The sequence below is a fragment of the Uliginosibacterium sediminicola genome (assembly GCF_039631295.1).
GTDB lineage: Bacteria > Pseudomonadota > Gammaproteobacteria > Burkholderiales > Rhodocyclaceae > Viridibacterium > Viridibacterium sediminicola.
Map to the genome: position 1 here is coordinate 168,816 of NZ_JBDIVE010000004.1, position 110,609 is coordinate 279,424.

At 62.4% G+C, this 110,609-nt stretch carries 111 protein-coding genes and 1 riboswitch (2 of these 112 cut by a window edge); of the genes, 61 read left to right on the plus strand and 50 right to left on the minus strand.

The window, feature by feature from the left end; all coding sequences use genetic code 11:
• The 4 genes from ABDB84_RS09690 to gshA form a co-directional block, all read right to left on the minus strand.
• Window positions 1–36, minus strand: the beginning of a protein-coding gene (locus tag ABDB84_RS09690) for an FAD:protein FMN transferase (protein WP_345919519.1). The gene continues 1,038 nt to the left of window position 1, outside the view; only the first 36 of its 1,074 coding nucleotides appear in the window; it begins with the start codon at window positions 34–36; its stop codon lies off the left edge, out of view.
• Window positions 37–97: 61 nt separating this feature from the next.
• The gene (locus tag ABDB84_RS09695; protein WP_345919520.1) at window positions 98–793 is read right to left on the minus strand and encodes a hypothetical protein; all 696 of its coding nucleotides are present in this window, start codon (window positions 791–793) and stop codon (window positions 98–100) included.
• 166 nt (window positions 794–959) lie between these two features.
• Window positions 960–1,898: a glutathione synthase gene (gene gshB, locus ABDB84_RS09700; RefSeq protein WP_345919521.1), complete on the minus strand. Its 939-nt coding sequence runs from the start codon at window positions 1,896–1,898 to the stop codon at window positions 960–962.
• Window positions 1,895–3,187 carry a glutamate--cysteine ligase gene (gshA, locus tag ABDB84_RS09705; RefSeq protein WP_345919522.1) on the minus strand — a complete coding sequence of 431 codons (1,293 nt, stop codon included), beginning with the start codon at window positions 3,185–3,187 and terminating at the stop codon, window positions 1,895–1,897. Before gshA ends, gshB begins: the two co-directional genes overlap by 4 nt.
• Before the next feature lie 349 nt (window positions 3,188–3,536).
• On the opposite strand from gshA, the gene ribBA reads away from it, so the two are divergent.
• From ribBA to thiL, 4 genes are all read left to right on the plus strand, one after another.
• Window positions 3,537–4,652, plus strand: coding sequence for a bifunctional 3,4-dihydroxy-2-butanone-4-phosphate synthase/GTP cyclohydrolase II (ribBA, locus tag ABDB84_RS09710; RefSeq protein ID WP_345919523.1), 1,116 nt, complete (start codon window positions 3,537–3,539; stop codon window positions 4,650–4,652).
• 23 nt (window positions 4,653–4,675) lie between these two features.
• The gene (ribH, locus tag ABDB84_RS09715) at window positions 4,676–5,146 is read left to right on the plus strand and encodes a 6,7-dimethyl-8-ribityllumazine synthase (protein WP_345919524.1); all 471 of its coding nucleotides are present in this window, start codon (window positions 4,676–4,678) and stop codon (window positions 5,144–5,146) included.
• Window positions 5,143–5,613 (plus strand): transcription antitermination factor NusB, encoded by a 471-nt coding sequence (gene nusB / locus ABDB84_RS09720; RefSeq protein WP_345919525.1) that lies wholly within the window; start codon window positions 5,143–5,145, stop codon window positions 5,611–5,613. Before ribH ends, nusB begins: the two co-directional genes overlap by 4 nt.
• Before the next feature lie 181 nt (window positions 5,614–5,794).
• Window positions 5,795–6,754 (plus strand): thiamine-phosphate kinase, encoded by a 960-nt coding sequence (thiL, locus tag ABDB84_RS09725; protein ID WP_345919526.1) that lies wholly within the window; start codon window positions 5,795–5,797, stop codon window positions 6,752–6,754.
• Here the strand turns inward: thiL and ABDB84_RS09730 are convergent.
• Genes ABDB84_RS09730 through dusA form a run of 3 tightly spaced genes read right to left on the minus strand, consistent with a single transcriptional unit; the run spans window position 6,751 to window position 8,446 of the window.
• Entirely contained in the window at window positions 6,751–7,110 is a 360-nt protein-coding gene (locus tag ABDB84_RS09730) for a helix-turn-helix domain-containing protein (RefSeq protein ID WP_428715083.1), read from the minus strand. The genes thiL and ABDB84_RS09730 overlap by 4 nt on opposite strands.
• A complete protein-coding gene (locus tag ABDB84_RS09735; protein ID WP_345919527.1) occupies window positions 7,110–7,415 on the minus strand; it encodes a type II toxin-antitoxin system HigB family toxin in 306 nt (101 codons plus the stop codon). The genes ABDB84_RS09730 and ABDB84_RS09735 overlap by 1 nt, the downstream gene beginning before the upstream one ends.
• Before the next feature lie 44 nt (window positions 7,416–7,459).
• Window positions 7,460–8,446, minus strand: coding sequence for a tRNA dihydrouridine(20/20a) synthase DusA (gene dusA / locus ABDB84_RS09740; protein WP_345919528.1), 987 nt, complete (start codon window positions 8,444–8,446; stop codon window positions 7,460–7,462).
• Window positions 8,447–8,589: 143 nt separating this feature from the next.
• Between dusA and ABDB84_RS09745 the strand changes: the two genes are divergently transcribed.
• The 7 genes from ABDB84_RS09745 to ABDB84_RS09775 all read left to right on the plus strand — a co-directional run bounded on the left by ABDB84_RS09745 (window position 8,590) and on the right by ABDB84_RS09775 (window position 16,281).
• Window positions 8,590–9,081: a MarR family winged helix-turn-helix transcriptional regulator gene (locus ABDB84_RS09745; protein WP_345919529.1), complete on the plus strand. Its 492-nt coding sequence runs from the start codon at window positions 8,590–8,592 to the stop codon at window positions 9,079–9,081.
• 2 nt (window positions 9,082–9,083) lie between these two features.
• Window positions 9,084–10,538, plus strand: coding sequence for an efflux transporter outer membrane subunit (locus ABDB84_RS09750; protein WP_345919530.1), 1,455 nt, complete (start codon window positions 9,084–9,086; stop codon window positions 10,536–10,538).
• The gene (locus ABDB84_RS09755) at window positions 10,535–11,707 is read left to right on the plus strand and encodes an efflux RND transporter periplasmic adaptor subunit (RefSeq protein WP_345919531.1); all 1,173 of its coding nucleotides are present in this window, start codon (window positions 10,535–10,537) and stop codon (window positions 11,705–11,707) included. Before ABDB84_RS09750 ends, ABDB84_RS09755 begins: the two co-directional genes overlap by 4 nt.
• A gap of 2 nt (window positions 11,708–11,709) precedes the next feature.
• A complete protein-coding gene (locus ABDB84_RS09760) occupies window positions 11,710–13,257 on the plus strand; it encodes a DHA2 family efflux MFS transporter permease subunit (RefSeq protein ID WP_345919532.1) in 1,548 nt (515 codons plus the stop codon).
• A gap of 33 nt (window positions 13,258–13,290) precedes the next feature.
• The gene (locus ABDB84_RS09765) at window positions 13,291–14,058 is read left to right on the plus strand and encodes a zinc metalloprotease (RefSeq protein ID WP_345919533.1); all 768 of its coding nucleotides are present in this window, start codon (window positions 13,291–13,293) and stop codon (window positions 14,056–14,058) included.
• 259 nt (window positions 14,059–14,317) lie between these two features.
• Window positions 14,318–15,370 (plus strand): Holliday junction branch migration DNA helicase RuvB, encoded by a 1,053-nt coding sequence (gene ruvB / locus ABDB84_RS09770; protein ID WP_345919534.1) that lies wholly within the window; start codon window positions 14,318–14,320, stop codon window positions 15,368–15,370.
• Window positions 15,371–15,579: 209 nt separating this feature from the next.
• Window positions 15,580–16,281: an NYN domain-containing protein gene (locus ABDB84_RS09775; RefSeq protein WP_345919535.1), complete on the plus strand. Its 702-nt coding sequence runs from the start codon at window positions 15,580–15,582 to the stop codon at window positions 16,279–16,281.
• Window positions 16,282–16,441: 160 nt separating this feature from the next.
• Here ABDB84_RS09775 and ABDB84_RS09780 read toward each other — a convergent pair whose 3' ends face one another.
• Both ABDB84_RS09780 and ABDB84_RS20080 read right to left on the minus strand, forming a co-directional pair.
• A complete protein-coding gene (locus ABDB84_RS09780; protein WP_345919536.1) occupies window positions 16,442–16,726 on the minus strand; it encodes a hypothetical protein in 285 nt (94 codons plus the stop codon).
• Complete coding sequence (locus tag ABDB84_RS20080) at window positions 16,713–16,928, minus strand: BrnT family toxin (RefSeq protein WP_428715087.1); 216 nt, start codon at window positions 16,926–16,928, stop codon at window positions 16,713–16,715. The genes ABDB84_RS09780 and ABDB84_RS20080 overlap by 14 nt, the downstream gene beginning before the upstream one ends.
• Window positions 16,929–17,174: 246 nt before the next feature.
• Between ABDB84_RS20080 and ABDB84_RS09785 the strand changes: the two genes are divergently transcribed.
• A complete protein-coding gene (locus tag ABDB84_RS09785; RefSeq protein ID WP_345919537.1) occupies window positions 17,175–18,356 on the plus strand; it encodes an MFS transporter in 1,182 nt (393 codons plus the stop codon).
• A gap of 12 nt (window positions 18,357–18,368) precedes the next feature.
• On the opposite strand, the gene ABDB84_RS09790 is transcribed toward ABDB84_RS09785, so the two are convergent.
• Window positions 18,369–19,139, minus strand: coding sequence for a sulfite exporter TauE/SafE family protein (locus ABDB84_RS09790; RefSeq protein WP_345919538.1), 771 nt, complete (start codon window positions 19,137–19,139; stop codon window positions 18,369–18,371).
• A 116-nt stretch (window positions 19,140–19,255) separates the two neighbouring features.
• On the opposite strand from ABDB84_RS09790, the gene ABDB84_RS09795 reads away from it, so the two are divergent.
• Window positions 19,256–20,155 carry a DMT family transporter gene (locus ABDB84_RS09795; protein WP_345919539.1) on the plus strand — a complete coding sequence of 300 codons (900 nt, stop codon included), beginning with the start codon at window positions 19,256–19,258 and terminating at the stop codon, window positions 20,153–20,155.
• A 99-nt stretch (window positions 20,156–20,254) separates the two neighbouring features.
• Window positions 20,255–21,376, plus strand: a complete 1,122-nt coding sequence (locus tag ABDB84_RS09800) for an HD-GYP domain-containing protein (protein ID WP_345919540.1) — start codon at window positions 20,255–20,257, stop codon at window positions 21,374–21,376.
• A gap of 6 nt (window positions 21,377–21,382) precedes the next feature.
• Here ABDB84_RS09800 and ABDB84_RS09805 read toward each other — a convergent pair whose 3' ends face one another.
• On the minus strand, window positions 21,383–22,168 hold the full coding sequence (locus ABDB84_RS09805; RefSeq protein WP_345919541.1) for an exodeoxyribonuclease III: 786 nt from the start codon (window positions 22,166–22,168) through the stop codon (window positions 21,383–21,385).
• A 31-nt stretch (window positions 22,169–22,199) separates the two neighbouring features.
• Here ABDB84_RS09805 and pyrE point away from each other — a divergent pair, with 31 nt between their 5' ends.
• The 3 genes from pyrE (at window position 22,200) to ABDB84_RS09820 (ending at window position 23,984) form a co-directional block, all read left to right on the plus strand.
• A complete protein-coding gene (gene pyrE, locus ABDB84_RS09810) occupies window positions 22,200–22,844 on the plus strand; it encodes an orotate phosphoribosyltransferase (protein ID WP_345919542.1) in 645 nt (214 codons plus the stop codon).
• 10 nt (window positions 22,845–22,854) lie between these two features.
• A complete protein-coding gene (locus ABDB84_RS09815) occupies window positions 22,855–23,478 on the plus strand; it encodes a hypothetical protein (RefSeq protein WP_345919543.1) in 624 nt (207 codons plus the stop codon).
• 299 nt (window positions 23,479–23,777) lie between these two features.
• Window positions 23,778–23,984, plus strand: coding sequence for a hypothetical protein (locus ABDB84_RS09820; protein WP_345919544.1), 207 nt, complete (start codon window positions 23,778–23,780; stop codon window positions 23,982–23,984).
• A gap of 8 nt (window positions 23,985–23,992) precedes the next feature.
• Here ABDB84_RS09820 and ABDB84_RS09825 read toward each other — a convergent pair whose 3' ends face one another.
• On the minus strand, window positions 23,993–25,174 hold the full coding sequence (locus ABDB84_RS09825; protein WP_345919545.1) for a class I SAM-dependent methyltransferase: 1,182 nt from the start codon (window positions 25,172–25,174) through the stop codon (window positions 23,993–23,995).
• 31 nt (window positions 25,175–25,205) lie between these two features.
• Here ABDB84_RS09825 and ABDB84_RS09830 point away from each other — a divergent pair, with 31 nt between their 5' ends.
• Window positions 25,206–25,829: an LON peptidase substrate-binding domain-containing protein gene (locus tag ABDB84_RS09830; RefSeq protein WP_345919546.1), complete on the plus strand. Its 624-nt coding sequence runs from the start codon at window positions 25,206–25,208 to the stop codon at window positions 25,827–25,829.
• Between the two features lie 3 nt (window positions 25,830–25,832).
• Here the strand turns inward: ABDB84_RS09830 and ABDB84_RS09835 are convergent, their stop codons facing one another.
• The 3 genes from ABDB84_RS09835 to ABDB84_RS09845 all read right to left on the minus strand — a co-directional run bounded on the left by ABDB84_RS09835 (window position 25,833) and on the right by ABDB84_RS09845 (window position 26,619).
• Window positions 25,833–26,114, minus strand: a complete 282-nt coding sequence (locus ABDB84_RS09835) for a hypothetical protein (RefSeq protein WP_345919547.1) — start codon at window positions 26,112–26,114, stop codon at window positions 25,833–25,835.
• Between the two features lie 150 nt (window positions 26,115–26,264).
• Window positions 26,265–26,402 carry a hypothetical protein gene (locus ABDB84_RS09840; RefSeq protein ID WP_345919548.1) on the minus strand — a complete coding sequence of 46 codons (138 nt, stop codon included), beginning with the start codon at window positions 26,400–26,402 and terminating at the stop codon, window positions 26,265–26,267.
• Window positions 26,403–26,472: 70 nt separating this feature from the next.
• Window positions 26,473–26,619 (minus strand): hypothetical protein, encoded by a 147-nt coding sequence (locus tag ABDB84_RS09845; protein ID WP_345919549.1) that lies wholly within the window; start codon window positions 26,617–26,619, stop codon window positions 26,473–26,475.
• Window positions 26,620–26,729: 110 nt separating this feature from the next.
• Here ABDB84_RS09845 and ABDB84_RS09850 point away from each other — a divergent pair, with 110 nt between their 5' ends.
• The gene (locus ABDB84_RS09850; protein ID WP_345919550.1) at window positions 26,730–27,641 is read left to right on the plus strand and encodes a LysR substrate-binding domain-containing protein; all 912 of its coding nucleotides are present in this window, start codon (window positions 26,730–26,732) and stop codon (window positions 27,639–27,641) included.
• Here the strand turns inward: ABDB84_RS09850 and ABDB84_RS09855 are convergent.
• The 5 genes from ABDB84_RS09855 to pepN all read right to left on the minus strand — a co-directional run bounded on the left by ABDB84_RS09855 (window position 27,638) and on the right by pepN (window position 33,543).
• On the minus strand, window positions 27,638–28,516 hold the full coding sequence (locus tag ABDB84_RS09855; RefSeq protein WP_345919551.1) for a transglutaminase-like domain-containing protein: 879 nt from the start codon (window positions 28,514–28,516) through the stop codon (window positions 27,638–27,640). The two genes, ABDB84_RS09850 and ABDB84_RS09855, sit on opposite strands and share 4 nt — an antisense overlap.
• Window positions 28,517–28,657: 141 nt before the next feature.
• On the minus strand, window positions 28,658–29,404 hold the full coding sequence (locus ABDB84_RS09860) for an NYN domain-containing protein (RefSeq protein WP_345919552.1): 747 nt from the start codon (window positions 29,402–29,404) through the stop codon (window positions 28,658–28,660).
• A gap of 66 nt (window positions 29,405–29,470) precedes the next feature.
• A complete protein-coding gene (locus ABDB84_RS09865) occupies window positions 29,471–30,061 on the minus strand; it encodes a malonic semialdehyde reductase (RefSeq protein ID WP_345919553.1) in 591 nt (196 codons plus the stop codon).
• 53 nt (window positions 30,062–30,114) lie between these two features.
• A complete protein-coding gene (locus tag ABDB84_RS09870; protein WP_345919554.1) occupies window positions 30,115–30,813 on the minus strand; it encodes a DsbA family protein in 699 nt (232 codons plus the stop codon).
• 66 nt (window positions 30,814–30,879) lie between these two features.
• Complete coding sequence (pepN, locus tag ABDB84_RS09875; RefSeq protein ID WP_345919555.1) at window positions 30,880–33,543, minus strand: aminopeptidase N; 2,664 nt, start codon at window positions 33,541–33,543, stop codon at window positions 30,880–30,882.
• Between the two features lie 130 nt (window positions 33,544–33,673).
• On the opposite strand from pepN, the gene ABDB84_RS09880 reads away from it, so the two are divergent.
• Window positions 33,674–34,078: a hemerythrin domain-containing protein gene (locus ABDB84_RS09880; RefSeq protein WP_345919556.1), complete on the plus strand. Its 405-nt coding sequence runs from the start codon at window positions 33,674–33,676 to the stop codon at window positions 34,076–34,078.
• 37 nt (window positions 34,079–34,115) lie between these two features.
• On the opposite strand, the gene speD is transcribed toward ABDB84_RS09880, so the two are convergent.
• The 4 genes from speD to ABDB84_RS09900 all read right to left on the minus strand — a co-directional run bounded on the left by speD (window position 34,116) and on the right by ABDB84_RS09900 (window position 37,595).
• The gene (speD, locus tag ABDB84_RS09885) at window positions 34,116–34,481 is read right to left on the minus strand and encodes an adenosylmethionine decarboxylase (protein WP_345919557.1); all 366 of its coding nucleotides are present in this window, start codon (window positions 34,479–34,481) and stop codon (window positions 34,116–34,118) included.
• A 160-nt stretch (window positions 34,482–34,641) separates the two neighbouring features.
• Entirely contained in the window at window positions 34,642–36,150 is a 1,509-nt protein-coding gene (locus ABDB84_RS09890) for a DUF4178 domain-containing protein (protein WP_345919558.1), read from the minus strand.
• A 13-nt stretch (window positions 36,151–36,163) separates the two neighbouring features.
• Window positions 36,164–37,162, minus strand: a complete 999-nt coding sequence (locus ABDB84_RS09895) for an SPFH domain-containing protein (RefSeq protein WP_345919559.1) — start codon at window positions 37,160–37,162, stop codon at window positions 36,164–36,166.
• Between the two features lie 40 nt (window positions 37,163–37,202).
• Window positions 37,203–37,595 carry a DUF350 domain-containing protein gene (locus ABDB84_RS09900; RefSeq protein ID WP_345919560.1) on the minus strand — a complete coding sequence of 131 codons (393 nt, stop codon included), beginning with the start codon at window positions 37,593–37,595 and terminating at the stop codon, window positions 37,203–37,205.
• Between the two features lie 143 nt (window positions 37,596–37,738).
• Here ABDB84_RS09900 and ABDB84_RS09905 point away from each other — a divergent pair, with 143 nt between their 5' ends.
• Together ABDB84_RS09905 and ABDB84_RS09910 are read left to right on the plus strand one after the other, a co-directional pair.
• Window positions 37,739–39,253: a polyamine aminopropyltransferase gene (locus ABDB84_RS09905; RefSeq protein WP_345919561.1), complete on the plus strand. Its 1,515-nt coding sequence runs from the start codon at window positions 37,739–37,741 to the stop codon at window positions 39,251–39,253.
• A 3-nt stretch (window positions 39,254–39,256) separates the two neighbouring features.
• Window positions 39,257–40,849: an NAD(P)-binding protein gene (locus ABDB84_RS09910; RefSeq protein ID WP_345919562.1), complete on the plus strand. Its 1,593-nt coding sequence runs from the start codon at window positions 39,257–39,259 to the stop codon at window positions 40,847–40,849.
• A 14-nt stretch (window positions 40,850–40,863) separates the two neighbouring features.
• On the opposite strand, the gene htpX is transcribed toward ABDB84_RS09910, so the two are convergent.
• Complete coding sequence (htpX, locus tag ABDB84_RS09915) at window positions 40,864–41,712, minus strand: zinc metalloprotease HtpX (protein ID WP_345919563.1); 849 nt, start codon at window positions 41,710–41,712, stop codon at window positions 40,864–40,866.
• Between the two features lie 183 nt (window positions 41,713–41,895).
• On the opposite strand from htpX, the gene ABDB84_RS09920 reads away from it, so the two are divergent.
• Together ABDB84_RS09920 and ABDB84_RS09925 are read left to right on the plus strand one after the other, a co-directional pair.
• Entirely contained in the window at window positions 41,896–43,569 is a 1,674-nt protein-coding gene (locus ABDB84_RS09920; protein WP_345919564.1) for a methyl-accepting chemotaxis protein, read from the plus strand.
• 64 nt (window positions 43,570–43,633) lie between these two features.
• Window positions 43,634–44,023: a cupin domain-containing protein gene (locus ABDB84_RS09925; protein ID WP_345919565.1), complete on the plus strand. Its 390-nt coding sequence runs from the start codon at window positions 43,634–43,636 to the stop codon at window positions 44,021–44,023.
• A gap of 24 nt (window positions 44,024–44,047) precedes the next feature.
• On the opposite strand, the gene ABDB84_RS09930 is transcribed toward ABDB84_RS09925, so the two are convergent.
• From ABDB84_RS09930 to ABDB84_RS09945, 4 genes are all read right to left on the minus strand, one after another.
• A complete protein-coding gene (locus ABDB84_RS09930; RefSeq protein ID WP_345919566.1) occupies window positions 44,048–45,304 on the minus strand; it encodes an Hsp70 family protein in 1,257 nt (418 codons plus the stop codon).
• Window positions 45,305–45,375: 71 nt separating this feature from the next.
• On the minus strand, window positions 45,376–46,371 hold the full coding sequence (locus tag ABDB84_RS09935; protein ID WP_345919567.1) for a cytochrome d ubiquinol oxidase subunit II: 996 nt from the start codon (window positions 46,369–46,371) through the stop codon (window positions 45,376–45,378).
• 2 nt (window positions 46,372–46,373) lie between these two features.
• On the minus strand, window positions 46,374–47,726 hold the full coding sequence (locus tag ABDB84_RS09940; RefSeq protein ID WP_345919568.1) for a cytochrome ubiquinol oxidase subunit I: 1,353 nt from the start codon (window positions 47,724–47,726) through the stop codon (window positions 46,374–46,376).
• 124 nt (window positions 47,727–47,850) lie between these two features.
• Window positions 47,851–48,411: a GbsR/MarR family transcriptional regulator gene (locus tag ABDB84_RS09945; protein WP_345919569.1), complete on the minus strand. Its 561-nt coding sequence runs from the start codon at window positions 48,409–48,411 to the stop codon at window positions 47,851–47,853.
• Window positions 48,412–48,604: 193 nt separating this feature from the next.
• Between ABDB84_RS09945 and ABDB84_RS09950 the strand changes: the two genes are divergently transcribed.
• From ABDB84_RS09950 to ABDB84_RS09980, 7 genes are all read left to right on the plus strand, one after another.
• Complete coding sequence (locus ABDB84_RS09950; protein ID WP_345919570.1) at window positions 48,605–49,444, plus strand: MurR/RpiR family transcriptional regulator; 840 nt, start codon at window positions 48,605–48,607, stop codon at window positions 49,442–49,444.
• Between the two features lie 283 nt (window positions 49,445–49,727).
• On the plus strand, window positions 49,728–51,395 hold the full coding sequence (locus ABDB84_RS09955) for an ABC transporter substrate-binding protein (RefSeq protein ID WP_345919571.1): 1,668 nt from the start codon (window positions 49,728–49,730) through the stop codon (window positions 51,393–51,395).
• Window positions 51,396–51,621: 226 nt separating this feature from the next.
• Window positions 51,622–52,563, plus strand: coding sequence for an ABC transporter permease (locus ABDB84_RS09960; RefSeq protein ID WP_345919572.1), 942 nt, complete (start codon window positions 51,622–51,624; stop codon window positions 52,561–52,563).
• Complete coding sequence (locus ABDB84_RS09965) at window positions 52,560–53,411, plus strand: ABC transporter permease (protein WP_345919573.1); 852 nt, start codon at window positions 52,560–52,562, stop codon at window positions 53,409–53,411. Before ABDB84_RS09960 ends, ABDB84_RS09965 begins: the two co-directional genes overlap by 4 nt.
• Window positions 53,408–54,427: an ABC transporter ATP-binding protein gene (locus ABDB84_RS09970; protein ID WP_345919574.1), complete on the plus strand. Its 1,020-nt coding sequence runs from the start codon at window positions 53,408–53,410 to the stop codon at window positions 54,425–54,427. Before ABDB84_RS09965 ends, ABDB84_RS09970 begins: the two co-directional genes overlap by 4 nt.
• Complete coding sequence (locus tag ABDB84_RS09975; protein WP_345919575.1) at window positions 54,424–55,437, plus strand: ABC transporter ATP-binding protein; 1,014 nt, start codon at window positions 54,424–54,426, stop codon at window positions 55,435–55,437. The genes ABDB84_RS09970 and ABDB84_RS09975 overlap by 4 nt, the downstream gene beginning before the upstream one ends.
• Window positions 55,434–56,108 carry an aspartate/glutamate racemase family protein gene (locus ABDB84_RS09980; protein WP_345919576.1) on the plus strand — a complete coding sequence of 225 codons (675 nt, stop codon included), beginning with the start codon at window positions 55,434–55,436 and terminating at the stop codon, window positions 56,106–56,108. The genes ABDB84_RS09975 and ABDB84_RS09980 overlap by 4 nt, the downstream gene beginning before the upstream one ends.
• 6 nt (window positions 56,109–56,114) lie before the next feature.
• Here ABDB84_RS09980 and ABDB84_RS09985 read toward each other — a convergent pair whose 3' ends face one another.
• The 5 genes from ABDB84_RS09985 to ABDB84_RS10005 form a co-directional block, all read right to left on the minus strand.
• Window positions 56,115–56,732 carry an acetate uptake transporter gene (locus ABDB84_RS09985; protein ID WP_345919577.1) on the minus strand — a complete coding sequence of 206 codons (618 nt, stop codon included), beginning with the start codon at window positions 56,730–56,732 and terminating at the stop codon, window positions 56,115–56,117.
• Window positions 56,733–56,872: 140 nt separating this feature from the next.
• Window positions 56,873–58,423 carry a pectate lyase family protein gene (locus tag ABDB84_RS09990; protein WP_345919578.1) on the minus strand — a complete coding sequence of 517 codons (1,551 nt, stop codon included), beginning with the start codon at window positions 58,421–58,423 and terminating at the stop codon, window positions 56,873–56,875.
• Window positions 58,424–58,633: 210 nt separating this feature from the next.
• The gene (locus ABDB84_RS09995; protein ID WP_345919579.1) at window positions 58,634–58,924 is read right to left on the minus strand and encodes a PNPOx family protein; all 291 of its coding nucleotides are present in this window, start codon (window positions 58,922–58,924) and stop codon (window positions 58,634–58,636) included.
• Between the two features lie 23 nt (window positions 58,925–58,947).
• Window positions 58,948–62,094, minus strand: a complete 3,147-nt coding sequence (locus ABDB84_RS10000; protein WP_345919580.1) for an EAL domain-containing protein — start codon at window positions 62,092–62,094, stop codon at window positions 58,948–58,950.
• Window positions 62,095–62,235: 141 nt separating this feature from the next.
• Window positions 62,236–62,814, minus strand: coding sequence for a lipocalin family protein (locus ABDB84_RS10005; protein ID WP_345919581.1), 579 nt, complete (start codon window positions 62,812–62,814; stop codon window positions 62,236–62,238).
• 107 nt (window positions 62,815–62,921) lie between these two features.
• Here ABDB84_RS10005 and ABDB84_RS10010 point away from each other — a divergent pair, with 107 nt between their 5' ends.
• From ABDB84_RS10010 to ABDB84_RS10035, 6 genes are all read left to right on the plus strand, one after another.
• The gene (locus ABDB84_RS10010; RefSeq protein WP_345919582.1) at window positions 62,922–63,347 is read left to right on the plus strand and encodes a MarR family winged helix-turn-helix transcriptional regulator; all 426 of its coding nucleotides are present in this window, start codon (window positions 62,922–62,924) and stop codon (window positions 63,345–63,347) included.
• Window positions 63,348–63,434: 87 nt separating this feature from the next.
• Window positions 63,435–63,830: a tautomerase family protein gene (locus tag ABDB84_RS10015; RefSeq protein ID WP_345919583.1), complete on the plus strand. Its 396-nt coding sequence runs from the start codon at window positions 63,435–63,437 to the stop codon at window positions 63,828–63,830.
• A gap of 260 nt (window positions 63,831–64,090) precedes the next feature.
• The gene (locus tag ABDB84_RS10020) at window positions 64,091–65,629 is read left to right on the plus strand and encodes a glycoside hydrolase family 88/105 protein (RefSeq protein WP_345919584.1); all 1,539 of its coding nucleotides are present in this window, start codon (window positions 64,091–64,093) and stop codon (window positions 65,627–65,629) included.
• A 596-nt stretch (window positions 65,630–66,225) separates the two neighbouring features.
• A complete protein-coding gene (locus tag ABDB84_RS10025; protein WP_345919585.1) occupies window positions 66,226–66,858 on the plus strand; it encodes a methyltransferase family protein in 633 nt (210 codons plus the stop codon).
• Window positions 66,859–66,972: 114 nt separating this feature from the next.
• On the plus strand, window positions 66,973–67,542 hold the full coding sequence (locus tag ABDB84_RS10030; RefSeq protein ID WP_345919586.1) for a hypothetical protein: 570 nt from the start codon (window positions 66,973–66,975) through the stop codon (window positions 67,540–67,542).
• Between the two features lie 5 nt (window positions 67,543–67,547).
• Complete coding sequence (locus ABDB84_RS10035; protein WP_345919587.1) at window positions 67,548–67,949, plus strand: hypothetical protein; 402 nt, start codon at window positions 67,548–67,550, stop codon at window positions 67,947–67,949.
• 443 nt (window positions 67,950–68,392) lie between these two features.
• Here the strand turns inward: ABDB84_RS10035 and ABDB84_RS10040 are convergent, their stop codons facing one another.
• Window positions 68,393–69,424, minus strand: coding sequence for an IS110 family RNA-guided transposase (locus tag ABDB84_RS10040; protein WP_345919588.1), 1,032 nt, complete (start codon window positions 69,422–69,424; stop codon window positions 68,393–68,395).
• Between the two features lie 111 nt (window positions 69,425–69,535).
• Here ABDB84_RS10040 and ABDB84_RS10045 point away from each other — a divergent pair, with 111 nt between their 5' ends.
• The 4 genes from ABDB84_RS10045 to ABDB84_RS10060 all read left to right on the plus strand — a co-directional run bounded on the left by ABDB84_RS10045 (window position 69,536) and on the right by ABDB84_RS10060 (window position 72,557).
• Window positions 69,536–70,531 (plus strand): DUF4365 domain-containing protein, encoded by a 996-nt coding sequence (locus tag ABDB84_RS10045; protein ID WP_345919589.1) that lies wholly within the window; start codon window positions 69,536–69,538, stop codon window positions 70,529–70,531.
• Window positions 70,532–70,785: 254 nt separating this feature from the next.
• On the plus strand, window positions 70,786–71,340 hold the full coding sequence (locus ABDB84_RS10050; RefSeq protein ID WP_345919590.1) for a hypothetical protein: 555 nt from the start codon (window positions 70,786–70,788) through the stop codon (window positions 71,338–71,340).
• A 535-nt stretch (window positions 71,341–71,875) separates the two neighbouring features.
• Window positions 71,876–72,127, plus strand: a complete 252-nt coding sequence (locus ABDB84_RS10055; protein WP_345919591.1) for a type II toxin-antitoxin system prevent-host-death family antitoxin — start codon at window positions 71,876–71,878, stop codon at window positions 72,125–72,127.
• Complete coding sequence (locus ABDB84_RS10060; RefSeq protein ID WP_345919592.1) at window positions 72,117–72,557, plus strand: putative toxin-antitoxin system toxin component, PIN family; 441 nt, start codon at window positions 72,117–72,119, stop codon at window positions 72,555–72,557. The genes ABDB84_RS10055 and ABDB84_RS10060 overlap by 11 nt, the downstream gene beginning before the upstream one ends.
• A 166-nt stretch (window positions 72,558–72,723) precedes the next feature.
• On the opposite strand, the gene thiC is transcribed toward ABDB84_RS10060, so the two are convergent.
• A complete protein-coding gene (thiC, locus tag ABDB84_RS10065) occupies window positions 72,724–74,637 on the minus strand; it encodes a phosphomethylpyrimidine synthase ThiC (protein WP_345919593.1) in 1,914 nt (637 codons plus the stop codon).
• 48 nt (window positions 74,638–74,685) lie between these two features.
• Window positions 74,686–74,785, minus strand: a riboswitch (TPP riboswitch).
• Window positions 74,786–74,968: 183 nt separating this feature from the next.
• On the opposite strand from thiC, the gene ABDB84_RS10070 reads away from it, so the two are divergent.
• Both ABDB84_RS10070 and ABDB84_RS10075 read left to right on the plus strand, forming a co-directional pair.
• On the plus strand, window positions 74,969–75,733 hold the full coding sequence (locus ABDB84_RS10070) for a hypothetical protein (protein WP_345919594.1): 765 nt from the start codon (window positions 74,969–74,971) through the stop codon (window positions 75,731–75,733).
• Window positions 75,734–75,841: 108 nt separating this feature from the next.
• Window positions 75,842–76,510 (plus strand): hypothetical protein, encoded by a 669-nt coding sequence (locus tag ABDB84_RS10075; protein ID WP_345919595.1) that lies wholly within the window; start codon window positions 75,842–75,844, stop codon window positions 76,508–76,510.
• Between the two features lie 6 nt (window positions 76,511–76,516).
• Here the strand turns inward: ABDB84_RS10075 and ABDB84_RS10080 are convergent, their stop codons facing one another.
• From ABDB84_RS10080 to ABDB84_RS10095, 4 genes are all read right to left on the minus strand, one after another.
• Window positions 76,517–77,329, minus strand: coding sequence for a hypothetical protein (locus tag ABDB84_RS10080; RefSeq protein WP_345919596.1), 813 nt, complete (start codon window positions 77,327–77,329; stop codon window positions 76,517–76,519).
• A gap of 103 nt (window positions 77,330–77,432) precedes the next feature.
• Window positions 77,433–79,112 carry a TRAP transporter large permease gene (locus ABDB84_RS10085; protein ID WP_345919597.1) on the minus strand — a complete coding sequence of 560 codons (1,680 nt, stop codon included), beginning with the start codon at window positions 79,110–79,112 and terminating at the stop codon, window positions 77,433–77,435.
• Window positions 79,109–79,711: a TRAP transporter small permease gene (locus tag ABDB84_RS10090; protein ID WP_345919598.1), complete on the minus strand. Its 603-nt coding sequence runs from the start codon at window positions 79,709–79,711 to the stop codon at window positions 79,109–79,111. Before ABDB84_RS10090 ends, ABDB84_RS10085 begins: the two co-directional genes overlap by 4 nt.
• 63 nt (window positions 79,712–79,774) lie before the next feature.
• Window positions 79,775–80,785: a TRAP transporter substrate-binding protein gene (locus tag ABDB84_RS10095; protein WP_345919599.1), complete on the minus strand. Its 1,011-nt coding sequence runs from the start codon at window positions 80,783–80,785 to the stop codon at window positions 79,775–79,777.
• A 123-nt stretch (window positions 80,786–80,908) separates the two neighbouring features.
• Here ABDB84_RS10095 and ABDB84_RS10100 point away from each other — a divergent pair, with 123 nt between their 5' ends.
• The 13 genes from ABDB84_RS10100 to ABDB84_RS10160 all read left to right on the plus strand — a co-directional run bounded on the left by ABDB84_RS10100 (window position 80,909) and on the right by ABDB84_RS10160 (window position 96,523).
• Window positions 80,909–82,861 carry a sensor histidine kinase gene (locus tag ABDB84_RS10100; protein WP_345919600.1) on the plus strand — a complete coding sequence of 651 codons (1,953 nt, stop codon included), beginning with the start codon at window positions 80,909–80,911 and terminating at the stop codon, window positions 82,859–82,861.
• Entirely contained in the window at window positions 82,858–83,454 is a 597-nt protein-coding gene (locus tag ABDB84_RS10105; RefSeq protein ID WP_345919601.1) for a response regulator transcription factor, read from the plus strand. Before ABDB84_RS10100 ends, ABDB84_RS10105 begins: the two co-directional genes overlap by 4 nt.
• Before the next feature lie 84 nt (window positions 83,455–83,538).
• Complete coding sequence (locus tag ABDB84_RS10110; RefSeq protein WP_345919602.1) at window positions 83,539–84,408, plus strand: phosphoribulokinase; 870 nt, start codon at window positions 83,539–83,541, stop codon at window positions 84,406–84,408.
• A gap of 69 nt (window positions 84,409–84,477) precedes the next feature.
• Window positions 84,478–86,304 carry a sensor histidine kinase gene (locus tag ABDB84_RS10115; protein ID WP_345919603.1) on the plus strand — a complete coding sequence of 609 codons (1,827 nt, stop codon included), beginning with the start codon at window positions 84,478–84,480 and terminating at the stop codon, window positions 86,302–86,304.
• Between the two features lie 192 nt (window positions 86,305–86,496).
• Window positions 86,497–88,515, plus strand: coding sequence for a transketolase (gene tkt, locus ABDB84_RS10120; protein ID WP_345919604.1), 2,019 nt, complete (start codon window positions 86,497–86,499; stop codon window positions 88,513–88,515).
• 72 nt (window positions 88,516–88,587) lie between these two features.
• Window positions 88,588–89,586, plus strand: coding sequence for a type I glyceraldehyde-3-phosphate dehydrogenase (gene gap, locus ABDB84_RS10125; protein WP_345919605.1), 999 nt, complete (start codon window positions 88,588–88,590; stop codon window positions 89,584–89,586).
• Window positions 89,587–89,668: 82 nt separating this feature from the next.
• Window positions 89,669–90,853: a phosphoglycerate kinase gene (locus tag ABDB84_RS10130; protein WP_345919606.1), complete on the plus strand. Its 1,185-nt coding sequence runs from the start codon at window positions 89,669–89,671 to the stop codon at window positions 90,851–90,853.
• A gap of 161 nt (window positions 90,854–91,014) precedes the next feature.
• The gene (gene pyk, locus ABDB84_RS10135) at window positions 91,015–92,442 is read left to right on the plus strand and encodes a pyruvate kinase (protein ID WP_345919607.1); all 1,428 of its coding nucleotides are present in this window, start codon (window positions 91,015–91,017) and stop codon (window positions 92,440–92,442) included.
• A 193-nt stretch (window positions 92,443–92,635) separates the two neighbouring features.
• Window positions 92,636–93,700 carry a class II fructose-bisphosphate aldolase gene (gene fba / locus ABDB84_RS10140; protein WP_345919608.1) on the plus strand — a complete coding sequence of 355 codons (1,065 nt, stop codon included), beginning with the start codon at window positions 92,636–92,638 and terminating at the stop codon, window positions 93,698–93,700.
• Between the two features lie 245 nt (window positions 93,701–93,945).
• Window positions 93,946–94,875 carry a GGDEF domain-containing protein gene (locus tag ABDB84_RS10145; protein ID WP_345919609.1) on the plus strand — a complete coding sequence of 310 codons (930 nt, stop codon included), beginning with the start codon at window positions 93,946–93,948 and terminating at the stop codon, window positions 94,873–94,875.
• A 43-nt stretch (window positions 94,876–94,918) separates the two neighbouring features.
• A complete protein-coding gene (locus ABDB84_RS10150; RefSeq protein ID WP_345919610.1) occupies window positions 94,919–95,191 on the plus strand; it encodes an oxidative damage protection protein in 273 nt (90 codons plus the stop codon).
• A gap of 70 nt (window positions 95,192–95,261) precedes the next feature.
• A complete protein-coding gene (locus ABDB84_RS10155) occupies window positions 95,262–96,158 on the plus strand; it encodes a phosphoribosylaminoimidazolesuccinocarboxamide synthase (protein ID WP_345919611.1) in 897 nt (298 codons plus the stop codon).
• A complete protein-coding gene (locus ABDB84_RS10160; protein WP_345919612.1) occupies window positions 96,155–96,523 on the plus strand; it encodes a hypothetical protein in 369 nt (122 codons plus the stop codon). Before ABDB84_RS10155 ends, ABDB84_RS10160 begins: the two co-directional genes overlap by 4 nt.
• 12 nt (window positions 96,524–96,535) lie before the next feature.
• On the opposite strand, the gene ABDB84_RS10165 is transcribed toward ABDB84_RS10160, so the two are convergent.
• Window positions 96,536–97,441, minus strand: coding sequence for an aldose 1-epimerase (locus ABDB84_RS10165; RefSeq protein WP_345919613.1), 906 nt, complete (start codon window positions 97,439–97,441; stop codon window positions 96,536–96,538).
• Window positions 97,442–97,580: 139 nt separating this feature from the next.
• Entirely contained in the window at window positions 97,581–98,483 is a 903-nt protein-coding gene (locus tag ABDB84_RS10170) for a LysR family transcriptional regulator (RefSeq protein ID WP_345919614.1), read from the minus strand.
• 109 nt (window positions 98,484–98,592) lie between these two features.
• Here ABDB84_RS10170 and blaCAR point away from each other — a divergent pair, with 109 nt between their 5' ends.
• Window positions 98,593–99,591 (plus strand): CAR family subclass B3 metallo-beta-lactamase, encoded by a 999-nt coding sequence (gene blaCAR / locus ABDB84_RS10175; RefSeq protein ID WP_345919615.1) that lies wholly within the window; start codon window positions 98,593–98,595, stop codon window positions 99,589–99,591.
• 7 nt (window positions 99,592–99,598) lie between these two features.
• Here blaCAR and ABDB84_RS10180 read toward each other — a convergent pair whose 3' ends face one another.
• The gene (locus ABDB84_RS10180) at window positions 99,599–100,540 is read right to left on the minus strand and encodes a LysR substrate-binding domain-containing protein (RefSeq protein WP_345919616.1); all 942 of its coding nucleotides are present in this window, start codon (window positions 100,538–100,540) and stop codon (window positions 99,599–99,601) included.
• A gap of 135 nt (window positions 100,541–100,675) precedes the next feature.
• Here ABDB84_RS10180 and ABDB84_RS10185 point away from each other — a divergent pair, with 135 nt between their 5' ends.
• Window positions 100,676–101,269: an antibiotic biosynthesis monooxygenase gene (locus ABDB84_RS10185; RefSeq protein WP_345919617.1), complete on the plus strand. Its 594-nt coding sequence runs from the start codon at window positions 100,676–100,678 to the stop codon at window positions 101,267–101,269.
• 45 nt (window positions 101,270–101,314) lie between these two features.
• Here ABDB84_RS10185 and ABDB84_RS10190 read toward each other — a convergent pair whose 3' ends face one another.
• The 3 genes from ABDB84_RS10190 to ABDB84_RS10200 all read right to left on the minus strand — a co-directional run bounded on the left by ABDB84_RS10190 (window position 101,315) and on the right by ABDB84_RS10200 (window position 103,310).
• Window positions 101,315–101,827, minus strand: a complete 513-nt coding sequence (locus ABDB84_RS10190) for a nuclear transport factor 2 family protein (protein ID WP_345919618.1) — start codon at window positions 101,825–101,827, stop codon at window positions 101,315–101,317.
• Window positions 101,828–102,029: 202 nt separating this feature from the next.
• Window positions 102,030–102,476: a GNAT family N-acetyltransferase gene (locus ABDB84_RS10195; RefSeq protein WP_345919619.1), complete on the minus strand. Its 447-nt coding sequence runs from the start codon at window positions 102,474–102,476 to the stop codon at window positions 102,030–102,032.
• A gap of 123 nt (window positions 102,477–102,599) precedes the next feature.
• On the minus strand, window positions 102,600–103,310 hold the full coding sequence (locus tag ABDB84_RS10200) for a hypothetical protein (protein WP_345919620.1): 711 nt from the start codon (window positions 103,308–103,310) through the stop codon (window positions 102,600–102,602).
• A 205-nt stretch (window positions 103,311–103,515) separates the two neighbouring features.
• Here ABDB84_RS10200 and ABDB84_RS10205 point away from each other — a divergent pair, with 205 nt between their 5' ends.
• The gene (locus tag ABDB84_RS10205; RefSeq protein WP_345919621.1) at window positions 103,516–103,908 is read left to right on the plus strand and encodes a NifB/NifX family molybdenum-iron cluster-binding protein; all 393 of its coding nucleotides are present in this window, start codon (window positions 103,516–103,518) and stop codon (window positions 103,906–103,908) included.
• Window positions 103,909–103,927: 19 nt separating this feature from the next.
• Here the strand turns inward: ABDB84_RS10205 and ABDB84_RS10210 are convergent, their stop codons facing one another.
• From ABDB84_RS10210 to ABDB84_RS10220, 3 genes are all read right to left on the minus strand, one after another.
• Window positions 103,928–105,562 carry a Na+/H+ antiporter gene (locus tag ABDB84_RS10210; protein WP_345919622.1) on the minus strand — a complete coding sequence of 545 codons (1,635 nt, stop codon included), beginning with the start codon at window positions 105,560–105,562 and terminating at the stop codon, window positions 103,928–103,930.
• Window positions 105,563–105,655: 93 nt separating this feature from the next.
• The gene (locus ABDB84_RS10215; protein WP_345919623.1) at window positions 105,656–106,312 is read right to left on the minus strand and encodes a HugZ family pyridoxamine 5'-phosphate oxidase; all 657 of its coding nucleotides are present in this window, start codon (window positions 106,310–106,312) and stop codon (window positions 105,656–105,658) included.
• Between the two features lie 275 nt (window positions 106,313–106,587).
• Entirely contained in the window at window positions 106,588–107,451 is an 864-nt protein-coding gene (locus ABDB84_RS10220; RefSeq protein ID WP_345919624.1) for an HDOD domain-containing protein, read from the minus strand.
• Window positions 107,452–107,546: 95 nt separating this feature from the next.
• Here ABDB84_RS10220 and ABDB84_RS10225 point away from each other — a divergent pair, with 95 nt between their 5' ends.
• Together ABDB84_RS10225 and ABDB84_RS10230 are read left to right on the plus strand one after the other, a co-directional pair.
• Window positions 107,547–109,637 (plus strand): M3 family metallopeptidase, encoded by a 2,091-nt coding sequence (locus tag ABDB84_RS10225; RefSeq protein ID WP_345919625.1) that lies wholly within the window; start codon window positions 107,547–107,549, stop codon window positions 109,635–109,637.
• Window positions 109,637–110,092, plus strand: a complete 456-nt coding sequence (locus ABDB84_RS10230; RefSeq protein WP_345919626.1) for a DUF4124 domain-containing protein — start codon at window positions 109,637–109,639, stop codon at window positions 110,090–110,092. Before ABDB84_RS10225 ends, ABDB84_RS10230 begins: the two co-directional genes overlap by 1 nt.
• Window positions 110,093–110,119: 27 nt before the next feature.
• On the opposite strand, the gene ABDB84_RS10235 is transcribed toward ABDB84_RS10230, so the two are convergent.
• A protein-coding gene (locus tag ABDB84_RS10235) for a Gfo/Idh/MocA family protein (protein ID WP_345919627.1) crosses the window boundary here: on the minus strand, window positions 110,120–110,609 show its end. 491 nt of this gene lie beyond the right edge of the window; 490 of the gene's 981 nt are visible here — the last part of the coding sequence; the start codon falls outside the window, past its right edge; it ends in the stop codon at window positions 110,120–110,122.

Genomic DNA, 110,609 nt, shown 5'->3' on the forward strand with positions numbered 1-110,609 from the left:
ACGCAGATGGGTACGAGGGGATGCAGCAGGCAACATGGTGCAATGATAATCCCCGCGCGCAGGCTTGGGGATTGTGGCGATCCGCTAGATGCTGTGCTCAGCGCAGCTGCGGATTGGCGTCGAGCACGCTGTCGCGGAACTGTTGCGCCTGCAAGGTGCTGTCCGCATCGTGTTCGAGAATCGGTTGTACGCTGCTCAGCAGCTGTACCGCGAAATCCCGTTGGTTGACCGTGACGGCAAACAAGATGCGCAAGGGATTGCGCACCACAACGGCGTGCAGGGCATTCTGTTTGTGCAGGTAGCCCAGTTCGAGCAAGAGGCGCGACATCAGCTCGCGGCGCGATGAGCGGGCGACCAATTCATCGCTGACGACAATGATGCCGCCAGCCAGGGTGAAGGCGCTGGTGCCCAGCGCATGGGTGTCGCGGAATGTCAGCTCATAAGGCAGGACTTCGTTGCCGGGCAGGCGCAGCGCGGCGAATTCGGCATTGATGGCGCTTTGTTCATCGACCGTCAGCAGGCTTGGCTGCAAGCCGTTGCCGTCCATGCGCTGCAGGGTCTGCACGGCGGCGGCGTACACCCAGGTGCCCGGAATCCAGCGCGATAGTGTGCTGGTGAAGGTTGGTCCCAGCAGCGAGCCGGCGGCGGTCACCACCAGCGCCAGGCTCAGCAGGCCCAGCAGCAGCCGGTGGCCCTGGCGCTGCAGCCAGCTTGTCGTGGGCGTGAGCTGGCCTTCGGGGCTGGGCAGATGGGGGGCAGCTGCCGGATCGGGCTCGGGTTTGGGGGTCTGCATGGGAAGACTCATGACCAAAACATATCTCCAGTGCGTGCTGTTGTGCACGTCCAATGCCGGAATTATGCGTAGTGGATCACGCTGGCCCCGAAAATTGCCCTTTGGTACAGGCGCCGATTGTTAAGAAGTGTCATGCCGGCGCAGCAAGTCCAGGGGCGGCCTTGTCTCATGATGTGCCAGAAAGTACATCGATGACCTTGCCGGCAATGTCGTAGCCGGTTTGGGTGGCGATCTCGACCATGCAGGTCGGGCTGGTGACATTGATCTCGGTGAGGTGGCCACCGATCATGTCGAGCCCGACGATGAGCAGGCCGCGTGACCACAGCACGGGCGCCAGGTATTCGGCGATCTCGCGCTCGCGTGCTGTCAGCGGCATGGCCACGCCACGTCCGCCGGCGGCGAGGTTACCGCGTGTCTCGCCGGCCATCGGGATGCGCGCCAGGCAGTAGGGCATGACTTCGCCGCCAATCAGCAGCACGCGCTTGTCGCCCTCGGCGATCTGCGGCAGATAGCGCTGCGCCATGATCGTTCGCGTGCCCAGCGCGGTGAGCATCTCGATGATGGCGTTGCGGTTCGGTTCATCGCGGCGGACGCGGAAGATGCCGCTGCCGCCCATGCCGTCAAGCGGCTTGAGGATCACATCGCCGAGTTCGTCGATGAAGGCATTGAGTTCGCCCGCTTCGCGGGCAATCAGCGTGGTCGGCGTGAATTGCGGGAATTCGGCAATCGACACCTTTTCGGAATGGTTGCGGATCGCCGCCGGGTTATTGAAGATGCGCGCGCCGTTGGCGGCGGCACGTTCAAGTAACCAGGTGGCGGCGACGTATTCGGCGTCGAAAGGCGGGTCCTGGCGCATCAGCACGGCGTCGAAGCTGTTCAGCGGCAGCTTCTGCGTGCCCCGCTCGCTGTACCAGGCGTGGTCGTCGCTGTGTACTTCGAGTGCAACAGCCTGTGCGCTGACTTCGCCGTCGCGCGCGCTGAGTGTTTCGCGCTGGATCGTGAACACGCTGTGGCCGCGCGCCTGGGCGGCACGCATCATGGCGATCGAGGAGTCCTTGTAGGCCTTCAGCCCAGCCAGCGGGTCGACGATGAAGGCGATCTTCATGCCAGCACCTCGGTTGCCGGCGCATGGGTTTCGATCTCGACTGCGGCGGCCAGCAAGGCCAGGCGGCCGACCACGCCATAGGCGTAGAAGCGGTTGGGCGGCGCATCCGGCGCCTGACGGCAATCGGGCAGGGTGCAACAGGTTTCGAAGGCCAGCGGTTCGAAGCTCATGCCCGGCGCGTTGAGGTTCTCGTCACGGCCGCGCGCGTTGTTGACGCGGTAGAAGCCGCCGACGACGTAGTGGTCCATCATGTACACCACCGGTTCGGCAACGCCGCCATTGACCGTCTCGAAGGTATGCACGCCTTCCTGAATGATCACTTCGCTGACCTGCAGGCCTTCCTTGCCGACACTCATCTTGTTGCGCTGCTTGCGGTTGAGGCCGGTCACTTCGCTGGCGTCATGCACCGTCATCACGCCCATGCCGTAGGTGCCGGCGTCGGCCTTGACGATCACGAAAGGCTTTTCATCGACGCCGTATTCGGCGTATTTCTGGCGGATGCGCGTGAGCAGGAAGTCGACCTGGCTGGCCAGGCATTCTTCGCCGGTGCGTTCGTGGAAATTGATTTCGCCACAGGTGCCGAAATACGGGTTGAGCAGCCAGGGATCGATGCCGAGCATCTTGGCAAAGCTTTCGGCCACGCCGTCATAGGCGGCAAAGTGCTGCGATTTGCGGCGCGTGGCCCAGCCTGCGTGCAGCGGCGGGATCAGCCATTGGCCTTCAAGACCCTGCAGGATCTCGGGTACGCCGGCTGACAGATCGTTGTTGAGCAGGATCGCGCAGGGGTCGGCGCCTTCGACGCCGAGGCGCTTGCCGCGGCGGATCAGCGGTTCGAGCAGCAGGGTTTCGCCATTGGGCAGCTCGATCGGCGTCGGCGCGGTGACTTCCGGCAGCAGCGAGCCAACGCGCACGCGCAGGCCGGTGTGGCCGAGGATGGTCACCAGGCGCGCCACGTTCTGCAGGTAGAACTGGTTGCGCGTGTGGTTTTCGGGAATCAGCAGGATGCTGCGTGCTTCCGGACAGATGCGCTCGATGGCCACTTGCGCGGCTTGCACGCACAGCGGCATGAAGGCCGGGTTGAGGTTGTTGAAGCCGCCCGGGAAGAGATTGGTGTCGACCGGGGCCAGCTTGTAGCCGCTGTTACGCAGGTCGACCGAGCCGTAAAACGGCGGAACATGGTCTATCCACTGGCTGCGGAACCACTGCTCGATAGCGGTGGATTGGTCGAGAAAGCGGCTCTCCAGCTCCAGCAAGGGGCCGGTGAGCGCTGTCGTCAAATGTGGAACCATCTGCTGTCCTTTCGTTGCCGGCTCCTCAGACTGGAGCGGCGTGGGGCGACTGATCTTACACCTGTGATCTGCTCAACAAGTTTGCGGTAAGCGCTGTTTATGACTACATGAGCAGACCCTGCGGCGGGATTGGCGTAAAATCCGTCCTTCTTTCAAGCATCTGGCCGCCGCCCAGGTTTTCCGGCATTGTCGCCATCGGTGGCGCCCGCGTTCCCGTCAGTTGGCGGGATGACCGCGTGCCGACACTCAAGTGGGTGCGAAAGCCGGCTTTTCAATCGGTAAGGTCACAGCCCGGGCGCCGCACGCGGCAGCTGGGTCGATGCAGGCAGTTCAGACGAGTACAGGAAGCATGAGCACAAACGAAGCAAGCACTCTCTCGCCGATCCGCGACATCATCGAAGACATCCGTGCCGGGCGCATGGTGATCCTCATCGATGACGAAGATCGCGAAAACGAGGGAGACATCGTCGTCGCCGCACAACACGCGACGGCCGAGACCATCAATTTCATGGCACGCCACGCGCGTGGCCTGATCTGTCTGACGCTGACCGAAGAGCGTTGCCGTCAGCTGGGCCTCAATCCCATGGCGCGCGACAACCGCAGCCAGTTCTCGACCGCATTCACCGTTTCCATCGAAGCGGCCGAAGGCGTCACCACCGGCATCTCCGCCGCTGACCGCGCCCGCACGGTCGCCGCCGCAGTCGCCAAGTACGCCAAGCCGGCCGACATCGTGCAGCCGGGCCATGTGTTCCCGATCATGGCCAAGCCGGGCGGAGTGCTGGTGCGCGCCGGCCATACCGAAGCCGGCTGTGATCTCGCCGGTCTGGCCGGGCTGGAGCCCGCCAGCGTGATCTGCGAGATCATGAACGAAGACGGCAGCATGGCGCGCCTGCCCGATCTGCTGGTCTTTGCCAAGGAACACGGCCTGAAGATCGGCGCCATCCGCGACCTGATCCATTACCGCTCGGCGGTCGAGAAGATGGTCGAGCGCGTGGCCGACAAGCCGGTGATGACGGCGCATGGCGAATTCCGCCTGGCCGGCTTCCGCGACCGCACTTCGGGCGAAGTCCATCTGGCCATGTATCTGGGCCAGATCAATCCCGAGACCGAGACCCTGATCCGCGTGCACGAGCCGGTGTCGGAGCTCGACTTCATCGATCCGGCCGGCACCCGCCACACCTACACCGTCGACGATGCGCTGCGGCGCATTGCCCGCTTCGGCCACGGCGCCATCATCCTGCTGCGCCGCCCGCTGAGTTCGGACGAAATGCTCGCTGCACTGGGCGTCGAGGAAAACCTGCCCAAACCCACCAAGTGGGACCCGCGCATCTTCGGCATCGGCGCGCAGATCCTGCGTGATCTGGGTGTCGGCAAGATGCGTGTGCTGGCCACGCCGCGCCGCATGCCCAGCATGTCCGGCTTTGGCCTCGAAGTCACCGGCTTCGAATGCCCTGACACTCCCTGAGGCCCCTTACCGAGGAATCCGCAATGCCCCGTTTTGAACATGTCCCCGAAATCGGCCCCCGCCACGACGGCAAGTCGCTGCGCATCGCCATCGTGCTGGCGCGCTTTTCTGCCGATGTCGGCGAAAACCTGCTCACCGGCTGCGTGACCGAGCTGCTCACCCACGGCGTCGAGCCCGAACATCTGCTGATCGTCACCGTGCCCGGCGCGCTGGAACTGCCGCTGGCGCTGCAAAAGCTGGCGCGCAGCGGTCGCTACGACGCCCTGGTGGCGCTCGGCGCCGTCATTCGCGGTGATACCTATCACTTCGAAGTCGTCTCCAACGAAATGGCTGCCGGCATTACCCGCGTGCAGCTCGATACCAATATCCCCATTGCCAATGGCGTGCTGACCACCGAAGACGATGATCAGGCGCATGCACGCATGCACATCAAGGGCCAGGAATGCGGCCTTGTTGCCATCGAGATGGCGAACCTGTTGAAAGCCCTGCCATGAGTGAAGATGTCGTCAGTGTTGAAGAACCCAAGAAGTCGCCGCGCCGCCTGGCGCGCGAAGTCGCCATGCAAGGCCTCTACCAGTGGCGCATGAGCGGCAACTCGGTTGAGATGATCGAGCATCACCTCGAGCAGGAGTCCGAAGCCTGGGCGCGTGCCGACAAGCCGCTGGCCCTGCTGCTGCTGCGCAGCGCTGCCGCCAAGGCCGACGAGATCGAAGCGCGCTTCCTGCCCTATCTGGATCGTCCGGTCGGTGAAATCTCGCCGATCGAACGCGCCATCCTGCTGCTCGGCACCTACGAGCTGGCCGAGCGCATCGAAACGCCTTACCGCGTGGTCATCAACGAAGCCATCGAGCTGGCCAAATCCTTTGGCGGCACCGACGGCCACCGCTTCGTCAACGGCGTGCTCGACAAGCTCGCACCGCAGCTGCGCGCGGCCGAGGTGGAGGCCAAGAGCCGGCGCTAAGGGGCTGTGCTGACTGAGCCTTTGTAGTGTTGACGCGAAGGACGCAAAGAGACGCGAAGGTTCGCAAAGCTTCAAGTCGTGAGCATCACGTCGATGAATTCCTTTGCGAACCTTCTGTTTTTCCTTTGCGTCCTTCGCGTCAAATGCGAGCCTTGATCTCATCCACCAGCTCTAAAAGATCATGAGCAGCGAATTCGATCTCATCGCCCGCCACTTCACGCGTGCCACGCGCCAAACCGATCTCGGTGTTGGTGACGATGGCGCCCTGCTGCGTCCGCAAGCCGGCATGCAGCTGGTGGTGTCGACCGACATGCTGGTCGCCGGCACGCACTTCCTGGCCGATGCTGATCCACACGCGATTGGCTGGAAGACAGCGGCGGTGAATATCTCCGACATGGCGGCGATGGCCGCCCAGCCGCGCTGGATCACCCTCGCGCTGGCCTTGCCGACGGTGGATGAAGCCTGGTTGGCTGCTTTTGCCGAGGGCTTTGCTGCCTGCTGCGCAGCCTTTGATGTCGACTGGATCGGCGGCGATACGACGCGCGGCCCGCTCAATCTCTGCGCCACCGTGTTCGGCGAAGTGCCGGCTGGCGAAGCCGTGCTGCGCAGTGGCGCGCGGGCGGGCGAGGATCTGTGGATTTCCGGCCGCCCCGGTCTGGCTGCGCTGGGCTTGCAGCAATTGCTGGGGCAGCGCGAACTGGCCGCCGACTGGCGCGTGCCTTGTCTGGCCGCGCTGCATCGCCCGCAACCACGCGTCGCATTGGGCCTCGCCCTGCGCGGCCTGGCCACGGCGATGCTGGATGTCTCTGACGGCCTGCTCGGCGATCTGGGCCACGTCCTCGAACAATCGCACTGCGGCGCCTTGCTCGAAGAAGCGCGCTTGCCGCTGGCCGAGCCCTTTGCCGCCTGCCAGGACGCGGCGGCGGCGCGCAATGCGCTGCTACGCGGCGGTGATGATTACGAATTGCTGTTCAGCGCGCCGGCAGATTTGCGCGCTCAAATCACCGCGCTTTCCGTGCAGCTTGAATTGCCGCTGACACGCATCGGCCAATTGCGCGAGGAATCCGGCATCGAACTGCTGGCCGCCGACGGCACGCGCAGCACGCTCGTGGCGCGCGCCTACGATCACTTCGGCGCTTAAGCGATCAAGGCGCTGGCCGGAATACCCAGCCCGCTGTGCAGGCGACGGATCATGGCCAGGCTCAGGCGGCGTTTGCCGTTGAGGACTTCATAAACACGGTTGCTGCTGCCGATGTAGGGTTTCATGTCGGCGACGCTCAGGCCTTGTTGTTCCATGCGGAAGCGGATAGCCTCGATGGGGTCGGCCGCGCTGATCGGGAAATGCTTGGTTTCGTAGGCTTCCAGCAAGGTCAGCAGAATCTCGAAGCGGTCACCTTCCGGCGTGCCGGGATCGGGTTCCGCGTCAAAGTATGCCGCGACCTCGCGCAGCATGGCCTGGTAATCCTGCTCGCTGCGGATCGGGCGAATCTCCATCATCAATCTCCTGCTTCCACCGTTTCGGCATCAATTGCGTCGTATTGCGCGTGCGTGCCGACGAATTTCACGTAGACCGCCTGGAAGCGGTAAGCCACCGCGACGACCAGCCGGAAATCATTGCCCTTGATGTTGAACACCACGCGGCGATTGTGCAGGAAGCTTGCACTGCGGTAGCGCGCCTTGATGTCTGCCGGCGATTGCCAATCGGCCTGGCGGGCTTCATCCAGCCAAGCTTTGAGTGCCTGTTCGGCGGCCGGATGCTGCAGCCAGAAGTCGCGTAGCGTCTTGAGGGCAACGATTCTCATACCAAGGCACTATAGTCCCGGATTGGGACCCTCGCAAGGCGCGCTTATCCAGCCGAGGCAACCAGCGCCCAGGCTTGATTCAGCAGCTCCGGCCCGGCGTCCTTGAGCGTTGCTGGTTCGGAGAGCATGCGGCGGAAGCTGCGCGCGCCGGGCAGGCCGTTGGCGAGGTTGAGGAAGTGGCGCACCATGCTGCGCATCGGCGTGCCGTATTCGCGCTGCTCGTGTGCGCAGTAGCGCACCAGCTCGGCGATGATCTCCTCGCGCGTCGGCGCCCAGTCGGCGTTGAACAGCGCGGTTTCCCATTCAGTCAGCAGCCAGGGATTGTTGTAGGCCTCGCGGCCGATCATCACGCCATCGACTTCGGCAAGCCGGTCGCGGATCGAGGGCAGATTGGCGATGCCGCCATTGACGATGATTTCCAGCTGCGTGAAGTCGCGCTTGAGTTGCGCCGCGAATTCGTAGCGCAGCGGCGGAATCTCGCGGTTCTCCTTGGGCGACAAGCCCTGTAACCACGCGTTGCGCGCATGCACGATGAAGCTCGTGGCACCGCCCTGCGCCACCGTGCCGACGAAATCGCGCACGAAGTCATAGCTTTCGATGCGGTCGATGCCGATGCGGTGTTTGACCGTCACCGGGATGCTCACCGCCGCGCGCATCGCCGCCACGCAGTCGCGCACCAGCGCCGGCTCGTGCATCAGGCAGGCGCCGAACGCGCCGTTCTGCACGCGTTCCGAGGGACAGCCACAATTGAGGTTGATCTCGTCGTAGCCCCATTCCTCGCCCAGCTTGGCCGCTTGCGCCAGCGCTTCCGGCTCTGATCCGCCCAGCTGCAGCGCCACCGGCTGCTCGGCGGCGTTGAAGCGCAGGTGGCGCGGCACATCGCCATGCAGCAGGGCGCCGGTGGTGACCATCTCGGTGTAGAGCCAGGCGTGCGGGCTGAGCAGGCGGTGGAAATAGCGGCAATGGCGGTCGGTCCAGTCGAGCATGGGCGCGACCGAGAGCGTGCGGGGAGGCAGGTTTGCGGCAGGCATGGCGCGATTCTACCGGCTTGGCCGGCTGCCTCCGCAGCCTGTGTGGAAGTGCGTGAGGATTTCTGACCAGACAATCACTGCCTTGACAGCTAATTTTGCGTCGCTTAAATTGCTGCCCAGGCAGTTATTGCAAGGACAGTGAAATGCAATTCAAACCCGAGCACTTCGTCTTCGAGGACAGTCTTGGTTATCTCATCAGCAAGCTGCGTGGCGTCATGCACATGGCGCTGGATGAGCAGGTGGCGGATCTGGACATCTCCGCTGCGCAGGCCGTCGTGTTGCTGCGCATCTCGCGCAATCCGGATGTGCCGGCGGCGACGCTGTGCCGCTTCGGCGGTTACGACACCGGCGCCATGACGCGCATGCTCGACAAGCTTGAAGACAAAGGTTTGCTGAGTCGTTCGCGCAGCGAGACCGACCGCCGCGTGGTGCATTTGCAGCTCAGCGAAGCCGGGCGCCATTTGTGTGAGCAGCTGCCGGAGCGCTTTTGCAGCGTCGGCAATATGTTGATGAGCGATTTTCAGGATGGCGAGATCGAGCAGCTCAAGCTCATGCTGCGCAAGGCGCTGAACATGGCCGAACAGAATTGGTCGGCCCACGAGGCGACTCAGCACGCGCAGAAAGGCGAGGTCTGAGCATGAGCCAACATCAATTTGCCGGCTGGCGGAGCATGGCGGCTTCAGGCTTGAGCGCGCTCGTGCTGGCGGCCTGTGTTTCACCGGCGGGCATCGCGCCTCAGCTCAAACCCTTGCCAGCGCCGGCCGCTGCGCCGGCGGCACAGAACAGCTTCCCCAGCGAGCGCTGGTGGGCGGTGTTTGGTGACAAGCAGCTCGATGAGCTGGTCGATGCTGCCTTGCGCGACAACCCCAGCCTTGCCGCCGCAGCGATGCGCCTGCAGCGCGCACGCATCCTCATCGATGCGGCCGATGCGGCGTATGGCCCGAGCGTCACGCTCGGCGCCAATCCGACCCAGCAGCGTTTTGCCGAGCATCACCTGATTCCCGCGCCGGTGGCCGGTTCGGTGCGCAGCAATAATCGCCTGGGTCTGGATTTCTCGGGCGAGATCGACTTCTGGGGCAAGCAGCGTGCCGCGCTCGACGGCGCCATCGCGCAGGAAAAGCTTGCTGCGGCCGACCTGCAGGTCGCCCGCCTGAGCATTGCCAGCAGCCTGGTGCGCAGCTGGGTCGAGCTTGATCGCCTGACGCGCCAGCGCAACTTGCTGGCGCAGCAGCTGGCGGTGCGCGAGCAGACCCTCGCCTTGCAGCGTCTGCGTGAGAAGGCGGGCTTTGAGCCCGGCGTCGAGCGCATGCAGAGCGAAGCTGCGATGGCCTCGATGCGCGGCGAGCTGCGCACGCTCGAAGCACGCAGCCTGCTGCAGCGCCATCTGGTCGCAGTCCTTGCGGGACGTGATCCGGCCAGCGGCGAAAAGCTTGCCGCGCCGAGTCTGCAGATCGACAAGGCCGGCTTGCCGGCCAGCCTGTCGGCCGAAGTGCTGGCGCGCCGTCCGGACGTCGCGGTCAGCCGCTGGCGTGTCGAGGCGGCGACCCAGGACGCCGCAGTGACCAAGGCCGGCTTCTACCCCAACGTCAATCTGGTCGGCTTCGTCGGCTTCCAGTCGCTGGGCTTCGACAAGTGGCTGGACTTCGGTTCGCGTACCTATTCCGTGGGGCCGGCGATCAGCTTGCCGATCTTTGACGCCGGCCGCCTGCGCGCCAGCTACGGCATGAAGACCACCGACATCGACGCGGCCGTGGCGCAGTACAACCAGACCCTGCTCGATGCGATGCGTGAAATCGTCGATACCCTGAGCCAGCTCGACAGTGCTGACCGCCAGCAAGTCGAACTGCAGACCGCCTACGACAAGGCGCGTGAAGTGGAGAGCCTGCTCGCCCAGCGCGAGAAAAAAGGCCTCATCAACCATTTGCCGGTGCTCAGCGCCAGCGCCCAGCGCCTGGTGGCCGAGCGCAATCTGGCGGATCTGGCTGCTTTCCGCTTTGACTCCCGCATCCAGCTCATCCGCGCCATTGGCGGCGACGGCGCTGCCGCCCTGCCTGCATTACTGACAGCCGCAAACAAGAAGGACCCCTCATGAGTCAGACTCCCGCCCCCCTCCATAACGACGCCAATCCGGCGCTGGCCAGTCGCCGTCGCGGCATGATCCGCCTGGCCGTCATCTTCATCCTGCTCGGCGGTGTAGCCGCGGCCTGGTGGTATTTCATGCTGCGTGGTCGCGAATCGACTGACGACGCCTATGTGTCGGCCCACATCGTGCAGATCACGCCGCAAGTGGGTGGCACGGTCACCGCAGTGCGCGTCGATGACACGCAGAGCGTGCATGCCGGCGACGTGCTGGTGCAGCTTGATCCGGTCGATGCGCAACTGGCGCTCAACCAGGCCGAGACCGCGCTGGCGCAAGCCGTGCGCCAACTGCGTGGCGTGTATGCCAACCTCAATTCCCTCGGCGAAGCGGTCAAGGTGCGTGAAGCCGAAGTGTCGCGCACGGCTGATTTGCTGCAACGTCGCTCGTCTCTCGCCGGCACCGGCGCGGTGGCGCAGGAAGACATCGACCAGGCGCGTGAAGCCGACAAGAGCGCCCGCGCTGCCTTGCGTGTGGCCCGCGAACAGCTGGCTGCGGCCAGTGTGCAGACCGTCGGCCTGAAGATCGAGGAGCATCCCCTGGTCAAGAGCGCCGCCAGCAAGCTTGAAGAAGCCGCCGTGGCGCTGTCGCGTACCACGCTGCGGGCGCCGCTCGACGGTGTGGTGGCTCGGCGCAGTGTGCAGGTCGGCCAGCGCGTCGCCCCGGGCGCGCCGCTGATGGCGGTGGTGCCGCTGAACGATGTGTGGGTCGATGCCAACTTCAAGGAAGTGCAGCTGCGTAATATGCGCATTGGCCAGCATGTCCGGGTGCGCGCCGACCTCTACGGCAGCGCGGTGGATTACGACGGCAAGATCGAGGGCGTCGCCGCCGGGACCGGCGCGGTGTTCTCGCTGCTGCCGGCGCAGAACGCCACCGGTAACTGGATCAAGGTGGTACAGCGCGTGCCGGTGCGGATCAGTTTCGACGCCGAACAGCTCAAGGCGCATCCGCTGCGCGTCGGCATGTCGGTCGATGCCGAGGTCGATGTGCGCGGCAAGGACGGCACGCCGGTGGCCGACGCCGCCAAGCCCGCCGTAGCACCGCTGGCCAGTGTCGATGAGGCCGCACTGAGCGCCGCCCGCGCCCGTGCCGACAAGATCATCCACGACAATCTGGGCAAGTAAGCATGACTGCACCGCAGCCCCTGCAGCCGCTCGAAGGCAGGACGCGCCTGATCGCGACGGTGGCTTTGTCGTTCGCCACCTTCATGAACGTGCTCGACACCACCATCGCCAATGTGTCGCTGCCGGCGATTGCCGGCGACATGGGCGTGTCGCCGAACCAGGGCACTTGGGTGATCACCTCGTTCGCGGTGGCTAATGCCATCTCGGTGCCGCTGACCGGCTGGCTGACCCAGCGCTTTGGCCAGGTGCGGCTGTTCGTCGCCTCGATCCTGTTGTTCACCCTGGCTTCCTTCCTCTGTGGCCTGTCGACCAGCTTGCCGATGCTGATCGCCTTCCGCGTGCTGCAAGGCTTCGTCGCCGGGCCGATGATTCCGCTCTCGCAGGCGCTGCTGATGTCCAGCTACCCGAAAGAGAAAGTCGGCATCGCGCTCGCTGCCTGGTCGATGACGACCCTGGTGGCGCCGGTGATGGGGCCGATTCTCGGCGGCTGGATCTCCGACAATATGAGCTGGCCGTGGATCTTCTACGTCAACGTGCCGGCCGGCCTGATCGCCGCCTGGGTGGTGTGGGGCATCTTCAAGACGCGCGAGACGGCGACACGCAAGCTGCCCATCGACGCGGTCGGCCTGGTGCTGCTGATCGTCTGGGTCAGCGCGCTGCAGCTCACGCTCGACAAGGGCAAGGAACTCGACTGGTTCAACTCGATGGAGATCGTCGCCCTGGCCGCCACGGCTTTCATGGGCTTCTGCTTCTTCGTCGTGTGGGAGCTCAAGGAGCCGCATCCGGTCGTCGATCTCACCCTGTTCAAGCTGCGCAACTTCACCGTGTCGACCATCGCCATCTCGCTTGGCTATGGCCTGTTCTTCGGCACCGTGGTGCTGATGCCGCTGTGGCTGCAGCAGTACATGGGCTACACCTCGACCTGGGCCGGGCTGGCGACGGCGCCGGTGGGCATCCTCGCCATCGTGCTGTCGCCCATCGTTGGCAAGAACCTGCATAAATTCGATGCGCGCTACATCGCCTCGTTTGCCTTTGTGGTGTTTGCGCTGGCCTCGTGGATGCGCTCGCACTTCACCATCCAGGCAGATTTCTGGAGCTTCTTCGCGCCGCAGTTCGTGCAGGGCGCAGCGATGGCCACCTTCTTCATTCCGCTGGTGTCGATCAGCCTGTCGCAGATGAAGCCCGAGCGCATTCCCTCGGCTTCGGGCGTGTCGAGCTTCGTGCGCATCACCTTTGGCGCAATGGGCGCTTCGGTGTTCACCACGCTGTGGGAAAACCGCGCCAGCCTGCATCATGCACGGCTCGCCGAGAACATCTCGGCCCTGCAGCCGGTGGCCGCCAATACGCTGACGCAGTTGCAGGCCAGCGGCATGAGCGAGCAGCAATCGCTGGGCCTCATCGAGCGTCTGCTCAGCCAGCAAGCCTTCACCCTGGCGGCGGACGAGCTGTTCTGGCTTAGCTGCATGATTTTTCTCGTCCTCACGGCAACTGTCTGGTTCGCCCATCCGGTGCGTGGCGGCAAGATGGCCGCGGGCGGGGGCGACCACTGATATGCTGGGCGCTTCGCGACGAGGCGCCCGGCCATGTGGAAAAAACTGCGTATCACCTTCCTGCTGTTCATTCTCGCCACGGTCGCGTTGAGCACCTGGCGGGCGCAAGGTCATGCGCGTGACTGGCACAACACCTTGCAGATCGCGGTGTTCCCGATCAATGGCGACGGCAGCGCCCGCACCGCCGCGCGCATCGCCAGCCTCAATGCCGAAAGCTTCAAGGACATCGAACGCTTCCTGGCTGAGCAAGCCGCCGAGCACGGCGTCAGCACCCTGATGCCAGTGCACGTGAGCCTGCAGCCGGCACTTGCCAGCCTGCCGCCGCCCGCACCGCAAGCGCGCAGCGGGCTGGATGTCGTGCTGTGGAGCCTCAAGCTGCGCGGGTGGGCCTGGCATCAGCCCGACGGTGTGCCGCATGCCGACATCCGCGCCTTCGTCATCTATTGGGATTCCGACCTCAGCGGTGGCCGCGTGCCCGATTCCCATGGCCTCGCCAAAGGTCAGCTGGCGATCAGCAATGTGCACGTCGCGCAGGAGATGCAGCGCAGCAACAACGTCGTCATCGCCCACGAAATCCTGCACACCATGGGCGCCACCGACAAATACGACTTCGGCAGTCTGCAGCCAAGCTACCCCGATGGCTTCGCCGATCCCGCCTCGAACCCGCGCTACCCGCAAGCACGCTGCGAACTGATGGCCGGCCGCATTCCCGTCTCCGAGTCGGAACTCTCCATGCCGCACTCCCTGCGCGAATGCCTGATCGGCCCGCTGACGGCGCGTGAGATCGGCATGCTTCCATAGACTTGAACATAGGGACTTGCTGCGTGCTATTTCTTCAATTCAAGCGCTGTTTTTTGACGCGAAGGACACCAAGAAAATAAAGAAAGTTTCGCAAAGGTATACGTGTCCAGATCTCGCACAATCAGCCAAGCTCTGAATCTTCGCGGGCCTTTGTGCCCTTTGCGTCCTCTGCGTCAAAAATCAGACGCCGCACTGGAAATGACGCAGCTCATCCGGGCGTCGTTTTGACGCCCCCTGACCGTACTCCTATACTCGCCCGATGATAGAAACCGACAAGCTCCAGCCCGGCCGCCTCGTCTCGCCCGGCGCCGCCACGCCGCAGGAAGACGCCATCGAGCGCGCCCTGCGCCCCAAGCGGCTCGCCGATTACGTCGGCCAGCAGAAGATCCGCGAACAGCTCGAAATCTTCATCAGCGCCACCAAGAATCGCGGCGAAGCGCTCGACCACGTGCTGCTGTTCGGCCCGCCGGGGCTCGGCAAAACCACGCTGGCCAACATCATCGCCGCGGAGCTGGGCGTCAATCTGCGCCAGACTTCCGGCCCGGTGCTCGAACGCGCGGGCGACCTTGCCGCGCTGCTCACCAATCTTGAAGCCAATGACGTGCTGTTCATCGACGAAATCCATCGTCTCTCGCCCGTCGTCGAAGAAATCCTCTACCCCGCGCTCGAAGACTTCCAGATCGACATCATGATCGGCGAAGGCCCGGCGGCGCGCTCGGTCAAGCTCGACCTGCCACCTTTCACGCTGATCGGCGCCACCACGCGTGCCGGCATGCTCACCAACCCGCTGCGCGACCGCTTCGGCATCAACGCCCGCCTGGAGTTTTATACGCCGCAAGAGCTGGCGCTGATCGTCAGCCGCTCGGCGCGCCTGCTCGAAGTCGGCATCGACGACGAAGGCGCCTTCGAAATCGCCCGCCGCTCACGCGGCACGCCGCGTATCGCCAACCGCCTGCTGCGGCGCTGCCGCGACTATGCCGAAGTCAAAGCCGACGGCCGCATCACCAAAACCGTCGCCGACGCCGCGCTGATCATGCTCGACGTCGACCACCTCGGTCTCGACATCATGGACCGCAAGATGCTGCTCGCCATGCTCGAAAAATTCGCCGGCGGCCCGGTCGGCCTCGACAACCTCGCCGCCGCCATCGGCGAAGCGCCCGACACCATCGAAGACGTCCTCGAACCCTACCTTATCCAGCAAGGCTACCTGCAGCGCACCCCGCGCGGTCGCGTGGCGACGCCGGCGATCTGGCGGCATTTTGGCTTGGCGCAACCCCGCGCGGATGGCGCGGGGGATTTGTTTGGGGGGTGAGTATCGCGCTACCTCACTGGTTGGGGGCAATAGGAGTAGATCTACTTCGTAACGCTACTTGTAGCGTATTATTAAATTTACAAATAGTCACCTTGGATAGGAGGTTTGCTATTGACGATCTCATTGATTGCTCTATCATTCAGGCCATCTAGCCCCTAGCAGTACGCCGTTCCCGCCATTCTGAACGAGCCGAACCTTGGGGCTTTATTTTGTCTATAGAGGAAAATATGCCAACGGCAATATTGATTGACGGCGCGTATTTCATCAAAAGATTCCGCGCTCTTGAACCCAATAATGCGCTCAACGCAAGTCGCGTTGCCGAGCAAGCTTGGCGTTGGGGGATGGCGCACTTAAGAGAAGGTAGAGAACGCCGTCACGAGCTGTACCGCATCTTTTTCTACGATTGTCCGCCGCTAGACAAAAAGATGCATAACCCAATAACAAAAAAGCCCGTTGATTTTGGCAAATCTGATGAGGCCAAGTTTAGACTTGAACTACACCAGTGCCTCAGAACTAAACGGAAGGTCGCTCTACGTCTTGGTCATATAGCAAATGATGTGCGCTGGACATTTAAACCCCAGGTTGTTGAAGACTTGCTGAAAGGGCGAAAACTGTTGACGGAAGTTGGTGAAAACGACGTCATCCCGAGCTTTCGCCAGAAGGGCGTTGACATGAGAATTGGAATCGATATCTCAGCACTCGCGTTAAAAAAACAAGTTGATCAAATAGTTCTGATAGCAGGTGATGCAGACTTTGTACCTGCCGCTAAATTAGCTAGACGTGAAGGTGTGGATTTTGTTCTTGATCCCATGTGGCAAGCAATTCCTCCAAGTCTGAACGAGCACATTGATGGCTTACGTTCAACTTGCCCAAATCCATCAGCAAAGGCTGAGAAGCTGGGCAAATCATAAGATCACACGGTTAAGGGACGTAGGGCGCAATAACCGAAGGGCATTGCGCCGAATTGCCGGCTCCATACGCAAACATCCGGTGCAATGCGCTGCGCTGATTGCACCTTACAAAACTACCAAACAACAAAACGCGTGGCCAGCACGCGACAAGAACCCATCATCACGCCGCCTGCCGCGAAACCTCCTCGACGGCTTTGTTGAGCGTTTCTTCGGGTACGCCTTGTTCGCGCAGGATGGCGACGAGCTGTGCCAGCGCTGAGCCTTCGAGCTGTTCGATGTCTTTACGCAAGCCGGCGCCGACGTAGGCGCGCATGAGTGCCTGGTAGCCGGAGAAGCCGCGCAGCGGGGCGATGCGCTTGAGGTCGTCGACCACGTCTTCGGGCATGCGCAGGGTCACCGATGTCATCGGGCGGTCTTTGCCCAGGCGCTTCTTAAGCGTTTCCATTTTCATAGCGTTTCCTCTCCAGGGCTTCTGCCTTGCGTGCCGAGATGATGCGGATGTAATCGTCTTCGACAATCATGGGTACGACGAACAGCACACGGAAGGCGAAGTCCACACCCAGCGCTGCGTCGCGCGTTTCGGCGTTGCGCGAGGCGTCACTGAGGGTGATGAAGGGATCGAGAAAAACCTCGGCGGCGTGCTCGATCGAACGACACGCCGTGTTTGCTTAGATTGCTGGCGGCTTTATCTGCGCCCAACGGAAGTGAAGTCCGCGCAAGACGAAGTCGAGATCCATCTACGCATGATAGGTGACGTATTGATAACGTCAATACGTTTTCATCCACGCGTTCGTGAGGCGAGCTTGTCTGATCCGGCGCAACGCCTTGCGGTTCTTGCGCCCGACTCATCTGTAGCACCGTAAAATACGCGGCTGAAACCTTTCTGGCCTCTCATGCAGTCTTCCCGCCGCGCCGTCGTTCCCTTTGCTCTTGTCTTCTTCTGCCAGTATTGCGCGCTGGGCATGTGGACGGTGCCCTTCAGCAACATTCTCAAAGCCGAGGGCCTGCAGGATCTGATTGGGGTGGCCTTCACGTGTAATGCGCTGGCTAGCTTCATCTCGCCGCTGTTCGTGGGGGCGATGGCGGATCGCCATATCTCGCCGGTCAAGCTGATGCGTCTGCTGTTCTGGCTGTCCGGCCTGTGTCTGGGTTTCACCTTTCTGGCGGTGGCGCAGCACTGGGGGAGCTTCTGGGTGTTGCTCGGCATGCAGCTGTATGCGCTGTGCTACAGCCCCACCAACAGCCTGGTGACGACGGCGGCTTTGCAACAGCTGCGCAATCCCTCGCGCGAGTTTGGCCCGCTGCGGCTGTGGGCGACGCTGGGCTGGATCGTGGCGGGTTGGCTGGTGAGCTGGGTGCTGGCGGGGGATGCGTCGCCGGTTTCGGGCTTTGTGTCGGCGGGCATCCTGATGGCTCTGGGCGTCTTCACTTACTGCTTGCCGCCCAGCGCGGCGGGCGGTGCGGGCGCGGCGTGCAACTGGAAGGAGCGCCTCGGGCTGGATGCGTTGCGCTTGCTGGGGCACCCCAATCACCGCGCGCTGCTGCTGACGGTGACGCTGTTTGGCATTCCGATGGCGGCCTACTATCCCTACACGCCGCTGCACTTGTCGGCGCTGGGCTTTGCGCACCCTTCGGCGACGATGACGCTGGGGCAGGTGAGCGAGGTGATCGCGCTGTTCTTCCTCGCGCGTGTGACGCGGCGTACCCACCTGAAGTCCGTTCTCGCGACGGGCTTGCTGCTGGGCGCCCTGCGCTACGCGCTGTTTGCGCTTGATCACCCGCTGGCGCAGTTGCTGGGTATCTCGCTGCACGGTGCGAGTTTCGCCTTCTACTACGTGACGGCGCAGATCTACCTGGCCGAGCACATCGAGACCGACATGCGCGCGCGGGCGCAGGCGCTGTTTGCCTTGCTGACCGGTGGCTTGGCGAACCTGTGTGGCTATCTGGGGAGCGGTGCGCTGTTCCAGGTGACGCAGGCCGCAGGGGGGCAGAACTGGCTGCTGTTCTGGGGGGTGATCAGCGCGGCAGCGTTCGCGGCGGCCTGCTATTTCATGCTGGCTTTCGAGCGCCGTTAGCGCGCGCTTTCATCACATCCACGCGCGGAACGATTCCCAGGCCAGCTTGGCGAGCAGGGTGATGGCGAGGATCAGGAACAGGCGGCGGATCCAGTGGTTGCCGCCGCGCATGGCCAGGCGCGTGCCAACCAGCGAGCCGAGGATGCCGGCGATGCCCATCGGAATCGCGAAGTGGTAGAAGACCATGCCGGCGGGCACCAGGAAGGCCAGCGCGGCGAGGTTGGTGCCGAAGTTGACCACCTTGGCGCAGGCCGAAGCGCGCAGGAAGTCGAAGTGGAAGCAGCGCACGAAGAGGAACAGCAGGAAGCTGCCGGTGCCCGGGCCGATGAAGCCATCGTAGAAACCGATCGCCAGGCCGAGGGCGAGACCTTTGTAGAGGTCGCCACGGGTGATCTCCTTGTGCGCATCCTGCGTGCCGAACTGTGGGCGGAACCAGGTGTAGACCAGCATCACGGCGAGGATCACGACCACCACCGGCTTCATCCAGCTGGTCGGCACGATGGACATCACGCTGACCCCTGCCAGCGCACCGATGAAGGCGGACGCTGCAGTCAGCAGCACCAGGCGCCAGGGCAGCGCGATCCGCGTGGCGTACTGGTGCACCGAGGTGGCGTGACCGCAGATCGAGGCGAGCTTGTCGGTGCCCATCAACTGCGCCGGGCTGGCTGTGGTGAGGATGGCGTAGAGGCCGGGTACCTGGATCAGGCCACCACCACCGACGGCCGCGTTGATGATGCCGGTGACAAAGGCCAGCGGCAGCAGAATCAGGAATTCGGGGCTCATGAGGCGCGCGCCCTGCGGGCGTGGGTGATGCGGAGGGAAGCGGGAGTTTAACGCAATTGCGCTAAGCTGCCGGCTCGCTCAGGATAGCGCCTCACTTCTGCGGACCCCGATCAGCCATGTCTTTGCGTACACGTCTTGCCCACCCATATGCCTTGCTGACGCTGACAGTGCTGTTCTGGTCGGGCAACTGGGTGGTCGGGCGCGGTTTTCGCGGTGATGTGCCACCGGTAGCGCTGGCTTTCTGGCGCTGGGTGATTGCCTTTGGCTGCGTATTGCCGTTTGCCTGGCCGCATCGCGCACAGTGCCTGCCAGCCTTGCGCGCGCATTGGCCCATTCTGCTTGCGCTCGGCTTGTTCGGCGTGGCGGGCTACAACACGCTGGCCTATGTCGGCCTGCAGTTCACCACGGCCACCAATGGCGTGCTGCTCAATTCCTTCATTCCCATCGTCATCATCGGTTTGTCCTTTGCCTTTTTCGGCAAGCGTCTGGCCTGGCATGAGGTGCTGGGCGTTGCGGTGTCGCTCAGCGGCGTGACGGTGGTGGTGGCGCATGGCGAATTCGCCCGCTTGGCGGCGCTGAGCTTCAATATTGGCGACTTGTGGATCATGGCCTCGGTGCTGGTGTGGGCGCTGTACACCTTGTTATTGCAGTTCCGCCCCGCTGCTTTGCACCCGATGAGCTTGCTGTGGCTGCTGACCGGCGTCGGCATCATCGGTCTGGCGCCGTTCTATGCTTGGGAACTGGCATCAGGACGCATGATTCATGCAACGCCGGCCGCACTGGCCGGTATGGCGTATACGGGCATCTTTCCGGCTTTCCTCGGTTATGTGTTCTGGAATCGTGCGGTGGCGCAGGTCGGCGGTTCGGTGGCGGGGCTGTTCATCCACATCATGCCGGTGGCGACGCCTTTGCTGTCAGCGATTTTTCTCGGCGAGGTACCGCATCTGTACCACTTCGCAGGGATGGCGCTGATCCTCGGTGGCATCCTGGTGGCGACGCGGCGAAGCAAAGCGTGACGGGCTTGGCGTCTGATCTCTTCAAGCTGGTGTAACGTGCGCCGTAGATCTTGAGCGAGTGGCACATCGAAGAAAGGCCACCAACGAGGAGACACGGGGATGGAGAAGGAACTGCATCGACTGCAGGCGGATCAGCTGCATCTGAATGACGCATTACCCTGGGATGTGCTTGATCTCTCTGGCACCTTGCTGCTGAGCAAGGGCAATGTGGTGCGCAGCGAGGCCCAGCTCAATGAATTGCTCGCCCGCGGCATGTTTGTCGATGCGGCTGAGTACCAGGCTTCCCGCCAGAGCAGTGCGCCGCGCGAGAAAGTGTATGACCCGATCTACCTGATGGAGTCGGTGCAGGCGCATCTGGCCTGGTTGCTGGAGGCGCTGCCGCGTGATGGCAGCTTTGCCGGCGATGTGCGCAACCAGGCGCAACAGGTGGCGGTGCTGGCCAAAAAGAGTCCCGATCTGGCGCTGGCCTCGATCCAGCTGATGGAGCATCGCAACTACCCGATTGCCCATAGTTTCCATGTCGCCGTGCTGGTCGAATTGCTCGCTGCGCGTGCCGGCTGGCCGCAGGCAGAGCGCGAAAGGCTGTGTTGTGCGGCGCTGACCATGAATGTCGGCATGCTGCAGTTGCAGCTGAGTCTGCGCAATCAGCGCGAGTCGCCCAACGCCGCGCAGCGCGAGCAGATCCGCAATCATCCGGCTGAATCGGCGCGCATCCTGATGCAGTGTGGCGTCGAAGACCGCGAGTGGTTGCGTGCGGTGCTCGAACACCATGAGACGCTTGACGGCACGGGCTACCCGCGGAAGGTGAAAAACCCCAGCGAGCTGGCCCAGCTGATCCGCGTGTGCGATGTGTTCAGCGCCAAGATCAGCCCGCGCGCTTATCGCAAACCGGTGCTGGCCAGCGAGGCCACGCGCATCCTGTTTGCTCAGCAAGGGCAGGATCCCTCCAGCCCCTGGCCGGGCATGTTGATCAAGGAACTGGGCATCTACCCGCCGGGCACCATCGTCAAGCTGGTCAATGGCGAGGTGGCCGTGGTCTACAAGCGTGGCGCGACGGCCAAGGCGCCGCTGGTCAAGACCCTGATCAACGCCAAGGGCCTGGCCACCATCGATCCGTTCCAGCGCAATTGTGCCGAAGCGGATTTCGCAATTGCCGCCGTGATGCGCCCCGACAAGTCGCTGGTCGGGCTCGATTTCAAGCAGATCTGGTGCAAGCCCTGAGGCGGCTCAGAACGCGTAATCGATGCTCAGCGGTGCGTGGTCGGAGAAGCGCTGCGCCTTGAACACGGCCGCCGCGCGGGCAGTGGCGGCCAGCGCGGGTGTCGCCAGCTGGTAATCCAGACGCCAACCGACATTGTTGGCCCAGGCCTGACCACGGTTTGACCACCAGGTGTAGCTCTCGCCAGTCGTCTCCGGATGCAGGCGGCGATAGACATCCACCCAGCCCAGTTCGTCCTGCACGCGGCTCATCCAGGCGCGCTCTTCGGGCAGGAAGCCGGAATTCTTCTGATTGCTCTTCCAGTTCTTGAGGTCGATTTCCTGGTGCGCGATGTTCCAGTCCGCACACACGATGACCTCGCGACCGCTTGCGTGCAGCGCCGCCAGACGCGGGTAGAACAGGTCCAGGAAGCGGAACTTGGCCTGCTGGCGTTCCTCCGAGCTGGAGCCCGAGGGCACGTACAGCGAGATGATCGATACGTCCTTGCCGGCATGCGAGAAATCGGTCTGGATGTAGCGCCCTTCGGCATCGAACTCCGCATCGCCGATGCCGCGCGAGATCACGCCAGGCTGGCGGCAATACAGCGCAACGCCGCTGTAGCCGCGTTTCTCGGCGCAGAAGAAATGCCCGCTGTAGCCCGCCGGGTGCAGCAGATCCTGGGTCAGATCCGCTTCCTGTGCCTTCACTTCCTGCAGGCACACCACGTCGGCGTCTTGCGCCGGCAACCAGTCGAAGAAACCCTTGCTGGCAGCCGAGCGGATGCCGTTGAGGTTGGCTGTGATGACGCGTAACATCGGGCCGTCCAATAGTTGAGATTGATCAGTCGTGCATTCTAGTCATAGTCAGGAATTTCTGGCCCTCGCGGTCGATAAAGGCGTGCTGCGTTTTGGCGAGTTCAAGATCAAGTCCGGCCGCCTCTCGCCGTACTTCTTCAACACGGCGCTATTTGACGACGGCGCCTCCTTCGGCGCGCTGTGCGGCTACTACGCGCAAGCCATCCGCGCCAGCGGCATCGCCTTCGACACCTTGTTCGGGCCGGCCTACAAAGGCATCCCGCTGTCCGCCGGCACGGCCATCGCGCTTGCTGCGCAAGGTCAGAATCTGCCGTTCTGCTTCAATCGCAAGGAAGCCAAGGATCATGGCGAGGGCGGTGTGATCGTCGGCGCACCGCTCAAGGGCCGTGTGCTGGTGATTGACGATGTGATCTCCGCCGGCACCTCGGTGCGCGAATCCGTCGAGCTGATCAAGGCCGCTGGCGCCGAGCTGGCCGGTGTGGTGATCGCGCTCGACCGCATGGAACGTGGCACCGGCGCGCTCAGCGCGGTGCAGGAAGTGCGCGAATCCTTCGGCGTGCCGGTGATTGCGGTCGCCACGCTGGCCGATCTGATGCAATATCTGCAAGACAGTCCGACGCTGGCCGCGCATCTGCAGTCGGTCCAGCAGTATCGCGATACCTACGGCGTGGCGTGAGGAGCCGGCGATGAAAGCTTTGCTGCGCATAACGTGTCTGGCCACGCTGGCGTTCGGTAGCCAGTGGGTGGCGGCGCAGACGCGCAGCTACTGCTGTGTCGACAGTTCCGGCCACAAGACCTGCGGCGACCCCCTGCCGCAAGTCTGTTACGACCGTGCCTATCGCGAGATGTCGCCTTCCGGGCGCGTGGTGCGTGAGGTCGAGGCGCCGCTGACGCCTGAACAGCGTGTCCGGCGCGATGCCGAACTCAAGGCGCAGCGCGATCGTGCGATTGCCACGGCCGAAGCACAGCGCCGTGATCGCGTGCTGATGGACACCTACAACAGCGTCAGCGAGATCGAGGCGCGACGCAATCGCGACATCGCCCCGCTCGAAACCGAACTCAAGATTGCCAAATCGCGCGAGGCCGATTTGCTGGCCGCGCGTGCCAAGCTCGAAAAGCAGGTGCCGGCCAATGGCGCCGTGCCGCACGATGTGGCAGATCGACTCGCCACCAATACCTCTGAACTGGCTGCCGTGCGCTCCGTGATCGACAGCAAGCAACGCACCCTTGACGCGACACAAGCGCGCTTTGAGCAAGACCGCACGCGCTATCTCGAACTGAGCGAAGCGGCGGCCAAGAAACGCCCCTGAACGCCCAGCCTCGCAGGCAGACTTTCGGGCAAGAACGCCGACCTTCCGGGCAAGCGCCCGTCACGCGCCGCGTGTGCGCTGCATCATGTGCCCATGGCTTGTACGGGACTACCCGTGGGCGCGTGACAGGGTTTGCAATTGTTCATCAATTCACCGTCATTTCCCCTCAACCTTTTCGGTTAATAAACGTTAAAAGGTTTAAGGATTGCGCAGTTTCAGCGGCTCACATGCCGTGCGAATGAGGCAACTCCTGGAGACAGGCACAACAGAGAGTCTGTCCGGTACAACCGGAGTTTGAAATGACGGTGAAGATCATGAACATGATGACGGGTGAACAACTCTCCGACATGGAGCGTTACGGCGAAGAAGTGCTCAACGCCAACTGGTTGCCGCAACAAGTGCTCAGTGTCGGCCTGCAGCTGGTCAGCTCGGCGGTGCGGGCAACACCGCCGGCGCTGCAGGACATTGATGACTTCATGTCACGCCTGTACCGCTCACAAGAGTGAGTGACTTCTCACAGGGCGTGCGTCCGGTCGCCACGCGCGAATCCGCGCAGTGGCGTCGTCAGCCCACGTCCGAGTGCGATCACCTTGAAGATCTCGCCCATGTCGTGGGCGCCGATCAGGCGTTGCAGCGCGCGTGAGGCGCGCAGGTAGTCGGCACTGTCCGTCTCGCCCCGCTGCGCCAGTCGCTCCAGCACCCCGCAATTGACCAGAAAGCTCGCCTGCGTGGTGTAACCCATCACCTCCAGGCCTTGCGCGAACGCCGCTTCGGCCACCGCGGTGAAATCCACAAATGCAGTGATGTCGTTGAGGCCAGGCCAGCGCAGCAGATCGGTGTGCGCGCGGTGGCGGTAATAGCATTGCAGCGTGCCGTGGCTGCGCGAGGGCAGGTAGTACTCGGCGGCCGGGTAGCCGTAATCGATCAGCAGCACCGCGCCCTGTTGCAGACTGCGCGCCCACTCGCCGATCCAGGCTTGCGCCGAGGGGCAGATTTCGCTGCAGTATTCGCCGTCGGTGCTGGCGGGCGGCGCAGGCAATCTGGCTACGTGTGCGCGCAGGTCTTCGTTCAGCGGACGTTCTTGCCAAGCCAGCGCGTCCGCATCGAGCGTCACGCCGCGTTCGTGACAGACACCGTCGCGCCAGACCAGGCAATGCACCGGCATCACATCCAGCACTTCGTTGGCGATGACGCAGCCGGCAAAGCGCTGCGGCAAGGCATCGAGCCAGCGCACGCGCGGCAGGAGATGCGGCACGCGCGCCTTGAGGGTTTCCTGCTGGCGGGCACGCAGCTCGCCGGAGAGTTCGAGGATCGCGTAGCTGTCGGGCAAGTGACCATCGGCTTCCAGCGTGCTGAGGATGTCGGCCGCCAGCATGCCGGTGCCGGCACCGACTTCGATGATCTGCGCGGCCGACTGCGCCATCACCTCAATGATCTGCGTGGCCAGGGCCGCGCCGAACAAGGGCGTGATTTCCGGCGCGGTGATGAAGTCGCCGTCTTCGCCGAACTTGCGCGAGCCGCCGCTGTAATAGCCGAGGCCGGGCGTGTACAGCGCCAGCTCCATGTAGCGTGCGAAGCTGATCCAGCCGCCGGCACGCTTGATCTCGGCATGGATCAGCGCGGTCAGTTGTGCGGAATGCGCCAGCGCGTCGGGCGAGGGGGCTGGCAGGTCGTTGAGCGGGGTCTGTGCGGTCATGGCGTGATTGTACCGTCGGGTACAATGCGGCATGGCTGCTGATCATCCGGACGCGGCATTCGCCCAGGGCGAAAGCGCCGTCCTTCCCATCTTCCCGCTCGGTAATGTCCTGTTGCCGGGCGGGCGCATGAAGCTGCGCATTTTCGAGGCGCGCTACATGGACATGGTTGCGCGCTGCATGCAGGCAATGTTGCCTTTCGGCATCTGCCTGATCGAGCAGGGCCGCGAAGTCGGTGAAGCTGCCACGCCGCACGCCGTCGGCGTCGAAGCGCATATCGTGGATTGGGACATGCAGCAGCAAGGCGTGCTGGGCATCACCGTCCAGGGCGGGCGCCGCTTTCGCATTGCCGCCCATCGCGTGACGCCGGAAAACACCGTGACGGCCGATGTGCACTGGCTGGCCGAGCAGGATCTGGTGGTGCCGACCCAGTACAGCGCCTTGCAGAACTTATTGCGCCTGATCGCGGCGGACAAGGGCAAAGAGGTGATCGTCGCGCCCTACGACTTCGAGCACGCCTGCTGGCTGGCCTACCGTTTCATTGAAGTGCTGCCGATTCCGCCGCTGGCGCGGCTGCGCTTGCTGGAGCTCGATGATGCGCAGATGCGGCTGGATATCCTCCACACCTATCTGCGCGAACACGGCCTGATCAAGTAGCGCTCAGTTGTGCCGGCTGAGCTGGCTGGACAGCGAATTGTCCCAGGTCACCAGGCCCAGTTCGCGCAGGCGGCGCAGATTGTTGATGGTCGCTTCACCCGCCGTTTCCTGCAGCGTGAGCACGGCTTTGCGGCCGTCGATGAGGATCAGCAAGGCGCGCATGCGCGATTCGAGCTTGAGGGCTCGGGTACGAATCTCTTCGCTGCCTGCGGCAGTCTTGAGGGGGATCAGGCTGGGGTCCAAGCTGTGCTTCCACTTCTGCTGATGGCCAATCGCCAGGTTCACACGCTACGCGAGCGTTTCGCTGTGTGGCATCAGGAAGAACCCGCGCCTGTCGGCAGCGCCCGCTGAGGTCCCTCAAGCGGACTCTTGAGGCCGCCCGCCAGCCAAGGCTGGCGCGGCGTTTTGCGCCTCAAATTGCCGAGTGGACTGCACTTAACCGAAGTATTGTTCGTGATGCATGAACAGCAGCAAGGCTGCCAGCGCGTACGGTGCGGCGGTTTCGATCAGGGCGCGCAGCAAGCTGCGTGTCTGCTTGTTGATGATCGTCTGCGGATGATGAATGTGAAACATGATGATTCTCCTTGCGCGGGCGTGTCAGGGCCCGGCCTGTTGTGCCGTGCAGCTGCGAAGGCAGTGCGTGTCAGATGCCGAAAGGTGTGCCCGGGCGTGGCTCGGGATGGGACGCACGGCCGCGCAGATGCGGCGTGGCGGCAAAGGGCTGGGCAAGGAACGGGTCGCAGGAGACCAGGTGCCTTGCGTTGGCCGTGCCGTGAATGGGCTTGGACATGGGGTCACCTGTTGATGAAGTATTGCGTGTTTGAACTATAGACCCGCTTGTGCTCGAATAAGCCTAATTCATTGTTCGGCTGAGTCGAACAATTCAACGCGAGGTGCGCCATGAAGCATTTTGTCGAACTGCAGACTTTTCTCTGCGTAGCCGAGCTGGGTTCCTTTTCGGCGGCGGCGCGGCGCCTGGGCCTGGCGCGTTCGACAGTGAGCATGCATGTGCAGACGCTGGAGGCAGCGCTGGGTATGGCCTTGTTCAACCGCAGCACGCGCCATGTTTCGCTGACCGCCGATGGCGAGCGTTATGCCGAGCGCGCGGCGGTGCTGGTCAGCGGCCTCGATGATCTGAGTGCCGAGTTCTCGCGCCGTGCCGGCCGCGTGGCCGGCCATCTGCACGTGCAGATGACCGAGTCGATTGCCAACACCCTGGTATTGCCGCGGATGGCGGAATTCCTGCGCGATTACCCCGATCTGGCGCTGCGCATTTCACTCTCCGAGCGCGCGCCGGATCTGGCCGCCGAGGGCATCGACGTGGCCTTGCGCCTGTCGGCGGCCAAGGATTCGGCGTATCGCTACCGGCGCTTTGGCCAGGTCAGCTTTGTGATGGCGGCGAGCCCGGCCTATCTGGCGCGTTTTGGCACGCCCAAGCATCCGAATGACTTGCTGCGTCATCGCATGATCGACTTCTTCGATGCCGATGCTGGCAAGCCCATCGATTACGTGCTGGTCAAAGGGCGCGAGAAGATCACCGTGGCGGCCGACGGCGATCTGGCCGTGGACAACGCGCGTGCCGGCCTGAGCTGCGCGCTGGCGGGCGTGGGCATTTACGAGGATTTCGATTTCCTGCTGCGCCCGCATCTGGCCGAGGGCAAGCTGCTGCGCGTGCTGCCGGACTGGTTGCGGCCGGGGCCGGCGGTGGTGGCCCTGTATCCGGGCGGGCGGCAAAGCTCAGCGCCGGTGCGCGCCTTCCTGAAATTCCTTGATGGCGTGCTGGGTCCGGCGCTGCAGAACCGCGGCGTTTAGACCGCGCTGCCGAAGCCGGCGTCGGTCGACAGCGCTTCCGGACGATGGCGCGGCATGTCGAGCCCCTGCGCCGGATCGGCAATGGCTTCGATGTGCAGCACCGGCACGAAGGATTGCAGACCGCCGAAAATGGTGGCGAAGGACACATCAGCAGCATCACGGCCGCTGCCAAAGCGCACGAAGCCCATCGGGATGGCGGTGCCGGAGGGGTCGAACAGATACCAGCGGTGGCTGAGGAAGACTTCGACATAGGCGTGGAAGTCGGTCGGCCCGAGTGCCGGATCGGCGCCGTAGTCGATGCCCGAGGTAAAGCGGGCCGGGATGTTGACGGCGCGGCACATGGCGATCATCAGATGCGCGAAATCGCGGCATACCCCCGCGCCTTGCTGGATGCTGTTGAGCGCCGAGGTGTTGGGGTTCGATACGCCGGATTTGAAAGTCATGCGGCTGCGCACCCAGCGCTGGATCGCCAGCACGCGGCTGTAGCCCTTGGGCAGGGCGCCGAATTCGCGCGCGGCAAAGACATGCAGCGCGTCCGACTCGCAGTAGCGGCTGGGGTACAGGAAGGGCAGCACTTCGGCCGGCAGCTGGGCGATCGGCAGCTCCATCAGCTGATCGGGCTGGTCGACGTAGTGGCGGATGTCCACCGTGGCCTCGTAACGCACGGTCAGCGCGCCGCGTTCGGCCCGCAGGCGCATGAAGCGGTTGCCGGAGACATCGGTGTAATGCGTGCAAGGCACCGGCTGGGTGATGCTCAGACGCTCGTTGAGGATGCGCTGGCAGGGCGTGTGGGCGGCCTGGACATTGAAGATGAAGTCACAGGGCCACTCGCCGATTTGATAGGCGAGTTCGAGTGAGAAGCGTAGCCTGACCATGATGTACCTCGTGAGCGTGCGGTGGAGCACGCTGCAGTCAGGATGAAATGGGGCGGCGGCCCGTGGGGCCGTGCTGACTGTGTGTCGGTGCGGACACCCCACTGTAACAGGCCGCAGCCGCTGCCGCGCGGCGCACGTCAACTATTGCGCAGATTCGCTGCCAGCGGCCTTGCCGCGGCGCTTGTCGCGCAGATAGCTGGTCTTCTCGCGCAGTTCGATGTCGAACAGATCGGTGGCGCGGAACAGGTCGATGAGTTTCTTGTAGCCGTAGTTGCGGGCGTCGAACGAGGCCTGGTTGGCAATGTGCTGGCCGACGCGGCCCAGATGCGCCCAGCCATCGTCGCCCTCGGCCGCTTGCACGGCATTGCGCAGCAGGCTGACCAGGCGCGCATCGCCCTTGAGCGCCTTGGCCGACTTTTTGGTGACCGTGCTGTCGACCTCGGTGCTGACCGCTTCTTCGGTGTCGAGGTAGAGGAACTTCGAGCAGGCATTGACGAAGGCCAGCGGCGACTTGCGCTCGCCGAAGCCGACCACGGTCTTGCCGTCGGCTTGCAGGCGCGTGGCCAGCGGCGTGAAATCGGAATCGGAGGAGACCAGCGCAAACACATCGACCTTGCGGCCGTAGAGGGTGTCCATGGCGTCGATGACCAGGGCGATGTCGGTGGCGTTCTTGCCCTTGGTCAGGTCGAACTGCTGGATCGGCTGGATGGCGTATTCGTGCAGCAGGCGCTCCCAGGAATTGAGGCGCTCGCCCTTCCAGTTGCCGTAGGCACGGCGGATGCCGACCGTGCCCAGCGCCGCCAGCTCGTTGAGGATCACATCAACATGGGTGGCCGGCGCATTGTCGGCGTCGATGAACAGGGCAACGAAACGGTCGGGCGTACTCATGTCCTGCCTCGCTTGGCATCAAAGCAGGCATTGTAGTCGCCCGGCCGTCCGCGGCCCGGTTTGTTTTCAGAGGATCTGGGCAACCTCGTCAAAGCCCAGACGCGGGCCACGCGGATAGTTGCCGGCGACATCGCCGTAACCGATGTTGATCAGGAAGTTGGCGCGGTAGCGGCCGTCGGCAAAGAACTCGGCATTCACCTTGTCGGCATCGAAGCCGCCCATCGGGCCACAGTCCAGACCCAGCATGCGTGCAGCGATGATCAGATACGCGCCTTGCAGGGTACCGTCACGCAGGCCGACCTTGTCGGCGAGAGCCGGATTGGCCTCGTACATCGGGCGTGCATCGTAGGCCGGGAATTGCGTGGCGAGATGCTCGAAGAAGCGGCTATCGGTGGCGACGAGGACGGTCAGCGGCGCGGCCATGGTCTTTTCCAGATTGCCGGCGGCCAGCGCCGGGCGCAGACGCTCGCGCGATTCCTTCGATTGCAGGAACAGGAAACGGCCAGCCTGGCTGTTCATCGAGGTCGGGCCCCATTTGAGCAATTCATGCAGGGCATGGATCGTTTCTGCGCTGACCGGTTTGTCGGTGAAGCGGTTGAAGCTGCGTGCAGTGCGGAATACCAGGTCATAGGCCTGCGCGGGGAGCGGAAAATCCATCAGAAACCTCCGGTCGGATGTGGCCACAGTGCGGCCAAGTGAGTGAAAACGGTTCAATGCGTGGCTGTCGTGCGGATCATCGCGGCGAACTGTACTGCGGAATAGCCGGTGCGGTTGTGATCGATGCGGATCATGCGCCGGCCATGTTCGAGGATGAAGTTCGGCAAGCCTTGAGCACCGCTGGCTTGCAGCATGGCGCGTGCGCGTTTGGCGGCGTTGCCCAGATTGGTCAGCTCGGCATCGAGCGCGGCCTTGAAATGCGTGGGCAGGATGTCCATGCCGCGTGCGAAACGTTCCAGCGGTTCGCGCTGGCAAACGTCCAGTCCGGCCTGGAAGTGGGCGTTCTGGATCGTTTCGAGCATGTCCAGACCACCGCTGACGATGCAGCGCTCGGCGGCCAGCACGGCGGCGGCCGGCAGCGTGGAGTCGAAGACCAGCTGATCGGCATCGCGGACGCGGGCTTTGTAGGCCTCGCCAAAGTCCAGCCCGCTGCTGGTCTGGATGCGCTGATCAGCCAGACTCAGCTGGGCGCGCTGTTCTTTGTCCAGCGCCGTGGGCTGGGCGTAGAGCAGGCCGGGGTGAAAGCGCAGATGCAGTTCATCACCCAGCACGGCGAGGCTCTCGCGCAGCATTGGACCCGCCCCGTAACACCAGCCACAGAGCGGATCGAAGATGTAGTGAAGGCTTGCGTGCATCGCTTCGTACCGGGCCTGATCAGGCACCACTGTAGCGCGTACGGGATGGCGAAACATTTCGGCAATGTAAATAGGTCATTGCTTTAAACGGCATAATCGCGGCCCCGTACGCGGTCGGCGGACTTAGTCGAGCGCCTTGCTGACCACCTCGCTGACATCGCTGGACAAGCCCACATGGGCGCGAATGCGTTCGAGCTGCACGCGGGCCAGCGCCTGGCGCGCTGCATCGAACTTCTTCCAGCGGTCAAACGTGCGCGCGATGCGCGAGGCCACCTGCGGATTCATCGCATCGAGCTCGACGATCACATCGGCCGCCAGCTTGTAACCGCTGCCGTCTGCCGCATGGAAGTGTTTGGGATTGGCGGCGCAGAAGGCGCGCACCAGCGCATAGACCTTGTTCGGATTGCGGATGTCGAAGGCCTCGTGCGCCATCAGCGCGCGGACGTCGGCTGTCGTCGTCGCCAGACGCGAGGTCGATTGCACCTGCAGCCATTTGTCGACCACCAGGGCTTCGTGCTTCCACTTGCTGTAGAAGCTGTCGAGCACGGTGTGGCGCGCCGGGATGTCGAGGTTGGCGATCGCGCTGAGCGCAGCCATGGTGTCGGTCATGTTGGCCGCTTGCTCGTAGTGGCTGAGCACCAGCGCGTTGGCAGCTTCATCGCCAAGCTCGGCCAGATAGCCGAGGCAGGCATTGCGCAGCGCGCGCTTGCCCGACTGCGCACCGTCCGGCGAGTAGGGTGCGTCGATGGCGAGCTGCGCGTAGGCGCTTTCGAACTCGCTGCGCAGCGCGCGCGCCAGATGCTGACGCAGGGCGAGGCGGGCGGCGTGGATCGCATCCGGATCGACCACTGCCATCTGTTCGGCGAGGTAGGTTTCGGACGGCAGCAGCAGCGCTTCCGCGACCAGCGCCGGATCACCAGCGGGCGCGAAGGCCGAGGCAAGCAGGGCGCGGATGGCGTCGACGTAGGGCGCTGGAATCCACTCCCCCTGCGCCTTGTGCTCAACACCCTTGAGCAGGATGCCCGTCGCCAGTCGCTGGCCGGCCTCCCAGCGATTGACGGCGTCGCTGTCATGCGCCATCAGATGTGTGAGCGCGGCGTCGCTGTAGTCGTAATCGAGCACGACCGGCGCCGAGAAGCCACGCAGCAGCGAAGGCACGGGCTCGCTCGCGATGTCTTCAAAGACGAAGGTCTGTGTGTCTTCGCGCAGCGTCAGCACGCGTTGCGTGCCGGCAGCGGAGGTTTCGCCAGACAGCCGCAGCGGCAGTTCCTTGCCGGCGGCATCGAGCAGGCCGATCACCAGTGGCAGGTGATACGGACCGCGCGCTTGCGGCAAGCCATCGGCGGCCATGCGTTCTTCGTAAGGTGTGGCCGGGTAATGTTGTGTCACCGTCAGCGTATAGCGCTTGGCGGCGGCATCGAATGCGCTCTTCACGACGAGGCGCGGCGTGCCGGCCTGGTTGTACCAGCGCTGGAATTGCGTGAGATCCAGACCCGAAGCGTCCTGCATCGCGGCGACGAAATCCTCGCAGGTCACCGCCTGGCCGTCGTGGCGCGCGAAATAGAGATCCATGCCTTGGCGGAAAGCTGCCTTGCCGATCAGGGTGTGGATCATGCGGATCACTTCCGCGCCCTTTTCGTACACCGTGGCGGTGTAGAAGTTGTTGATCTCGGCGTAGCTGGCCGGGCGGATCGGGTGCGCCATCGGGCCCGCATCTTCCGGGAACTGCGCGGCGCGCAAGGTACGCACTTCCTGGATGCGCGTCACGCCAGCCGAGTGCACATCCATGCCGAAGTTCTGGTCGCGGAAGACGGTCAGCCCTTCCTTGAGCGAAAGCTGGAACCAGTCGCGGCAGGTGACGCGGTTGCCGGTCCAGTTGTGGAAGTACTCGTGCGCGACCACGCGGTCGATGTTCTGGTAATCGGTGTCGGTCGCCGTGTCGGGGCGGGCCAGCACGTACTTGGTGTTGAAGATGTTGAGGCCCTTGTTCTCCATGGCGCCCATGTTGAAGTCGCCCACCGCGACGATCATGTAGTGCTCCAGGTCCATCTCCAGCCCGAACACATCCTCGTCCCACTTCATCGATTTCTTCAGCGCAGCCAGCGCGTGATCGCACTGGTCGAGCTTGCCCGGCTCCACATAGACCGCGCATCGCACGCGGCGGCCCGATGTCGTGGTGTAGTAATCCTCGACCACATCCAGCTTGGCGGCGACGCAGGCGAAGAGATAAGCCGGCTTGGCGAAGGGATCTTCCCATTTGGCCCAGTGAAAGCCGTTTGCTTCATCGCCCTGCGCCACCGGATTGCCATTGGCCAGCAGCACCGGAAAGGCCGCCTTGTCGGCATGCAGGGTGCAGCTGAACTTGGCCATCACATCGGGGCGATCCGGGTAGAAGGTGATGCGGCGGAAGCCCTGCGCCTCGCACTGCGTGAAGTAACCGTCTTTCGAGCGGTACAGGCCGGAGAGCTGGGTGTTCTTGTCCGGCTCGATACGCACCACCGATTCGAGCACAAAGGCCTCCGGCAGCGTCGTGATCGACAGCCCGGCGTCGCTCAGCACATAGTCGGCGGGGCTCAGCGCACGGCCGTCGATACTCAGCGCTTCAAGCTGCAGATCTTCGCCATCGAGCCACAGCGCGCTGGCCGTGGCGGCCGGATTGCGGCGCATCGACAGTCGCGCAGTCACCCGCGCGAAGCCGGTGTGGATGGCGATGTCCAGCGCAAGCTGGTCGACCAGATAGGCCGGTACGGTGTAGTCCTTGAGGTAGATGGTCTGGGCGGCGTTCATCAGCGGTGGTCCGGCAAGAGGGAGGGAAACATTCTGCATTGTACGACGCGCAGCATTTGCGCTAGATCAAGCCCGGCTGCATCGGGCGTGCCTTAAATTCAAGCTTGACACTTTGTCGGCTAAAAACATCATGCGCAAACTCCCCCTTCGTTTGAAGCACCTCTCGCAGGAGCATCGCGCCGCGCTGCTCCTCTCCGCCGCCGGCCGCGACGCGATGCCGCAGGACGACTCCGACCTGCCGTCCTTCGTCAAAGGCGTGTGCACGATTTTCCAGCAGGAAATGGAACCTCATTTCCAGGAGGAAGAACGCCACGTGCTGCCGCGCCTGCGCGAACTGGGCCGCGACGACCTCGCCGACCGCACCCTGGCCGAACACAACCAGATGCGCGCCCTGATCACCCAGATGGGCGAGGCACCCACCTCCGCCATGGTGCGCGATTTCTCGACCGTACTCCAAGGCCACGTCGAATTCGAAGAAGGCGTGGTGTGGGACGTGCTGGAAAGCTCGCGCGACCTGGTACTGAACGAAGCCTGAGCACGCGTGTGGTGCCAGCCTGTTGAAGCGGATCAGCTCAGACTGATACGGCAGCGGGCTGTCTTTCAAGCACACGGATGCTGCTGGCTTTGCCGTGCAAGCCCGATTCGATGTGGGATGCAGCCAGCTCCGGCCGCGCGTCGCCGCACATGAAAATGTCGACGGCGGCGTAGGCGTGTTCCGGCCAGGTGTGGATGCTGATGTGCGACTCTTGCAGCAGCAGCATGCCGGTGACGCCCATGTCGGGGCCAAAATGGTGAAAATGCGCGTGAATCACGGTTGCGCCAGCCAGGCTGGCCGCTTCACGCAGCAGCCTTTCTATCCCCGCCACATCTGACAGGTGCCTGCTGTCAGCAAGGTTCAGATCCAGCAGCAGATGCCGCCCGGCGCCGCTTGAGCTCATTTATGCCCGCCTCCGCCAAAGCCACCACTACCGTAGCCTGAGCCGCCCCAGCTGCGATAGCTGCCGGACGAATGACCGGAAGAGCTCTCTGACGCATGGTTGCATGAGGTGACGAGCACGGTGATGAATGCTGCGTAGATGATATAGACCACGCGTCCCATCAGTCCTCATCTCCAGAGAACAGCTCCTTGCCTTTGAGTACCGGGTACCACAAGGCGAACAAGCCGATAAATGGCCACATCAGGCCGTCTTCAGTATTCAGCATGACTTTGGCGTTGAGGATCAGGATCAGGGCGCTGAACGCAATGGCCGCATTGCGGCAGAAGGGGCCGCTGTCCTCGTTGTCCTGAGCTGCGGACGCAGAGGCGATTTCCGGCTGCGCCGCTTTGCCGAACCAGCGCATGACGCTCTGTGTGGGGACGCGTTTGGCCAGGCTCCAGGTCAGCTCCTCGCGATTGCGTTCTGCAGACAGAATCCGTTGGCCGTTTTTGTAGTCGCGTACGGTGACCCGATCCCCTACTTTGACCCGCCAGTTGAAGGCGCCTGCGGCCCAGATGACTTCTGCCGTGTAGTCATAGCGTTTGTTAAAACTCAGGCCGCGATGCTTGAGCGTGTTGGCGCCATTCGGCGACGGCCAGTCGTCGAGGACCTCGACCAGATCCCAGCCTTCCATGCTTTCAACGATCCAGCGCAGACCTGCGTCCGGGTTGTAGAGCAGGTACTCGACCCAGCTTGAGCTCTCGTCCGGGTTGCCAATTTCCTTGCGCTCCAGCAGGCCGATCAGGGTCCATGGCTGTTTATCGATTTGCGCCGTGTCGCCCAATGCGAGCGTCGTGCTGCGTGCCTCAAGCTGATCGTGTTTGGCCAGCACTTCGAACTTGTCGCTATGCGTTGTAGCGTTGCGGTCGGGCGATACTTCGGCGTGGCAGCTCTGGCAGACCAGATGTTGCGCAATGCCTGCACGGTAGCTGATGGACGCGCCGCAATTAGGGCAGTCAAGATTGCCGACGCTGCCCGGCAGCTTGCCTGCGCGCTCGCTGATCTGCTGCGTTGAGCGCAGGTTCTGGCACTTGAGGGTATGCAGCGTGACACGCTTGCCCAGGTAGGCTGTCGGCACTGCGGCATCGGAATAATCGAGCGTGAGAAACAGATGGCCGCTGCGGAAGTCAGCGACACGCGCCTCCCAACCTGTATTGGCGCGAAACGGCAGTTCGCCTTCGCCACCGCTGCAGCGGGCTGTGCGGATATCGGCTGCAATATAGTCCGCACCGTTGAAGAGCAGCTTGTCGCCTGCGGTGATGCTGTTGAAGTCGGGGAGCTTGGCCTCGGCTTTGTCGAGCTTCGTGGTCAGGCTGTACTGGCCGGATGCATCTGCGAGCCAGGCACTGCTGCCATCATCAAGCAAGAGGTGCCATTCATTCCAGTAGCCCTCGGCATAGATCAGTTGCAAACGTCCGACGACGCTGAACTGGAGGCCTTGAAAAACACCGCTGGTACCGATCTGGATCGGTGACCAGTCCTCCAGCACACTGCCCATCTTGCCGATGTCGCGCACCGAGTCCGCATCGCGCAGCAGCGTGCTCTGGCAATAGCTGCACACCGCCAGGACACTGGCGGCCGAACGAAAGCTGACCTGTGCCCCGCAGGAGGGGCAGGCGACCTGGAACATGACGGGCCTGACCTCAGCCGATCAGCTTTTTGAGGATTTCGGCTTTCGCACCCTCGTAATCCGCAGCTGAGATCAGCCCCTTGTCGAGCAGGGACTTGAGCTTTTCCAGGCGGAGTTCAGGCGTTTCGGCGGCAGGCTGTGCCGCTTGCGACAGGGAGTTGCGCATGGCATCGGCCATCACTTGTCCGACGCCTACACCTGCAGCGAGGCCGGCACCGACGCCCGCCAGTCCGCCCTCGTTCTGCGCGGCGAGCGGAATGCTGCTGGCTACCTGATACTGCGTGAACTTGCCCAGATCGCCCATCATGCCCATCGAAATGCGCGTGTCGATGGCCTTCTGCAAGTCTTCGGGCAGGGATACGCTTTCGACGGCGAATGCGTCCAGTGCCAGCCCGTAGCGTTCGAAGACCGGCGCCATGGTTTCGCGTATTTTGTCGGACATCAGCTGCTGGTTGGCCGCCATGTCGAGGAAGGGCACGTCGGCGCCACCGAGCGTGCTCGACAGGCTCGTGACAATGAGATTGCGCAGCTGCTGTTCGAGATCTTCCACCGTGTAGGTGTCACGCGTGCCGCTGATCTCGGTATGCAGCTTTTTCGGGTCGGCCAGCTTGTACGAGTACATGCCGAAGGCGCGCAGGCGCACCATGCCGAAATCCTTGTCGCGGATCGTCAGTGGCTGCGGTGTACCCCACTTGCGGCCCAGCTGCAGGCGCGTGCTGAAGAAGTACACATCGCTCTTGAAGGGCGACTCGAAGAATTTGTCCCAGTTCTGCAGATAGGTCAGTACCGGCAGGGTCTGCGTCGTGAGCTTGTAAGTGCCGGGGCCGAATACATCGGCCAGCTTGCCTTCGTTCACGAACACCGCAAGCTGCGATTCACGCACCACCAGCGTGCCGCCGTTCTGGATTTCCATGCCTTCCATGGGATAGCGCCAGGACAACACGCCATCGCCATCCTCCGTCCACTGGAGGACGTCGATAAACTGCTTCTTGATGAAATCGGTCAGGCCCATTGCGGCTCCTTGCTCCAGAAGTGGAAGGCGTGGGTAAGTGTCAGGACAAACATGCGGCGTTGATGATGCCTACCACGAGGGACGTGAGCCCCATCAGGGCCCCCATGGCGATATTGTTATCGGATAGCTCTTGAACCATGTTTGGTAGCGCGCGCGCCAAGACGGCATAGGCGGCGACCTGGACAAGCATTGCGCAGCTTCCCCAGGTCATGAACATGATGAAGTTGTCGCTGTGCAGGATGCTCGACGCGATGGTGAGCGAGAAGCCCAGCGTTGCGCCTGCCAGCGATAGCGCAGCGGCGACGCAGCCCTGGCGGATCAACGAGATCTCGTCGAACGGCGTGGTGCGTAAATAAACGATCACGAAAACGCCCAGCATCGCGAGCCCCGCGAGCAGGTGGATGCAGTAGTTTCCGATAGCCTGTATTAACATCGCGGCAGTGTCTCCCGAGGCACTACATGTATATGTGGCGTAATTTGCTGCCGAGACTAACAAGTGCTTCAAATGACGGCAAGCATCATCCGACATGCCGCTGCTGTTTAATCAATTATTCATCACGCACAACCCTTTCGGGCATGTTTGCTGACCGCATACTTATCCTCTCCGTGTTTGTGGTCGCCTCGTGTGGGCTGGCTTACGAACTGATTGTGGGTGCTCTATCGAGCTACTTGCTGGGTGACTCCATCCTGCAGTACTCGTCCATCATCGGCTGCTACCTGTTCGCCATGGGGGTGGGTTCGCATGTGTCTAAATACGTGCGTGACGAAGACACGGTCAGCCGCTTCGTCGAAATCGAGCTGCTGGTCGGGCTGATCGGCGGCGTCTCGGCCAGCGTGCTGTTCCTGGTTTTTGCGTGGTTGGCGTCGCCCTTCCGCACCGTGCTGTATGCGTTGGTGTTTCTGATCGGCATGCTGGTGGGCATGGAGATTCCGCTGGTGATGCGCATCTTCAATGAGCGTCGTGCGGAGTTCCGCGAAATGGTCAGTCGCGTGCTGACCTTCGATTATCTCGGCGCGCTTGCGGTGTCCCTGCTGTTTCCGCTGCTGCTTGCGCCCAAACTGGGGCTGGCGCGCACGGCCTTGCTGTTCGGCATTGCCAACGTGCTGGTGGCATTGCTGACAGCGCGCCACTTCCGCGAACACATTCGCTCACCACGCGGCGTCAAGCTGCGCGGCATGGCGGTGCTGGTGTTGCTGCTCGCGGCCTTCGTAGGCGCCGGGCGCATGACAAAGCTCGCCGAGCAGGGTCTGTTCGGCGACAACATTGTGCATGCCGTCACCACGCCTTACCAGCGTCTGGTGATCACGCAGTGGAAAGATGATCTGCGCCTGTATCTCAACGGCAATCTGCAGTTCTCTTCGCTGGATGAACATCGCTATCACGAAGCGCTGATTCACCCTGCCATGCAGAACCTGCCCGCTGCGCATTCCGTACTGGTGCTCGGTGGCGGCGACGGCCTGGCTGTGCGCGAGCTGCTCAAGTACAAACAGCTTGAGCAGATCACCCTTGTTGACCTGGATGCGCAGATGACCACGCTGTTCTCCAGCGCCGCGCGCCTGACCGCGCTCAACCAGCACGCGCTGACGGACACACGCGTCAAAGTCATCAATGCGGATGCTGCGCAATGGCTGGAGAACAGCTACGCACAGTTCGACCTCATCGTTATCGATCTGCCGGACCCCTCAAGCTACGCGCTTGGCAAGCTCTATTCCGTACCCATGTACCGCCTGGTCAGCAAACATCTGGCGGCCAATGGCTACATCGTCGTGCAATCGACTTCGCCCTGGTATGCGCCACATGCCTTCTGGTGCGTTGTGGAAACGCTCAAGGCGGCTGGCTTGCACACTTGGCCTTACCACGCGCATGTACCCTCGTTTGGCGAATGGGGCTATGTGCTGGCCGCGCCGCATGAGCGTTTCGTGATCCCGACTTCCTACAGCATTCCGATGCGCTTTCTGGATGCCGACACCACGCGTGCGATGTTCAGCTTCCCCACCGACATGCAGGTGCCACAGGTCGAAGCCAATCATCTCAACGATCAGGTTCTGGTCCGCTACTTCGAGCAGGACTGGGGCCGCATGCAGCACTGAACGATGCAGCGGCGCGAATTCCTCTCTGCGCTGGCAGCGCTGGCCGGCTCGGGTTTGAGTGGCTGTGACAGGCTGTTTGCGCACAGGCCTCCGGTCACCGTGTTTCGCCCCGGCATGCAGGCCGGCCACAGCATTCGTGATGCACAGGCAATCCCGGAGCCGGGTGAGTCCATCGAGTGCGATGTTGCGATTCTCGGCAGTGGTGCAGCAGGCATCTCTGCGGCCTGGAAACTCGCCCGCGAAGGCTGGAAGAATCTCATTCTCGTCGAAGGTCCGGTTCCCGGCGGCAACACCGCAGGCGAGCGCCTCGGCGGCGTGGCCTGCCCGACTGGCGCACACTACCTGCCGCTGCCGTCGATGGCATCCGTCCACATACGCGAAATGCTGGCCAGCCTTGGCGTGATCCGCAGCCAGCCCTTCAGCGAAAAGCCCGAGTACGACGAAAGCGTCCTCGTGCATCCGCTGCATGAACGCCTGCGCATCGGCACCACCTGGCACGAAGAGCTGCTGTCAGGTGAGTCCGACGATACCGCGCGCTTTCTGAATCTGATCAAGCAGCTGCGCGCGACAAAAGGCGTGGACGGACTGCGCGTATTTGCCGTACCCCTTGCGTGCTCGTCTGCGGACCCGCGCTGGCGCGCGCTCGATGCGCTGGATTTTCGCAGCTGGTTACAGCGTGAGAACTTTCACGACCTTGCACTGCACTGGTATGCCGACTATGTCTGCCGCGACGAGTTCGGCGCGGGTTATGCGCACGTTTCGGCCTGGGCGGGCCTGCATTACTTTGCCAGCCGTGACGGACAAGCCAGCAATGCCGACGCTGGCAGCGTGCTGACCTGGCCGGATGGCTTGCACACGCTCTCGCAGCACCTGCTGCAAGCCGTGCCCTTCGACAACCATGCTACACGTCGCATGGCGGGCAGCGCCGTGCGTGTGCGCGAAGGGGAACGCAAGGCTGAAGTCATCGTGATGCAGGGTGCGCGCAGCATTCGCATCGAAGCCCGCCGGGTGATCTGTGCGATGCCCCTCCACGTCGCTCTGCATGTCGTCGAAGACATGGCCGGGCACGGGTTCCACCGCGAGCATCTGCCCCAGCAGTCGCCCTGGATGGTGGCCAACTTCCTGTTGCGCCGCTTCCCGCAGGAAACTGGCGATGTGCCGCTGGCCTGGGACAATGTGCTGCAGGACAGCCGCGCCCTGGGCTACGTGGTCGCCACGCACCAGCTGATCCGCGTCGCCAAGCCTGAGCATACGGTGTTTACCGCCTACAACGCGCTGGCCGATGAGGCGCCTGAGGCGGCGCGCAAATGGATGCTGACGGCCAGCGATAGCGACTGTCTGCAACGGGCCGCGCAGGATCTCTTGGCGGTGTATGGGCCGGCGCTGTGGCGTGAGGTCGAGCAGGTCAATATTCATCTGCGCGGACACGCGATGAGTGCGCCTGCGCCGGGATTTCTCTCGAACACCGGCTTGCAGGCGCTGCGTTCGGCGAATGGGCGTGTGCGCTTTGCACACGCCGATCTGTCAGGCTATTCCGTGTTTGAAGAAGCAGCCTGGTGGGGCACCCAGCAGGCCATTGCGCTGCTGGGGCACTGAGCGCTTGACGGGCCCTATCTGCCGCGCGCCAGCGCGCGCAGTCGCGCCACGCGTTCCTCGGTCGGCGGGTGGGTGGCGAAGAGGCCGGCCAGGGTGCCGCCGGAGAGCGGGTTCATGATCATCATCTGCGCGGTTTCCGGGTGGGCTTCGGCGGCGGCCAGCGGGATGCCGTGGGCGTAGGCGTGGATTTTCTCCAGCGCGCTGGCCAGTGCGCCGGGGTCGCCGCTGATTTCGGCACCGCCACGGTCGGCTTCGTATTCGCGGGCGCGCGAGATCGCCATCTGGATCAGGCTGGCGGCCAGCGGGGCGAGCAGGGCGACGAGGATGCCGGCGATCGGGTTGGCCGGGCGGCCTTCACTGTCACGACCGCCGAAGAACATGGCGAAATTGGCCAGCGCCGAGATCGCACCGGCCATCGTCGCGGAGATCGTCGAGATCAGGATGTCGCGGTGTTTGACGTGGGCCAGTTCGTGGGCCATGACGCCGCGCAGCTCGCGCTCCGAGAGCAGCTGGATGATGCCGGCGGTGGCTGCCACGGCGGCATGTTCCGGATTGCGGCCGGTGGCGAAGGCATTCGGTTGCACTTCGTTGATCAGGTATACGCGCGGCATTGGCAGCTGGGCGCGGCGGGCGAGATCGGCCACCATGTTGTAGAGGTAGGGCGAGCTGGTGGCGTCGACTTCCTGCGCGTTGTACATGCGCAGCACCATCTTGTCCGAAAACCAGTAGGAAAAGAGGTTCATGCCGCCGCCCAGCAGCAAGGCCAGCAGCATGCCGGATTTGCCACCGAGCATGGCGCCGATGACGCCGAAGAGGGCCATGATGGCCGCCATCAGGATTGAGGTCTTGAGCCAGTTGAACATCTTGATCACCTTTGTGTGAAACACGGGCTGTAGACGCTGCGGAGGGCCGTGGGTTCCCCGCTGTGTCGGGCTGATTCGAACTATTTGTTCTATCAGCTGGAATGCTATGCCATTTAAATCAAGTTTTCGTGGCCGATGCCGTAAGCCGGGCATGAACCGATAACACGATGGTCCCTCCGCGCCATGAAAACACCTCCGTATTTTCGCAAGCAATTCTTGCGTATCGTGCTGGCCTTGCTGATTGGCTTCGTCATTTTCGGTCTGGGTGCGTGGTACACCCTGAGCGAGGTGAAAATCCGCGGCACCTATTACCAGCGCATCATGCAGGCCGAGAATCTGGTTGCGGATGTGCTGCCGCCGCCGCTCTACATCATCGAGACGCATGGCCTGACCATGGAGCTGACGCTCAGCTCGGACCGCAAGAAGAGCGAGGCGCTGCGCAAGCAGCTGGCGCAGCTGGAGGCCGATTATCAGGCGCGGCTGAAGTTCTGGCTGGCGCAGGAGGGCACGCCGGAGCCGATCAAGGCCTTGCTCAAAGGGCCGGTGGATGAAAGCGCGCGGGCTTATTTCAGCCTGATTCACGAGTCGTTTGACAGCGGCATGATGTACTACCTCGATGAGCGCAACGCGCTGCTGGCAAAGTTCCGCGACATTTATGCGCGGCATCGTGCGGCGATCGACAAGCTGGTGGTGCTCGCACGTGAGGATGTCAAGCAGCAAGAGCAGAGTGCGCAGAAAGTGGTCAATCTGGCGAGCATGGCGATGGTGGCTTTGTTCCTGCTCGCCTCGGGGATTGCCTGTATGCTGGTCTTGCGTGTCATGAAGTTGCTGGTCGGCGAGCTGGGGGGCGATCCGCAGTACGCCACCGAGGTGGTCAAGCGCATTGCCAAGGGCGATCTGCAAACCCCGGTCGATATTTCGCCGAACGACCAGCACAGCATGTTGGCGGCCATCTCGGCGATGCAGCAAAGCCTGCGCGATTCCATTCTCAGCGTCTGTAGCGGTGCCATGGAGATCGAGCGCGCCGCCCTCAGCCTGATGGGCGCGGCGGTCAGCGTGTCGGTGTCGGCCGACATGCAGAACCAGAGCAGCGATAATCTTGTCGCGGCGGGCACGTCAATGTTCGAGGGCATCCAGCAGATCCGTCATGCAGCGACCGATACGCATACCCTGGCGACATCGTCGGGCACGCAGTCCGAGGCGACCCAGCAGATGCTCGAATCGACGGTCAGCGATCTGCAGCAGGTCTCCGGCGTGGTCGCGCAGACCGCCAGCCAGGTCAATAGCCTGGTCGAGCGGGCGCAGGACATCGGCCAGTTCGTGCATGTGATCCGCGAAGTGGCCGAGCAGACCAATCTGCTGGCGCTCAATGCGGCTATCGAAGCGGCCCGCGCGGGCGAATCCGGCCGTGGCTTCGCGGTGGTGGCGGACGAAGTGCGCAAGCTCGCGGTGCGCACCGCCCAGGCGACGCAGGACATCGACAAGCTGGTCACCCTGATCCAGCGCGAGACGCGTCATTCCAGCACCCAGATGGCGGACTCCAACGAGCGCCTGGCCGCTGGCGTGGCCAGCGCCGAGGAAGCGGCGCGCATGATGCAGGTGATCCGTGACCAGGCGGTGCAGGTGGTCAGCGCCTTTGGCAATATCTCGGCCCAGCTGGAAATGCAGACCGCTGCCTGCGATGCGATCAGCTCCGAAGCGGCGCAGGTGGCAACACAAAGTGCCGAGGCCCGTCAGGCGGTCGAGAAGGTCAATGCGCGGGTGACCAAACTCTCCGATTTGGCCGGCGTGCTGGGGCGCACGGTCGAGCGTTTTGAAATCACCGGCGACAAGGCCGGCGAAGTCGACCTGTTCTGAGCCAGGTCTCAATGTCGGTGGCCGACATGCTGTAATCTTGCCGCTTTTCCAACGAGGATAGCGCATGAGCACGCCCACCTTCACGCAGGTCATTCTCTACACCGATACCGATGGTCGCGCCCGTTTCCGCGAGGAACAGATCGCGCTGAGCGAGGGTTCGCCGGCTTCGGCCCTGTCGACCCTGCTGCCCGCCAGCGGCGTGCAATTGCGCCAGAGCCCGGTCGGCTTCGTCAGCAAGATGCATTGCACCGGCAAGCCGCAATGGGTATTCATCCTCGGCGGTCAGATGGAGATCCTGCTGGCCGATGGCAGCTCGCGCCTGTTCAAGGCCGGTGAGCATTTCTATTCGGCCGACACCCTGCCCGAAGGCGCGACCTTCGATCCGGAAATCCACGGCCACTGGAGCCGCCAGGTCGGTGACGAGGCGCTGGTGACCCTGTTCGTCAAAGACTGATCTACCCGGCGCGGCGGCCGTGTGTCACGCGCCGTAGCGCTGCCGGGCGACCACCGCGAGGCCGCAGCCGACGCTGCCGTAGAGGTCGCCCTCGACCGCGCGGGTGCCCGGAAAGCGCGCAGCCAAGGCGTGTCGCAGCGCCGGCACGGCCGAGCAGCCGCCGGTGAAGAACAGCGTGTCCAGCGCGTCCGCGGCAATGCCTGCTTGCTGCAAGCAGGCCTCGGCCGCCTGGCCGATGCGTGCGATGTCGGCGCCAATCGCCTGTTCGAAGCGCGTGCGTTCGATGTCGATGATCAGGCCATCTTCCGCTTCGGCCAGATCAAGCGTGGCTGACACGGCAGACGACAGCGCAATCTTTGCGGCTTCCACATCCATCGCCAGGCGGTGACCCAGCTGCTTTTGCACCACCCGCAGCAGGCGTTCGAAGCGGCGCTTGTCGGCCACGTCCGGCGCCACGTCCTGCAGGCTGCGCCAGGCCTTGCGGCTGTAGACCTGATTGATGGTGTGCCAGGTGGCGAGCTGGAAGAAACAGCTGTTGGGAAAGCTGGCGCCGTTCTTGAGCAGGCTGCCCATGCCTAGCTCGGGCATTACGCCGGCCAGCGAGAGCTGCTTGTCGAGATTGGTCCCGCCGATGTGCACGCCGCTGTTGCCGAGCAGGTCGGCGCTGCGGTCGCTGGCGTCGCGTCGCGCCGGTGACAGGCGCACCAGGGAGAAGTCGGAGGTGCCGCCACCGATATCGACGATCAGCACCAGTTCTTCGCGGCTGATCTGTTCTTCGTAGGCGTGGGCGGCGGCGATCGGTTCGAACTGGAAGCTCACCTCGCTAAAGCCGAGGCCGCGCACGATCTCTTCCAGCGTGTCCTGCGCCAGCTGGTCGGCCGCGTCGTCCTCGTCCACAAAGCGCACCGGGCGGCCGACGACCACCGCCTCGAACCGCCGGCCGGCCTGGCGTTCGGCGCGTTGCTTGATTTCGCCGATGAAGCTGCCGATCAGCTGGCGGAACGGCAGGTGGCGGCCGCCGACTTCGGTGCCGGCTTCCATCAGACCGCTGCCGAGCAGGCTCTTGAGCGAGCGCATCAGGCGCCCCTCGTAACCTTCCAGATATTCGCCCAGCGCAGCGCGGCCAAAGGCCAGCGAGTTTTCATCGAGATTGAAGAACACCGCCGAGGGCAGGGTGGTCTTGTCGCCCTCAAGCGCGAGCAGCTGGGCGCGGCCGTCGTGGATGATCGCAGCGGTGGAGTTGGAGGTACCGAAGTCGATACCGCAGGCGGCGATGCTCATGAAGGCGTGGCGAGAGTTTGCGGGGGCTGCGCAGCTTACGGTGCAGCCCTGCGGCGGTCAATCATCGTGCGTCAGCCGTAATGCAGCACCCGTGTTTTGCCATGGAAGATGCGATAGACCACGGCGGTGTAAGCCGCGATGGCGGGCACAGCGATGGCGACGCCGACCAGGATGAAGCGCAGCGATTCGGGCGCGGCGGCCGCTTGCCACAGCGTGATGCGTTGCATGACGACAAAGGGGTAGAGGCTGTAAGCGAGACCGAAGAAGCCGAAGAGGCACACGAAGACGGCCAGCGCAAACGGCAGCCAGCACAAGTCGGCACGCACGCGCTGCGTGCGCAACACCATCGGCAAGGCCAGCAAGGCGCCGCCGGAGGCCAGCGGAATCGGCAGCAAGGCGATGAAGGCGGGCATGCTGAACCAGCGCTCGCGTACCTCTGCGCTGACCCACGGCGTCGCCACCGAAATCAGCAGCATGCCGATGCACATCGGCAGCCACGCCGCCTTGGCCCAGGCAATGGCCCGTTCTTGCAGGGCGCCTTCGGTCTTGATGATCAACCAGCTGGCGCCGAGCAGCACGTAGGCGGCCGGCAAGGCGACGGCGATGAGGGCGCTGAAGGCGAGGAACTCGCCGCCCTCGGCAAAGCCGGTGATGAACTGACCCAGCATCCAGCCTTGCGCCATCGAAGCCAGCGTCGAGCCGGCGAAGAAGGCGCGGTTCCACAGCGGTTTGTGATCGTCATGCGCCTTGACGCGGAAATCGAAAGCCACGCCGCGCAGGATCAGGCCCATCAACATTGCGCAGACCGGCAGATAGAGGGCGGTGAGCACCACCCCCTGCGCCTTGGGAAAGGCAATCAGCAGGATGCCCACGCCCAGCACCAGCCAGGTTTCGTTGGCGTCCCAGAACGGGCCGATGGTGCTGATCATCAGGTCGCGTTCATCCTTGCTGCCGCGCAGTAACAGCATGCCGACGCCCAGGTCATAGCCGTCGAGTACGACGTACACAAACATCGCGATGCCCATCAGGGCCATGAAAATGACGGGCAGGAAATGATCGAAATCCATGCTCAAACTCCTTTTTCGAGGGCGGCATCTGCCGGCAAATCGCTAGCCGGCTGCGCCACGGTTTTTTCGGCCAGATGGCGCAGCACGCCGATATAGGCGATGAGCAGAAAGCTGTAGATCAGCAAGTAGGCCGTCAGCGTGAAGGCGATCTTGCTGGCCGGCACGTTCGAGGCGACTTCGGCGGTGCGCAGCAGTCCGTAGATGATGAAAGGCTGACGACCGATTTCGGTGACGTACCAGCCGGCGAGCGTCGCGACCCAGCCCGAAAAGCCCATGCCGACGAGTACCCACAGAAAGCGGCGCGGCAGCTGCAAGGCATCCTTGCCACGACGCAGCAGCCACACGCCACCCCAACTCACCAGCAGCATGGCCACGCCGGTTGCGACCATGATGCGGAAGCCGAAGAACAGCGGCGCGACCGGCGGATGCGCATCGGGGAATTCGTTGAGGCCGCGTATTTCGGCATCCGGATCATGGCGCAGGACCAGGCTGGCCAGTTTCGGTATGCCGATCTCCCAACGATTGCTCTGCGTCTTGGCGTCCGGCCAGGCGAACAGCAACAGCGGCGCGCCGCGCTCGGTGTGCCAGATGCCTTCGATGGCGGCGATCTTCTGCGGCTCGTGTTCGAGCGTGTTGAGTCCATGCGCATCGCCAGCGATGATCTGCAGCGGAATCAGCACCGCAGCGAGCGTTACGCCCAGACGCAGCACACGCGCCGTGAATAGCTGGGCTTTGCCGCGCAGGATTTGCCAGGCACTGATTGCTGCGAGCAGGAAGGACACGGTGAGGCCCGAGGCGAGCAGCACATGCACCAGGCGGTAAGGCAGGGACGGATTGAAGATCACCGCCAGCCAGGACTGCACATGGAATTCACCATTGATGATGGTGTAACCCGTCGGCGTGTGCATCCACGAGTTGAGGCTCAAGATCCAGAACGCCGACATGCTCGTACCAATCGCCACCAGCAGGCAGGCCATGAAATGTACGCGCTCCGAGACGCGGTTGTGGCCGAACAGCATCACGCCCAGAAAGGTCGCTTCGAGAAAGAAGGCGGTGAGCACTTCGTAACCGAGCAAGGGGCCGGCGATGTTGCCGGCGCGCTCCATGAAGCCGGGCCAGTTGGTGCCGAACTGGAAGCTCATGGTGATGCCCGACACCACGCCCAGCGCAAAGGTCAGCGCGAAGATCTGCGTCCAGAAGCGATACGCCGCCAGCCAGGCTTCATCGCGTTGTCGTAGCCAGCGCCAGCGGAAGAAGCACAGCACCCAGCCGAGCGCGATGCTGATGGTCGGAAAGAGGATGTGGAAACTGATGTTGGCGGCAAACTGTATCCGCGCCAGAAGAAGGGCATCCATGCTGCTGTTACTCCGGGTCCGTCACTTTTCACAGCGCGAGCGGACCACGCACGCTGCGAGGGACGCGCCGCTGGGCTACGTCCTCAAAAGAGCCTTGTTCTTCAATGCGGCCAAGGGACTAGCCTTACTCCGCCGCCTGCTTCGCGCTACCCAGCGAGGTGACTTTGCTGGCAACTTCGAGCAGCTTTTGCACCTTGGAGCCCATGCGCATCAGCTGCGCCAGGGTTTTGGCATCCATGCGCTGCACATCGTCGAACCAGGTGGTGAGCATTTCGATGAGGTCATGCATGTCGCGCATGCGCTCCTGCGCGACGCGGTCCTCTTCGCTGCCGGCTTCTTCCATCAGCGCATTGCGCAGCATCGTCAATGTCGGCTCGATCTCGCGCCGGCGGCGTTCTTCCGCGAGCGTGCGGAACACCTCCCAGGCGTCGGCCGGCGCATCGAAGTACTCGCGCCGGTCACCGGCTTGATGGCGCAAGCGCACCAGACGCCAGGCCTGCAATTCCTTCAGACCCATGCTCACGTTGGAGCGCGAGAACTCCAGTTGCTCGGCGATTTCGTCGGCGTGCAGCGCACGCGAAGACACGTAGATCAGTGCGTAGATCTGTCCCACCGTGCGATTGATGCCCCAACGGCTGCCCATTTCACCGAAGTGGGCGACGAAACTGCGGACGAGTGGCGACATGGAAACTCCGGCTACATTTGATCTAGATCAAATCTTAGCAGAACTTTCAGTAATTACTGAAAATTCATGACGGCAACTTGATGTGCACGATTCCGTGGCGTGGCGTGCAAGGCCCTTGGCCCGGCTGTTGTAGCATCCGAACACGCCCTAGGGCGTTGCCGCAGGATCATCTGCCGCCAACTGGAGCTTTTTCATGAGTAGTGCTGCGCCGTCTTTTCTGGCCCGTGTGCGTGACAGCCTGCAGGCGCTGCATCCGGCTGAGCGCAAGCTGGCGGATTTCATGCTCGACTTTCCCGGCGAGCTGGCCAGCTATTCCGCCTCGGAGCTGGCGCGGCTGGCTGAGGTATCGAATGCGACGGTGACACGCCTGATCAAGCGTCTGGGCTACCAGAACTATGACGAGGCGCGGCGGCTGGTACGCGAAGAGAAACAAACCGGCTCGCCCTTGTTTCTCGCCGATCGGGCATCGGGCATTGAGAAATTGTTCGAGGCACACGCCGAGCAGGGGCAGGACAATCTGCGCCGCACGTTTGCCCGCCTCAGCGAACAGCAGGTGGCGGCGATCGCCGACGCCTTGCTCAGTGCGCGCAAGGTGTGGGTAACAGGTTTTCGCAGCAGTCACGCGATTGCCACGTATTTCCGCTGGCAGATCTTCCAGGTCAAGGAGGATATCCACGTCGTGCCCAATGCCGGCGATACGCTCGGTGAGTATCTGGCCAGCATCGCGCCGCAAGACCTGGTGGTCATTTTCGGACTGCGCCGCCGCCCGCTGCGTCTTGACGACATCGTGACGCAGGCCGTTGCCAGCGGCGCGCCCGTGCTCTACGTCACTGACGAACTGGTGGCTACACGCGGAGATGTGCGCTGGCATATCCGCTGCGCCTGCGCTGCACCGGGGCCGCTCGACAATCATGTATCAGTCATCGCCTTGTGCCACTTGTTGGCCAACCGCGTGATGGAGACTTCGGGCGCCTCCGGGCGCGACCGCCTGACCGCCATCGAGGCCGAGCACGACGCATTTGGCGAGATGTAAGCGCGCACCACGATGAAGTGCGCTGAGCCCGCATTCGGGGCGTGACAGTTCGTGCGCTGTACGCACCACACGAGCGCGGCAGACCAGGGCGTGACGATTGGCTGATCATGGCGCGGCGCGTGGGAACGAAAGGGGCCTTGGATACGCGTTGCCAAGGCGCTCGGTGTGTGGCGTATGTGAAAATATATTTTCATGAAAGTTTTGGCATGAAAACAGCTTATCTCTTGCTGTGCCGGGGATTCCCGGTTGTGCCTTGGTTCCGAGAACTGTCATGAGGATTGCCATGAATTTCACATCGTTCATCACCGGAAGCGCCCAGCGCTCCCGTTTTATTGCGCGCGGTACGAGTCGCCTGATGCGTGGCCTCACCCTGGCCGGCGTGCTCGGCTGTACGCTGGGATTGGCCAGCAGCCCGGCCATGGCGGCGGGCACTCTGCGCATCGCCATGACCTCTTCGGACATTCCCTTGCCGAATGGCCAGACCGACCAGGGCAGCGAGGGCATGCGTTTCATGGGCTACACCGTGTTCGAAGCGCTGATCGGCTTCGATCTGTCGTCCTCGACCAAGCCGGTGACCCTGATCCCGGCGCTGGCTACGGAATGGGCGGTGGACCCCAAGGACAAGCTGCGCTGGGTCTTCAAGCTGCGGCCGGGCGTCAAGTTTCACGACGGCTCCGCTTTCAATGCACAGGCGGTGGTGTGGAACTTCGAGAAGATCCTCAACGACAAGTCCGAGCAATACGATCCCAAGCAGGCTGCGCAGGGCCGTGGCCGCATTCCTACCGTCAAGAGCGTCAAGGCACTCGATGACTTGACCGTCGAAGTCACCACCACGGAAGTCGATGCGCTGCTGCCCTACAAGATGGTGTGGATCGTGATGTCCAGCCCGGCGCAGTGGAATGCCGTCGGCAAGAGCTGGGACGCCTTCCTCGCCAAGGCCTCGGGCACCGGGCCGTGGAAGCTGCAGACCTACACGCCGCGTGAGCGCGCCGTGCTGGTCAAGAACGCTGGCTACTGGGACGCCAAGCGCGTGCCCAAGCTCGACTCAATGGTGCTGCTGCCGGTGCCCGATGCTTCAGCACGCGTTGCTGCGCTGCGCTCAGGTCAGGTCGACTGGATCGAAACACCGCCGCCGGATGGCATCGAAAGCCTCAAGGCCGCTGGCTTCAACATCGTCAGCAACGTTTATCCGCATGTCTGGCCGTGGCACTTCTCGCGTGTCGAGGGCTCGCCCTGGAATGACATCCGTATCCGCAAGGCCGCCAATCTCGCTGTGGATCGCGAAGGCATGAAAGCGCTGCTGGGCGGCATGATGGTGCCCGCCAAGGGCATGGTGCCGCCGACCAGCGCCTGGTTCGGCAAGCCGACTTTCGACGTGAAGTACGACCCCGCAGCGGCCAAGGCGCTGATGGCACAGGCCGGTTACTCGAAAGAGAAGCCGCTGAAGATCAAGGCCATCATCTCGCCCAACGGCGGCGGTCAGATGCAGCCGATGCTGATGAACGAGCTGATCCAGCAGAACCTTGCCGAAGTGGGCATCCAGGTTGAATTCGATGTGCGTGACTGGAACGCATTGCTCGCCAACTGGCGTGCCGGCGCCAAGGACGCCAGCAGCAAGGGCGCCACGGTGACCAACAGCTCCTACTTCAGCCAGGACCCCTTCACGGCGCTGATCCGTCACGTCGATAGCGCGCTGATGCCGCCCAAGGGCACCAACTGGGGCTATTACAGCGATCCGGAGATGGACAAGCTGTTCGACCAGATCCGCACCGAGTTCAATCCGGAAGCGCAGAACGCCCTCGTCCGCAAGGCGCACGAGAAGTTCGTCAATGACGCACTGTTCCTCTTCGTGGCGCATGACGTGGCACCGCGTGCGATGACGAAGAAGGTCAAGGGCTTTGTGGCGCCTCACAATTGGTATGTGGATTTCTCTCCGATCTCTATGGAGTAATGCGCGATAAAACGGGCTGCGCACGCGCCCAGCGTTGTTGGCTCGCTCGCCGTGCTGAGCACTGCTCTGCGCGAGCCGCCTAGCTGGACGCGCGCGCGCTCCGCTTTCTCACGCATTACGCGCTTGTCGTTGTTCGAAATTGAAAACCAAGCAATTCGTCATTCCGACCCTTGTCGAGATGAAGGCTGTGTTGTCGTGTTAGCGGTTTCGAAAAACCGGATCCACCATGTTCACCTACTTCCTCAAACGCCTCGCCTTCGCCCTGCCCATCGCGCTGGCGGTCAGTGCGCTGTGCTTCTCGCTGGTCTATCTCGCGCCCGGCGATCCGCTGTCGGCCGTGCTGCCGTCCGATGCTTCGCAGGAGATGATCGAGAAGGTCAAAGCCAGCTACGGGCTCGACAAGCCCATCGTCGTGCAATACGCAATCTGGCTGGGTCACGCACTGCAGGGCGATCTGGGTCAGTCGATCAGCACCGGCCGCGCGGTGGCGTCCGAAATCGGCGCTGCCATCGGCAACTCGCTGATGCTGGCGCTGCTGGCGTCATCCATCGGTTTCACGCTGGGCGCGGCGCTGGGTGTGCTTGCCGGTTATACCCACGGCTCAAAGCTTGACCGCCTGCTCTCCGCCATCGCTATCTCGGGCGTGTCGATTCCGCATTACTGGTTGGGCATCGTGCTGGTCGCCATCTTCTCGGTGAAGCTCAACATGCTGCCCGCCATGGGCGCCGGCTCCAGCGAGCTGTGGAACTGGGAACGCCTGAGCTACATGATCCTGCCCGCCATCACGCTGGCAGCGATCCCGACCGGCATCGTCATGCGCTCGGTGCGCGCGCTGGTCGCCGACACCCTTAATCGCGAATTCGTCACCGGCCTCGTCGCCAAGGGCATGGGCCGCCGCGCCGTGTTCCGCCACCTCGTCAAGAACATCGCGCCGACCGCGCTGGCCGTCATCGGCGTGCAGCTCGGTTACCTGATGGCTGGCTCGATTCTCGTCGAGACGGTCTTCTCGTGGCCCGGTACGGGCCTCTTGCTCAACAACGCCATCCAGCAGCGCGACATTCCGCTGCTGCAGGGAACCATCCTCGTGCTCGCCATGTTCTTCGTCGGGCTCAATCTGCTGGTCGACATGCTGCAGCCTCTGTTCGACCCGAGGATCAGCCGCTCATGAACGCCGCCACCACACAGGGCTACTGGTCGCGCGTGCTGCGCAAGCTCGCGCGCGACCCGCTGGCCATGATCTGCCTCGCCATCCTCGTGCTGATCCTGCTCGGTGCCCTCTTCGCGCCCTGGCTGGCGCCGGGTGATCCTGCAGTCGGCAGCGTCATCAAGCGCCTCAAGCCGGTCGGTACCGAAGGCCATCTGCTGGGCACCGACGAGCTGGGCCGCGACATGCTCACACGCCTGCTCTACGGTGGCCGCACCACCCTGCTGATGGGCACGGTGCCGGTCGGCCTCGCGCTCCTCATCGGCGGTTCGCTGGGCATGCTGGCGGGCTTTGCCGGTGGGCGCATCAATGCGCTGATCATGCGCTGCACCGACGTGCTGTTCGCTTTCCCCTCGGTGCTGCTGGCCGTAGCGATTGCCGGTGCGCTGGGTGCGGGCCTCGCCAACACCTTGCTGGCGCTGACCATCGTGCTGGTGCCGCCGATTTTGCGCGTCGCCGAGAGCGCCACCACGCAAGTGCGCTCGCTGGACTTCATCGAAGCCGCGCGCGCCAGCGGCGCGGATGACTTCACCATCCTGCGCGTGCATGTTCTGAGCAACGTGATCGGCCCGGTGCTGGTGTATGCCACCAGCCTGCTGTCGGTGTCGATCATCATGGCCGCCGGCCTCTCCTTCATCGGCCTCGGCGCCAAACCGCCCACACCCGAGTGGGGCCTGATGCTCAACACCCTGCGCAACGCGATCTACTCGCAGCCGCTGCTGGCAGCCCTGCCCGGCGTGCTGATCTTTGCCGTCTCGCTGTGCTTCAACCTGCTGGCCGATGGCCTGCGCAGCGCCATGGAGGTCAAATGAGCTCAATCAATGTTGTAGAGGTCAGCGGCCTGCGCAAGCAGTTCAAGACGCGCCAGAGGAGCTGGGGCGAGAAGCCGCGCGTGGTACATGCGGTGTCCGACATCTCCTTCGAACTCGCAGCCGGGCAGACGCTGGGTATCGTCGGCGAATCCGGTTGCGGCAAGTCCACGCTGGCGCGCCTGCTGATGGGCCTGATCCCCGCCGATGGCGGCACGGTACGCATCGCCGGCGTCGAGCTGCAGCAGGACGCTGCCCAGCTCAAGGCCCTGCGCCGCAAGATGCAGATGGTCTTCCAGGATTCCTACGCCTCGCTGAACCCGCGCATGAGCATTGAAGACGCGATCATGTTCGGCCCGCTGGTGCACGGCACCCCGCGCGCCGAAGCACGCGAGCGCGCCCACCAGCTGCTGTCGCGCGTCGGCCTCGACCCGGCACGCTTCGCCGCGCGCTATCCGCACGAGGTATCCGGCGGCCAGCGGCAGCGCGTCAACATCGCCCGCGCGCTGGCGCTGTCGCCCGAGGTGGTGCTGTTCGACGAGTCGGTGTCGGCGCTCGACAAGTCGGTCGAGATCCAGGTGCTCAACCTGCTGCGCGACCTCAAGGAAGAATTCGGCCTCAGCTACCTGTTCATCTCGCACGACCTCAATGTCGTGCAGTACATCAGTGACGTGGTGTTGGTCATGTATCTGGGCAAGATCGTCGAGATAGGCCCGGCGCAATCGCTCTACGAAAACCCGGCACATCCCTACACGCGCGCCTTGCTTGCCTCCATGCCCAGCATGGACCCCGAACAGCGCACGCTCTCCGCACCGATCACCGGCGACCCGCCCAGCCCCATCGACCCGCCATCAGGTTGCCGCTTCCGCACGCGCTGCCCGTATGCGCAGGCTGTCTGTGGCGAGGCCGAGCCGCAGCTGAGCATGCCGTTGCCGGCGAATCTTCACGGCAGTCCTCACCTTGCGGCCTGCCACATGCTGGTGCCGCAGTCCGGTCACAGCGAAAGCCCTGCAGCATGAGCAGCGCCGTCAATCCGCAGAACACCACGCTCGCCTCGGTGCGCGATCTCTCCGTGCGCTTTCGCAGCGCACAGGGCACGGTCAGCGCCGTTAATGGCGTGAGCTTCGACATCGCGCCCGGCGAAGTGCTGGGCCTGATCGGCGAATCCGGCAGCGGCAAAAGCGTCACCTTGCGCGCGCTGATGAAGCTGCTGCCCGAAGACCGCACGACGATCGACGGCAGCATCATCGTCGGCGGGCGCAACATCATGGCGCTGTCGCGCAGCCTGCTCAGCGACTATCGCGGTGGCACCACGGCGATGATCTTCCAGGACCCTTCGCTGGCGCTCGATCCGGTCTACACCATCGGCCAGCAGATCGAAGAAGCCATCCGCCGCCATACCAAAGCTTCACGCAGCGAGGCCCGCGCACAGGCGCAGGAATACCTCGAACTGGTGAAGATCCCCTCGGCCGCCGAGCGCCTGAAAAGCTACCCGCACGAGATGTCCGGCGGCATGCGCCAGCGCGCGATGATCGCGCTGGCCCTGTCGTGCAAGCCGAAGCTGATCCTCGCCGACGAACCGACCACCGCACTCGACGCCACGGTGCAGATCCAGGTCTTGCTGCTATTGAGAGAGCTGCAGCAGAAGATGGGCACCAGTGCGATCTTCGTGACCCACGATCTGGGCGTTGCCGCCGAAATCTGCGACCGCATCGCCGTCATGTACGCCGGCCGCATCGTCGAGATCGGCTCGGCCCGCGAAGTGCTGCGCGCGCCGCAACACCCCTATACGCAGGCGCTGATGGCCTCGACCATCCACGGCTCGATGCGCGGCCAGCGCATCACCGGCATCGCCGGCGCGCCGCCTGATCTGGCTCACTTGCCTGCCGGTTGCGCCTTCCGCGAGCGCTGCACGCGCGCCGCTGCGGGCTGCGAACAATCAGTGCCGGTACTGCAGCCACACGCGGCGCAGGCCGTGGCCTGTTTCCATCCCGGTGCGGCGCCTGTCAGTGCAGTGGCATCACTATGAGCATCAAACGCATCGCACTGCTCAATCCCAACACCAATGACGACACCACGCAGATGATGCTGGGCATCGCGCAGCAGGCCTTGCTGCCCGCCAGCCGCGTTCTCATTGAAGGGCGTACCGCGCCGCGTGGACAAAGCCTGATCGTCAATGAGCCGGCGCTGGCTGAAGCGGCGCAGGTGGTGCAAGAGTATGGGCCGCAGGTGGCGGCGGAAGGTTTTGACGCGCTGATTGTCGCGGCTTTTGGCGATCCGGGCCTGACGGCCTTGCGCGAGCAACTCGCGATTCCCGTCACCGGCATCGCAGAGGCGGGCATTGCCGAGGCGGCTGCGGGCGGGCGCCGCTATTCGATTGTGAGCACAACGCCAGAGCTGCGTAACAGTCTGCAGTATCTGGCCGGTCGTTATGGCCATGCGGACAGTCTGGTCTCGATCCGCATCACGCGCGGAGAGGTGCAGCGCGTGATGCAAGATCCGTTGCGCATGGCCGAGGCCTTGCTCGACAGCTGTCGTGACGCCATCGAGCTCGACGGCGCTGAGGCCATCGTGATCGGCGGTGGTCCGCTCGCCAGTGCGGCGCGCGCCATCGCCGCCTTGCTCGGTGTGCCGGTCATCGAGCCGGTTGTTGCGGCCGTGCGCCTGAGTTTACAGCGCTGTACCGCAACAACGGCCTGAAGCCGCTCAGGCTGCTTTGGCGAACACTGGTGCGAGCTTGCGCGAGGCCAGTTCGCCGAGCGGCAGCACCGTGCGGCCATAGACCTCGTTGAGCACCTGAGCCGCGGCGGCGTAGATTGCCGAAGCGCCGCAGAAGATGCCTTCCCAGCCGGCGACGAGCTTGATGCCTTCGTTGCCGGTGGCATCGCCAATGGCCAGCAGCGCGAAGAGGACCACCAGCGAACCGAAGACGATCTGGGTGACGCGGTTCAGACGCAGGCTGCCGATGAACAGCACGAAGGTCAGCAGGCCCCACAGCGTGAGGTAAGCGGCCATGCCGGCACCCGAGGTGGCTGCGGCCAGACCGGTCTTGGGCAGCATCACGATGGCGACCAGGGACAGCCAGAAGAAACCGTAAGACGTGAAGGCGACGGTGCCGAAGGTATTGCCCTTCTTCCATTCCATCAGGCCGGCGCAGACCTGGCAGATGCCACCGTAGAAAATGCCCATGGCGAGAATCATCGCGCCCAGCTCGATGATGCCGGCGTTGTGCAGGTTCAGCAGAACCGTGGTCATGCCGAAGCCGAGCAGGCCCAGCGGGGCGGGGTTGGCGGTGTGATCGTGGCCCTTGGCGTGATCGCTCATCAGTGAAACTCCTGTGCATCAGCCGACATCCGGCAGGCCGCCAGAGTGCATGAAGGGTGCGCCCGCACATTTCATGCAGGTCAAGGATGGCGCAATAAAAAACGGCGCCCGCAGGCGCCGTTTTGTCTGGATCAAACCGCTCAGTTCTGGAACGAGCACTTGTTCGGCGCGCCGCCCGGGTCGGAACCGAAGGCTGCGACGGTGCAAGCGATGCTCTTGCCCACGCCGACGTTCTTGGTCACCCACTTGCCCTTGCGACCGAAGGCAACCCAACCCGTGCCACGTGTCGGGGTGCAGGTTGCACCTTCATCCGAGCACTTGCTGAAGTTGTTGGGGTAGTCACCCGTACCGGAGAGCACCGGAGCGCCCGTGCTGGACGACGAGGAGCTTGCGGCCGAAGAGCTGGCCTTGCTCGACGAGCTGCTCGATGCGGCTGCGCTGCTCGAAGACTTGGACGAAGACGAGCTGCTGGCAGCGGTCGACGAGCTGGACTTCGAAGAAGACGAAGACGAGGACGACGAGGTTGCCGTGCCGCAGGCGGCGGCCGTCAGTTGCGCGCCGTTCTTGCCCACACCGGCGTACTGCGCCAGCTTGTCCTTCACGCACTGTGCCGACACCGGTTCGTAGGTGTAGGTCAGGGTCTTCGGGAAGGCTGCGGTGGTGGTCCAGGTGTCGGCATTGACGCCGCCGCTGCCTGCATCGGTCCAGGTGATGCCGTAGGTGGCGTTATCGGCCGAGCTGGTCAGGTTGTTGTTGCGCAGATCCCACTTGCCGCAATTGGCGGTGTCATAACGACAGGTGACCGGGCTGATCGAGTTCTGGAACCAGTTGCGTTCGATCAGCGAATAACCGCCGGTGCGCACGTTGATGCCCGATTCAGTGATCTTGTCGTAGAAGTTGTTGTAGATGTGCGTCCAGCCACCGCGTTGCAGCGGCAGGCGGCCATTCACGTTGTAGTAGATATTGTGGTGGAAGGTGATCTCGCGGCCACCGGCGATGTCCGAGCTTGACGAACCATCCAGACCGACCTTCTTGCTGTCATGGATGTAGTTGTAGGACACGGTGATGTTGTGCGAATCCTTCTTGATGTCGATGGCCGACTCGAAGGTTAGGTCGCCGTCGGGCGAGCCGTTGCACTCGTTGTTCACCGCAAACAGTTCGTTGTGGTCGATCCACACGTTCGATGAGCCGTCGATGCGGATCATGTCAGCGTCGTTGTTGGCACCGGCCAGGGCGCCGATCTTCATGTTCTTGATGACGACGTTGTTCGAGCCGCTCTTGATGGTGATGCCGAAGTTGGCCGAGGAACCATTGGCGCCCTGAATGGTGATGCCCTTGGTGAATTCCTTGATTTCGACTTCGCGGTAGGGGTCGTTCCAGTGCGGGTTCGGGCAGTTGCCCGAGGCGTCCTTGGTGTGATCCTTGACGATCTGTGCGATCTGGGCGTCTTCGTTGCCGGTGTAGGTGATGATCACCGGATAAGCGCCGCCGGTCACCTTCTTGCCATTGGCGTCCAGGCGCGCAGCGGCGATGGCATCGATGATGCCCTGCATGCTGCTGACGGTCACCGACTTGGAGCCGGTCTGGTTGCCACCGTCAGCGGTCGAGAAACCGCCGGTGTTGGCAGCATAGGCGGCGGTGCCGCCCAGAAGCGAGACGGCCAGGGCCGTCGCTTTGAGTGTAAAACGCATGTTGTGTCTCCATTTATGGTTTATTTTCATGCGCATAGCATCAATGTCAACACGCATGAGTTGTTGCACAGCGTCTGATCTGCCGGGCGACGATAAAGGGCTTTGCAAGCGAAATCAATCTTGCACAGCAACATCTTTGTGCATTTCTTAACATTAATTGTCGATTCCGACGGAATAGCCGGTCGGCATGCTGCGCTGCGTTAACCACTGCTAGTACAAGGTGCTGCGCTGGCGTGCTGGCAGAGTTTGGTCGTAGGCCTCGCCATCGAAGTCGCCGCCGCTGATGGCCGCGATGATCCGACCGACGGTTGGCACGCCGGCGGGCGCGGTAGCCGCCTGCCACAGCCCGGAGCGGAGGATTGCGCGTGCGCACTGGAAGTACACGGTGTCGACGCGGATGCGCAGCACGCACTTGGGCGGCTTGCCTTGCAGCGCGCAGCGTGGGTCTTCGATCAGGTTGCGCAGGCTGCTGATGCGATGCGGATCGTCGGGTGTGTGCACGGAGACGCTTGGGCCGCGCTTGCTCAGCTGCGCAGACGGCGCCGTTCGCCGTGCTGGCCGTTGTGTTGCAGGTAGTTGATCAGTTCGGCCAGGGTCAGGGGGCGGCTGAAGCAGTAGCCCTGCAACTCGTCGCAGCCCAGCGCGGTGAGGGCCTGGGCGGTGGCGAGGTCTTCCACGCCCTCGGCGACCACCGCCAGCCCGAGGGTGTGGCCCAGACCGATGACGGCATTGACGATGGCAGCATCGGCCGCGTCGTCCATCATGCCCAGCACGAAGGACTGATCGATCTTCAGGCGGTCGATCTCGAAGCGCTTGAGGTAGGAGAGGCTGGAATAGCCGGTGCCGAAGTCGTCGATGGCGATCTGCACGCCCAGCTCTTTCAGCGCGGCGACGCGGGCTTGCGCGCTGAGCGGGTTGTCCATCAGATGGGATTCGGTCAGCTCCAGTTCGAGCTGCTCCGGTGGCATGCCGGTCTCATGCAGCACCTGGCTCAGCTGTTCGACCAGCTCCGGGTTGGCCAGCTGCGCCACCGAGAGGTTCACCGACAAGGCGAGTCCCTTGCAGAGCCCTTGCTGTTCCAGCGCCATCCAGTGGCGGCAGGCTTGCTGCAGCACCCAGCTGCCGATCGGATTGATCAGTCCGGTCTCCTCGGCCAGCGGGATGAATTCGGCGGGCGGGATGTGACCGAGCAGCGGATTGTTCCAGCGCAGCAGCGCTTCGGCGCCCTGGATCTTGCGGCTGCGCGCGTTCAGGCGTGGCTGGAAATGCAGGCTGAATTCGCCGGCGGCGAGCGCTTGCCGCAGCTGCACCTCCATGGTCTGGCGGGCCAGCACGCGGTGGTCGGTCTCTTGCGAGAAGAAGCGCGCCATGTCGCGGCCAGCGGATTTGGCCTCATACATCGCAGCGTCGGCGCGGCGCATCAGGGAGTCGGTGTCCTGCGCGTCGTCGGGGAACAGCGCGACGCCGACGCTGCAGGAGACCGTCAGCGAGTGGCCTTCGACATTGATGCTCTGGCGGATCGAGGGAATCAGGCGCTCGTTGATCATCAGCTGCAGCTCGTCGAGGCTGGTGACCTTGCGCAGGATCAGCACGAACTCGTCGCCGCCCAGGCGGCTGACCGTGTCTTCGGCGCGCACGGCCATACTGAGACGCCGCGCCACGGCGCGCAGCAGGCCGTCGCCAATGTGGTGGCCGAGGGTGTCGTTGATCAGCTTGAAGCGGTCCAGATCGACGAACAGCAGGGCCACCTTTTCGCCGCTGCTGGCTGCTTCGTGCAGTGCTTCGCCGAGTCGTTGCTGGCACAGCGCGCGATTGGGCAATTCGGTCAGTACATCGTGCTGGGCGAGGAAGCGGATGCGGTCTTCCTTGGCCTTGCGGTCGGTGATGTCGATCGAAATGGCAATGTAATTGACCACTTCACCAGCGGTGGCGTTCTTGTGCACGGCTGAAACCATCAGCCAGGCCGGATAGGTTTCGCCGTTCTGGCGCGAGATCAGCACTTCGCCCTGCCAGGACTCCTTGGTCTGCAGATCGCTCCAGTCCATCGCCGAGGAAGACTGCAGCACTGCTGACAGATCGCTGCCGATCACGTCATAAAAGCCATAGCCGGTGCTGCGGCAGAAGGCGTGATTGACGCTGATCACCTTGCGTGCCTCATCCATGATGATGATGCTCTCGCTGGAGGCCTCGAAAACCTTGGCCCACAGCTCCAGGCGCTGTTCCATCAGCTTGAGCTTGTTGATCGGCGTGAAGGCGGTCAGCACCGCATCGCGCCCCTGGAACACCAGACGCCGCGCCGACAGCACGGCCCAGGCCGGCGTGTCGTTGCCGTGCCAGCGCACCTCAAACTCGTCGACCGCATTGAAGTCGGCGAGGCGCTGGAAGAAGCGGCTGCGCACCGGTGGCTCCAGCCCCTTGCGCCAGGGGTCGCCACGCTCATGGCCGAGCCAGGGCAGCGCGGGTGTGTTGGCGTGCAGCACCTCGTGGTCGGGCACCGAGGTCACCACCAGCGGAATCGGGAAGGCTTCGACCAGTTCGCGCTGTGCCTCGGCGGCGCTGGCGCTGGCGGCCAGTTTCTGTTGCAGCTGGCGGTCCTGATCGAGCTGCGCGAGCATCTCGTTGAAGGCGTTGAACAGCTGACCGATCTCGTCGCGCGCATGCCATTTGGCACGCCGGCTGTAGTCGGCCGTGCGGCGCACCGCGTCGGCCACCTTGGCCAGATTCTGCAGCGGCCGTGCAATCTGGCTGGCCACCAGATACACCAGGCTAAGGATGCCACCGAGCAGCAGCAAGGCCGTGCCAAGGTGCAGCCACATGCGCTGGAACAGGCCGTCCACGCGTGCCTGCAGCAAGATGTTGAGCTGCGCGATGGCGCTTTGCCAGATGTGGTCAAGCGCCACCAGGGTGCGCTGGTAGGCGGCTTCCAGCGCTTGCGGATCGGGCGGCGCCGAGCTTTCGTCGCCAGCAGCCTTGACGGCATTCGAGTAGGCGTATGCCTCTTGCAAGAGACGTTGCTTGCCGTTGCTGAGCACGGCTTTCAAGCTTGGCGAGGCGGCCAGCCAGGCTTGTGTGTAATCGGAGTCCACGCCTTGCAGCGCCGCATCGAGCCGCCCGGCCAGGGCCAGCAGCTGGGCCACATTATTGGCATCGTGATGGCTGGCGCGGAGCTCGCGGCGCATGAAATCCTGACTGTCATAGAGCACCTGCAGCAGCTCGGGGAAGCGCAGCAGGCTCAGCGACATCACGTAGTAGCTGTCGAGGTCGGGGTCGAGGATCAGGTTGGACTGGTTGCCGACCGTGGTCAGCAGTTCGCGCCCCTGGGTCAGCAATTGCGCGCTGTGCTGTGGATCGGCGGCACGCGTCAGCAGGCTGCGCAGCTTGTCGGCCTGCTCGCTGGTATTGAGCTCCGCGTCGTAACGCTGGCGTATCGAATCAAAGCTCTGCAGGGCTGGCGGGACCCCGCCAAGCAAGCTGTGCATGAGGTTCTCGCGTACGCTTTCGGCATAGGCGGCGCCGGAGATCTCCTTGCGTGCAAAGTCGATGGCCAGATACTTCTCGTGGATCAGGATGCCCGAGATGTAGATCACCGCGGTGAGGTCGAGCAGGTAGATCAGCGTCAGCTTGCGCCCGACGCTCAGTCGCCCCAGCCACAGTGAAATTCGACTCATCATGTCTCGATGTCCGCGCAATCGATTCCCGGATCAAGGGTTCGGATTGCAGGATTCTGGATAATTCGACGGCACAGTGCGCCAGTATGCACCGGAACGGCCCGGTCGCGCTGCGGCGGCGACTGGCGGCGCTGCGCGGCCCGCTCAGTCCTTGGCTTGCAAGGTCTTTTGCAAGGGCGAGAGCGGGTAGCCGAGGGCGGCAGCGCGTGTGGTGATGGCGCTGTAAGTCGCAGCATCGAGCTGCGGCGTGCGCGAGAGGATCCACAGATAATCGTAATTGGGACCACCGACCAGCACCCAGCGGTAATCGGCATCGAGCGCCAGCACCCAGTAGTCGCCCTCGAAGGGCCAGAAGAAGCTGACTTTCAGCTTGCCCGGCCCGACCACGCGGGCGTTGCCACGGGCTTCCTTCCACTCACCATCGAGGCGTTCCTTGCGGCAGCGGTTGAGCACATCGAGCGTGCCATCGCTGCGCAGGCTGTAATCGGCCCGGCTGGCCACGCAGCCGCGCTGGAAGCTTTGCGGATAGGCGGCGATTTCGTACCAGGTGCCCAGATAGCGTTGCAGATCCAGATTGCTCACTGTGGGCGGCGCGTCGAGCGCCTGCGCTGGCGCCTGAGCGATCAGGCACAGCAGCAAGGCGAGGCTCCGGCTCCGCCCACCCAGGAAGGACGCCAGGCGCGCGGCCAGGCGGCGCGGAACGGAATGCGTGTTCGCAATCATGATCGGTCCTTGTGATGAATGCCGTGTCAGGCAGTGTGCCTGCAGATGAAGTTCCAAGTTTTGTAAATCTAGTTGCAAGGCAAACTATGTCGAACTAAGCTGCAAGCATGTTCGAACAATGCCTCTACTTCAATACTACAGCCTTGGCGCGTCTGCTTGAGCGGGCGTGGACCCAGGCCTTCGCGCCGCTGGGGCTGACGCCGGCGCAGGCCTTCATGCTGCGCGTGGTACTCGAAAAGCCCGGCCTCTTGCAGCGCGAGCTGGCGGCCGAGCTGAGCATTGCGCGGGCGACCGCGACGCGTACGCTGGACGGCTTGCAGCGTCTGGGCTTGATCGAACGACGCAACACCGCCCGCGATGGTCGCGAATTCGCCATCCATCCCGGCGAGCAGGCGCTGGCCATGCGCGAGCCGATTGTCGCGGCCAGTGCCGAAGTCACCAAACGTCTGCGCCGCCAGCTCGGGGTCGCGCAGTTCGAGGCACTGGTAGGCGGTTTGCATGGCGTCCGTCAGGCGCTGGGGCCGACCGAGTAAGCGCAGGATGATTGTGCAGGACGGGGCGCCATGCCCCGATTTTTATCGCCATATAGTTGTATGGCTAACTTTATAAAGGATCACAGCATGCCCATCCTCAAGGTCAAAGTCAGCGCCCCGCGCTCAGCCACGCTGACACGCCAGATTACTGATCAGCTGCTCGAACTGACCCACCGCATCCTGCACAAGAAGCCGGCGCTGACGGCCATCGTGATCGACTATGTCGATCCTGATTGCTGGCTGATCGGCGGGCGCTCGCTGCGCGAACTCGGCAAGGCCAGCTTCTACTTCGACATCAAGATCACCGACGAGACCAATACCAAAGACGAAAAGGCGCAGTACATCCGCGAAGCCTTTGCGGCCTTTGCAGCGCTGCTCGGCGAACTGCATGCCGAGAGCTATATCCACATCGAGGACGTGCGCGCCAGCGCTTACGGCTACGGTGGACTGACCCAGGAGCGCCGCTACCACCAGCCAGGCTGAGCCTGTGTGATGACGGCCGTGTGGCTTCCGCACGGGCCGTTCATCGCGGGAGGGGGCGTTTTTCGTGACCAGGATCACATACTGCGGGACAGCATTTCTCGTCAGATTCTTTGCGCGTGCTATCGAGTCGCACGCGTACAAGACATCGGCGGAAAGCACGATGTGGCGCGGCAGCGGGGACAGGACGCAGGGCTGAAGAGCCTTGACCTGTACTGCCGTATCAGCCTGCGTGGGCGGGCATATCTTTGGAGAAGAGCAAAATGACCTTCAAGTCATGTATTCCTGCGGTAAAACGGGGTGTCACCGCGTTGCTGGGTTGCGCGCTGACGGCAGCTTCCATCGCTGCGCTCGCGGCACCGGGCGGTTTCGCGGAGCGTGATGAAGCGCCCGCGCCCGGTCGTGTCGGAGTGGCGGTGGCCAACTACATGATCAAGACCTGGCCGACGCTGGACGACACCAGCTGTGGCGTCAACTGCTTCAGTCTTGATTACGCCAAAGTGCCTGCCGCGCCTTCGCCCAAGTACTGGGAATACACCAATGGCGTACCGCTGGTGGGCATCTGGAAGCTCTACCAGCACACCGGCAACAAGGTCTATTTCGACTACGTGAAGAAATTCGTCGACACCTATGTCGATGCCAACGGCAAGATCAGCTATGCCGTGCCTTACCCCACACCCTCGGTGCGTGACGCCACCATTCAGGACGTGATCCAGCCCTCCAACCTGCTCTTCGGCCTCTACGAAGAGACCAAGGACCCACGCTACCTCACCGCGATGGCGGCGCAGCGCGAAGTGTTCAAGAGCATCAAGACCAATTCGGCCGGCGCCTTCTGGCACAAACCCTCGTACCCGAACCAGCAGTGGCTAGACGGGCTGTACATGGCCGAGCCCTTCCTCGTGAAGTACTGCGCGCTCTACGCCGCCGAGTCGGACAAAGTCGGCTGCTTCAGCACCGCCACCACCCAGGCGAAGCTGATGCACGAGCATCTCTTCGACGCCAACACCCATCTCTACTACCACGCCTGGAACGGCGCGGCCGATGGCATCTGGCTGGGTCTGGACCCGAAGAAGGGCAAGACGCCGCCGGTCACCGGTGCTGTCGCAAGCCCTGTGCTGTGGAGCCGTTCGATTGCCTGGCTGTATCTTGGCGTCATCGACATGCTCGACTACCTGCCGAAAAACCACCCCGACCGCGCCCTGATGCTGCGCATCGTCAACAACGTCTCCTACGGTCTGGCGCGTTATCAGGACCGCAAGAGCGGCCTGTGGTATCAGGTCATCGACCTGAAGGACGGCCCCTTGCCCGCCAATGGCGGCTATCCGGGTGAATCGATCGCGGCCCAGCCCAACTTCCTCGAGACCTCGGCCAGCGCGCTGTTTACCTATGGTCTGGCCAAGTCGGTACGCAAGGGCTACCTCAGCCCCTACTACCTCGGCGTGGCGCACAAGGGCTGGCGCGGCGTGAAGTCGCAGATCGATATCGCCAGCAATGGCGATGTCAAAGTGCACGGCACCGTGGTCGGCATGAGCATCGGCGGCACCTACAACTCGTATGTGAATGCCGACTTCCGCACCAATCTGACGAGCGGCGAATTGCCGGCACCGGCCGCTTCATGCTCGGCCGCGCAGCTCCCCGGCGGCTTCCCGACCAGCTTCACTTCGGCGCCGACGGTCTGCAAGTTCATCTACGTACGCGACAACGTGCCCCAAGGCATCGGCGCCGTCTTGCTGGCCGCCAGTGAAATGGAGCATGGTCATCTGCGTGAGCGCCATGATGAGCGTGGTGACGGACGTCACTAAGATCTGAGTCGTTGATCAACAAAAACGCCGCAAGTGATTGCGGCGTTTTTTATTGTGGCTTGATCAAGTGCGAGAAGCCCAGCCAAACGGATGACCTGGGTGCGCGTCGAAGCGCTGTGCCCATTCGCTGAGTGCGCTGGAGATCAGAGCCTGAGCTCGCGCGCAGCGCCTCTCTCGGAGAGGGCTTCAAAGGCCCGGTCCTGGCCTTGCTGCTGCCGCAGATTCACGGTAAAGATAAACCTAGCGCCGAAGCATTTGGCGCGCAGGTATTAGGTATCGGGCGATGAGCGCCATGGCGAAACATCCGGCGCAATGCCCTTTCGGGCAGGAGTGCGCTCGCCCATGCCCGACGTGTATGGTTCTACTTGATTTGCATCTAGGCTGCGTTGGGCGAAAGAGCGGATGCTTGAGCTTGTGGAGCGGGTTCAAGCTGAGTTATCTGTCGAACTGATGCCGTGTGGGGAAATTTTGTTGCTTTGACGGAAAAGTGGTTTATCCGTCAAAGCGATGTAGATACTTGAATTGATTTATTTTGAAGTTAACTTAACGTTAGCACTTCAGATCGCACATCTTTCCATATTACACAGGAGACAAAATTGAAAGACGTTCTTGAATTATTTATTCGTGTTTACGAGATATCACCGATTCCACTGCGAATGGCCTATGGTATTTGGTGTGCATTCATCGGCCTCTACATTTATGCCTCCTACCACGATCATTACAATTCACCTATACGACCAAGACGGCCAGTGCAACACAATAGCCCAAATGTTCTTGTTGTTCTCGGCTTGGCAACGGTATTTCTATATACGATTGCCCATCTGAAGCAATGGCCCATTCACTATTCATTGATCGGCGATGAGGCTATTTCGTTTGTGGGACTTCCTTTGATGCTCATCGGTTTGTTCGTTGTAGCAGCAGCTCGGGCAGCTCTTAATGGCTATTGGGGGCCACATATTTATGAGTACGAAGATCCGAAAGACAGCATTCTTATAAAGAAGGGAATCTACGGACAACTGCGGCACCCAATTTATTTGGGTCAAATATTTATGGCAGTAGGAACTCTAATTCTTTCTGACAGCATTATATTTTTGCTATTTGCTGTTCCTCTTTCGCTATTTAATGTTGTGAAGGCACAGCGCGAATCAAGGTACCTACATAGAAAGTTTGGCGATAGTTTCGTAGAGTACAAAAACACTGTTGCATGGTTTTGTCCCGGACTTTTCTAGTGCGGTAAAGTGCTAACCCTGCGCTCAACCTCGCTCCCTTCGGTCGCTGGACGCTGCGCGAAAAAGCCGCGCAGCGCCGGTTAGCTCTACGTTAGACATAACAAGGAGACTGCTTTGCAAATCATTGCCACGCTAAATCTCACAGCAACTGAAGAGGCGGAAATATCCGCAATCCTTGGCTGTCCTGCAGCAGAACTAAACACTCGCCTCAACTTATGCCTCGGCGCCTCAATCAACGAGTACTTGGCTATGTTTCGCGGGCAGCGGGTTTTTAAGCGTGGCAGCGATATGCTTGAGTATCGTTTGCTACTCCTTATTGAAACCGCATTCGGCGGAGTAATACCCGACGAAAGAACCGTCAGTAGTTTGTTCCAAACGACATTGACGGAAAGCCGTTCACTCATTCGTGCGGTGATTTCAAAGTATCAATATCAGCTAAGGTCTCATGTCGAACGAACGCTGAGCGCATCACTGACGGCTGCAATCCGACAAAACAACGCCCAAGACTACACAGTTGTAATCAACAGCCAGAACGTAGTGGACGAATTGAACAAGGCACTTGCTGACATTGATGGCAGCCTCTCACCGGTAGGAAAGAAGAAGGGCAGCGTATCTACTTATGAGATATCTCCCTCATCGTACAACCGTCTTTGCACGAAATTCGGCGTCCAGCCGAACCCATGATCACAATGAGCGATCTACTCTCAGCGTCAAGCTTACTCATGGCTATCGCGGCGATACTCTTTAGCCTTTGGTATGCGGACATTTCGAAAGCACTTGAAACCGAGCCCAAAACTCATAGAGAGGACAACGTAGCAGCAAGAAAGTCCGTCACAGCCATACTTTTCGGTAAAGCCTTGCCGGTCGCAATAATGGCACTGGCGGTGTCGCTAATTTTCCTACCAGACGCCATCAAACTCGCCAAAGAATCATGGCTCTATTACACGCAGAGTGGATATGCAGCACTTATTAATCAGTACGATGCCGTCAAAACAGCTTACTGTTTCGTAACAATACTTTCCGCTGTACTTGCGGTTTATATGTGGGTGCTGGTCCTACAGTTGATCTCCTTACGCAGGCGGCTGGGCTAGCGATGTCTAACAATTCCGTCGAGAGGGACCGCCCACAAGTTGCGCTTGTGGGTTCCCTTCGCGGCTTCACCGCTACGGCGGCCCCTCACGTCAAACTACAAGGGCTTCCCCGTCATTTGCAATAGCTAAATAACGTGATTGGTTTTCTGCTTTGCGCAGGCGCGTATGCGGCGTGGTGTGATGAAGGTGAAGGACTGCGAAACTACAACCGGTCATGTTGGGCTCGATGCTTTTTTGCATTCAACCCGGACCCTGATGAAAGACGCGCGCGAGGGTCTCATTCGTTAGTCGGGTTTAACTTCAACCCCTAGACGTGACCAGACATACCTCGCGCGGGTCCAACCGCTCTTCACATCAACGCTGCTTTGCCCCTGCTGGAACTCTGTTTACCGCATGATCGTGGTGCTCCTCTGCTGTCTTCCTGCTGACTGCTTTTGCAGCGTTCAGGCTGCCTCGATGTTTAGCGTCAGCCGGAAGTCTTCTCCGTAATGCAGCACCGCCCACGCCATTCGGGCGTTCTTGGCCGCAATCGCGATCACCGCTTTCCAGTAGCCACGCCGTTCAACCAGCTCGCGTGCCCAGCGACTGAATCTATCCTGCTTCTCGCCCAGACTAGCCAGAATGGATCGGGCGCCCAGTACCAACAGGCTTCTGAGGTAGGCATCTCCGGCTTTGGTGATCCGCCCCAGCCGCGCTTTGCCGCCGCTGCTGTATTGGCCAGGTACCAGTCCGATCCACGCGGCAACCTGGCGCCCGCTTTTAAAGTCGTGCCCGATTCCGATGCTGGCGAGCAAGGCGCTGGCGCTTACCGGGCCAATGCCGGGTAATTGCATGAGGGCGCGACTGCGGGCGTCTTCCCGTGCGACCTGACTGATCGCTTTGTCGTAGTCGTCGATGCGTTTGTCCAGATCGCGAGCATGCACCAGCAAATCTTCTACGCAACGCCGGGCCCACGCAGGCAGCGCCTCCAGGTGCGCCGGAATGTGCTGTAGCAGCCGTTCAACTTTCTGTGGTGCAACAATGCCGAACTCGCTGATCAAACCGCGTAGGCGGTTGTAGGTCGCTGTCCGCTCGGCAACAAAGCCTTGCCGTGTGCGGTGCAGGCACAGCGTCGCTTGCTGGTGCTCGTCCTTGATCGGGACAAAGCGCATGTTCGGGCGCGTCACCGCTTCGCAAATGGCGGCTGCATCCGCTGCGTCGTTCTTGCCGCGTTTGCCCGAGAGGCGATAGGGCACGACGAACTTCGGCGCGATCAGGCGTACCGTGTGGCCCTGAGCCTGAAACAGCCGCGCCCAGTGGTGCGCACCCGAGCACGCTTCCATGCCGATCAGGCACGGCGGCAGTTTAGAGATGAGTTTCAGAAGCTGATCGCGCGCCACGCGCGGCTTGACCAGCTCCGCCTTACCCGACTCATTGACGCCATGTACTGCAAAGACATTCTTGGCGAGATCGATCCCAACGGTAATAATGCTCATGGACTTCCCCTTTCTTAGTGGCACGATGAAGCGTGGAAACTCCATCATGCGGCTTCCGCCGCAGCCTCGGGACGGGGAAGTCCCTTTCATTCGTTAGGCAGTCCATTTGTTATGGCGACCAGCAATCGAGTAAAGGAACGTATCGGTATTAATGCGGTTTCACGCACAGTTGAAGTTGCGTGGGAAAGTGGTTGGCAAGAGTACGACGCGTCAAATGATGATGCCATTGACGGCGTTATTCTGCTGCGCAAAGGAAGTGCTCAACCAACGGACACAGGTGGCCTTGTGTTCGTCCAAGTCAAATGCGGTGGGAATGGGTACAGACAAGATCAGAAGCAGCACCCTGATCACTTGTGCATTGCGCTAGGTGCAAACTACATCACTACTCATCGCGCTCGCTGGCAGCGCGTGCCCGGACCGGCGGTTCTCGTCTTTGTCGACGATACGAAAGACAAAATGAATCCGCCTGCGTGGTGGGTTGATCTTCGTGACCCTGCAGCGTACTCAACGACAAACGCCGGAATTATCCTGATACCCAAACTGCAGCGCTTCGCCCATCACACCAAGGGGGCATTTCATCGCCTCTGCGGTAGTGGCACTCACGACCGCCGATTGGAAGTTTACGCACTGAACAGAGATGAAACTGTTCTGCCGAGTTTGGGAAAAACGGAGTCTCTGCGAGATGATGCTTGGAGTTTTTATAAAGCATGGCGCGACGACGACATTAGCCGAGACAACCCCGTTCTAGGAAGAATTCTCGTCAACCGTGTTGGATGGAAACACATCACCCGCCGCGGCCGCCTTCCCGAACGCATTGTGCAATCTTGGCTGCTACTTGGCGCAGCGAAGAAACTGATTTCAAGCTCCGAGGATGTCTACAACCTTGGGCATGCTAAACGCACGACCTTTGAAGATGGCAACAGCGTCATCGAGGATTACCTTGGGTTACGAGCAATCTTCACGTTCCCTTACCGCCATCAATCAGTGGTGCAGGTCGTTTTAAAACGCAGCCGCTTAGTCGCGCCGGCCAACAAATGGCAAGAACGGGAAAAGATCTGGTTTTACTCTGTCTATGAGCTTCGCCGTGGAACACATCAGGCAATGTGAGGTGCGCGGTCGCCTTACCACAGCCGGACAAGACTTGAGCGGAAACTCGGTTGAGAAGTCCGATACGCCATTACTCTTCGAGGGCAATGGGGCTAACCGCGCCTCGAAACTGTATCGGACCGCTAAACTCAGCGCAACCTATATGCTGCCTAACAGCTCCGTCGAGAGGGACGGTTTGCAAGCTGCGCTTGCAAATACCCTCCGCCGCTTCGCGGCTCCGGCCGCCCCTCACGTCAAACGTTAGCCGTCGAAATATGATCGAGTCAAGTTACTGGCGTGCCGAGTTGAAGACCGACCTTGCCTGGCTCAAAACCCACCGGACATATCGCAGGTGGTCTGAGAAGCAACAAGTCCTCTTCGAGCGAAAGTTGATGCTCGTGGCTTTTCAGATCCGGTCACTGCTGGAACGGCCCAAAGTTAACGATCAAGCCCGCAGCACCGGCATGTCGGTCTTGCGTTACAAGAAAACCGGTAACCGTCCATTTACGGCCACAGGCGCGGGCTGGCCTCATGAGCGGTTTGATATGGAGCATCCTGAGGCCGCCACACTTTCCATACTTGATGTTTGCAACCAACTCATTCATTACTACTGGATGCAAACTTTGTCAGAAAATAGATCTTTTGTTTCTATGCTGGTGTTTTCCGACTACCAGCGCCACAAGTGGGCCTACGAACTTCAAATCGAAGATCTCTTGCAGTTGTTCCGCGTATTTGGCAATGATTCTTCTGCCGTCGTCGGCATGGAGTCTCGATGGGACGACAAAAAGCAAGACTACATTGTCACAAAAGCATGGGGCCCAAGGCCGTAAGTCGGAATGATTGAAAACACGGAGGTAGGTCGGAAAAGCGAAGCGCCTTCCGACGTTCGAGAATGATTTGTTTCGAATGCATGAATTGAATGACACAAACGTCGGAAGGCGCCTGTGGCTTTTCCGACCTACCGCTGTCACGGTCTGCTTCTGATTTCTCGACCGTCCGTGCGCCGCTTGGCAGCCCTCTCCCGGCGCTCTCGCGCCACCCTCTCCCGCTGGCGGGAGAGGGGAAAACGCGGCCCCCTGCGGGCCTGCGTCACATCTCATCGCATCTCAGCGCGTAGAGTGGCTTAGCCGCAGGCCTAACCCACCACTTGCCATCCGCATGGATGGCTTTCTTGCCCGCATCCGTAACGCGTCTTCCCGTTGGCCACTGACGTGGCCAAGCGGTGGCTTACGCCGCAAAAGGCGCGGCTACGCCACCCTAGCAAACCCAATAGCGCCGCCAGCACTCCGTCCCGCTACGAACGATTTGAGCGAATCGAACGATTCGACTAAGATGAACGAACCGTTCGTTTAGAAAGGCGCTGCCATGCAAACCTTTTCCGCCAATGAGGCCAAGACCCGCTTTGGTGAATTCATCGATCTCGCCCAGAAAGAGCCCGTCCGTGTGATGCGGCGCGACCGGGTGGTGGGGGTGATGGTGTCGGCCAGCGATTACGAGGCGATGCGCACCTTCTACGCGGATCGTCTGCAACACAAGCTTGAGCAGAGCGCGGCCTACGCGCAGGCGCAGGGGCTGACGCCGGAGAAATTGGCCGAGCTGTTGGCCGATGAAAGTTAAGCGCGTTGTTATCGACACGAATGTGTTGATCAGTGCTGCCTTGTCGGCAGGCTCTGTTCCGGCACGGGTCACACAGTATTTTCTTGAACACGGACGCATCCTGTTCTCACGCGAAACTTTCGCTGAACTGGAGACGCGGCTGTGGCGCCCCAAGTTTGATCGTTACCTGACGATGGAGATGCGTCAGGCCTTGCTGCACGATTTCAATGCGGTGGCAGACTGGATTGAGCTGGATGAACAGCCTGAGGTCACGGCTGTGCGTCATAGCCGCGATGCAGGCGATGACACGTTCATTCACACGGCCTTGCTGGGTGCAGCGGATATGTTGGTGAGTGGTGATCGAGACTTGCTGGATCTGCAGGTGGTGTCTGGCCTTGCGATACGCTCACCAGTGGATGCCTTGGAGCAGATCGAGGCGTGGGGCAAGTAGTCGGGATCCTGTTTCCCGCCAAGCCGCCATACAAAGGCGCCACACAAAGGCTCCAAACAAAGGCTCCAAACTATGGCGCTACACAAAAACAGGCCGCTCATTTGCACAATGAGCGGCCTGTTTGTTTGCACACAAGGCGATCGATTCCCGCGTACGGGAATGACGCTCACACCTTGTGATAAACCTTGGCGCCGGTCTTCACGAACTCGACTGACTTCACTTCCATGCCCTTCTTCAGCGCTTCGTCGTCCGACACGCCTTGTGCGGCGGCGAAGTCGCGCACATCTTGCGTGATCTTCATCGAGCAGAAGTGCGGGCCGCACATCGAGCAGAAGTGGGCGACCTTGGCGCCTTCCTGCGGCAGGGTTTCGTCGTGATAGCTGCGCGCGGTGTCGGGGTCGAGGCCGAGGTTGAACTGGTCTTCCCAGCGGAATTCGAAGCGCGCCTTGCTCATCGCGTTGTCGCGGATCTGTGAGGCCGGGTGGCCCTTGGCGAGGTCGCTGGCATGGGCGGCGATCTTGTAGGCGATGATGCCGGCCTTGACGTCGTCCTTGTTCGGCAGGCCCAGGTGTTCCTTCGGCGTCACGTAGCAGAGCATGGCGCAGCCGTACCAGCCGATCTGCGCAGCACCAATCGCGCTGGTGATGTGGTCGTAGCCGGGGGCGATGTCGGTGGTCAGCGGGCCCAGCGTGTAGAACGGCGCTTCGTCACACCATTCCAGTTGCAGGTCCATGTTCTCCTTGATCAGCTGCTGCGGCACATGGCCGGGGCCTTCGATCATTACCTGCACGTCGTGCTTCCACGCAATTTGCGTCAGCTCGCCGAGCGTCTTGAGTTCGCCGAGCTGGGCTTCGTCATTGGCGTCCCAGATCGAGCCGGGGCGCAGGCCGTCGCCGAGCGAGAAGCTGACGTCATAGGCCTTCATGATTTCGCAGATCTCTTCGAAGTGCGTGTAGGTAAAGTTTTCCTTGTGATGCGCCAGACACCACTTGGCCATGATCGAACCGCCGCGCGAGACGATGCCGGTCATGCGGTTGGCCGTCATCGGCACGTAGCGGAGCAGCACGCCGGCGTGGATGGTGAAGTAGTCCACGCCTTGCTCGGCCTGCTCGATCAGCGTGTCGCGGAAGATTTCCCAGGTCAGGTCTTCGGCCTTGCCGTTCACCTTTTCCAGCGCCTGGTAGATCGGCACGGTGCCGATTGGCACGGGCGAGTTGCGCAGGATCCACTCACGCGTTTCGTGGATGTTCTTGCCGGTGGAGAGGTCCATCACCGTGTCGCCACCCCAGCGGATGCTCCACGTGAGCTTGTCGACTTCTTCCTGAATGCTCGACGACACGGCGCTGTTGCCGATGTTGGCGTTGATCTTGGTGAGGAAGTTGCGGCCGATGATCATCGGCTCCGATTCCGGGTGATTGATGTTGGCCGGGATGATCGCGCGGCCACGGGCGACTTCGTCGCGCACGAACTCGGGCGTGATCACTTCGGGAATCGCGGCGCCGAAGCTCTGGCCCTTGTGGATGCGGCCCATGAAGGCGGCCATCTTCTCGCCGTTGGGGCCGGTGGCCTTGAGCGATTCGATGTAGGCGGCGCGGTTGAGGTTCTCGCGGATGGCGATGAACTCCATCTCCGGCGTGATGATGCCCTGCCGTGCGTAGTGCATCTGCGTTACGTTCTGGCCGGCCTTGGCTTTGCGCGGTTTGCGCTGCAGGTTGAAGCGCAGCTCGTCGAGGCTCTTGTCGGCTTCGCGGGCGCGGCCGTATTCCGAAGTCATGCCATCGAGCTGTTCGGTGTCGCCCCGTTCTTCGATCCATTGCGCACGCAGCGGCGAGAGGCCATTGCGCACATCGATCTTCACGGCCGGATCGGTGTAGGGGCCGGAACAGTCATACACGTAGATCGGCGGATTCTTCTCGCCACCCATCGCGGTGGGCGTGTCGGCCTGGGTGATCTCGCGCATCGGTACGCGAATGTCGGGGCGGGAGCCTTCGATGAAGACTTTGCGCGAATTGGGCAGCGGCGCGATGGCGGCTTCGTCGACGTGGGCAGACGAAGCGATGAATTTTTCGTTGGCGTTCATGGATGTCCTCTGTTTGGGGCTGCGTACGGAGAGGCATCCAGCCCGGGCTGGGCAGGTGTCTCGCCTCCCTACGCCGGCATCACCCGGATCAGGTTCGGAGGGTGTTTCTCACTGTCGTGGCACTTCAGACAGACCCCTGGCGAATCGTGCCACCTTACTGAAAAGCGCCTGATGAGGCAAGCGCTGCGCTGCCGGGTGTGACATCCGTCAGGGCTTGGGCCGACTCTGCCGGAGGCGCTTGCGAGGGCAGGCTGGCGAGCCATCCAGTCTGCCAAAACCATCAAAATCGACGTAGCATATCGGCACAACTCAACCATAAGCTGGAGACCTGATGTCCGTCGCAAGCGCTGTGCGACCCGCTCGCCTGGCCATGCCTGCGCTCTTGCTGGCCCTGCTCGGCGGCATGCTGGGCGCCGCTGCGGAGCCCGCCGAGCCGACTTCAGCGGCCGATACCGAGCTGGCCGCCCAATCCGGGCCGCTGGCGCAGTCGCCGCCGGGTGTTGCGGATCAGGCGTCGATGCCCGAGTCGGCCAGCGCTGCGGCAGCGGCCCCGGAGACCTCGGTCGCGTCAGCCGAGGTGTCTGCAGCCTCGGCGGAGTCTGTCTCGGCGCCGCTGGCCGCCGCCGCTGCCTCGGCTTCTGCGGCCTCAAGCCAGCCGCCCCGCAGCGAAGTGCCACGCGAAGAGCTGGAAGACCGCCCCGCGCCGATTGCGGGTCAGGCGGCAGTGCGCAAGCAATTGCTGGCCTTGCAGAGCAGTGCCAGCAGCAGCGCTGCGGCATCGGCCGCGTCCAGCAAGGCGGCCGTGGTGCCGCTCGACAAGCGCAACGCGTCCTCGTCCTCGCTGTCCTTGTCGGTGCAAGCGCCGCCACCGCCGGCTTCGCCCGCCTTGCCGGCCAATGCGCCGGCCTGGCTCCGCGGCTGCAAGAGTGTGCAGATGCAGGGCGCAGCGATCATGTGCGACGCCGACGGCTTGCTGACCCTGCCGTCTGAGCGGGTGCAGGTTTATACCCGCGAGGAAGCGCGCATCCTCAAAGGCTCAAACATGCAGCTGCGCGAGAGCCTGCCGATGCGCTACCGTTTTTTCCTGCTGCCTTAAGCCCACCTTAAGCCCGCCCTAAGCCCGTCTGAGCAGCTGCCTGGGCGCTGTTAGAATCGCGCCCAACAAGCCTTTAGTTGACGGCGGCCCGGCGCGACAAGGATTCCCATGCCCAGCAAGACATTGTTGTTCTGTACGAGTTACATCGCTGATCAGCAGGCCTGGCAGCAGCGTTACAAGCGCTGGCTTGAGCACTATCGGCAGGCATCGCCGGGGCATTACCTGCTGTGCATGATCGATGATGCTTCACCCTTTGTGCCGCCGGAAAAGTCGCTGTCGCGCTACATGGCGCTGGATGAGATTCCGCTCAATGTGGCCAGGCCCTTCATGCTGAGCTTCCCCGAGCGTTTGGGCCGTCAGGCGCTGACGGTGTATCCGGGCTGGTGGCGCAGTTTCTTCAGTGCTTTGCGTGTGGCGCAGCATCTGGGTTGCGACCGCATCGTGCATGCGGAATCGGACTTCTACGTGCTGAGCCAGAAGATGTTCCGTGAGCTGGGCAAGATCGAGCAGGGCTGGTGGGCGGGCTGGTGTCCGCGCTACAACTGCGCGGAGACGGCTCTGCAGGTGATCTGTGCCGATCAGTTTGCGACGATGAAGCTCTTGTCGGACACTGACCACAAGCGCTTCGAGAACCAGTTTGCCGAAGAGATTCTGCCGTTCAGCGGCTTTTTGCGGCAGTTCGATGGCGACCGCTACAGCGAGTTCCGCCGCAAGATACCGGCCAATGCGGACTATGCCGCCCAGGTTCTGCCTGAGCAGGCGGTGTGGCTCAAGTAATCCGCCTCAGCCGCGCATGCTTTTGCGCATGCCATCGCGGATGCTGAAATAGGCGCGCAGGTAATCGGGATAGGGATTGGCCAGATGCGCCGTTTTGAGCGCATCACTGACAATCGCTTCCATGCTGAAGGCGTTGAAACGCGTCGTCGAACTGCGGATGCTGAAGGGGTCAAGGGCGCTGGTCGAATAGCGCCTGCTGGCGAGGATCAGCGGCGCCAGACGTTCCATGATGAACACCTTCATCTGCACATCATCCTTGATGTAGGGCGCCGTGGCGTTGAGCCGGCCATGCAGCGGATGGCTGCTGTCTTCGGCCAGCGCATAGAGTTTTTCGCCAAGCGCCAGCCATTCGCGCCAGAACGCGGGGCGCGCGACGACGTAATTGCAGAAGACGGTGCTGGACGAGTCCATGGTCAGCGCGCTCAGATCGACGCTGTAATCCAGCGCCGCCAGCACCTCCTGCGACAGTACGCCAAGACCGGGGTGAAAGAAGTCACCTTGCTCGAAGACGTTGAGGAACAGCGCGGAGAGATCCCACATCGGTGAGAACAGATAGACATCCTGGTCTGGATGGGCGGCGATGTGCGCGTGTACCTTGGCTGCATCCAGCCCGGTCTTGATGCCGAAGGCGGGCGAGAAGAAGCCGTAGTAGTGATCCTCCTGCAGGGTATTGGCGAGCAGGAAATTGCGCATCGGCCAGTATTCACGCCAGTCCGGCCGCTCGTTGCGCAGATTGTCGAGCCCCGTGAAGCCGCTGCGGGCGACTTCCTGCTGCGTTTGGGCGGAATAGAAGATCTGACGGATTTCGACTGCGTTCATGGCTGAGCCCGGCGGGTGTATGCGGATCGCCTGCCATGATAGCGAAGGGCGCAGGCTTCGCGTGTGCGAAGACTGCGCCCTGCGCGCTGGGGGATCAATCAGTTCAGTTGATCATGCCCAGGGTTTGCGGCAGCCACAGCGACATGGCCGGCCAGTAGGTGACTGCGCCGAGGAACACCAGCATGGTCAGCAGCCATGGCCAGACGGCGACGGTCAGCTCGGTGATGCCCATCTTGGCGATGCCGGAGGCGACGTACATGTTGAGCCCGACCGGCGGGTGGCACATGCCCACTTCCATGTTCACCGTGATGAGGATGCCGAAGTGCACCGGGTTGATGCCCAGCTTGATGGCGACCGGGAACAGGATCGGCGCCATGATCAGCACAATGGACGAGGGCTCCATGAAGTTGCCGGCGACCAGCAGCATGATGTTGACCGCCAGCAGGAAGGCAATCGGGCCCAGACCCTGCGCCAGCAACCAGTCGGCCAGATGCTGCGGAATCTGCTCGTTGGCGAGGATGAAGCTGAACATCACCGCATTGGTGATGATGTACAGCAGCATCGCGCTCATATTGGCCGAGGAGAGCAGCACGCGCGGCACATCGCTGATCTTCAGATCCTTGTACACGAACACCGCGACGATGAAGGCATACACCGCGCTCATGGCCGCCGCTTCGGTCGGCGTGAACACGCCGCTGTAGATGCCGCCCATGACCACCACGATCAGCAGCAGGCCCCACACGCTTTCCCAGTAGGCACGCCAGACTTCGAGCGATTCCCACATCAGTTCGAAGCGGAAGGTCGGTGCGATCTTGGTGTACTTGCCGCAAGCCTGGATCAGCATGATCCAGCCGAGCATCACGGCGCCAGTGATGGCGATGGCGGGTGCCAGTGCGGACACCGAAAAGGCGCCGACCAGGCTGATGCTGACCCAGATCGGCAGGCCGACCACGATCAGGCCGACGTAGACGAAACGGGTTGCCCATTTGTTCTTGGTTGCCCAGGGCGCCAGTGCCAGCCAGAGCAGGCTGGCAGCCACGTAGGGCAGGCCGCCATCAAGCCAGATGCTCAGCAGTTTGCCGATGATCAGCGGCGGGGCGACGGAGAACATCAGCGCAAAGAAGGCACCGAAAGCACTGCCGATCGACGCTTGCAGCGTATTGCGCTCGGCAAACATCTGGACCCGCGGGTAGCCATGCTTGCGCGCCAGATACCAGGTGGTGAGCCCGAGCAGGGTGGCCAGCAGCAGGCCCGGAATGACCCCGGCCATGAACAGCGCACCGACCGAGGTATTGGTCGCCACCGAGTACATCACCATCACGATCGAGGGCGGAATGAGGATGCCCAGTGCTCCGGAGGTGGTGATGACGCCCGCGCCGAAGCCCTTGGGGTAGCCCGCCTTGACCATCGCCGGCATGAGGATCGAGCCGATGGCCACCACGGTCGCCGGGCTGGAGCCCGACACGGCGGCAAACAGCGCGCAGGCCACCACGCCGGCCAGACCCAGGCCGCCGGGCAGATGCCCGACCACCGAGGTGGCGAAGCGGATCATGCGCGCCGCCACGCCGCCGTGGGTGAGGAAGTTGCCGGCGAGGATGAAGAAGGGGATCGCCATGATCTCGAACTTCTCGATGCCGGTGAACAGCTTGAGCGCGACGGCCTCGATAGGCACCTGGGTCATGGTGAACAGGAAGGTCAGCACGGTCAGGCCCAGCGAGATCGAAATGGGCATGCCGGTGAGCATGAGGGCGATGAGCAGCCCGAAAATGATGGCGCCGTTCATTTTTGCACCTCGGCTTCTTCTTCAAGGCCATCGACGTGGCCGTGGTCGTGATGCGGCAGTTCGCCCGTGTGGTAGAAATTGAAGGCCACTTGCAGGAAGCGGAAACACATCAGGCTGGAGCCCAGCGGAATGGCGAGATAGACCGCCCACTTGGGCCAGTCCAGATCGCTGGTATTGCCGCCCGACAGCGCATCGGTGGCGATCCCCAGCGAGCTGAAGGTGAAGTAGTGCATGCCGCCGTCCCACACCAGCTTGCCACCGAGGGTGGCGACGATGGCGGTGAAGGTGGCGCCAGCGAGCAGGCCGAACAGCACGAATTTTCTGTGGTTCTTTTCGGAGAGGCGGTTGATCAGCACGTCGACACCGACGTGGATGCCGGTGCGCACGCCATAGGCGGCGCCGAACTTGGCCATCCAGACGAACATGATGATGGTCAGCTCCTGTGCCCAGCTGGTGTTCAGCGAGATCAGCCAGTCTTGTACGACGGGAATGTTGTAGCCCGAGAGGTAACGGTGCATCACGGCCACGAAGACGATCAGGGTGGCGAGCCCCATCAGGGTCGAGATGATCCATTCCTCGATATGGTCGAGAAATTTCATGATTTTTTCTTCTGTTATGAAAAGAAATGAAAAAGGGCGGCAGCGCCGCCCTTCTGCTTACGCTCAGAGCTTCGTGGGGTCGAAGCCGGTTTCCTTGTAGATGGCCTTGATCAGGTCGGCGCCGATGCGGTTTTCATGCTCGCGATGCACCTTCATCATGGCTTTCTTCAGTTCCAGACGTTCGGCATCGGTCGGCACGATGATGGTGGTCTTGCCGGACTTGCGCACGGCTTCGACATCTTCATCGTTCTTCTGCTTGGCGATCTTGTTGGCATAGACCGTGGCTTCGGCCATGGCGTCATCAATGATCTTGCGCATGTCGGCAGGCAGGCCGTCCCAGAACTTCTTGTTCACGATCACCGCATAGCCAAGGTAGCCGTGCTGCGAACGCAGCATGTACTTCTGCACTTCATGCATCTTCTGCGTGTAGAAGTTGGACGGCGGGTTCTCGGTGCCATCGACAACGCCGGTCGACAGCGCTTGATACACCTCGGAGAAGGCCATCACCTGCGGATTGACGCCCAGTGAGCGCATCTGCGAGTCGAGCACCTTGGAGGACTGGATGCGCATCTTCAGGCCCTTGAAGTCTGCCGGCGCCTTGATCGGCTTGTTGGCCGAGAAATCCTTGAAGGCGTTATCCCAGTAAGCCAGGCCGACGATACCCTTGGGTTCGAGCTTCTTGAGCAGGTTTTTGCCCAGCGGGCCGGTGGTCACGCGGTGCAGCTCGTCATAGTTGTCGAAGATGAAGGGCAGGTCGAAGGCTTCGAAGTCCGGCACGCCCAGCGGGCCGAACTTGGCCAGCGAGGGCGCCAGCATCTGCACCGAGCCCAGCTGCAGCGCTTCCATCTCTTCGCCATCCTTGTACAGCTGGCTGTTCGGATACACCTCGACCTTCACCTTGCCGTTGCTGCGCTTGTTGACCAGATCGGCGAAGTAATCAGCCGCCAGGCCTTTGGGCGTATCTTTGGCGACCACATGGCTGAACTTGATGACAATCGGGGTCTGCGCGGCGGCTGGCAGGGCGCTCAGCAATAACGCCAACAGACTGGCGCCGAAAAAAATGCGACGATTCATGGTATGTCTCCTCTTGGGGGTGTCGGGCTCCCAGCCCGTACTTGGTGGAGGATTTATAGAGAAATAGAGGGTGGCACTCCATTGTGGAGTTCCACAATCGGCCCATTCAGGTTTGCAAACAGCATGCTCAAATCATTTCAATCGCATGCCAGTCCGTGGTTCTGGCGTCTGCCAGCCATCGTGGTGCTTGGCCTGCTGACCGGTGTGGCCGGCTTCGTCATGCTGACCCTGCACCAGGATCAGCAAGAGCAGCGCGGCGCGATGCTCTCGGATGTGCTGTGGCTGGAGCAGAACCTGCGCTTCCAGTTCGAGCGCAACGAGGAGCAGCTCGAACGCCTGGCGCCGGAGCTGTTGCAGGTGGGGCGGCCCGACGCAACTGCCATGGCGCGTGCGCGGCAGAGCATCGGTAAGGACAGTGGCATTGCCCGGCTGATCTGGCTGGACGCCGATGGCCGCCAGCGTGGTGAGCTACCGCCACAGGAGTTGCGCCTGGCGCAGGCGCAGCAGCAGGCGCTGGACGCGGTGCTGCGCAAGGCGCGCGCATTCGGCAAGCCGGCCTACGGTTCGCTGCTCGACGCAGCCGATGGTGCGGCGATCAGCGTGGCGGTGCCCTACTTCGACGGTGAACAGCTGCGTGGCATGCTGATCGGCATCTATCCGTTGTCGAAGCTGCTGGCCACCCAGGTGCCGTGGTGGTTTTCGGAGCGCTACCGGCTGACCATCAAGGACCAGCAGGGGCATGAAGTCGCGAGCAAGTCGCGCGTGGCGGCGCTGCACCCTGAGCTGTCCTACGAAGTGCCCTTCGATCCGCCCGGCAACGGGCTGATGCTGCATGTCGATACCTACAAGAGTGGCTCACGCGTGGTGCCCTTGCTGTTTGCGGCGGCCGTGGTGTTGTTCGCGCTGGCCCTGCTGTGGAGCCTGTGGCTGCTGGCCAGCCATGTGCGCCGCCGTCATGAGGCCGAGCAGGCCTTGCAGCGCGAATACAACTTCCGCCGCGCGATGGAGGACTCGCTGCATACCGGTTTGCGTGCGCGAGACCTCGACGGCAACACGACCTATGTCAATCGCGCGTTCTGCGAGATGGTCGGCTGGTCGGCCGAAGAGCTGCTCGGGCAGAGCTCGCCGATGCCCTACTGGCTGCCCGAGGATTACGAGACCAATAGTGATACGCACCGCCGCGTGCTTGCCGGCAAGGCCTCGCACCAGAGCATCGAACTGCGCTTCCGGCGCAAGAACGGCGAGATTTTCGATGCCCTCATCTACGAGGCGCCGCTCATCGATACCGAGGGCAAGCACTTCGGCTGGATGGCCTCGGTGCTCGACATCACCGATCGCAAGCGCGCCGAGGACCTGGCGCGGACACAGCAGGAGCGCCTGCAGGCCACGGCGCGCCTGGTCACCACCGGCGAACTGGCTTCGACCTTGGCGCACGAACTCAATCAGCCACTCGCTGCCATCTCGACCTATGCCGGTGGCTGCATCAGCGGCTTGCAGCACGACATGCCTTCCGAGCAGCTGATTACTGCGCTGCAGAAGATCTCGCACCAGTCGCAGCGCGCCGGCAACATCATCCGCCGCATCCAGAACTTCGTGCGACGCAGTGAGCCGCGGCATGAACAGGTCGATCTGGCGCGCGTGGTGCGCGAGGCGGCGGCCTTGCTGGAGAGCAGCGCGCACAAGCGCCAGGTGCGCATCGCGCTGGCCTTTGCCCACGACATGCCGAGCATTGAGGGCGATGGCACCTTGCTGGAGCAGGTCGTCGTCAATCTGATGCGTAACGGCATGGATGCCATGCAGGATGTGGTGCTCGCCGAGCGCCAGCTGCGGGTGAGTGTCACCACCCTGGAAGCGAGCATGGAAATCAGCATTGCTGACCGTGGCTGCGGCCTCACGCCGGAGACGGTCGAAAAGCTTTATTCGCCGTTTTTCACCACCAAGGCCGAAGGCATGGGCATGGGCTTGAACATCTGCCGCTCGATCATCGAGTGGCATCGCGGCCGCCTGTGGTTTGAAGCCAACCCCGGAGGCGGTACCATCTTCCGCTTTTCGCTGCCCCGAGAGTCCCATTCATGACTGCGCTGGTTCATATTGTTGACGACGACGAGGCGATTCGCGACGCCCTGAGCTTCCTGCTCGGCACCCATGGTCTGGCTAACCGTTGCTGGCACAGTGGTGAGCAGTTCCTGCTCGACTACCGCGACAGCATGCGTGGCTGCATCGTGCTCGATGTGCGCATGAGCGGCATGACCGGCCCGGAATGCTTCGACGTGTTGCGTGGTCGTGGCTGCCGCATGCCGGTGATCTTCCTCACCGGCCATGGGGATGTGCCGCTGGCCGTCGAGGTGCTGCGTGCCGGCGCTTGCCACTTCATCGAAAAGCCGCCGCATGAGGCGCAGCTGCTGGCGGCCGTGCGCGAGGCGCTGCAACGCGATATCGAGATCCAGGAAAGCTACGACGCGCGCAACCAGCTCGGCGAGCGCCTGCGCCAGCTGAGTCCGCGCGAGCGCGAGGTGATGGACCTGATTCTCGATGGCAAGCTCAACAAGCAGATTGCCGACATCCTGCAGATCAGCATGCGCACGGTGGAAGTGCACCGCTCCAACATCTTCGACAAGATGGCGGTGCGTTCGGCCGTCGAACTGGCGGGGCTGCTGGCCAAGAACTGAGCCGAGGGCGTGTTGTGTCGCTTGCAGAGGACGGGCGCTGCCCGTAGCATGCGTTGAACCCCACATCATTCACGAGGTCGCGCCATGTCAGCACGGCATCCGGTCATTGCTGTCACAGGATCTTCCGGCTCAGGCACCTCGACGGTCTCGAAGTCCTTCAACTGGATCTTCCGGCGCGAGCACATTAATGCCGCCGCGGTGCAGGGCGATGCTTTTCATCGCTATGACCGCGCCACCATGCTGCAGCTGATCGAAGAGGCCGAGCGCAACCAGCGCCGGGGGCCCAGCCATTTCGGTGTTGAAGCCAATCATCTTGATCGCTTGCAGGCATTGTTCGCCGAGTACGGCGAGCACGGTACCGGCGAACGCCGCCAATACCTGCACGAAGAAGCCGAAGCGCTGGCTGCCGGCTTGCCGGCTGGCAGCTTCACGCCCTGGGAGCCCTTGCCGGAAGGCACCGACCTGCTCTACTACGAGGGGCTGCACGGCGGCGTGGTGACGGCTGATCTGGATATCGCGCAGCATGTCGATCTGCTGGTCGGCGTGGTGCCGACGATCAATTTGGAGTGGATCCAGAAGATTCACCGCGATACCCACATGCGCGGTTATTCGGTCGAAGCGGTGCAAGACACCATTCTGCGGCGCATGGATGACTACGTGAATGTCATCGTGCCGCAGTTCTCACGCACGCACATCAATTTCCAGCGCGTTCCGGTGGTCGATACTTCCAATCCCTTCATCGCGCGCGAAGTGCCCAGCGCCGATGAAACCCTGGTGGTGATCCGCTTCCGTGATCCGCGTTCGGTAGATTTCCCTTATTTGCTGACCATGCTCGACGGCGCCTGGATGAGCCGCGCCAATACCTTGGTGGTGCCCGGTGGTAAGCTCGACCTGGCGATCCAGATCATCCTCACCCCGCATATTCTTAGCCTGATGGAACGGCGTGGCACTTGAATCGATTGTTTGACGAGTCATAAAATCAACCACTTATCTGAATTTGCGCGTGATGCTGTCGCGCGCCGCATGCCCGATTTGCCGGCCGAATCCCTGATTGATGAAGAGCAGATTCAGCTCGATGCGCAGACCATCGAGCTGTTGCGACGCATCTATCTGTTCCTGCTCTTCGTCATCTTCCCGAGCACCTTGCTCAACCAGGTCTTCAATCCGGCGCCGACCTGGCCCTGGATGCCCCTGGCGCCCTTGCTGATCATGTTGGGCATGCGCTGGTGCCTGCGCAAGGGGCGGCCTGTGCTGGCCATAGGCTTGCTGCAATGGGGGCTGTTTCTGGCGGCGTTGTTGCATTGCTTTGCGCTGAACGGTTTGCGCTCGCCGATCGCGCTGATCTTTCCGGTCTTGCTGATCCTGGTCGGCTGGATGCGCGCGCGCAAGGATGCGCTGATCGCGCTGGGCGTCACGGTGATCTGCGTGTCGGTGATGGCGATCTTTGATGCGCGCTGGTGGCCGGTGCAGGTGCCGCGCCATATCTATTACAACTGGCTGTCCCTGGTGCTCGGTAGCGGTCTGGCCACCTTGCTGGCGGTGCACATTGCCGAGGCCAGCCGTCGCGCCAGTGCCCGTAACCGCGCTGCCAATGCCCAGCTGGCGTTGCAGCTCGACGAGCTCAAGCAGGCGCGTGACCGCCTCACCGCGCTCTCCAATGTCAATCCGATGCCGATCAGCATCTCGCGTGTCGAGGACGGCAGCTATATCGACGTCAATCCCGCCTGGGAACGGCTATCTGGCTGGTCGCGCGCAGAAGCGCTGGGGCGGCGCTCGATCGACATGAATTTCTGGGTCGGCGAGCATGATCGCGAGAATTTCGCCAAAGCGGCCAACACCAGCGAGGGCTTGTTCAATTACCCGATACGTTTCCGCATGCGCGATGGCAGTGTGCGGGACTTCCTGATCAGCGCCGAGCGCATCGATTACGACGGCGAGCTGGCGATTTTCGCGGCCTTTGTGGACGTCACTGCCTTGCGGCAGGCCGAGACGGCACTGGCACAGCTCAACAGCGAGCTCGAAGTGCGCGTCGCGGAGCGTACCGCCAGCCTCAGCGAAGCCCTGTCCAATCTGCAGCGCGCGCAGGAAGAGCTGGTGCAGTCGGACAAGCTGGCCTCGTTGGGCTCGGTGGTTGCGGGCGTGGCGCATGAGCTGAACACGCCGATCGGCAATTCGGTCTTGCTGGCCTCCACCCTCAGCCAGGACATCCACCAGCTCGAACAAGCTTTTCGCTCCGGCACGCTGCGTAAATCTGAAATGGAGCGCTATGTGGCGGACGCTGAGCGTGCCGCAGGTTTGCTGGAGCTCTCGCTGGCGCGTGCCAGCCATCTGGTGGCCAGCTTCAAGCAGGTCGCCATCGACCAGAGTTCGGAGCGCCGCCGCCGCTTCGCCCTGCACGAGCTGGTGTGGGATATCTGCGAAACCATGCGCGCCGGCATGCGCCAGCCGGAGTGGACCCTGGACTGCAGCCTGGTGCCCGATCTGCAGATGGACAGCTACCCGGGGCCGCTCGGCCAGGTGATCAGCAATCTGGTGCAGAACGCGTTCTTGCATGGCTTGCGGGAAAACACGGCCGGCCGCGTGCATGTCGGCATGCGTCGCATCGATGAGAACAATCTGGAGCTCACCGTCAGCGATGACGGGCGCGGCATCGAGCCGGAGATCATCGGCCGGATCTTCGACCCCTTCTTCACCACCCGCCTTGGTCAGGGGGGCTCGGGGCTCGGGCTGTCGATCGTCTATCGCCTGGTCACCAATTTGCTGGGTGGGCGGATCAGTGTCGAGTCCTCGCCGGGGCAGGGCAGCTGCTTTACGATCTACCTGCCGACGGTGGCCAGCAGCCAGGGCTGACAACACTTGCCGGGCTTGCGGTACATCAATCTGGCCTTGTCATCGCGTGCTAGGGTATACGCTTATAAAGGCCATGCTCAGGTGCAGAGTGCTGTACATGCGCCCATTAGTGGAGAAATTCACGGATAATCGCGTGTTCCCGCTGTTGCGGCGGGGTATCAATGACTCCATGGCCACGTGCACTCAAATCGTATGCAGAACCCGCAGAATTCCATCGTTTTCCAGCCCCTGACCAGCGCCATTCGCGCCTTGGCCATGGACGCCGTCCAACAAGCCAATTCAGGTCACCCCGGCATGCCGATGGGTATGGCCGAGATCGCCGAAGTGGTCTGGCGCAAGCACCTGCGCCACAACCCGGCCAACCCGGCGTGGGCTAACCGTGACCGTTTCGTGATCTCCAATGGCCATGGTTCGATGCTGCATTACGCGCTGCTGCACCTGACGGGCTACGATCTGCCGATCTCCGAGCTGAAGAACTTCCGCCAGATCGGCTCCAAGACCCCCGGCCACCCGGAAGTGCACCACACGCCGGGTGTCGAGACCACCACCGGCCCGCTCGGTCAGGGTCTGAGCAATGCAGTGGGTTTCGCGCTCGCCGAAAAGCTGCTGGCCGCCGATTTCAATCGGCCCGGCCACAACATCGTCGATCACCACACCTATGTCTTCCTCGGCGACGGTTGCCTGATGGAAGGCATCAGCCACGAGGCCGCCTCGCTGGCTGGCACCTGGGGCCTGGGCAAGCTGATCGCCTATTACGATGACAACGGTATCTCCATCGACGGCAAGGTCGAAGGCTGGTTCACCGACGACACCAAGAAGCGCTTCGAAGCCTACGGCTGGCAAGTCATCGGTCCGGTTGACGGCCATGACAGCGCGGCGCTGCAGGCGGCAACCCTGGAAGCCAAGGCCGATGCGCAGCGCCCGACCCTGGTGATCTGTCGCACCACCATTGGCGCAGGTTCGCCGAACAAGGCCGGCTCGGCCGATTCGCACGGCGCGCCGCTCGGTGCTGCCGAAATCGCCCTGGTGCGCGAGGCCATTGGCTGGAACCACGCGCCGTTTGAAATTCCTGCCGACATTTACGCCGCCTGGGATGCCAAGGCCGCTGGTGCTGCCGCCGAAGGCGAGTGGAGCACACAGTTTGCTGCCTACGCCGCGGCTTTCCCCGAGCTGGCTGCCGAATTCACGCGTCGCCTCAGCGGCCAGCTGCCGAGCGGTTTCAAGGCAGCTGCCGACAGCTTGCTCGACAAGGTGCAAGCCAAGGCTGAAAGCATTGCCACCCGCAAGGCTTCGCAGAACGCTATCGAAGCGCTGGCGCCGAGCCTGCCCGAGCTGCTCGGCGGTTCGGCCGATCTGGCCGGCTCCAATCTGACGCACTGGTCGGGCAGCAAGGAACTGCCGCCCGGTTCGCTGGCCGATGCGGCAGGCGTCAATTACATCAATTACGGCGTGCGCGAGTTTGCCGAAGTGGCGATTGCCAACGGCGTGGCCCTGCATGGCGGCTTCATTCCCTACACCGCGACCTTCCTGGTGTTCTCGGATTACTGCCGCAGCGCGATCCGCATGGCTGCGCTGATGAACATCCGCCAGGTGCTGGTGTTCACGCACGATTCGATTGGCGTGGGCGAGGATGGTCCGACGCACCAGCCGATCGAGCACACCGCTTCGCTGCGCCTGATCCCCAATCTGAATGTCTGGCGTCCGGCCGACACGGCCGAGACGGCGGTGGCCTGGACCCACGGCATCGAGCGCCATGACGGCCCGACGGTGCTTGCGCTGACGCGTCAGAATCTGCCCTTCACGCAGCGCAGCGCGCAGCAGCTCGCCGATATCCGCAAGGGCGGCTATGTGCTGGCCGACGCGGCGGACGCACAAGGCGTGCTGATCGCCACCGGTTCCGAAGTGGGTGTCGCGCTGGCCGCGCAGAAGCTGCTCGCCGAACAGGGTGTGGCGGTCAAGGTGGTGTCGATGCCTTGCACGCGTTTGTTTGATCTGCAGGACGCCGCTTACAAGAGCGCCGTGCTCGGCAAGGCTTTGCCGCGCGTGGCCATCGAGGCGGGTGTCACAGATGGCTGGTACAAGTATGTGGGGCTTGAAGGTGCCGTGGTCGGCCTGGATCGCTTTGGCGAATCGGGTCCGGGCGGGGCGCTGTTCAAGCAATTCGGCTTCACGGCCGAGCGGGTGGCTGAAACCCTCAAAAGCCTGCTGTAAAGTAAGACTTTCCGCCGGGCGCCCCTAGCCGCAGGCTGAAGAACAATCGAAACTCGAATCAGGAGAATAAAGATGACAATCAAGGTAGGTATCAACGGTTTTGGCCGTATCGGCCGCATGGTTTTCCGCGCAGCAGTGCAAAATTTCCCCGAGATCGAGATCGTCGGTATCAATGACCTGCTGGAACCCGATTACCTCGCCTACATGCTCAAGCACGACTCCGTGCACGGCAAGTTCAAGGGCGAAGTGTCGGTGGAAGGCAACACCCTGATCGTCAATGGCAAGAAGATCCGCCTCTCCGCCGTGAAGAACCCGGCCGAGTTGAAGTGGGATGAAGTCGGTGCTGACATCGTCGTCGAATCGACCGGTCTGTTCCTCGACAACGCGACCGCCTCCGCACACTTGACCGCAGGTGCCAAGAAGGTTGTCATGTCGGCTCCGTCCAAGGACGACACGCCGATGTTCGTGTACGGCGTGAACCACGACAAGTACGCTGGCGAGACCATCATCTCCAACGCTTCCTGCACCACCAACTGCCTGGCCCCGATTGCCAAGGTGCTCAACGACAACTTCGGCATCAAGCGCGGCCTGATGACCACGGTGCATGCTGCAACGGCAACGCAAAAGACCGTTGATGGCCCGTCGAACAAGGACTGGCGCGGCGGCCGCGGCATCCTCGAAAACATCATCCCGTCGAGCACTGGCGCAGCCAAGGCCGTCGGCAAGGTGATCCCCGAGCTGAACAAGAAGCTCACCGGCATGTCCTTCCGCGTGCCGACTTCCGACGTTTCGGTGGTCGATCTGACCGTCGAACTGGAAAAGGACGCCACCTACGAGCAGATCTGTGCCGCCATGAAGGCTGCTTCTGAAGGCGCCATGAAGGGCGTGCTCGGCTACACCACCGAGAAGGTCGTGTCGACCGACTTCCGTGGCGAAGCCCGCACCTCGGTGTTCGACGCTGATGCAGGCATCGCGCTGGATTCGACCTTCGTCAAGGTCGTCTCCTGGTACGACAATGAATGGGGCTACTCCAACAAGGTGCTGGAGATGGTTCAGGTCGTCGCCAAGTAAGTCTGCGCACTTCTGTTAATCACGGCGGCACAGGGGAGCGTTCTCCTTGCCGCCGCGTCTCTGTGGTGAAAGGGTTTGACCCATGCAATTCAAGAAACTGTCTGATCTCGATCTGGCCGGCAAGCGCGTGTTCATCCGCTCCGACCTCAATGTGCCGCAAGACGACCGTGGCGCCATCACCGATGACACGCGTATCCGCGCCTCGGTGCCCGGCATTCGTCTGGCACTCGACAAGGGCGCTGCGGTCATGGTGACCTCCCACCTTGGCCGTCCGACCGAAGGCGACTTCCAGCCCGCCGATTCGCTGGCGCCGGTGGCAGCCCGCATGAGCGAGCTGCTCGGTCAGCCGGTGCGCCTGATCCAGAACTGGGTCGACGGTGGTTTTGAAGTCAAGCCGGGCGAAGTCGTGCTGCTCGAAAATTGCCGCGTCAACAAGGGCGAGAAGAAGAACAGCGCTGAACTGGCCGCCAAGATGGCCAAGCTCTGTGACATCTACGCCAACGATGCTTTCGCCACCGCGCACCGCGCTGAAGCGACGACTCAGGCGCTGGCTCTGGCCGCACCGGTGGCCTGTGCCGGCCCGCTGCTGGCCGCTGAACTGGAAGCCCTCGGCAAGGCCCTGCTGGCGCCCGAGAGCCCGCTGATCGCCATCGTCGGTGGCTCCAAGGTGTCGACCAAGCTGTCCATCCTCGACAGCCTGGCTGACAAGGTCGACCAGCTCATCGTCGGTGGTGGCATCGCCAATACCTTCCTGCTGGCGGCTGGTTTCCCGGTCGGCAAGTCCCTGGTCGAAGCCGATCTGGTGGAAGAAGCCAAGCGCATCATCATCAAGATGGCGACGCGCGGCGCCGTGGTGCCAATCCCCAGCGATGTGGTGGTGGCCACCGAGTTCTCGCCGACCGCCAAGGCCGTCGTCAAGTCCGCCAAGGATGTGCAGCCGGACGAGATGATCCTCGACGTCGGTCCGGAGACCGCCGCCAAGCTCGCCGGCCTGCTCAAGGCCGCCAAGACCATCGTCTGGAATGGCCCGCTCGGCGTGTTTGAATTCGAAGCGTTCGCCAATGGCACCAAGGTCGTCGGCGAAGCGATTGCTGAATCTAGCGCAATGTCTCTGGCTGGCGGCGGTGACACAATTGCCGCAATCGCCAAATTTGGCCTGGGCGAGCGCATCAGTTACATCTCCACGGCAGGCGGTGCCTTCCTGGAGTTCCTCGAAGGCAAGACCCTGCCAGCGGTGGAAGCCCTGGAACAGCGTGCCAGTAACTGATAAATGCGCGCCGGGACGGATTGATCAAATCCTCCCGGCGCTTTTTTTGACTACACACAAGTTGTCTGACCAATAAGTGCTGCAAGTTCGATATTGCCGTCACATCAGCGGCAGACAATGAATCCCTCTAAACAATAATGCATCGCATGAAGGAGTAAGCAATGCAACGCCACACCAAGATCGTCGCCACCCTCGGACCGGCTTCCAATGATGCGGATGTGCTGGAACGCCTGATTCGCGCCGGCGTCGACGTCGTTCGCCTGAACTTCTCGCACGGCAAGGCGGAAGACCATATCAACCGTGCCAACATCGTGCGCGAAGCGGCCCGTCGCGTGGGCAAGCCGGTGGCGATTCTCGCCGACCTGCAAGGTCCGAAGATCCGCGTCGGCAAGTTTGAAAACGGCAAGACCTTCCTCGAAAAGGGCCAGAAGTTCATCCTCGACGCCGACTGTGAGCTCGGTAACGATGAACGCGTCGGCCTCGACTACAAGGATCTGCCCAAGGACGTGAAGCAAGGCACCATCCTGCTGCTCAACGACGGCGCCATCGTGCTCGAAGTTGAAAAAGTCATCGGCAATGAAATCTTCACCGTCGTGCATTACGGCGGCGAGCTGTCCAACAACAAGGGCATCAATCAGAAGGGTGGCGGCCTGACCGCACCGGCGCTGACCGCCAAGGACATGGAAGACCTCAAGACGGCCGCGCTGATCGGCATCGAGTATGTCGCCGTCTCCTTCCCGAAGAACGCTGCCGACATGTACATGGCGCGCACCCTGCTGCGTGCAGCGGGCAGCTCGGCGCTGACCATCGCCAAGATCGAGCGTACCGAAGCGGTTGAGCCGGACAATCTGCGCGAAATCCTCGAAGCGTCTGATGGCGTGATGGTGGCGCGTGGCGACCTCGCCGTCGAAGTCGGCGAAGCGGCTGTGCCGGCCCTGCAGAAGAAGATGATCAAGCTGGCGCGCGAGATGAACAAGCTCGCCATCACCGCCACGCAGATGATGGAGTCGATGATCTCCAGCCCGGTGCCGACGCGTGCCGAAGTGTCGGACGTTGCCAACGCCGTGCTCGACGGTACCGATGCGGTGATGCTGTCGGCCGAAACCGCCGCCGGCAAGTACCCGGTCGAAGTGGTCGAGACCATGGCCCGCATCTGCCGCGAAGCTGAAAAGTCCTACCCGGTGACCCTGGATCAGGACTTCCTCAACCGCAGCTTCACGCGCATCGACCAGTCCATCGCCATGGCCGCGCTGTTCTCGGCACACCACCTGGGCGCCAAGGCCATCGTCGCGCTGACCGAATCCGGTTCCACCGCGCTGTGGATGAGCCGCCTGCACTCGGGCATCCCCATCTACGCGCTGACCTCGCAACAGGACACCATCGGCAAGATGGCGCTGTTCCGCGAAGTGCATCCGATGATGGTGCCGCACATCACCGACAGCCGTGACCACCTGCTGCAGGAAGCCGAGCGCACCCTGCTGCGCAACAAGCTGGTGCAACCGGGTGACATCATCGTCATTACCGTTGGCGAACCGCTCGGCCAGTCCGGCGGCACCAACAGCTTGAAGATCGTGCGCGTCGGCGGCTGATAACCCGCATCTTCCGTCCGCACCGGCAAAAGGCCTCCGCCACAAGCGGGGGCCTTTTGCATTTCATGGCTGGCGGCGCGCATTGTGCACATTGCGGAGATCATCAGGATGTGCGCGACTTGTGCATCGCGATACAATCGACATTCCGAACAATTCGAACCCACCGCCCAACACCTTCAGACGGAGATTTTCAATGGCACTCGTTTCCATGCGCCAGCTGCTCGATCATGCTGCAGAAAACAGCTACGGCTTGCCCGCATTCAACGTCAACAACCTCGAACAGGTCACGGCCATCATGGAAGCGGCCAACGAGCTGGACAGCCCGGTGATCATGCAGGCCTCGGCTGGCGCACGCCGCTATGCCGGTGAAGCCTTCCTGCGCCACCTCATCGAGGCCGCGGTGGAAGCCTACCCGCACATCCCCGTCGTGATGCACCAGGACCACGGCCAGAGCCCGGCGGTCTGCATGGCAGCGATCAAGTCCGGCTTTTCCTCGGTGATGATGGATGGCTCCCTGCTCGAAGACGGCAAGACGCCTTCGGACTACGAGTACAACGTCGCCGTGAGCAGCGAAGTGGTGAAGTTCTCGCACAGCATCGGGGTGACGGTGGAAGCCGAGCTGGGCTGCCTGGGTTCGCTGGAAACCGGCAAGGCGGGTGAAGAAGACGGCATCGGCGCTGAAGGTATCCTCGATCACAGCGCCATGCTGACCGATCCGGAGCAAGCCGCCGACTTCGTCAAGCGCACCCAGTGTGACGCGCTGGCGATTGCCATCGGCACCAGCCACGGCGCCTACAAGTTCACGCGCAAGCCCACTGGCGACATCCTCGCCATCAGCCTGATCAAGAAGATCCACGAGCGCCTGCCCAACACCCACCTGGTGATGCACGGTTCGTCGAGCGTGCCGCAGGACCTGCTGGCGATCATCCGCGAATTCGGCGGCGACATCGGCGAAACCTATGGTGTGCCGGTGGAAGAGATCGTCGAAGGCATCAAGTACGGCGTGCGCAAGATCAATATCGACACCGATATCCGCCTGGCGATGACCGCCGCGATCCGCAAGCACTTCGTCGAACACCCCAGCGCTTTCGACCCGCGCGACTACCTCAAGCCCGCGCGCGAAGCGGCCAAGAAGATCGTCAAGGCACGTTTCGAAGCTTTCGGCTCGGCCGGCAACGCTGGCAAGATCAAGCCGATTCCGCTGGAAAAGATCGCGGCCAAGTACAAGAGCGGCGAGCTGGCGCAGATGGTCAAGTAAGCGCTTCCAGCACTTACCCGCAAGCCCTCGCTGGTCGAGGGCTTTTTCTTGTCTGTCATGCGGGCGCTGAATCGCCGCGCCCGCTTTGTCGTGATTCATACGTCGTATCGGGGTGGCCCGAGTGCGTGCGTCTAGGGAATGCACCTAGCGCGCTGCGGGTAAAGTTGATCTGTTTGTGGCCGTAATACGGGCACGGCGCTACGTCGATGCAGTCTTTTTACCGTGCTTTCTACAGAGGAATGCCCATGTCAATCCGCATGAAAATGATCCTGGCGCTCCTGTTTTCCAGTCTGATGGCCATCAATCTGGTGGCATTCATATCGCATAATCTGGTGGCGCGCCGGCTCAGCGATGAGCTGGCCAGCGAGTTGAGTGTGGAAGTCGAGAGCATCCTGACGGCGCTGCGCGAATCCCTGTTGCTGGGCTCGTTGATTGCGGCGCTGCTGTCTGTTGCGTTGGGCCTGTTGCTCGGTGCGCGCGTGTCGGCCAAGTTGCGCCGCCTGACCCAGGCGATCCAGAACATGCAGAAAGGTGATTTCGGCAAGCCGCTGCAGCTGGTCTCCAGAGATGAAGTGGGCGCCCTGGTCAGCGCCTTCAATGAGATGAGCCTGGAGATCGCCCAGAAGCGCGACGAGATCCAGCGCTCGCACCGCAAGCTGGAGGAGCTGGCGATCCGTGACGGCCTGACCCAGCTGCACAACCGCCGTCATTTCGACGAGCAGCTGAGCGCGCTTGGAAAATGTCCGGAGCACGCGGCCTCGGTGTCGATCATGATTGGCGACATCGATCATTTCAAACAGGTCAATGACCGCTTCTCGCATGCCGTGGGCGATGCCGTGCTGCGCGAGGTCGGCCGCATTCTGGCCAGCAATACGCGGGGGTCTGATCTGGTCGCGCGCTACGGCGGCGAGGAATTCGTGATCGCCTTCCGCGACACCGATATTGCCCAGGCGCGGCTGATCTGCGAGAAGCTGCGCCAGCGCATTGCCGAGTTCGACTGGGAGAGCATCCAGCCGGGTCTGCGCATCACGATGAGCATGGGCGTTGCGCGCCAGCTCGACGAGGCGACGCTGGAGCACGTCGTGCGGCAAGCTGATGTGCAGCTCTATCGCGCCAAGTCACAAGGGCGCAATCAAGTGTGCGTGGCGCTGCAAGCGCCGCCCGCCACGCAGTAGAATACGGGCTGCCAGCAATCTCATTTTCAGGACGCACATCGCCATGGCCCGTACCGTCACATGCATCAAACTCGGCGTAGAAGCCGATGGTCTCGATTTCCCGCCCGTTCCCGGTGAGCTGGGCAAAAAGGTTTATGAGAACGTCTCTAAGGAGGCCTGGCAGGGCTGGCTCAAGCACCAGACCATGCTGATCAACGAAAACCGCCTCAACATGATGGACCCGAAGGCGCGCAAGTACCTGATGGAACAGATGGAGCGCCATTTCTTCGGCGGTGGCGCCGATGCCGCCCAGGGTTACGTGCCGCCGAGCGCCTGATCCGGCGAATCCGCTACAATTGCACACAGGCCGTCCGGGAGACGGCCTGTTTATTTTCACGGAGCCCTAGATGAGCCAGCCCCAGTTCGAATCTGCCATCACCAGTCTGCCCCTGCTCGCGCGCGGCAAGGTACGCGACATCTACGCCGTCGATGAGGACAAGCTGCTCATCGTCACCTCGGACCGCCTCTCGGCCTTCGACGTGATCCTGCCCAATCCCATCCCGCGCAAGGGCGAGGTGCTCACCAAGACTGCGCTGTTCTGGTTCGAACGTCTGGCCCATGTGCTGCCCAACCAGCTCACCGGCATTGCACCGGAAGACGTGGTGACGGCCGCCGAGCGCGACCAGGTGGTCGGTCGTGCGCTGGTGGTCAAGCGCTTGAAGCCCCTGCCGGTCGAAGCCGTGGTGCGCGGCTACATCATCGGCGGCGGCTGGAAGGATTACCTGGCGACCGGTCAGGTCTGCGGCCATCTGCTGCCGGCCGGCCTCAAGCAGGCCGCCAAGCTCGAACAACCGCTGTTCACGCCCTCGACCAAGGCTGAGCTGGGCACCCACGACGAGAATATCGACTTCGCCCAGACCAGCGCCCTGCTCGGTGCCGAGCTGGCCGCGCAAGTGCGTGATGTGGCGATCCGCCTGTATTCGGAAGCGCGCGACTACGCCGCCACGCGCGGCATCATCATTGCCGACACCAAGTTCGAATTCGGCCTCGATGCCGCCGGCACCCTGCACATCATCGACGAAGCGCTGACGCCCGATTCCTCGCGCTTCTGGCCGGCCGACAGCTACGCCGAAGGCATCTCGCCGCCGTCCTACGACAAGCAGTACGTGCGCGACTATCTGGAAACCCTGGACTGGAACAAGACCGCGCCGGGCCCGCATCTGCCGGACGAAGTGGTGGCGCGCACCAGCGCCAAGTACGTCGAAGCCTACGAGCGCCTGACCGGTCGCAGCATCGACGCGTGAAGCGCCTGGCGCTGATTCCGGCGCTCTGGCTGTGCGCCTGCGCCAGCCCGCCGCCGGAGCGCTTCCTGCACACCGTGATGGCTGGCGCGCCCAGCGCCGAGCTAGCCTTCCGCTCGGCCGAAGCATGCCAGCAATGGCGCGCGCGCACGCTGTGGGCGCAGCAAGGCAATCTGCACTGCGTGGCCAGCGAGTCCGACTGGCCCCATGTGATCGATATGGTCACCGATACCGGTGAGGAAGTGCGACTCTATGCGCCGGATCGTGCGCGCTGCGAGTCGGCAAGGCTGCGCGCGCTGGCCACGCCGGCCATCAAGCTCGCCTCCAATTGCCTGCCCAGGCGGGCGCCGCAGCGTCCCAGCCTGTAAGGCAGGCCAAGCTCAGCGCTTGATGCGCGAGAGCTTCTGCACCACTTCCAGCGTCATGCGTTCGCCCTTGGCGAGCATCTTCAAGCCCGGCATGCCGGGGCGGTGGAAGGCGTCGGTGATGTGGGTGATCGGTTCGAAACAGAAGAAGGGCTGGCCTTCGGGGCGGAACAGGATCGAGGTTTCCAGGCCCGCCGGCTGCGTCGTTTCCCACTCCAGGTGCAGGTCGATGTCATCGCGCTCCATGATCATCTTGCCGTCCCAGCCGGAGAAGTTGTTGTCGATCTTGCCGTGGCCCAGCGGCTTGAGCGTATTGAAGTCCCAGCCTTCCGGCAGCCCCTTGATGTGCTCGGCCGCGATGCCTTCCGGCGTGGACGCCCAGTAACCATCGGCCTTGAACTGCAGACGCGGGCCTTGCGGATCGTCACCGCGCAGCTGGAAGGGGTGCCAGGCGAGGCCGTAGGGCAGGGGCTTGTCGCCGAGGTGTTCGACTTCGAGCAGCATGGTCATGCTGTCTTCGGTCAGGCTGTAGCGCTGGGTCGATGCGTACTCCCAGGGATAGCCGTGTTTCTTCAGCGAGGTGACGCTCAGCTCGATGGCCTGCGCCGAATGCTCACGCACGTCCCAGGTATGCATCCAGCCGGTGCCGTGGATCGGTACCGGATCAAAGCGGTTGGGCGCCATCGGGTAGAACACGCCATCGACCGTGATGCCGCCGCCGGTGATGCGGTTGGAGAACGGCACCAGGGGCAGGTTGCCGACAAAGCGGCGACCATCGACTTCCGGCGCATAGGGGCGCCACAGCGCTTTCCACTCGCCATCGCGCCTGATTTCCCAGTAAGCCACGCTGCCGCCGAGTTCGGGCATCAGGCCGAGGCGCTGTTCGGATGTTTCAATATTCAGGACGACAGGGTCGCTCATGAGATCTCCTCCTCGTTATAAGAGATCAACATTGTCTGACAAATTCGGGCTATTTGCTTGATCTGGCTGAAGACTTGAGCGAGTGCGCGCCGTGCCGCCGATCAACAAAGAAGTACCGATATTTGCGCAAGATACTGATCTAGCTATGCTTTTGCGCCAGGTCCTGGGTGATGAAGTCCTGCAGCGCGCGGCTGGCACTTGATTGACTGCGTTGCGAGGCGCTCAGGGCGTAAATGCCTAAATCGTTCAATCGATACTGCGGGAATAAATTGATCAAGGCGCCCGAGCGGATCTGCGCAGCAATGGGGATGGCAGGCAGGCAGGCGATTCCGCGCCCCGCCATGCAGGCGTGCAGCAGCGCCGTGACGTCATTGGAACTGAAGTTGCCGCTCACCGAGACAACTTCCGGCTCGGCGCCTGCGCTACTTCCTTGCGGGTAAAAAATCCAGTCACGCCCCAAGCGCGTATGTACCAGACAGTTGGCGTGGGCCAGGTCAGCCGGTGACAAGGGTTTGCCGAAGCGCTGCAGGTACGCGGCTGAGGCGCAGATGAGCGAGGCGTTGCGCGCCAGCTGGCGTGCAACGAGCGTCGGGGGTAACTCATTGGTGATCTGGATCGCGAAGTCGATACGCTCCTCAATGAGCTTGATCGAGCGGTCGGTCAGCACCATCTCTACGCTGACGCTCGGAAACATGTCCATAAAGCGCCACACGGCCTCCGCCAGATAGGACTGACCGAACGAGACGCTGCTGGCGATGCGGATCAGGCCCTGAGGTTCGGTGTCTTTCTGCGCCACCGAGCTATGCATTTTCTCGGACAGCCCGAGGATCTGGCGGCAATACGGCAGCATCGCATTGCCTGCGCTACTGACGCCCAGGCTGCGTGTGGAACGATGCAGCAGCCGCACACCCAGCGTCTTCTCCAGCGAAGCGATATAGCGCGTCGCCATCGCGCGCGACATATCGAGCTTGTTGGCGGCGGCGGACAAGCTGCCCAAATCGGCAACATCGACAAACACCTGCATTGCTTTGAACTGATCCATTGCGCGCTGTAATGCTCGGAATATGCAACAAAGAAGTGTTCATTGTAGGGTTCTTTTCAGCACAGCGAAGCGCCAGAATGGATTCATGTCCCATCAACGGAGTTCTTGAATGCTGGCCAAATTCCTTGTTGTTTCGCTGCTATCGACGTTTGCCATGGCAGGGCTCGTTCAGGCGCAAACCCCAGCCTCGGCAACAGCAGTGTCGACGCCGGCCTTGAGCGGCTGCCCATCGCCCGCCATCGACGCGCAGTTCAAAGAGTTCGGTCGCAGCGGCAAAATGCCGGCCGAGCTCAAGCGCTGGCTCAATGACCCCAAGGCACAGCTGATGGCGCCCTACCAGGCGTTTGATAACGTGTATTACGTCGGCATCTGCTGGGTGTCCGCATGGCTGATCAAGACCAGTGCGGGACCGGTCTTGATCGACACCTTATACGAGCCCTACACCGATCAGCTTGTCGCCAACCTGCGCGCAATCGGCGTTGAGCCGGCCGATCTCAAAATGGTTTTGCTGACCCATGGTCACTTTGACCATGTTGGCGGAGTCGCCAAGCTCAAGTCACTGAGCAAGGCCAAATTCGTGATGACCCAGGAGGGCTGGGCTGAAGCGCAGCATGACGCGCAGCAGTCGCAAGGCAAAGCCGGCGCCTGGAGCATGCCGGCTGGACCGGATGTGACGGTCAAGGATGGTGATGTACTCACCGTCGGGGATACCCGGTTTTATGTGTACACCACGCCCGGCCATACCTGGGGCACCGCCTCCTATGCGCTGGACGTCAAGGACGGCAACAAAACCTACCGTGCCATGACGATTGGCGGTCTGGGGCTCAATGCCATTGATGGCCCCAAGCAGGTCGAGGCCTATATCGCCAGCGTCGATCGCATCAAGGGCATGGTCAACGCAGCGCAAAACCCGGTCGTGGTGCACCTGACGGCGCATCCCTTCAGCAATGGTTTGACCGAAGCGAAAGAGCTGCTCAAAACGCGCAAGCCCGGCGATCCCCATCCGCTCGTCGATGCGGCAGGGCTGAACGTACAACTCGATGCCTTGCGTGCGGGTGCCGAGGAACGTTTGCTGATCGAACAAGCGCGCAGCAAAGCGGCAAAATGAACGCGCCCTAGCGGGTGTCGGCCACCACGCTGCGGACTTGAATGCTGGCCGGGAGCTGTGCCGACAGAAAGTCGATCATGCTTCTGACCGAGGGCAGAATGCCTCTCGGCGCCGGGTAGGCCAGGTACAGATTATTGGCGGCGGCGGCCCAGGCGGGCAGCACATGTTCCAGCAAGCCGGTTTTGATGCTCGTCGCGACAATTGCTTCGGGCAGCAAGGCCAGCCCCAGGCCGCTGATCGCCGCCTCCAGCTGGAGGCGTAAATCATGGGTTTGCAGCCGGGGGATGTGGCTGACCGAGCAAGCCTTGCCCGACTGGTCAAACAGCTCCCAGCGCACCGTGCTGTCGCGAAGATCGCTGACTCGCCCCAGGGTGGCGAGATTCGCAATGTCTTCCGGGCTGGCCGGCCGACCCGCGCTGGCCAGGAATTGCGGTGCCGCCACCAGGATGCGTTTGACGCTGCCCAGAGGGCGCACGACCAGACCGGGCATCGCATCGATCTGCGGGCGCGCCAGCAAGGCCAGGTCGTAGCGTTCGCCGATCAGGTCGACTTCACGATCAGTCGGGTCGATATGCAGATTCACCTTCGGATGCGCCGCCAGATAGCTTGGCAAGAGCGGCGCCAGATAGGTCTGCGCGAGCACCAGCGGGCAGCTCATCCGGACCGTGCCGGCGGGCTCTTTGCGCAGATTGGCGAGCCCTTCATAGGCCGCTTCTGCCTCTTCGAGCACGGCCAGGCAGCGTTCATAGAACTGCGCACCTGCTTCGGTGAGCTCCACACGGCGTGTCGAACGATGCAGGAGGCGGACGCCCAGTTGCCGCTCCAGCTCGGCCAGCCGCCGGCTCAGGCGCGTTTTCTCGACGCCGCTTGCGCGCGCGGCCGCAGTGAAGCCCTGATGGCGGACCACGCTCACAAAGTACGACAAGTCGTTCAGCTCAGGTAGGCTCATTGGTGCGTATTTGCAACAGAGAATCGAAATTTAGCCTGATTGTCATTAACTGTAGCGAAAAATACAATCAATAATCAGCGTCTTCAAAGCTTGGCTGACCTGGCCGGCAAGGCGTCCTCGCTTATGAACGGCCCCATGAACCCATCGCAAACCCATCCTGTACTGATGCTGGTCAGCCGCCGTGCCAAGCCGCAGCATGAGGCCGCGTTCGAATGGCTGATGGCGGAGTTCATCACCCACGCCGAGGCGTATCCGGGCTGTCTTGGCGCGCAGTTGGTCCATCCGGGCGATGACGCCAGCGTGGACGACATGCTCTACCACGCACTGCTGGCCTTCGATCAGCCCGGCAGCCTGGCAGCTTGGCAAAACTCCCCCGAGCGCGCTGCAGGCCTGGCCGCCATTGCGCCCTATATCGAAGGACCGGAGACGGTGCGCGGCATCTCCGGGCTGGCACATTGGTTTCAAGCGCCGAGCAGCGCCAAGCCGACTCAGCCGCCACGCTGGAAAGTCGCGGTCGTCACCTGGCTGGGCATCTTCCCGACGGTGTACCTGCTGTTCCTGCTGTTGGGCAATCTGCTCGCGCCCTGGACTTTGCTGGCGCGCATCTCGCTCCTGACGGTGCTGGTAGTGACCATCATGACCTGGGGCGTGGCGCCGCAGCTGACCCGCTTGCTCAAGCCCTGGCTGTTTCCCGCCGCGCCGGCCAAGCACAAGGGCCAAACCGGCTAGGCGGCCGTTGGCCAGCGCGATCCACGATGCGCGGTCGTGCGAGGGCTACTGAGCGCCCAGCAGCAGTGCGCCATCCCAATGCTCGTCGGCCTTGCCATCGACAAAGCGCCACATGTCGAACCAGGTCGTGGTGTAAGGCGGGCGTTTGCCGCTGGGGTCTTTCACCTCGCGCACAAAGGCCACTGTGACCAGATCGCCTTCGGCCACCACCGACACCACAGGCGTTTTCATCTTCGTCGGAATCGCCGAGGGCTGCCTCTTCAGCACATCCTTGAAGAAGCTCACCACCGCTGCGCGGCCACTGGCGGCATTCGGGTTGTGCTGGATGTAGCGCTCGGTCAGGTACTGATCAGCCAGCTCCCAGTGATTGGCCTCCAGCAGATCGCGGACGATGTGATACGCCGCCTGCTTGTTGCGCTCAAGCTTAGGGTCCGCGCTGTGGAACAGCGCCTCTACATCACTGGCCGCGCGCACGGCTTCCTGCGCCAGCGCGCCGTGGGACACAGCAAGGCAGCTAGCAACCAGCGCCGCAACACTACACACACGATTCAAGCGCATCACGATTCCTCCAGGCAGGCACTCATAGAGCCAATTCAGGCAAATTACATTTTTACGCGCCAATGCTCAGACGCGAAGGGCGCGAAGGGAAAACAAAGTTTCGCAAAGAAAAGCGATTTTCTTCCCTTTGCAGAGGCGGCGAGTCAAAGCGCCCGGCACGGCGCTGTTCGCAGGCAGCGTAGCAGAATCGGGAAAGCGCGTTCTAGGTCGGCGCTTTGAAAGCGCGCAGGTAATAGTTGTCAAACTCCGCCTGCTCGACCAGCACAAAGCCGTGGCGCTGATAGAAGCGGTTGGCCTCGCTGCCCCGCAGCGCGCCGACGCGTACCGGCAGCAGCAAGGCATCCGCCTCGGCGAACACCTGCGCCAGCACCGCCGCGCCAATGCCCCGGCGCTGCTGGGCCGGATCGATATAGAGATGATCGAGCAGCACATGCGCCGCTTCGCGCTTGCTGACCACAAAACCGACGCGCAGGCCATCCACCACAACATGCCGTGTCGCCGCCGCCACAAAGCCCGCCGCAAAGCGCGCCCGCGCCCGCTCGGGATCAAACCGCCCGATGCGCTCCAGACTCTCGCGCATCGCTGCGATGCGCAGCGCGAGCAGGGATTCGAAGTCTTCGGCGGTGGCGGGGAGGAAGGTAATGTCCATGTTTCTGGCCAGAGTCGAGGCCTAGACGTAGCCCGGATGCAGCGCAGCGAAATCCGGGAGCGGTGTTTAATTCGAGAAAGTTCCCGGATTCCGGCATCTGCCTGCATTCGGGCTACTTGCTGCTTAGTCCATCCCGCTGTCAGCGGCTGATTTGTTGGCTAGCAGAGGAACGCTGGTTCCACTGGGTAACTCCTCTGCTCTGGACTGTGTTTGCCAAACGATGTCTGCAATCTCTTTAATACGATCAACAATCGGCTTTGCGTCTGTACCCAATTTTCCGAGTACAACACCAGCATCACCTATCAACCCCCAAAATCGATCAAGGTCGGAGACTTTTTTGTGCATTTCCGATTGCAACTTTTCAAGTCTGCTCAACAGTCTTCGTTGATGGTCTTTTTCAAGGCTAACTGTTTGAGAGATAAGCTCTCTAATTTGATTGATCAGCAACTGAACTCTTTCTAGGTCGCCCTGAGAGAATTCGTAGGAAAAACCTGAGCTAAGAGCGGTTCTGAAGTGCGACCTGAGTGACGTAATCTTTAGCTTAGATGATTCAGCAATACAGTACTCTTCTTGAGAGTTTAGATAGGCGAAGGTTAGTTTGCAGTCTTGGTCTCTATTTCCGCTAATTGCGAAATTTGGTGGAGTAATGTCGAGTAGTTTTGATTCTATTATTTCAGTAATTAAGGCATACGCTTCAAGTAATACTTGGTAGTCCTGCTCTGTCCACTCCGCTGTGTTTTTGGTTAAGTTTTCTCGTGCAACGTTTATCAAAATGATCATGCCATGCAAGGGATCATTCTTTAGGTCTTCCAGAAATTTTTCAGAGAAAATCATGGCCACTCCCAAAACGTATTAAATAATTATCGAAATGCTAGTTAGTTCATGTTGATGTATTTCAAATGGAATATCAAGCAGCCTGAAAAATGCAGACTTTTGATTGGCAGCGCCCATACAAGCCCCGCGCAAGCTTGCTCCAACGCATAACCCCCACGTAACCCCTCTGCCACCATAGCCGCATCCCACCCTTCCGGAGCGCGCCATGAAGATTGCCATTCCCACCCAGGATTACCTCACCGTCAGCGGCCATGCCGGGCAGGCGCATCATTGGTTGGTGTATGACCTGGCGGGTTACGCGGCGGGGCAGGTGTTGCCGCAGCCGGGGCGGGTGGAGTTGTCCAAGGAGCAGTTGCCGCATTACTTCAAGGATGACGGCCCGCATCCGCTCGATGGTGTGGGGCTGATCGTGGCGGGCAGTGCGGGCGATGGTTTCATTCGCCATATGCACAAGCGCGGCACCGATGTGCTGCTGACCGGCGAGACCGATCCGGCGACGGCGGTGACGCGGGTGATCGCGGGCGAGGCGCTGCCGGACAAGCGCTTTGACATCACCACCGTGTTCTGCAAGTTGCACGATCTGTTTTCGCGGCACTGAGCGGGCTTTGCACGCTGAACTAGCGGTAGCGTGATTCGAGCAGGTCGATTTCGCGTACCAGGCGGCGTGAGGTGGCGTCGGAGATTTCTTCGGCGCGGGCGAGCCGGAAGATGGCTTCGCGCTCGGCCTGCATGGCGGTGAGGCGCAGGCGGGTTTCGATCTTGTCGGCCTGGCGCAGCATCTGCGCTTCGTTGTGGTCGTGATGACTACCGTTGAGGCGGCGCTGGTAGAGCGCGATCAGGCGCGTGGCGGCGAGCTGGTAGATCTCGGCATCGGTGGATTCGAGCAGCAGCTTGCGTTCGGCACCTTCGATGGCGTGGATGGCGGCGAGCGCAGCGGTGTGGCGGGCGTGGTCTTCCTGCTGTTGTGCGGCAGGTTCTTCGGGCAGGGCGAGGCCTTGCAGCAGGCGCGGCAGGCCGATGCCGGCCATCACCAGGGAGATGAGGATCACCGCGGTGGCGAGGAAGATGGCCAGATCGCGCGCCGGGAAGGGCGAACCGTCGGGCAGCGCCAGCGGCAGGGCCATCACGCCGGCCAGGGTCAGGCCGCCGCGCACACCGGCCAGCGAGGTGGCGAGCACCAGGCGCCAGTGCGGCGTCTGCATCGGCTCGCCTTTTTTGCGTGCCGCGAACAAGGTCAGCCGCAGCGAGACCCACACCCAGACCAGGCGCAGCAGGGTCAGGCCGAAGGTGATGGCCAGTGCATAGATCAGCAGCCACCAGCGATTCAGATGCCCGCTTTGCTCGACCGAGTCAGCGGCGCTGCGCAGCATGTCGGGCAATTGCTCGCCGAGCAGGACGAACATGGTGCCGTTGAGTGCGAACTGGATGGTGTTCCACACGGCGGTGCGCTGCACGCGGGTGCTGGCCAGGGCGCGGCCGGAGAGCTCGACATAGCTCATGCTGATGCCGGCGGCGACCGCCGCGAGGATGCCCGAGGCGTGCAGGCGCTCGGCCAGCAGATAGGCGCCGAAGGGAATCAGCAGGCTGATCAGGATCGGCGAGCCGTTCTCTTCGCCGACATAATCGGCCAGCCAGTGCTGGGCGAAGGTGGTGATGCGCGTGACGGCAACGCCAATGGCCAGCCCGGCCAGCGCCACCCAGAGGAAGGACAGCGCAGCGCTGGCCGGCGAAAAGCTGCCGGTGAGCACGGCGGCCACCGCAAAGCGGAAGCACACCAGGCCGGTGGCATCGTTGAGCAGGGATTCGCCTTCGAGGATGTGCTGCAGGCGTTTGGGCATCGGCACCCGCGCGGTGATTGAGGAGACGGCGACCGGATCGGTCGGCGAGACGATGGCCGCCAGCGCAAAGGCGACCGGCAGCGGCATGGCCGGAATCAGCCAGTGGATGAAATAGCCGGCGCCGAGCACGGTGAACAGCACCAGGCCGAGGGCCAGTTCGATGATCGTGCCCTTGTCGCGGAACAGGCCGTCCTTGGGGATGCGCCAGCCGTCAAGGAACAGCAGCGGCGGCAGGAACAGCAGGAAGAAGATCGACGGGTCCAGCGTCACGCCATGCGTGGAGAAGGCGGCGATCAGGGCGCCCAGCGCAATCTGCACCAGGGGCAAGGGCAGCGAGAGGGGCAGGACGCGCACCAGATAACCGCTGGCCACCACCGCCAGCAACATGGCCAGAACAACCTCAACCGAATCCATTCAGCGTTCCTGATTTACGTACACGCTGCAGTGTACGCGTTCAGCGCGCAGTCTCGTGCGCTGCTTCTGTGGCGGGGCGCAATCAGCCTTGCCTTAGCGCGCGCTGAGGCGCGCCAGCAGCTGCCTCGCTGCCTGAGCAAGCTCCTCAAGCTGCGTGCTGGGCAGCGCAAAGCGATGCCGCTGGCGCTGGCCGTGCAGGCTGCAGTCGAGCCCGTAGCAATCGATGCCCAGCAGGCGGATGTGCTCGGGCAGCTCCGCTGAGAGGGCGCGCAAGAGCTGCGCTTCGTCTTCCAGCGTGAGCGTATCGAGTGCTTGCCAGTCGTCTGCTTCGAGCCAGCCCATGCGGCCGACGCCGCCGATGTAGCGCAGGCGCAGCGGTTGCAGGCGGAAGAAGCGGAAATCGAGCGCCAGATATTGCGCGGCCTCCGGCTGGTAGCGCAGATAGCGGTCGACCAGCAGGGGCGGCGCGTCGATGGGCCTGCAGTCACCGATCAGGCTCAGGCGCGGCGCAGCTTGCACGCTGCCGTGCTCGGGGGCGACCAGGGACAGGCTGCTGCGCGCATCGGCCAGCAGGTTGCGGGTGTGCTCGGCGAGCAGGCTGACGAAGAGGATGGGGCAGTGCGCCGCGTCGGTCACGCAGGGCACGGCGGTGGCGTAAGGGTAGCCGGGCAGCTGCTGCGATTGGGTGGCGAGCGTGGCGTGCTCGGCGCTGTGCAGCAGGGTGGCAACTTCAGCGGGATGGATCTTCATGCCGCCATTTTGCGCCCAGGGCGCGAGGCCGTGGTGCGGAGAGGCAATGGGCTGCTCACGATTTTGGTTTGTGGAATATTGGCGGCCGATGAATTTTGACGCGAAGGACGCGAAGAAAAACAAAGGGTCGCAAAGGAAACCTGTTTGATGCGACCGGGTTTGTTTTGAGCGCTTGAAAGGTGCGCAATCAGGCCGCACGGACCTTGATTCCGCTTGGCCGAATCAATGCTTCGCTGCCCTTTGCGTCAACGCCCGCAGGGCCCGCTCCCCGGCGCTCAGGCGCTGAGCATCGACAAGGCGGCGGCGCGCTGCACGCGGGCCTCGTCGAGCAGGCGGTCGAGCTGTTCGCGGGCGACTTCCTTGAAGGCGTCCTGACGCCGCACGATCAGCTCTTCGAGCGACAGGATGCTGAAGGGATTCGGCGTGCCGGCAGCGCTGTTGGCCAGGTAGATGATGTCCGACAGCGAGCTGGGCGGCCAGTTGCCGCTGGGCGCGTCCTGGTTGTCGAGGGCGTGCACGATCAATTCCGGCGTGCCCAGGGCGCTGAGCACCTGCTGGCTGACCTTGTGGTGCCAGAGCAGGATGAATTCGGACATCTCGTCCTGCTCCTGCAGCAGTTCGGGGTAGGCGTGCACGCGGCCGAGCAGGAAGAACTGGCCGATGTCGTGCACCATGCCGGCGAGCAGGGCGGTGTCGGGCGTCACGGTGTCGTCATCGAGCTGCAGGGCGATGGCATAGGCTAGCGAGGCGACATCCAGGGTGTGGCGCCAGAGCTGTTCGGCCAGGCGCGAGACCGGCGCGAACTCGGCGGCAGTGGCCATCTGGTCGCCGATCACCGCCATCGCGATGATGCGCGTGTTGCGCAGGCCGATGCGCATCAGGGCGCGATGCACGTCGGTGACTTCTTCGCCCTGGCGGTTGTAAAACGCCGAGTTGGCCATACGTAGCAATTTCACCGAGACCAGCGGTTCGAGACCGACGATGCGCGCCACGGTGGCGATGCTGGCGTCCTCCTCCTCCAGAGCGCGGCGGATTTTCAGCGCTGCCTGCATGCTGGTGGGGAAAGTCAGTTCGCCGGAGGCGAGTTCGCGGTCGAGGTCGGCGGCAAACTGTGCGCGGCGTTCTTCAGGGCTGCTCATGGCGTATTCCTCTATCAAGGGCATAGTTGTTTTCGGCACAAGGGCCGTGTAACTTCAATGCAGATTCAAACCCCGACTCACCAGCGATGGCACAGATGACTAATCCCCTGCTCGAAACTCAAGGTTTGCCGCGCTTCGACGCGGTGCTTCCCGAACATGTTGCCGGCGCGGTGGAGCATTTGCTCGACGAAAACCGTGCCCTCGTCGCCCAACTGGAGGCCGCCACCGAGGCGCCCGACTGGGACAACTTCGTGGCGCCGCTGATCGATTCCAGCGAGCGCTTCTCGCGCGCCTGGGGCGTGGTCAGCCACCTGCACAGCGTGATGGATACGCCGCAATGGCGCGAGGCCTACAACGCCCAGCTGCCGGCGGTGTCGGCCTATTTCGCCGAGCTGGGGCAGAACCTCAAGCTGTTCTCGCGTTACAAGGCGCTGCGCGAAAGCCCGGCCTACGCCCAGCTCGATGCGGTGCGCCAGCGTATCGTCGATAACGAGGTGCGCGACTTCCGCCTGTCGGGCGCCGAGTTGCCCGAGTCGGACAAGCCGCGCTTCAAGGCGATTGCTGAAGAACAGTCCAAGCTGGCGGCCAAGTTCTCCGAGAACGTGCTCGACGCGACCAATGATTACAGCCTGCTGGTGACGGATGAGGCCGAACTCGCCGGCATTCCCGACGATGCGCGCGCCGCGGCGCGTGCCGCCGCCGAGAAGGCGGGCAAGAGCGGCTGGCAGTTCGGCCTGCAGATGCCCTCTTACCTGCCGGTGCTGCAGTACGCTGACCACCGCCCGCTGCGTGAAGCGCTGTACCGCGCTTACGCCACGCGCGCCTCGGAATTCGCGCCGGATGGCGTGAGCCCGAGCAGCCACCCCGAGTGGGACAATGCGCCGAACATCGACCGCATCCTCGCGCTGCGGGCCGAGGCCTCGCGCATGCTCGGCTACCGCAATTACGCCGAAGTCTCCCTGGTGCCCAAGATGGCCGATTCGCCCGAGGCGGTGCTCGACTTCCTGCGCGATCTGGGCCGCCGTGCCAAGCCCTTCGCCGTGCGCGATCTGCAGGAACTGCGTGCCTTCGCCGCCAGCGAGCTGGGCCTTGCCGACGTGCAGCCCTGGGACATTGCCTGGGCCTCGGAAAAGCTGCGCCAGCAGCGCTACGCCTTCTCCGAGCAGGAGGTGAAACAGTACTTCCCGCAGCCGGTGGTGCTGGCCGGGCTGTTCAAGCTCATCGAGCAGCTCTACGGCGTCAGCATCACGGCCGACACGGCGCCGATCTGGCATGAGGATGTGCGCTTCTTCCGCATCGAGCGCAAGGGAGTGAACGGCAGTGAGCTGGTCGGCCAGTTCTATCTCGACCTCTACGCACGCGACACCAAGCGCGGCGGCGCGTGGATGGACAGCGCCATCACCCGGCGCCGTGTCAGCAGCGGCGTGCAGACGCCGGTGGCCTACCTGGTCTGCAATTTCCCCGGCCCGGTCGATGGCAAGGCTCCCACTTTCAGCCACGACGATGTCATCACCCTGTTCCACGAATGCGGCCATGGCCTGCATCACCTGCTGACGCGCATCGACGAGCTGCCGGTGTCCGGCATCGCCGGCGTCGAGTGGGACGCGGTCGAGCTGCCCAGCCAGTTCATGGAGAACTTCTGCTGGGAGTGGGACGTGCTGCAGGACATGACTTCGCACGTCGACACCGGCGCCAAGCTGCCGCGCGCGCTGTATGACAAGATGATTGCCGCGAAGAACTTCCAGAGCGGCATGCAGACGGTGCGCCAGATCGAATTTGCGCTGTTCGACATGCGTCTGCACCACGACTACCAGCCCGGTGGCGAGAAGCGCATGCTCGATGTGCTGGCCGAGGTGCGCGAAGAAGTGTCGGTGATCATTCCGCCGGCCTGGCATCGCTTCCCGAACAGCTTCAGCCACATCTTCGCGGGCGGTTACAGCGCCGGTTACTACAGCTACAAGTGGGCTGAAGTGCTGTCGGCCGATGCGTTTGCCGCCTTTGAAGAAGCCGCCAAGGCCGGCAATGGCAGCGTGCTCGATCGCGCCACCGGCGAGCGCTTTGCCAAGGAAGTGCTGGGGGTGGGCGGCTCGCGCAGCGCGCTGGAATCCTTCACCGCCTTCCGTGGCCGGGCACCGCAGGTTGACGCCCTGCTGCGTCACAGCGGCATGGTCGAGGAGACGGTGTGATGAAAGCGCTGGTCTGCCTGATCGCCTGCGCCCTGCTGGCCAGCGCCTCCGCACAGGAGGTGTTTCGCTGGACCGACAAGAACGGCAAGGTGCATTACGGCGACCAGCCACCACCGGAAGCTGACGCCAAGGCGGCCAATCTGGTCAAGAACCGTGTCAGCGCCGATGGCGAGAGTTTCGAGACGCGCCGTGCGGCGCAAATGGCGCCATTGACGCTCTACACCGGCGCCGATTGCAAGGAGCTGTGCACGCAGGCGCGTGACTTCCTCAAGAAGCGCAAGCTGCCGTACAGCGAGCAAAGCATTACCACGCCGGAGCAGCTAGCCGCCTTCAGCCGGCAAAGCGGCCAGCAGACGCCGCAGGTGCCGACCCTGCAAGTCGGCACGCGCTACATCGAAGGCTTTGCGCCAGGCAGCTGGGGCAGCGCCATCGATGTTGCGGGCTATCCCAAATAAGCGAGCCTCGCTTAGTCGCTTAGTCGCTTAGTCGCTGAGGCGCCCGGTCAGCTTGTCCATCACCCAGGCGGTGCGTGCGCCGCTGGCGCCGTCGCTGCTGCAGCGTGAGAGGCCGCGCAGCTGGTCGACGATGCTCTGGATCAGCGGTTGATGCACATGCGGCGGATTGGCGATGGCGATGCTGCGTGCGCCCTCGGCGTTTTCGAGGCGCAGCGCTGAATCGTCAAAACAGCTCAGGCGCAGAATGCCTTCGCTGCCATGAATGGCGATCTCGTCGACACTGTCGCCGGTCGAGAAACACCACTGACCGACACCTTGCACGCCCGAGGCGAAACGGAAACTGCCGCTGACGATGTCCTCGGCCTTGTAGAGCCCGGCCTGATTGCCGGCAAAGCCCTGCACCGCACTGATCGGACCGAACAGATCATCGAGGAAATCGAGCTGGTGACCTGCCATGTCGAAGAAATGGCCGCCGCCCGAGATCGCCGGATCGATGCGCCAGGCCAGCTTGGGGTCA

Bases quoted from the DNA above. Each gene is read 5' to 3' on its own strand.
- ABDB84_RS09695 (WP_345919520.1), bottom strand. From the start codon at position 793: ATGCAGACCCCCAAACCCGAGCCCGATCCGGCAGCTGCCCCCCATCTG.
- gshB (WP_345919521.1), bottom strand. From the start codon at position 1,898: ATGAAGATCGCCTTCATCGTCGACCCGCTGGCTGGGCTGAAGGCCTAC.
- gshA (WP_345919522.1), bottom strand. From the start codon at position 3,187: ATGGTTCCACATTTGACGACAGCGCTCACCGGCCCCTTGCTGGAGCTG.
- ribBA (WP_345919523.1), top strand. From the start codon at position 3,537: ATGAGCACAAACGAAGCAAGCACTCTCTCGCCGATCCGCGACATCATC.
- ribH (WP_345919524.1), top strand. From the start codon at position 4,676: ATGCCCCGTTTTGAACATGTCCCCGAAATCGGCCCCCGCCACGACGGC.
- nusB (WP_345919525.1), top strand. From the start codon at position 5,143: ATGAGTGAAGATGTCGTCAGTGTTGAAGAACCCAAGAAGTCGCCGCGC.
- thiL (WP_345919526.1), top strand. From the start codon at position 5,795: ATGAGCAGCGAATTCGATCTCATCGCCCGCCACTTCACGCGTGCCACG.
- ABDB84_RS09730 (WP_428715083.1), bottom strand. From the start codon at position 7,110: ATGATGGAGATTCGCCCGATCCGCAGCGAGCAGGATTACCAGGCCATG.
- ABDB84_RS09735 (WP_345919527.1), bottom strand. From the start codon at position 7,415: ATGAGAATCGTTGCCCTCAAGACGCTACGCGACTTCTGGCTGCAGCAT.
- dusA (WP_345919528.1), bottom strand. From the start codon at position 8,446: ATGCCTGCCGCAAACCTGCCTCCCCGCACGCTCTCGGTCGCGCCCATG.
- ABDB84_RS09745 (WP_345919529.1), top strand. From the start codon at position 8,590: ATGCAATTCAAACCCGAGCACTTCGTCTTCGAGGACAGTCTTGGTTAT.
- ABDB84_RS09750 (WP_345919530.1), top strand. From the start codon at position 9,084: ATGAGCCAACATCAATTTGCCGGCTGGCGGAGCATGGCGGCTTCAGGC.
- ABDB84_RS09755 (WP_345919531.1), top strand. From the start codon at position 10,535: ATGAGTCAGACTCCCGCCCCCCTCCATAACGACGCCAATCCGGCGCTG.
- ABDB84_RS09760 (WP_345919532.1), top strand. From the start codon at position 11,710: ATGACTGCACCGCAGCCCCTGCAGCCGCTCGAAGGCAGGACGCGCCTG.
- ABDB84_RS09765 (WP_345919533.1), top strand. From the start codon at position 13,291: ATGTGGAAAAAACTGCGTATCACCTTCCTGCTGTTCATTCTCGCCACG.
- ruvB (WP_345919534.1), top strand. From the start codon at position 14,318: ATGATAGAAACCGACAAGCTCCAGCCCGGCCGCCTCGTCTCGCCCGGC.
- ABDB84_RS09780 (WP_345919536.1), bottom strand. From the start codon at position 16,726: ATGGAAACGCTTAAGAAGCGCCTGGGCAAAGACCGCCCGATGACATCG.
- ABDB84_RS09785 (WP_345919537.1), top strand. From the start codon at position 17,175: ATGCAGTCTTCCCGCCGCGCCGTCGTTCCCTTTGCTCTTGTCTTCTTC.
- ABDB84_RS09790 (WP_345919538.1), bottom strand. From the start codon at position 19,139: ATGAGCCCCGAATTCCTGATTCTGCTGCCGCTGGCCTTTGTCACCGGC.
- ABDB84_RS09795 (WP_345919539.1), top strand. From the start codon at position 19,256: ATGTCTTTGCGTACACGTCTTGCCCACCCATATGCCTTGCTGACGCTG.
- ABDB84_RS09800 (WP_345919540.1), top strand. From the start codon at position 20,255: ATGGAGAAGGAACTGCATCGACTGCAGGCGGATCAGCTGCATCTGAAT.
- ABDB84_RS09805 (WP_345919541.1), bottom strand. From the start codon at position 22,168: ATGTTACGCGTCATCACAGCCAACCTCAACGGCATCCGCTCGGCTGCC.
- ABDB84_RS09815 (WP_345919543.1), top strand. From the start codon at position 22,855: ATGAAAGCTTTGCTGCGCATAACGTGTCTGGCCACGCTGGCGTTCGGT.
- ABDB84_RS09820 (WP_345919544.1), top strand. From the start codon at position 23,778: ATGACGGTGAAGATCATGAACATGATGACGGGTGAACAACTCTCCGAC.
- ABDB84_RS09825 (WP_345919545.1), bottom strand. From the start codon at position 25,174: ATGACCGCACAGACCCCGCTCAACGACCTGCCAGCCCCCTCGCCCGAC.
- ABDB84_RS09830 (WP_345919546.1), top strand. From the start codon at position 25,206: ATGGCTGCTGATCATCCGGACGCGGCATTCGCCCAGGGCGAAAGCGCC.
- ABDB84_RS09840 (WP_345919548.1), bottom strand. From the start codon at position 26,402: ATGTTTCACATTCATCATCCGCAGACGATCATCAACAAGCAGACACGC.
- ABDB84_RS09845 (WP_345919549.1), bottom strand. From the start codon at position 26,619: ATGTCCAAGCCCATTCACGGCACGGCCAACGCAAGGCACCTGGTCTCC.
- ABDB84_RS09850 (WP_345919550.1), top strand. From the start codon at position 26,730: ATGAAGCATTTTGTCGAACTGCAGACTTTTCTCTGCGTAGCCGAGCTG.
- ABDB84_RS09855 (WP_345919551.1), bottom strand. From the start codon at position 28,516: ATGGTCAGGCTACGCTTCTCACTCGAACTCGCCTATCAAATCGGCGAG.
- ABDB84_RS09860 (WP_345919552.1), bottom strand. From the start codon at position 29,404: ATGAGTACGCCCGACCGTTTCGTTGCCCTGTTCATCGACGCCGACAAT.
- ABDB84_RS09865 (WP_345919553.1), bottom strand. From the start codon at position 30,061: ATGGATTTTCCGCTCCCCGCGCAGGCCTATGACCTGGTATTCCGCACT.
- ABDB84_RS09870 (WP_345919554.1), bottom strand. From the start codon at position 30,813: ATGTTTCGCCATCCCGTACGCGCTACAGTGGTGCCTGATCAGGCCCGG.
- pepN (WP_345919555.1), bottom strand. From the start codon at position 33,543: ATGAACGCCGCCCAGACCATCTACCTCAAGGACTACACCGTACCGGCC.
- ABDB84_RS09880 (WP_345919556.1), top strand. From the start codon at position 33,674: ATGCGCAAACTCCCCCTTCGTTTGAAGCACCTCTCGCAGGAGCATCGC.
- speD (WP_345919557.1), bottom strand. From the start codon at position 34,481: ATGAGCTCAAGCGGCGCCGGGCGGCATCTGCTGCTGGATCTGAACCTT.
- ABDB84_RS09890 (WP_345919558.1), bottom strand. From the start codon at position 36,150: ATGTTCCAGGTCGCCTGCCCCTCCTGCGGGGCACAGGTCAGCTTTCGT.
- ABDB84_RS09895 (WP_345919559.1), bottom strand. From the start codon at position 37,162: ATGGGCCTGACCGATTTCATCAAGAAGCAGTTTATCGACGTCCTCCAG.
- ABDB84_RS09900 (WP_345919560.1), bottom strand. From the start codon at position 37,595: ATGTTAATACAGGCTATCGGAAACTACTGCATCCACCTGCTCGCGGGG.
- ABDB84_RS09905 (WP_345919561.1), top strand. From the start codon at position 37,739: ATGTTTGCTGACCGCATACTTATCCTCTCCGTGTTTGTGGTCGCCTCG.
- ABDB84_RS09910 (WP_345919562.1), top strand. From the start codon at position 39,257: ATGCAGCGGCGCGAATTCCTCTCTGCGCTGGCAGCGCTGGCCGGCTCG.
- htpX (WP_345919563.1), bottom strand. From the start codon at position 41,712: ATGTTCAACTGGCTCAAGACCTCAATCCTGATGGCGGCCATCATGGCC.
- ABDB84_RS09920 (WP_345919564.1), top strand. From the start codon at position 41,896: ATGAAAACACCTCCGTATTTTCGCAAGCAATTCTTGCGTATCGTGCTG.
- ABDB84_RS09925 (WP_345919565.1), top strand. From the start codon at position 43,634: ATGAGCACGCCCACCTTCACGCAGGTCATTCTCTACACCGATACCGAT.
- ABDB84_RS09930 (WP_345919566.1), bottom strand. From the start codon at position 45,304: ATGAGCATCGCCGCCTGCGGTATCGACTTCGGTACCTCCAACTCCACC.
- ABDB84_RS09935 (WP_345919567.1), bottom strand. From the start codon at position 46,371: ATGGATTTCGATCATTTCCTGCCCGTCATTTTCATGGCCCTGATGGGC.
- ABDB84_RS09940 (WP_345919568.1), bottom strand. From the start codon at position 47,726: ATGGATGCCCTTCTTCTGGCGCGGATACAGTTTGCCGCCAACATCAGT.
- ABDB84_RS09945 (WP_345919569.1), bottom strand. From the start codon at position 48,411: ATGTCGCCACTCGTCCGCAGTTTCGTCGCCCACTTCGGTGAAATGGGC.
- ABDB84_RS09950 (WP_345919570.1), top strand. From the start codon at position 48,605: ATGAGTAGTGCTGCGCCGTCTTTTCTGGCCCGTGTGCGTGACAGCCTG.
- ABDB84_RS09955 (WP_345919571.1), top strand. From the start codon at position 49,728: ATGAATTTCACATCGTTCATCACCGGAAGCGCCCAGCGCTCCCGTTTT.
- ABDB84_RS09960 (WP_345919572.1), top strand. From the start codon at position 51,622: ATGTTCACCTACTTCCTCAAACGCCTCGCCTTCGCCCTGCCCATCGCG.
- ABDB84_RS09965 (WP_345919573.1), top strand. From the start codon at position 52,560: ATGAACGCCGCCACCACACAGGGCTACTGGTCGCGCGTGCTGCGCAAG.
- ABDB84_RS09970 (WP_345919574.1), top strand. From the start codon at position 53,408: ATGAGCTCAATCAATGTTGTAGAGGTCAGCGGCCTGCGCAAGCAGTTC.
- ABDB84_RS09975 (WP_345919575.1), top strand. From the start codon at position 54,424: ATGAGCAGCGCCGTCAATCCGCAGAACACCACGCTCGCCTCGGTGCGC.
- ABDB84_RS09980 (WP_345919576.1), top strand. From the start codon at position 55,434: ATGAGCATCAAACGCATCGCACTGCTCAATCCCAACACCAATGACGAC.
- ABDB84_RS09985 (WP_345919577.1), bottom strand. From the start codon at position 56,732: ATGAGCGATCACGCCAAGGGCCACGATCACACCGCCAACCCCGCCCCG.
- ABDB84_RS09990 (WP_345919578.1), bottom strand. From the start codon at position 58,423: ATGCGTTTTACACTCAAAGCGACGGCCCTGGCCGTCTCGCTTCTGGGC.
- ABDB84_RS10000 (WP_345919580.1), bottom strand. From the start codon at position 62,094: ATGATGAGTCGAATTTCACTGTGGCTGGGGCGACTGAGCGTCGGGCGC.
- ABDB84_RS10005 (WP_345919581.1), bottom strand. From the start codon at position 62,814: ATGATTGCGAACACGCATTCCGTTCCGCGCCGCCTGGCCGCGCGCCTG.
- ABDB84_RS10010 (WP_345919582.1), top strand. From the start codon at position 62,922: ATGTTCGAACAATGCCTCTACTTCAATACTACAGCCTTGGCGCGTCTG.
- ABDB84_RS10015 (WP_345919583.1), top strand. From the start codon at position 63,435: ATGCCCATCCTCAAGGTCAAAGTCAGCGCCCCGCGCTCAGCCACGCTG.
- ABDB84_RS10020 (WP_345919584.1), top strand. From the start codon at position 64,091: ATGACCTTCAAGTCATGTATTCCTGCGGTAAAACGGGGTGTCACCGCG.
- ABDB84_RS10035 (WP_345919587.1), top strand. From the start codon at position 67,548: ATGAGCGATCTACTCTCAGCGTCAAGCTTACTCATGGCTATCGCGGCG.
- ABDB84_RS10040 (WP_345919588.1), bottom strand. From the start codon at position 69,424: ATGAGCATTATTACCGTTGGGATCGATCTCGCCAAGAATGTCTTTGCA.
- ABDB84_RS10045 (WP_345919589.1), top strand. From the start codon at position 69,536: ATGGCGACCAGCAATCGAGTAAAGGAACGTATCGGTATTAATGCGGTT.
- ABDB84_RS10050 (WP_345919590.1), top strand. From the start codon at position 70,786: ATGATCGAGTCAAGTTACTGGCGTGCCGAGTTGAAGACCGACCTTGCC.
- ABDB84_RS10055 (WP_345919591.1), top strand. From the start codon at position 71,876: ATGCAAACCTTTTCCGCCAATGAGGCCAAGACCCGCTTTGGTGAATTC.
- ABDB84_RS10060 (WP_345919592.1), top strand. From the start codon at position 72,117: ATGAAAGTTAAGCGCGTTGTTATCGACACGAATGTGTTGATCAGTGCT.
- thiC (WP_345919593.1), bottom strand. From the start codon at position 74,637: ATGAACGCCAACGAAAAATTCATCGCTTCGTCTGCCCACGTCGACGAA.
- ABDB84_RS10070 (WP_345919594.1), top strand. From the start codon at position 74,969: ATGTCCGTCGCAAGCGCTGTGCGACCCGCTCGCCTGGCCATGCCTGCG.
- ABDB84_RS10075 (WP_345919595.1), top strand. From the start codon at position 75,842: ATGCCCAGCAAGACATTGTTGTTCTGTACGAGTTACATCGCTGATCAG.
- ABDB84_RS10080 (WP_345919596.1), bottom strand. From the start codon at position 77,329: ATGAACGCAGTCGAAATCCGTCAGATCTTCTATTCCGCCCAAACGCAG.
- ABDB84_RS10085 (WP_345919597.1), bottom strand. From the start codon at position 79,112: ATGAACGGCGCCATCATTTTCGGGCTGCTCATCGCCCTCATGCTCACC.
- ABDB84_RS10090 (WP_345919598.1), bottom strand. From the start codon at position 79,711: ATGAAATTTCTCGACCATATCGAGGAATGGATCATCTCGACCCTGATG.
- ABDB84_RS10095 (WP_345919599.1), bottom strand. From the start codon at position 80,785: ATGAATCGTCGCATTTTTTTCGGCGCCAGTCTGTTGGCGTTATTGCTG.
- ABDB84_RS10100 (WP_345919600.1), top strand. From the start codon at position 80,909: ATGCTCAAATCATTTCAATCGCATGCCAGTCCGTGGTTCTGGCGTCTG.
- ABDB84_RS10105 (WP_345919601.1), top strand. From the start codon at position 82,858: ATGACTGCGCTGGTTCATATTGTTGACGACGACGAGGCGATTCGCGAC.
- ABDB84_RS10110 (WP_345919602.1), top strand. From the start codon at position 83,539: ATGTCAGCACGGCATCCGGTCATTGCTGTCACAGGATCTTCCGGCTCA.
- ABDB84_RS10115 (WP_345919603.1), top strand. From the start codon at position 84,478: ATGCCCGATTTGCCGGCCGAATCCCTGATTGATGAAGAGCAGATTCAG.
- tkt (WP_345919604.1), top strand. From the start codon at position 86,497: ATGCAGAACCCGCAGAATTCCATCGTTTTCCAGCCCCTGACCAGCGCC.
- gap (WP_345919605.1), top strand. From the start codon at position 88,588: ATGACAATCAAGGTAGGTATCAACGGTTTTGGCCGTATCGGCCGCATG.
- ABDB84_RS10130 (WP_345919606.1), top strand. From the start codon at position 89,669: ATGCAATTCAAGAAACTGTCTGATCTCGATCTGGCCGGCAAGCGCGTG.
- pyk (WP_345919607.1), top strand. From the start codon at position 91,015: ATGCAACGCCACACCAAGATCGTCGCCACCCTCGGACCGGCTTCCAAT.
- fba (WP_345919608.1), top strand. From the start codon at position 92,636: ATGGCACTCGTTTCCATGCGCCAGCTGCTCGATCATGCTGCAGAAAAC.
- ABDB84_RS10145 (WP_345919609.1), top strand. From the start codon at position 93,946: ATGTCAATCCGCATGAAAATGATCCTGGCGCTCCTGTTTTCCAGTCTG.
- ABDB84_RS10150 (WP_345919610.1), top strand. From the start codon at position 94,919: ATGGCCCGTACCGTCACATGCATCAAACTCGGCGTAGAAGCCGATGGT.
- ABDB84_RS10155 (WP_345919611.1), top strand. From the start codon at position 95,262: ATGAGCCAGCCCCAGTTCGAATCTGCCATCACCAGTCTGCCCCTGCTC.
- ABDB84_RS10165 (WP_345919613.1), bottom strand. From the start codon at position 97,441: ATGAGCGACCCTGTCGTCCTGAATATTGAAACATCCGAACAGCGCCTC.
- ABDB84_RS10170 (WP_345919614.1), bottom strand. From the start codon at position 98,483: ATGGATCAGTTCAAAGCAATGCAGGTGTTTGTCGATGTTGCCGATTTG.
- blaCAR (WP_345919615.1), top strand. From the start codon at position 98,593: ATGCTGGCCAAATTCCTTGTTGTTTCGCTGCTATCGACGTTTGCCATG.
- ABDB84_RS10180 (WP_345919616.1), bottom strand. From the start codon at position 100,540: ATGAGCCTACCTGAGCTGAACGACTTGTCGTACTTTGTGAGCGTGGTC.
- ABDB84_RS10185 (WP_345919617.1), top strand. From the start codon at position 100,676: ATGAACCCATCGCAAACCCATCCTGTACTGATGCTGGTCAGCCGCCGT.
- ABDB84_RS10190 (WP_345919618.1), bottom strand. From the start codon at position 101,827: ATGCGCTTGAATCGTGTGTGTAGTGTTGCGGCGCTGGTTGCTAGCTGC.
- ABDB84_RS10195 (WP_345919619.1), bottom strand. From the start codon at position 102,476: ATGGACATTACCTTCCTCCCCGCCACCGCCGAAGACTTCGAATCCCTG.
- ABDB84_RS10200 (WP_345919620.1), bottom strand. From the start codon at position 103,310: ATGATTTTCTCTGAAAAATTTCTGGAAGACCTAAAGAATGATCCCTTG.
- ABDB84_RS10205 (WP_345919621.1), top strand. From the start codon at position 103,516: ATGAAGATTGCCATTCCCACCCAGGATTACCTCACCGTCAGCGGCCAT.
- ABDB84_RS10210 (WP_345919622.1), bottom strand. From the start codon at position 105,562: ATGGATTCGGTTGAGGTTGTTCTGGCCATGTTGCTGGCGGTGGTGGCC.
- ABDB84_RS10215 (WP_345919623.1), bottom strand. From the start codon at position 106,312: ATGAAGATCCATCCCGCTGAAGTTGCCACCCTGCTGCACAGCGCCGAG.
- ABDB84_RS10220 (WP_345919624.1), bottom strand. From the start codon at position 107,451: ATGAGCAGCCCTGAAGAACGCCGCGCACAGTTTGCCGCCGACCTCGAC.
- ABDB84_RS10225 (WP_345919625.1), top strand. From the start codon at position 107,547: ATGACTAATCCCCTGCTCGAAACTCAAGGTTTGCCGCGCTTCGACGCG.
- ABDB84_RS10230 (WP_345919626.1), top strand. From the start codon at position 109,637: ATGAAAGCGCTGGTCTGCCTGATCGCCTGCGCCCTGCTGGCCAGCGCC.